At 71.2% G+C, this 110,182-nt stretch carries 112 protein-coding genes (1 of these 112 running past the window's edge); 64 read left to right on the plus strand and 48 right to left on the minus strand.

Annotation, left to right across the window (positions count from 1 at the left end; translation table 11 throughout):
• The 3 genes in view from leuB to leuC are tightly spaced (at most 13 nt apart) and all read right to left on the minus strand, a layout consistent with a single transcriptional unit that may run on beyond the window.
• On the minus strand, window positions 1–1,065 hold the 5' portion of the coding sequence (gene leuB / locus GWK15_RS08905) for a 3-isopropylmalate dehydrogenase (protein WP_168040935.1). 39 nt of this gene lie to the left of the window's left edge; the window shows 1,065 of its 1,104 coding nt (coding positions 1–1,065); its start codon is at window positions 1,063–1,065; its stop codon lies off the left edge, out of view.
• On the minus strand, window positions 1,062–1,688 hold the full coding sequence (gene leuD, locus GWK15_RS08910; RefSeq protein ID WP_168040936.1) for a 3-isopropylmalate dehydratase small subunit: 627 nt from the start codon (window positions 1,686–1,688) through the stop codon (window positions 1,062–1,064). Before leuD ends, leuB begins: the two co-directional genes overlap by 4 nt.
• Before the next feature lie 13 nt (window positions 1,689–1,701).
• On the minus strand, window positions 1,702–3,105 hold the full coding sequence (gene leuC, locus GWK15_RS08915; RefSeq protein ID WP_168040937.1) for a 3-isopropylmalate dehydratase large subunit: 1,404 nt from the start codon (window positions 3,103–3,105) through the stop codon (window positions 1,702–1,704).
• A gap of 122 nt (window positions 3,106–3,227) precedes the next feature.
• Between leuC and GWK15_RS08920 the strand changes: the two genes are divergently transcribed.
• Entirely contained in the window at window positions 3,228–4,190 is a 963-nt protein-coding gene (locus GWK15_RS08920) for a Bug family tripartite tricarboxylate transporter substrate binding protein (protein ID WP_168040938.1), read from the plus strand.
• Between the two features lie 109 nt (window positions 4,191–4,299).
• Here the strand turns inward: GWK15_RS08920 and GWK15_RS08925 are convergent, their stop codons facing one another.
• From GWK15_RS08925 to GWK15_RS08940, 4 genes are read right to left on the minus strand one after another with little or no spacing between them, the layout of a single operon-like run.
• Complete coding sequence (locus tag GWK15_RS08925; protein WP_168040939.1) at window positions 4,300–5,262, minus strand: isocitrate lyase/PEP mutase family protein; 963 nt, start codon at window positions 5,260–5,262, stop codon at window positions 4,300–4,302.
• 48 nt (window positions 5,263–5,310) lie between these two features.
• Window positions 5,311–5,748: a TadE/TadG family type IV pilus assembly protein gene (locus GWK15_RS08930; protein WP_168040940.1), complete on the minus strand. Its 438-nt coding sequence runs from the start codon at window positions 5,746–5,748 to the stop codon at window positions 5,311–5,313.
• Entirely contained in the window at window positions 5,738–6,262 is a 525-nt protein-coding gene (locus GWK15_RS08935) for a TadE/TadG family type IV pilus assembly protein (RefSeq protein ID WP_168040941.1), read from the minus strand. The genes GWK15_RS08930 and GWK15_RS08935 overlap by 11 nt, the downstream gene beginning before the upstream one ends.
• Window positions 6,259–7,815 (minus strand): pilus assembly protein TadG-related protein, encoded by a 1,557-nt coding sequence (locus GWK15_RS08940; protein ID WP_168040942.1) that lies wholly within the window; start codon window positions 7,813–7,815, stop codon window positions 6,259–6,261. The genes GWK15_RS08935 and GWK15_RS08940 overlap by 4 nt, the downstream gene beginning before the upstream one ends.
• Before the next feature lie 452 nt (window positions 7,816–8,267).
• Between GWK15_RS08940 and GWK15_RS08945 the strand changes: the two genes are divergently transcribed.
• From GWK15_RS08945 to GWK15_RS09000, 12 genes are all read left to right on the plus strand, one after another.
• Entirely contained in the window at window positions 8,268–8,483 is a 216-nt protein-coding gene (locus tag GWK15_RS08945) for a Flp family type IVb pilin (RefSeq protein ID WP_209442097.1), read from the plus strand.
• 168 nt (window positions 8,484–8,651) lie between these two features.
• Window positions 8,652–8,927, plus strand: coding sequence for a Flp family type IVb pilin (locus GWK15_RS08950; RefSeq protein WP_168040943.1), 276 nt, complete (start codon window positions 8,652–8,654; stop codon window positions 8,925–8,927).
• 29 nt (window positions 8,928–8,956) lie between these two features.
• Entirely contained in the window at window positions 8,957–9,469 is a 513-nt protein-coding gene (locus tag GWK15_RS08955) for an A24 family peptidase (protein WP_338147217.1), read from the plus strand.
• A gap of 3 nt (window positions 9,470–9,472) precedes the next feature.
• Window positions 9,473–10,333, plus strand: a complete 861-nt coding sequence (gene cpaB / locus GWK15_RS08960) for a Flp pilus assembly protein CpaB (RefSeq protein WP_168040944.1) — start codon at window positions 9,473–9,475, stop codon at window positions 10,331–10,333.
• Window positions 10,334–10,425: 92 nt separating this feature from the next.
• On the plus strand, window positions 10,426–12,516 hold the full coding sequence (locus GWK15_RS08965) for a pilus assembly protein N-terminal domain-containing protein (protein ID WP_168040945.1): 2,091 nt from the start codon (window positions 10,426–10,428) through the stop codon (window positions 12,514–12,516).
• 29 nt (window positions 12,517–12,545) lie between these two features.
• Window positions 12,546–12,869, plus strand: coding sequence for a hypothetical protein (locus GWK15_RS08970; RefSeq protein ID WP_168040946.1), 324 nt, complete (start codon window positions 12,546–12,548; stop codon window positions 12,867–12,869).
• On the plus strand, window positions 12,859–14,094 hold the full coding sequence (locus tag GWK15_RS08975; protein ID WP_168040947.1) for a P-loop NTPase: 1,236 nt from the start codon (window positions 12,859–12,861) through the stop codon (window positions 14,092–14,094). Before GWK15_RS08970 ends, GWK15_RS08975 begins: the two co-directional genes overlap by 11 nt.
• Entirely contained in the window at window positions 14,094–15,461 is a 1,368-nt protein-coding gene (locus GWK15_RS08980) for a CpaF family protein (protein WP_168040948.1), read from the plus strand. Before GWK15_RS08975 ends, GWK15_RS08980 begins: the two co-directional genes overlap by 1 nt.
• 3 nt (window positions 15,462–15,464) lie before the next feature.
• Window positions 15,465–16,421: a type II secretion system F family protein gene (locus GWK15_RS08985; RefSeq protein WP_168040949.1), complete on the plus strand. Its 957-nt coding sequence runs from the start codon at window positions 15,465–15,467 to the stop codon at window positions 16,419–16,421.
• Entirely contained in the window at window positions 16,421–17,383 is a 963-nt protein-coding gene (locus tag GWK15_RS08990) for a type II secretion system F family protein (RefSeq protein WP_168040950.1), read from the plus strand. The genes GWK15_RS08985 and GWK15_RS08990 overlap by 1 nt, the downstream gene beginning before the upstream one ends.
• Window positions 17,380–18,144, plus strand: a complete 765-nt coding sequence (locus tag GWK15_RS08995) for a tetratricopeptide repeat protein (RefSeq protein WP_168040951.1) — start codon at window positions 17,380–17,382, stop codon at window positions 18,142–18,144. Before GWK15_RS08990 ends, GWK15_RS08995 begins: the two co-directional genes overlap by 4 nt.
• Window positions 18,145–18,245: 101 nt before the next feature.
• Window positions 18,246–19,352, plus strand: coding sequence for a glycosyltransferase family 87 protein (locus GWK15_RS09000; RefSeq protein ID WP_168040952.1), 1,107 nt, complete (start codon window positions 18,246–18,248; stop codon window positions 19,350–19,352).
• Here the strand turns inward: GWK15_RS09000 and GWK15_RS09005 are convergent.
• Window positions 19,321–20,211 (minus strand): lytic transglycosylase domain-containing protein, encoded by an 891-nt coding sequence (locus GWK15_RS09005; protein WP_168040953.1) that lies wholly within the window; start codon window positions 20,209–20,211, stop codon window positions 19,321–19,323. The genes GWK15_RS09000 and GWK15_RS09005 overlap by 32 nt on opposite strands.
• 189 nt (window positions 20,212–20,400) lie before the next feature.
• Between GWK15_RS09005 and GWK15_RS09010 the strand changes: the two genes are divergently transcribed.
• The 4 genes from GWK15_RS09010 (at window position 20,401) to GWK15_RS09025 (ending at window position 24,775) form a co-directional block, all read left to right on the plus strand.
• Window positions 20,401–21,372 carry a Bug family tripartite tricarboxylate transporter substrate binding protein gene (locus GWK15_RS09010; RefSeq protein WP_209442098.1) on the plus strand — a complete coding sequence of 324 codons (972 nt, stop codon included), beginning with the start codon at window positions 20,401–20,403 and terminating at the stop codon, window positions 21,370–21,372.
• Window positions 21,373–21,508: 136 nt separating this feature from the next.
• The gene (locus GWK15_RS09015) at window positions 21,509–21,853 is read left to right on the plus strand and encodes a hypothetical protein (RefSeq protein WP_168040954.1); all 345 of its coding nucleotides are present in this window, start codon (window positions 21,509–21,511) and stop codon (window positions 21,851–21,853) included.
• Between the two features lie 73 nt (window positions 21,854–21,926).
• A complete protein-coding gene (locus GWK15_RS09020; protein WP_168040955.1) occupies window positions 21,927–22,706 on the plus strand; it encodes an SDR family NAD(P)-dependent oxidoreductase in 780 nt (259 codons plus the stop codon).
• Window positions 22,707–23,011: 305 nt separating this feature from the next.
• Window positions 23,012–24,775, plus strand: a complete 1,764-nt coding sequence (locus GWK15_RS09025; RefSeq protein ID WP_168040956.1) for an ABC transporter transmembrane domain-containing protein — start codon at window positions 23,012–23,014, stop codon at window positions 24,773–24,775.
• Window positions 24,776–24,778: 3 nt separating this feature from the next.
• Here the strand turns inward: GWK15_RS09025 and GWK15_RS09030 are convergent, their stop codons facing one another.
• The 4 genes from GWK15_RS09030 to pdxA form a co-directional block, all read right to left on the minus strand.
• Window positions 24,779–25,240, minus strand: coding sequence for a GNAT family N-acetyltransferase (locus GWK15_RS09030; protein WP_168040957.1), 462 nt, complete (start codon window positions 25,238–25,240; stop codon window positions 24,779–24,781).
• A 218-nt stretch (window positions 25,241–25,458) separates the two neighbouring features.
• Window positions 25,459–26,262: an alpha/beta fold hydrolase gene (locus GWK15_RS09035; protein ID WP_168040958.1), complete on the minus strand. Its 804-nt coding sequence runs from the start codon at window positions 26,260–26,262 to the stop codon at window positions 25,459–25,461.
• A gap of 9 nt (window positions 26,263–26,271) precedes the next feature.
• Complete coding sequence (locus tag GWK15_RS09040) at window positions 26,272–27,006, minus strand: pyridoxine 5'-phosphate synthase (protein WP_168040959.1); 735 nt, start codon at window positions 27,004–27,006, stop codon at window positions 26,272–26,274.
• Window positions 27,003–27,974 (minus strand): 4-hydroxythreonine-4-phosphate dehydrogenase PdxA, encoded by a 972-nt coding sequence (gene pdxA / locus GWK15_RS09045; protein ID WP_168040960.1) that lies wholly within the window; start codon window positions 27,972–27,974, stop codon window positions 27,003–27,005. Before pdxA ends, GWK15_RS09040 begins: the two co-directional genes overlap by 4 nt.
• A gap of 89 nt (window positions 27,975–28,063) precedes the next feature.
• Between pdxA and GWK15_RS09050 the strand changes: the two genes are divergently transcribed.
• Window positions 28,064–28,801, plus strand: a complete 738-nt coding sequence (locus GWK15_RS09050) for an urease accessory protein UreH domain-containing protein (protein ID WP_168040961.1) — start codon at window positions 28,064–28,066, stop codon at window positions 28,799–28,801.
• A gap of 72 nt (window positions 28,802–28,873) precedes the next feature.
• Window positions 28,874–30,859 (plus strand): spermidine synthase, encoded by a 1,986-nt coding sequence (locus tag GWK15_RS09055; RefSeq protein ID WP_168040962.1) that lies wholly within the window; start codon window positions 28,874–28,876, stop codon window positions 30,857–30,859.
• Between the two features lie 100 nt (window positions 30,860–30,959).
• Here GWK15_RS09055 and GWK15_RS09060 read toward each other — a convergent pair whose 3' ends face one another.
• Window positions 30,960–31,736 carry a DUF2189 domain-containing protein gene (locus GWK15_RS09060; protein WP_168040963.1) on the minus strand — a complete coding sequence of 259 codons (777 nt, stop codon included), beginning with the start codon at window positions 31,734–31,736 and terminating at the stop codon, window positions 30,960–30,962.
• Between the two features lie 122 nt (window positions 31,737–31,858).
• On the opposite strand from GWK15_RS09060, the gene ccoN reads away from it, so the two are divergent.
• From ccoN to GWK15_RS09105, 9 genes are read left to right on the plus strand one after another with little or no spacing between them, the layout of a single operon-like run.
• A complete protein-coding gene (ccoN, locus tag GWK15_RS09065; protein WP_168040964.1) occupies window positions 31,859–33,403 on the plus strand; it encodes a cytochrome-c oxidase, cbb3-type subunit I in 1,545 nt (514 codons plus the stop codon).
• A gap of 13 nt (window positions 33,404–33,416) precedes the next feature.
• Entirely contained in the window at window positions 33,417–34,151 is a 735-nt protein-coding gene (gene ccoO, locus GWK15_RS09070) for a cytochrome-c oxidase, cbb3-type subunit II (protein WP_168040965.1), read from the plus strand.
• 10 nt (window positions 34,152–34,161) lie between these two features.
• Window positions 34,162–34,347: a cbb3-type cytochrome oxidase subunit 3 gene (locus GWK15_RS09075; RefSeq protein WP_168040966.1), complete on the plus strand. Its 186-nt coding sequence runs from the start codon at window positions 34,162–34,164 to the stop codon at window positions 34,345–34,347.
• Between the two features lie 13 nt (window positions 34,348–34,360).
• Window positions 34,361–35,224, plus strand: coding sequence for a cytochrome-c oxidase, cbb3-type subunit III (ccoP, locus tag GWK15_RS09080; protein WP_168040967.1), 864 nt, complete (start codon window positions 34,361–34,363; stop codon window positions 35,222–35,224).
• 25 nt (window positions 35,225–35,249) lie between these two features.
• Complete coding sequence (gene ccoG / locus GWK15_RS09085) at window positions 35,250–36,764, plus strand: cytochrome c oxidase accessory protein CcoG (RefSeq protein ID WP_168040968.1); 1,515 nt, start codon at window positions 35,250–35,252, stop codon at window positions 36,762–36,764.
• Between the two features lie 8 nt (window positions 36,765–36,772).
• A complete protein-coding gene (locus tag GWK15_RS09090) occupies window positions 36,773–37,246 on the plus strand; it encodes a FixH family protein (protein ID WP_168040969.1) in 474 nt (157 codons plus the stop codon).
• On the plus strand, window positions 37,243–39,585 hold the full coding sequence (locus GWK15_RS09095) for a heavy metal translocating P-type ATPase (protein ID WP_338147218.1): 2,343 nt from the start codon (window positions 37,243–37,245) through the stop codon (window positions 39,583–39,585). Before GWK15_RS09090 ends, GWK15_RS09095 begins: the two co-directional genes overlap by 4 nt.
• A 3-nt stretch (window positions 39,586–39,588) precedes the next feature.
• Window positions 39,589–39,750, plus strand: a complete 162-nt coding sequence (gene ccoS, locus GWK15_RS09100; protein ID WP_168040970.1) for a cbb3-type cytochrome oxidase assembly protein CcoS — start codon at window positions 39,589–39,591, stop codon at window positions 39,748–39,750.
• Entirely contained in the window at window positions 39,747–39,932 is a 186-nt protein-coding gene (locus tag GWK15_RS09105) for a hypothetical protein (protein ID WP_168040971.1), read from the plus strand. Before ccoS ends, GWK15_RS09105 begins: the two co-directional genes overlap by 4 nt.
• Window positions 39,933–39,998: 66 nt before the next feature.
• On the opposite strand, the gene GWK15_RS09110 is transcribed toward GWK15_RS09105, so the two are convergent.
• Window positions 39,999–40,451 (minus strand): Lrp/AsnC family transcriptional regulator, encoded by a 453-nt coding sequence (locus GWK15_RS09110; protein ID WP_168040972.1) that lies wholly within the window; start codon window positions 40,449–40,451, stop codon window positions 39,999–40,001.
• Window positions 40,452–40,570: 119 nt separating this feature from the next.
• Here GWK15_RS09110 and GWK15_RS09115 point away from each other — a divergent pair, with 119 nt between their 5' ends.
• Both GWK15_RS09115 and GWK15_RS09120 read left to right on the plus strand, forming a co-directional pair.
• On the plus strand, window positions 40,571–43,954 hold the full coding sequence (locus tag GWK15_RS09115; protein ID WP_209442099.1) for an indolepyruvate ferredoxin oxidoreductase family protein: 3,384 nt from the start codon (window positions 40,571–40,573) through the stop codon (window positions 43,952–43,954).
• 134 nt (window positions 43,955–44,088) lie between these two features.
• Window positions 44,089–45,237, plus strand: a complete 1,149-nt coding sequence (locus GWK15_RS09120; protein ID WP_168040973.1) for an acyl-CoA dehydrogenase family protein — start codon at window positions 44,089–44,091, stop codon at window positions 45,235–45,237.
• Here GWK15_RS09120 and GWK15_RS26285 read toward each other — a convergent pair.
• Together GWK15_RS26285 and GWK15_RS09130 are read right to left on the minus strand one after the other, a co-directional pair.
• Window positions 45,234–48,044: a calcium-binding protein gene (locus GWK15_RS26285; protein WP_168040974.1), complete on the minus strand. Its 2,811-nt coding sequence runs from the start codon at window positions 48,042–48,044 to the stop codon at window positions 45,234–45,236. The two genes, GWK15_RS09120 and GWK15_RS26285, sit on opposite strands and share 4 nt — an antisense overlap.
• A 120-nt stretch (window positions 48,045–48,164) precedes the next feature.
• Window positions 48,165–48,959 (minus strand): hypothetical protein, encoded by a 795-nt coding sequence (locus tag GWK15_RS09130; RefSeq protein ID WP_168040975.1) that lies wholly within the window; start codon window positions 48,957–48,959, stop codon window positions 48,165–48,167.
• A 140-nt stretch (window positions 48,960–49,099) separates the two neighbouring features.
• On the opposite strand from GWK15_RS09130, the gene GWK15_RS09135 reads away from it, so the two are divergent.
• Window positions 49,100–49,276: a hypothetical protein gene (locus GWK15_RS09135; RefSeq protein WP_168040976.1), complete on the plus strand. Its 177-nt coding sequence runs from the start codon at window positions 49,100–49,102 to the stop codon at window positions 49,274–49,276.
• A gap of 110 nt (window positions 49,277–49,386) precedes the next feature.
• Entirely contained in the window at window positions 49,387–50,574 is a 1,188-nt protein-coding gene (locus GWK15_RS09140) for a patatin-like phospholipase family protein (protein ID WP_168040977.1), read from the plus strand.
• A 10-nt stretch (window positions 50,575–50,584) separates the two neighbouring features.
• Here the strand turns inward: GWK15_RS09140 and GWK15_RS09145 are convergent, their stop codons facing one another.
• The gene (locus tag GWK15_RS09145) at window positions 50,585–51,259 is read right to left on the minus strand and encodes a DsbA family oxidoreductase (RefSeq protein ID WP_168040978.1); all 675 of its coding nucleotides are present in this window, start codon (window positions 51,257–51,259) and stop codon (window positions 50,585–50,587) included.
• Window positions 51,260–51,369: 110 nt separating this feature from the next.
• Here GWK15_RS09145 and GWK15_RS09150 point away from each other — a divergent pair, with 110 nt between their 5' ends.
• From GWK15_RS09150 to GWK15_RS09180, 7 genes are all read left to right on the plus strand, one after another.
• Complete coding sequence (locus tag GWK15_RS09150; RefSeq protein ID WP_168040979.1) at window positions 51,370–52,479, plus strand: serine hydrolase domain-containing protein; 1,110 nt, start codon at window positions 51,370–51,372, stop codon at window positions 52,477–52,479.
• Between the two features lie 156 nt (window positions 52,480–52,635).
• Window positions 52,636–53,655, plus strand: coding sequence for an ABC transporter ATP-binding protein (locus GWK15_RS09155; RefSeq protein WP_168040980.1), 1,020 nt, complete (start codon window positions 52,636–52,638; stop codon window positions 53,653–53,655).
• A 51-nt stretch (window positions 53,656–53,706) separates the two neighbouring features.
• Entirely contained in the window at window positions 53,707–54,996 is a 1,290-nt protein-coding gene (locus GWK15_RS09160; RefSeq protein WP_168040981.1) for an ABC transporter substrate-binding protein, read from the plus strand.
• 165 nt (window positions 54,997–55,161) lie between these two features.
• Window positions 55,162–56,010, plus strand: coding sequence for an ABC transporter permease (locus GWK15_RS09165; protein ID WP_168040982.1), 849 nt, complete (start codon window positions 55,162–55,164; stop codon window positions 56,008–56,010).
• Entirely contained in the window at window positions 56,010–56,828 is an 819-nt protein-coding gene (locus GWK15_RS09170; protein ID WP_168040983.1) for an ABC transporter permease, read from the plus strand. The genes GWK15_RS09165 and GWK15_RS09170 overlap by 1 nt, the downstream gene beginning before the upstream one ends.
• A 63-nt stretch (window positions 56,829–56,891) precedes the next feature.
• Entirely contained in the window at window positions 56,892–57,872 is a 981-nt protein-coding gene (gnd, locus tag GWK15_RS09175; protein WP_168040984.1) for a phosphogluconate dehydrogenase (NAD(+)-dependent, decarboxylating), read from the plus strand.
• Complete coding sequence (locus tag GWK15_RS09180; protein WP_168040985.1) at window positions 57,872–58,390, plus strand: gluconokinase; 519 nt, start codon at window positions 57,872–57,874, stop codon at window positions 58,388–58,390. The genes gnd and GWK15_RS09180 overlap by 1 nt, the downstream gene beginning before the upstream one ends.
• Window positions 58,391–58,400: 10 nt before the next feature.
• On the opposite strand, the gene GWK15_RS09185 is transcribed toward GWK15_RS09180, so the two are convergent.
• Window positions 58,401–58,733, minus strand: a complete 333-nt coding sequence (locus GWK15_RS09185) for a YdhR family protein (RefSeq protein WP_168040986.1) — start codon at window positions 58,731–58,733, stop codon at window positions 58,401–58,403.
• 119 nt (window positions 58,734–58,852) lie between these two features.
• Here GWK15_RS09185 and GWK15_RS09190 point away from each other — a divergent pair, with 119 nt between their 5' ends.
• Both GWK15_RS09190 and GWK15_RS09195 read left to right on the plus strand, forming a co-directional pair.
• The gene (locus GWK15_RS09190; RefSeq protein WP_168040987.1) at window positions 58,853–59,140 is read left to right on the plus strand and encodes a methylated-DNA--[protein]-cysteine S-methyltransferase; all 288 of its coding nucleotides are present in this window, start codon (window positions 58,853–58,855) and stop codon (window positions 59,138–59,140) included.
• Complete coding sequence (locus GWK15_RS09195; protein WP_211844037.1) at window positions 59,137–59,829, plus strand: 2OG-Fe(II) oxygenase; 693 nt, start codon at window positions 59,137–59,139, stop codon at window positions 59,827–59,829. The genes GWK15_RS09190 and GWK15_RS09195 overlap by 4 nt, the downstream gene beginning before the upstream one ends.
• A gap of 6 nt (window positions 59,830–59,835) precedes the next feature.
• Here the strand turns inward: GWK15_RS09195 and GWK15_RS09200 are convergent, their stop codons facing one another.
• Both GWK15_RS09200 and GWK15_RS09205 read right to left on the minus strand, forming a co-directional pair.
• Complete coding sequence (locus GWK15_RS09200; protein ID WP_168040988.1) at window positions 59,836–61,071, minus strand: serine hydrolase; 1,236 nt, start codon at window positions 61,069–61,071, stop codon at window positions 59,836–59,838.
• Window positions 61,068–61,709 carry an MBL fold metallo-hydrolase gene (locus GWK15_RS09205; RefSeq protein WP_168040989.1) on the minus strand — a complete coding sequence of 214 codons (642 nt, stop codon included), beginning with the start codon at window positions 61,707–61,709 and terminating at the stop codon, window positions 61,068–61,070. Before GWK15_RS09205 ends, GWK15_RS09200 begins: the two co-directional genes overlap by 4 nt.
• Before the next feature lie 113 nt (window positions 61,710–61,822).
• Here GWK15_RS09205 and GWK15_RS09210 point away from each other — a divergent pair, with 113 nt between their 5' ends.
• The 6 genes from GWK15_RS09210 (at window position 61,823) to GWK15_RS09235 (ending at window position 70,179) form a co-directional block, all read left to right on the plus strand.
• Complete coding sequence (locus tag GWK15_RS09210; RefSeq protein ID WP_168040990.1) at window positions 61,823–66,166, plus strand: calcium-binding protein; 4,344 nt, start codon at window positions 61,823–61,825, stop codon at window positions 66,164–66,166.
• Window positions 66,167–66,204: 38 nt separating this feature from the next.
• Window positions 66,205–66,774: a peptide-methionine (S)-S-oxide reductase MsrA gene (gene msrA, locus GWK15_RS09215; protein WP_245211509.1), complete on the plus strand. Its 570-nt coding sequence runs from the start codon at window positions 66,205–66,207 to the stop codon at window positions 66,772–66,774.
• A gap of 154 nt (window positions 66,775–66,928) precedes the next feature.
• Window positions 66,929–67,342 carry a peptide-methionine (R)-S-oxide reductase MsrB gene (msrB, locus tag GWK15_RS09220; protein WP_168040991.1) on the plus strand — a complete coding sequence of 138 codons (414 nt, stop codon included), beginning with the start codon at window positions 66,929–66,931 and terminating at the stop codon, window positions 67,340–67,342.
• Between the two features lie 176 nt (window positions 67,343–67,518).
• Window positions 67,519–68,460 carry a Vgb family protein gene (locus GWK15_RS09225; RefSeq protein ID WP_245211510.1) on the plus strand — a complete coding sequence of 314 codons (942 nt, stop codon included), beginning with the start codon at window positions 67,519–67,521 and terminating at the stop codon, window positions 68,458–68,460.
• Window positions 68,447–69,220 (plus strand): polysaccharide deacetylase family protein, encoded by a 774-nt coding sequence (locus GWK15_RS09230; RefSeq protein WP_338147219.1) that lies wholly within the window; start codon window positions 68,447–68,449, stop codon window positions 69,218–69,220. Before GWK15_RS09225 ends, GWK15_RS09230 begins: the two co-directional genes overlap by 14 nt.
• 11 nt (window positions 69,221–69,231) lie before the next feature.
• Complete coding sequence (locus GWK15_RS09235; RefSeq protein ID WP_168040993.1) at window positions 69,232–70,179, plus strand: sterol desaturase family protein; 948 nt, start codon at window positions 69,232–69,234, stop codon at window positions 70,177–70,179.
• Between the two features lie 40 nt (window positions 70,180–70,219).
• Here the strand turns inward: GWK15_RS09235 and GWK15_RS09240 are convergent, their stop codons facing one another.
• The 4 genes from GWK15_RS09240 to GWK15_RS09255 all read right to left on the minus strand — a co-directional run bounded on the left by GWK15_RS09240 (window position 70,220) and on the right by GWK15_RS09255 (window position 74,686).
• On the minus strand, window positions 70,220–70,927 hold the full coding sequence (locus GWK15_RS09240; protein WP_209442100.1) for a Bax inhibitor-1/YccA family protein: 708 nt from the start codon (window positions 70,925–70,927) through the stop codon (window positions 70,220–70,222).
• 155 nt (window positions 70,928–71,082) lie between these two features.
• Window positions 71,083–72,564, minus strand: coding sequence for a DegQ family serine endoprotease (locus GWK15_RS09245; protein WP_168040994.1), 1,482 nt, complete (start codon window positions 72,562–72,564; stop codon window positions 71,083–71,085).
• A gap of 113 nt (window positions 72,565–72,677) precedes the next feature.
• The gene (locus tag GWK15_RS25855) at window positions 72,678–74,000 is read right to left on the minus strand and encodes an ATP-binding protein (RefSeq protein WP_168040995.1); all 1,323 of its coding nucleotides are present in this window, start codon (window positions 73,998–74,000) and stop codon (window positions 72,678–72,680) included.
• Entirely contained in the window at window positions 73,997–74,686 is a 690-nt protein-coding gene (locus tag GWK15_RS09255) for a winged helix-turn-helix domain-containing protein (protein ID WP_168040996.1), read from the minus strand. Before GWK15_RS09255 ends, GWK15_RS25855 begins: the two co-directional genes overlap by 4 nt.
• 266 nt (window positions 74,687–74,952) lie before the next feature.
• Between GWK15_RS09255 and mbfA the strand changes: the two genes are divergently transcribed.
• Complete coding sequence (gene mbfA / locus GWK15_RS09260) at window positions 74,953–75,942, plus strand: iron exporter MbfA (RefSeq protein WP_209442101.1); 990 nt, start codon at window positions 74,953–74,955, stop codon at window positions 75,940–75,942.
• A gap of 78 nt (window positions 75,943–76,020) precedes the next feature.
• On the opposite strand, the gene chrA is transcribed toward mbfA, so the two are convergent.
• From chrA to GWK15_RS09310, 10 genes are all read right to left on the minus strand, one after another.
• Entirely contained in the window at window positions 76,021–77,346 is a 1,326-nt protein-coding gene (gene chrA, locus GWK15_RS09265) for a chromate efflux transporter (protein WP_168040997.1), read from the minus strand.
• Window positions 77,343–78,161: a chromate resistance protein ChrB domain-containing protein gene (locus GWK15_RS09270; RefSeq protein WP_168040998.1), complete on the minus strand. Its 819-nt coding sequence runs from the start codon at window positions 78,159–78,161 to the stop codon at window positions 77,343–77,345. Before GWK15_RS09270 ends, chrA begins: the two co-directional genes overlap by 4 nt.
• A gap of 125 nt (window positions 78,162–78,286) precedes the next feature.
• Window positions 78,287–80,011, minus strand: coding sequence for an L-aspartate oxidase (locus tag GWK15_RS09275; protein ID WP_168040999.1), 1,725 nt, complete (start codon window positions 80,009–80,011; stop codon window positions 78,287–78,289).
• Window positions 80,011–80,220, minus strand: coding sequence for a hypothetical protein (locus GWK15_RS09280; RefSeq protein ID WP_168041000.1), 210 nt, complete (start codon window positions 80,218–80,220; stop codon window positions 80,011–80,013). The genes GWK15_RS09275 and GWK15_RS09280 overlap by 1 nt, the downstream gene beginning before the upstream one ends.
• On the minus strand, window positions 80,220–80,828 hold the full coding sequence (locus tag GWK15_RS09285) for a fumarate hydratase C-terminal domain-containing protein (protein ID WP_168041001.1): 609 nt from the start codon (window positions 80,826–80,828) through the stop codon (window positions 80,220–80,222). Before GWK15_RS09285 ends, GWK15_RS09280 begins: the two co-directional genes overlap by 1 nt.
• Before the next feature lie 4 nt (window positions 80,829–80,832).
• Window positions 80,833–81,741 (minus strand): fumarate hydratase, encoded by a 909-nt coding sequence (locus GWK15_RS09290; RefSeq protein WP_245211511.1) that lies wholly within the window; start codon window positions 81,739–81,741, stop codon window positions 80,833–80,835.
• Between the two features lie 12 nt (window positions 81,742–81,753).
• Complete coding sequence (locus GWK15_RS09295; RefSeq protein WP_168041002.1) at window positions 81,754–82,485, minus strand: sulfite exporter TauE/SafE family protein; 732 nt, start codon at window positions 82,483–82,485, stop codon at window positions 81,754–81,756.
• The gene (gene sdhC, locus GWK15_RS09300) at window positions 82,475–82,816 is read right to left on the minus strand and encodes a succinate dehydrogenase, cytochrome b556 subunit (protein WP_168041003.1); all 342 of its coding nucleotides are present in this window, start codon (window positions 82,814–82,816) and stop codon (window positions 82,475–82,477) included. Before sdhC ends, GWK15_RS09295 begins: the two co-directional genes overlap by 11 nt.
• A complete protein-coding gene (locus GWK15_RS09305; protein ID WP_338147220.1) occupies window positions 82,816–83,154 on the minus strand; it encodes a succinate dehydrogenase in 339 nt (112 codons plus the stop codon). Before GWK15_RS09305 ends, sdhC begins: the two co-directional genes overlap by 1 nt.
• Window positions 83,151–83,888 (minus strand): succinate dehydrogenase/fumarate reductase iron-sulfur subunit, encoded by a 738-nt coding sequence (locus GWK15_RS09310; RefSeq protein ID WP_168041004.1) that lies wholly within the window; start codon window positions 83,886–83,888, stop codon window positions 83,151–83,153. Before GWK15_RS09310 ends, GWK15_RS09305 begins: the two co-directional genes overlap by 4 nt.
• Window positions 83,889–83,981: 93 nt before the next feature.
• On the opposite strand from GWK15_RS09310, the gene GWK15_RS09315 reads away from it, so the two are divergent.
• On the plus strand, window positions 83,982–85,613 hold the full coding sequence (locus GWK15_RS09315; RefSeq protein ID WP_168041005.1) for a thiamine pyrophosphate-binding protein: 1,632 nt from the start codon (window positions 83,982–83,984) through the stop codon (window positions 85,611–85,613).
• Between the two features lie 503 nt (window positions 85,614–86,116).
• On the plus strand, window positions 86,117–86,791 hold the full coding sequence (locus GWK15_RS09320) for a transglycosylase SLT domain-containing protein (protein ID WP_168041006.1): 675 nt from the start codon (window positions 86,117–86,119) through the stop codon (window positions 86,789–86,791).
• Here the strand turns inward: GWK15_RS09320 and GWK15_RS09325 are convergent.
• The 7 genes from GWK15_RS09325 to GWK15_RS09355 form a co-directional block, all read right to left on the minus strand.
• Window positions 86,784–88,145, minus strand: coding sequence for a class-II fumarase/aspartase family protein (locus GWK15_RS09325; protein WP_168041007.1), 1,362 nt, complete (start codon window positions 88,143–88,145; stop codon window positions 86,784–86,786). The two genes, GWK15_RS09320 and GWK15_RS09325, sit on opposite strands and share 8 nt — an antisense overlap.
• Window positions 88,146–88,316: 171 nt before the next feature.
• Complete coding sequence (locus GWK15_RS09330) at window positions 88,317–89,429, minus strand: S-(hydroxymethyl)glutathione dehydrogenase/class III alcohol dehydrogenase (RefSeq protein ID WP_168041008.1); 1,113 nt, start codon at window positions 89,427–89,429, stop codon at window positions 88,317–88,319.
• 66 nt (window positions 89,430–89,495) lie between these two features.
• The gene (locus tag GWK15_RS09335) at window positions 89,496–90,818 is read right to left on the minus strand and encodes a TRAP transporter large permease (protein WP_168041009.1); all 1,323 of its coding nucleotides are present in this window, start codon (window positions 90,816–90,818) and stop codon (window positions 89,496–89,498) included.
• A complete protein-coding gene (locus GWK15_RS09340) occupies window positions 90,818–91,312 on the minus strand; it encodes a TRAP transporter small permease subunit (RefSeq protein ID WP_168041010.1) in 495 nt (164 codons plus the stop codon). Before GWK15_RS09340 ends, GWK15_RS09335 begins: the two co-directional genes overlap by 1 nt.
• 13 nt (window positions 91,313–91,325) lie before the next feature.
• The gene (locus GWK15_RS09345) at window positions 91,326–92,372 is read right to left on the minus strand and encodes a TRAP transporter substrate-binding protein (RefSeq protein ID WP_168041011.1); all 1,047 of its coding nucleotides are present in this window, start codon (window positions 92,370–92,372) and stop codon (window positions 91,326–91,328) included.
• Between the two features lie 59 nt (window positions 92,373–92,431).
• On the minus strand, window positions 92,432–93,052 hold the full coding sequence (locus GWK15_RS09350) for a 2-dehydro-3-deoxy-6-phosphogalactonate aldolase (protein ID WP_168041012.1): 621 nt from the start codon (window positions 93,050–93,052) through the stop codon (window positions 92,432–92,434).
• Window positions 93,049–93,930, minus strand: a complete 882-nt coding sequence (locus GWK15_RS09355; protein WP_168041013.1) for a 2-dehydro-3-deoxygalactonokinase — start codon at window positions 93,928–93,930, stop codon at window positions 93,049–93,051. Before GWK15_RS09355 ends, GWK15_RS09350 begins: the two co-directional genes overlap by 4 nt.
• 120 nt (window positions 93,931–94,050) lie before the next feature.
• Here GWK15_RS09355 and GWK15_RS09360 point away from each other — a divergent pair, with 120 nt between their 5' ends.
• On the plus strand, window positions 94,051–94,242 hold the full coding sequence (locus tag GWK15_RS09360) for a hypothetical protein (RefSeq protein WP_168041014.1): 192 nt from the start codon (window positions 94,051–94,053) through the stop codon (window positions 94,240–94,242).
• Between the two features lie 146 nt (window positions 94,243–94,388).
• On the opposite strand, the gene GWK15_RS09365 is transcribed toward GWK15_RS09360, so the two are convergent.
• The 5 genes from GWK15_RS09365 to GWK15_RS09385 all read right to left on the minus strand — a co-directional run bounded on the left by GWK15_RS09365 (window position 94,389) and on the right by GWK15_RS09385 (window position 98,931).
• Window positions 94,389–95,168: a dienelactone hydrolase family protein gene (locus GWK15_RS09365; RefSeq protein ID WP_168041015.1), complete on the minus strand. Its 780-nt coding sequence runs from the start codon at window positions 95,166–95,168 to the stop codon at window positions 94,389–94,391.
• A gap of 204 nt (window positions 95,169–95,372) precedes the next feature.
• Window positions 95,373–96,086: a maleate cis-trans isomerase family protein gene (locus GWK15_RS09370; protein ID WP_209442102.1), complete on the minus strand. Its 714-nt coding sequence runs from the start codon at window positions 96,084–96,086 to the stop codon at window positions 95,373–95,375.
• A 2-nt stretch (window positions 96,087–96,088) separates the two neighbouring features.
• Window positions 96,089–96,922, minus strand: coding sequence for an ABC transporter permease (locus GWK15_RS09375; protein WP_168041017.1), 834 nt, complete (start codon window positions 96,920–96,922; stop codon window positions 96,089–96,091).
• Window positions 96,912–97,727 (minus strand): ABC transporter ATP-binding protein, encoded by an 816-nt coding sequence (locus GWK15_RS09380; protein ID WP_209442103.1) that lies wholly within the window; start codon window positions 97,725–97,727, stop codon window positions 96,912–96,914. The genes GWK15_RS09375 and GWK15_RS09380 overlap by 11 nt, the downstream gene beginning before the upstream one ends.
• 181 nt (window positions 97,728–97,908) lie before the next feature.
• On the minus strand, window positions 97,909–98,931 hold the full coding sequence (locus tag GWK15_RS09385) for an ABC transporter substrate-binding protein (protein ID WP_168041018.1): 1,023 nt from the start codon (window positions 98,929–98,931) through the stop codon (window positions 97,909–97,911).
• A 207-nt stretch (window positions 98,932–99,138) separates the two neighbouring features.
• Between GWK15_RS09385 and GWK15_RS09390 the strand changes: the two genes are divergently transcribed.
• From GWK15_RS09390 to GWK15_RS09430, 9 genes are all read left to right on the plus strand, one after another.
• Window positions 99,139–99,498, plus strand: a complete 360-nt coding sequence (locus tag GWK15_RS09390; protein WP_168041019.1) for a hypothetical protein — start codon at window positions 99,139–99,141, stop codon at window positions 99,496–99,498.
• 68 nt (window positions 99,499–99,566) lie between these two features.
• A complete protein-coding gene (locus tag GWK15_RS09395; protein WP_168041020.1) occupies window positions 99,567–100,769 on the plus strand; it encodes a pyridoxal phosphate-dependent aminotransferase in 1,203 nt (400 codons plus the stop codon).
• Window positions 100,766–101,227: a GNAT family N-acetyltransferase gene (locus GWK15_RS09400; protein WP_168041021.1), complete on the plus strand. Its 462-nt coding sequence runs from the start codon at window positions 100,766–100,768 to the stop codon at window positions 101,225–101,227. The genes GWK15_RS09395 and GWK15_RS09400 overlap by 4 nt, the downstream gene beginning before the upstream one ends.
• 46 nt (window positions 101,228–101,273) lie before the next feature.
• A complete protein-coding gene (locus tag GWK15_RS09405) occupies window positions 101,274–102,476 on the plus strand; it encodes a pyridoxal phosphate-dependent aminotransferase (protein ID WP_168041022.1) in 1,203 nt (400 codons plus the stop codon).
• 40 nt (window positions 102,477–102,516) lie between these two features.
• A complete protein-coding gene (locus tag GWK15_RS09410) occupies window positions 102,517–103,515 on the plus strand; it encodes a GNAT family N-acetyltransferase (protein WP_168041023.1) in 999 nt (332 codons plus the stop codon).
• A 16-nt stretch (window positions 103,516–103,531) separates the two neighbouring features.
• Window positions 103,532–104,056 carry a DinB family protein gene (locus tag GWK15_RS09415; protein ID WP_168041024.1) on the plus strand — a complete coding sequence of 175 codons (525 nt, stop codon included), beginning with the start codon at window positions 103,532–103,534 and terminating at the stop codon, window positions 104,054–104,056.
• Window positions 104,053–105,195, plus strand: a complete 1,143-nt coding sequence (locus GWK15_RS09420; protein ID WP_168041025.1) for a SpoIIE family protein phosphatase — start codon at window positions 104,053–104,055, stop codon at window positions 105,193–105,195. The genes GWK15_RS09415 and GWK15_RS09420 overlap by 4 nt, the downstream gene beginning before the upstream one ends.
• A 65-nt stretch (window positions 105,196–105,260) precedes the next feature.
• Window positions 105,261–105,602: an STAS domain-containing protein gene (locus GWK15_RS09425; RefSeq protein WP_168041026.1), complete on the plus strand. Its 342-nt coding sequence runs from the start codon at window positions 105,261–105,263 to the stop codon at window positions 105,600–105,602.
• Entirely contained in the window at window positions 105,599–106,054 is a 456-nt protein-coding gene (locus GWK15_RS09430) for an ATP-binding protein (protein WP_168041027.1), read from the plus strand. The genes GWK15_RS09425 and GWK15_RS09430 overlap by 4 nt, the downstream gene beginning before the upstream one ends.
• Here the strand turns inward: GWK15_RS09430 and GWK15_RS09435 are convergent.
• Both GWK15_RS09435 and GWK15_RS09440 read right to left on the minus strand, forming a co-directional pair.
• Window positions 106,044–106,928, minus strand: coding sequence for an alpha/beta fold hydrolase (locus GWK15_RS09435; RefSeq protein ID WP_168041028.1), 885 nt, complete (start codon window positions 106,926–106,928; stop codon window positions 106,044–106,046). The genes GWK15_RS09430 and GWK15_RS09435 overlap by 11 nt on opposite strands.
• A gap of 47 nt (window positions 106,929–106,975) precedes the next feature.
• Window positions 106,976–107,404: a cupin domain-containing protein gene (locus GWK15_RS09440; protein WP_168041029.1), complete on the minus strand. Its 429-nt coding sequence runs from the start codon at window positions 107,402–107,404 to the stop codon at window positions 106,976–106,978.
• 60 nt (window positions 107,405–107,464) lie between these two features.
• Between GWK15_RS09440 and GWK15_RS09445 the strand changes: the two genes are divergently transcribed.
• The 4 genes from GWK15_RS09445 to GWK15_RS09460 all read left to right on the plus strand — a co-directional run bounded on the left by GWK15_RS09445 (window position 107,465) and on the right by GWK15_RS09460 (window position 110,091).
• Window positions 107,465–107,932, plus strand: a complete 468-nt coding sequence (locus tag GWK15_RS09445) for a MarR family winged helix-turn-helix transcriptional regulator (RefSeq protein WP_168041030.1) — start codon at window positions 107,465–107,467, stop codon at window positions 107,930–107,932.
• 61 nt (window positions 107,933–107,993) lie between these two features.
• Window positions 107,994–108,392 carry a carboxymuconolactone decarboxylase family protein gene (locus GWK15_RS09450; RefSeq protein WP_168041031.1) on the plus strand — a complete coding sequence of 133 codons (399 nt, stop codon included), beginning with the start codon at window positions 107,994–107,996 and terminating at the stop codon, window positions 108,390–108,392.
• Window positions 108,392–109,300 (plus strand): NAD(P)-dependent oxidoreductase, encoded by a 909-nt coding sequence (locus GWK15_RS09455; RefSeq protein WP_168041032.1) that lies wholly within the window; start codon window positions 108,392–108,394, stop codon window positions 109,298–109,300. Before GWK15_RS09450 ends, GWK15_RS09455 begins: the two co-directional genes overlap by 1 nt.
• Complete coding sequence (locus GWK15_RS09460; protein ID WP_168041033.1) at window positions 109,297–110,091, plus strand: N-acyl homoserine lactonase family protein; 795 nt, start codon at window positions 109,297–109,299, stop codon at window positions 110,089–110,091. The genes GWK15_RS09455 and GWK15_RS09460 overlap by 4 nt, the downstream gene beginning before the upstream one ends.
• Window positions 110,092–110,182 lie beyond the last annotated feature (91 nt).

The following is a 110,182-nucleotide window of genomic DNA, read 5'->3' on the forward strand; positions in this document are numbered from 1 at the left end:
CATGGCGCGGGTCGACAGGACGGGCTCGCCGGGCAGGGCGATGTCCGCGGTGCGCGCGCCGCCGGCGAGGGCGGCTTCGACGGCGGCCTCGAGCCGGTCGGCCTCGGCCGGCGCCTGCGCGGTCCAGCGCAGCAGCAGGGCCGCGGAGAGGATCGCGCCGAGCGGATTGGCGATCCCCTTGCCCGCGATGTCGGGTGCCGAACCGTGGATCGGCTCGTACAGCGCTCGGCGCCGACCGTTCGCGTCCGGCGCCGACAGCGCCGCCGAAGGCAGCATGCCGAGGCTGCCGTTGATCGCCCCGGCGCAGTCGGACAGCAGGTCCCCGAACAGGTTGTCCGTCACGATCACGTCGAAGCGCGTCGGCGCGCGGCCGAGCTGCAGCGCGCAATTGTCGGCCAGCATGTGCTCGAGCGTGACGTCGGGGAATTCCGCGGCGTGGATGGCCGTCACCACCTCCCGCCACAACGCGCCGGCCTCCATGACATTGGCCTTGTCGACCGAGGTCAGGTGGTTGCGCCGCGTGCGCGCGAGGCCGAGCGCGAAGCGGGCGACGCGGGCGATCTCGGCTTCCGTGTAGGTATGCGTGTTGACGCCGCGGCGCGTGCCGTCCGCCTGCGTCTCGATGCCGCGGGGCGTGCCGAAATACATCCCCGCGGTCAGTTCGCGCACGAAGATCAGGTCGGCGCCGGCGACGGTGCGCGCCTTGAAGGGAGAGGATTCGGCCAACGCCGGCCAGGCGCGCACCGGGCGCAGGTTCGCGAAGACGTCGAGCCCCTTGCGCATGCGCAGCAGCGATCCCTTGCGCCGCTCCTCCGCCGGGATCTGCTTCTGGTCGAGGCTGCCGACCGCACCGAACAGCAGCGCGTCGGCGGCCATGATCGCCGCCCAGGTCTCATCGGGCATGGTGGTGCCCTGCGCGGTCCAGGACGCCGAGCCGAACAGGTGCCGCGTCATGCGCAGCGGCACGCCGCGCTTCGCGACGAACCAGTCGAGGACGCGCACCGCCTCGTCGGTCACTTCCGGCCCGACGCCGTCGCCGGGCAGGACAACGATGTCCAGGGTCATCGCTCGACACTCTCCCAGGCCCAGGGGCGCGCCGCGCGGTCGGCGGCGTACCAGGCGTTGATCCGGTCCTGCATCCGCAGCGTCAGCGCGATGTCGTCCAGGCCCTCGAGCAGCGCCTCCCGCTTGCGGGCGTCGACGGTGAACGGGACCTCGTGCCCATCCGGCGTGACGACGACCTGGCGGGCGAGGTCCACCCGGGTGTGGCGGGCGCCCTGCGCGGCTTCGGTCTCGGTCGCGATCTGCCGGATCGTCTCCTCCGGCAGGGCGATCGGCAGCATCCCGTTCTGGAAGCAGTTGTTGAAGAAGATGTCGCCGAAGGAGGGCGCGAGCACGGCCCGGAACCCCATGCCCATCAGCGCCCAGACCGCGCCTTCGCGGGAGGATCCGCAGCCGAAGTTCGGCCCCGCGAGCAGGATGGGGCTGTCGCGATACTGCGGGCGGTTCAGCACGAAGTCGGGATTGTCCGATCCGTCCTTGTTGTAGCGCAGCCGTTCGAAGGCATAGGGGCCGAGGCCGGTGCGCCCGGTGCCGACCAGGCGCTGGATCGGGATGATGACATCCGTGTCCACATTCGCGCTCAGCATCGGCGCGGCGGGGCCGGAGACGGTGGTGAACTTTTCCATCGGTCGCGCCCCCTTACGCCGCGAACTGCCGGACATCGGCGATGGCGCCCGCCACCGCCGCCGCCGCTGCCATGGCCGGGGAGGCGAGATGCGTCCGCGCCCCCGTTCCCTGCCGGCCGACGAAGTTGCGGTTGGACGTGGAGACGCAGCGCGCCCCGGGCGGCACAGATTCCCCGTTTGCCGCGACGCAGAGCGCGCAGCCCGGCTCGCGCCATTCGAAGCCGGCCTCGCGGAAGGCGGTGTGCAGGCCCTCGGCCTCGGCCTCGTGCTTCACGCGCTCGGACCCCGGCACCACCCAGGCGGTGACGTGGGGCGCGACCTTGCGGCCGCGCAGCACGGCGGCGGCGGCGCGCAGGTCCTCGATGCGCGAATTCGTGCAGGACCCGATGAAGACCCAGTCGACCTTGGTGCCCGCGATCTCCTGGCCCGGCGTCAGGCCCATGTAGGTGAGCGCGGCCTCCCAGGCGGTCCGCTTCTCGGGGCTCGGGGCCTCGGCAGGGTCGGGCACGCGGCCGGTGACGGGCAGCACCTGCTCGGGGCTGGTGCCCCAGGTGATCTGCGGGGCGATGTCCCGCATGTCGATCAGCAGGTCGCGGTCGAAGCTCGCGCCCTCATCCGTCGGCAGCGCGCGCCAGGCCTTCACCGCCGCCTCCCAGGCCGCGCCCTTCGGCGCGAAGTCACGGCCGGCGAGCCATGCGAAGGTCGTCTCGTCCGGGGCGACCATGCCGATCTTCGCACCCATCTCGATCGACAGGTTGCACAGCGTCAGCCGCCCTTCGACCGACAGCGCGCGCACCGCGGACCCGGCATATTCCATGGCATACCCGGTGCCGGCCGCCGCGCCGAAGCGGCCGATCGCCGCCAGGATCATGTCCTTGGGCGTGACGCCCGGCGGGGCCGTGCCCTCGAAGCGGATGCGCATGCGCTTTGGTTTTTTCTGCGGCAGTGTCTGCGTGGCGAGCACATGTCGCAGTTCCGACGCGCCGATGCCGAAGGCAAGCGAGCCGACGCCGCCATTGGTGCAGGTGTGGCTGTCGCCGCAGACCAGCGTCGTGCCTGGCAGCACGATGCCGAGTTCGGGCCCCATCACGTGCACGATGCCATTGCCGTCCTGGCCGAGGTCGAACAGCCGCACGCCCGTCTCGGCCGCGCGCTGGCGCAGGCCCGCCAGCAGCCGCGCCCCGGTCGGGAAGGTCTCGGAGGTCCGGCCCGGCGCCGAGGACACCGCATGGTCCGGCGTCGCGAAGACGAGGTCCGGCCGCGCAACCTTGTAGCCGGCCTCCCCAACCTCCTGCAGCGCGCGCCCGCCCGAGAGGTCGTGCACCAGCACCCGGTCGCAATAGAGCAGCGACCACCCGCCGCCGAGATCCGCCACCACATGCGGGTCCCAGATCTTGTCGAACATTGTCGCGGGCATCGCCGCCATCCTCCCGAGCCTTGACGCCGACGCGAAAGCATAGCGAGCCTTCGCGTGCAGCGGCGGCATCACGCCGCGCACGACGGGTGCGGTCAAGCGCCTGCGGGAAGGGAAGAACGGCCATGGATCGCATCACCCGGCGCGCGGCGCTGCTGGGAACCCTCGCCGCACCTGGCCTTGCGCGGGCGCAGGGCGGTTGGCCCGACCGTCCGGTCCGCTTCGTCGTGCCCTACAGCGCCGGCGGCGTCGCCGACACCATCGCGCGCACCCTGCAGGCGCGCGTCGCCGAGCATCTCGGCCAGTCCTTCGTGATCGACAACCGCACCGGCGCCTCGGGCGCGATCGGCGCCGCCGCGGTCGCGCAATCCCCGGCCGACGGGTACACGCTGCTGTTCGAGGGCGCGACCTTCGCCACCCTGCCCGAAGTCCGCCGCGACCTGCCTTTCGACTACGCCGCGGCCTTCGTGCCGGTCGTGCAGGTGACGACCCAGCCCTACATCATCGGCATCCGCGCCGGTTTTCCCGCAACCGACCTAGCGGGCTTCGTGGCCGAGGCGAAGCGCCGCCCCGGCGAGGTCACCTACGGCACGCCGGGCGTGGCCCATATCGGGCATTTCATGGGGGAGGCGCTGCAGCTCGCGGCCGGCATCCGGCTCGAGCACGTGCCCTTCCGCGGCGGGGCGGACGTGGCACGCGAACTCGCCGCGGGACGGATCGATGCGGGGATCATCTCCTATTCCAGCCTCCGCCCCGCGGTGGAGCGCGGGGCGACGCTGATCGCGAGCACCGCCGGGCGGCGCCAGGCCTCGCTGCCGCAGATCCCGGTCATCGCGGAGACCTTCCCGGGATACGACATGTCCTCCTGGACCGGGGTCTTCGCGCCGGCCGGCACGCCGGCGGCGGCGATGCAGCGCTTCGGCGCGGCCATCAGCGCTGCGCTGGCGGATGCGGATGTGCGACGGCGGCTCGAGGCCGCGGGGGCGGACCCGGTCGAATCCAATCCTGCCGCCTTCGCGGAGGTCATCCGCAAGGACCGGGAGACGGCGCGCAGGATCGTGCAGGCGACGGGGCTGCGCGTGGGCTGAAAAGGGCGGGGAGAGAAGAGAACTTCTCCCCCCGAACCCCCCTCAACCTTCTTTGGAACCAAAAGCCAAAGAAGGGAGGGGGATCGGGGGAGGTTCTCCTCCCCCGACCTTATTCGGCCGCCTTCGGCGCGTAGCCCAGCCCGCCCTCGTACTTCCGCGCCGTCTCCTCCGGCAGGAACTCCGCCTCCATCTCGCGGATCCGGTCGAAGCCGGCGAAGGCGTGCAGGTTGCCCTTCGGGTGCGCCTTGAACTTCGCATCGTAGGCGGCCTCGGCCATCGGGCCGTCCTGCTTCAGCGCCATGGCGAAGTCGTGGATCGCCATGATCGCCGCGCGCATCGCCGCGCCGGGCAGGATGCAGACGCGGATGCCGAGGGCGGCCATCTCCTCGGCCGACAGGCGCGGCGAGATGCCGGTCATGTTGTAGAAGACCGGGCCCTTCACCTCGCGGCCGATGCGCGCGACTTCCTCGACGTCCTTGGGGCCCTCGACGAAGGCCAGGTCCGCCCCGGCCTCGAGGAATGCATTGGCGCGGGCGATCGCCTCGTCCAGCGACCCGCCATGGGCGCCGCGGGCATCGGTGCGGGCGATCACGACGAAATCCGGGTCGAGCGCATCGCGCGTGCGCGCGGCGGCGCGGACCTTCAGCACCGCCTCGTCGCGGGCGATCACCTCCCGCCCCGCGACATGGCCGCAGCGCTTGGGCGCGACCTGGTCCTCGAGGTGCAGGCCGGCGACGCCGCCGCGGATGTATTCCTCGACGGTGCGGACGACATTGATGGCGTTGCCGAAACCGGTGTCGGCATCGGCGATGAGCGGGACGCGCACGGCCGAGGCGATCAGCTTCGCGTTCAGCGCCATCTCGGTCAGCGTGGTCAGCCCCGCATCGGGCAGGCCGAGCAGGTTCAACGAGGTCCCGTAGCCGGACATGTAGAGGGCGGGGAACCCGGCATCCTCGAGGATGCGGGCGGACATGGCGTTGAAGCAGCCCGGGACAATCAGCGGGCGGTGCGCGTCGATCAGGGCGCGCAGGCGGGTGGTCGGGCGGGCGGGGTTACCCTGGCCGAGGCGCATGGACGTTCCTCCTTCAGCATTGGCTGGGGGGAGGGTGCCTCCGTTCGCCTACAACTGGAAGGTGATGCTCGACGAATCCTGGAAGGTGGTCGGCATGAACCCGAAGGTGTTGAACAGCAGGCGGAGCTGAACGTTGACGTTCACCGCGACGGTCACCGTGATGACGCCGCCCGAGACGGTCTGGGTCCGCGTGACGCAATTGCCGGAACTTGTACCGACAAGCCCGCCGACGGCGCCGCCCCGGTTCGTGGCCTGGACGATCTGCGCGCAGGTCGCCGTCTGCGTGCCCGCGTTGCTCGACCACATGTTGACGATGCCGTAGCGCTCGGCGTCGGCCACGAAGTTCCGCAGCCCCTGCATCGCCATGTAGTAGCGGCCGAGGTCGATCGAGGCGAGCAGCACGACGAAGAAGATCCCGCTGATGAGCGCGAACTCGATCGCCGAGGCGCCGCGGCGGCAGCGGAGGGGTTTGCGTCTAGCGGACACGGATCTCGACATTTCCACGCAGGGTCCTGAGCGGGAAGATCGACAGCGGGCTGTAGTTCCGCGTCGCGGTGATGGAGGCATATTGCTGGAAATCCGCGCAGGGCGGGGTGTCCGAGCTGCAATCGAAGGCGTAATTCGTGCCGACGGCGTTGCCGCTCTGCGGGCATTGGCACCAGGCGACGTAGGTCACGCAGACCCCGTTGCCGGCGCCATTGGTGCAACTCGGGGCGGTTGACCAGCCCGAGAGCTTGGCCAGCACGGCATCGCGCACAAGTTTCGCGTTGGATCCGTTCGCAAACGTGGTGTCGGCGGTGTTGAAACTGGTGTCGCCCGTATGGGTGAACGCGACCTGGGCGCCGGCGCGCGCGGCGGCTTCCAGCCGGATCGACTGCTGCAGGGCGGCGCCGTAATCGGCGACGCCGAGCATGATGAAGGTCAGAACCGGGAGCGTCAGGGCGAATTCGAGCGCAGATACGCCACGATCGCGACGGCGGAGGATCTTCGGGATCTTCACAGCACGAACCTCACATACCGCGTGCGCGCCACCTGCGTGCCGTTCGATTCGCAGGCGTCGATGTTCGCCCCCGAATTGCCCGAGAAGGTGATCTCGGCCGCCACGACGGCGATGCAGTTGCCCGCGGTCGTCTGGTTCATGCCCGTCGTGCCGACGAGGCGGACCTCGGCCGTCGGGGAGTAGACCGCGCCGAAGAGGGTGCTGGTCGAGTTGCCGGTGATGATCATCGTGTCGTTGGCGGAGTTGTTCACGCGCGCAAGGTCGTCACGATAGATCACCGTGCCCTGAAAAACTGCCGGGTTCGCGTCCGAAGCCGTGCCCGGAGCGATCAGGGTGAAGTTGCCGCCGCTGATCTGGATGTTCCCGACATTGTTCGAGTTGCTGCCAGTGAACACCAGCGTCACGCCAGCGCCGCCAGCGACGCAGCCGTCACAGGTGATGGTACCGGTGCTCATGGACAGGGACGCATTGTTGAAGAAGTAGGTACCAGGCTTCAGGACGAGCGTTTGTCCGCTGAGTGAAATGTTCGTACACGTCGCGACATAACTCGTCCTGGTAATGTTAAATGTGCTGGTACCGTTGCCGTTGCCATTCCTGTAGGTAATGCTTTGTTGCTGAGCGCCATTTGCATTGTAGGCAGCTAGGTAAATGGTGGCGGCGGAATTCTGGTTGTTGACCGCCCGGCCGGTCGAATCCAGGTACACCGGGTCGACGCAGGGAGAGTTGCCGGCGCCGTTGCCGAAGGTCGGCATCGCCCAGGCGTCCATGTAGGCATAGGGGTTCGGCGTCTGGGCGGAGCCGGAGGAATAGCCGCCGGGCACGCTGCCGCTCGGTACGTCTTCACAATTATAGCACTGCCCCGAGGCGCGCAGCGCTGCCGCTGTCAGATTGTTGACCGCCGAGCCCTGCACGTTGATGGACTTCGATCCCTGCATGTTCGAGGCGATGATGCAGTTCGGCGCATTGACCGTGGTGCTGCCGGCGATGTTCGTGCGGCCCTGCACCTGGCTCGTGGTCGTGGCCGGCGGGATGGAAAGCGTGCAGGCCGGCCCCCCGACTTCGAGCACCGCGATCGCCCCGCCCCAGGCGATCGGCGCGTTCCGGCTGATCAGCTGCGTCAGGCCGATGCGCTGCACCTGGTTGATGTCCACACGGACGGCATTCGGGCTGTTGCCGCTTGGGGCCGGGCTCGTGAACGTGTTGTTCTGCCAGAGCCCGGCCTGGACGACGACGCGGGTATCGCCCGCATTGGCGAGCGCCCCAGTGTCGGTGAAGCCGTTGCGGGTCGCGACCTGGGTGGCTGCCGCGGTTGCGGCAGTGGCATCGTTGAGCGACAGGCGAACGAGCCCGGCATAGGCAGCCGCGTCGGCCGCGTCCTGGGCATTGCGCCGCGTGTTCAGCCAGACCCCGGCCTCCGTCGCCAGGGCGCCCATGCCGAGCAGGACGGTCGCGCCGATCGCGAACGCGGCGCCGATCGCGCCGCGGTTCCCGAGGCGACCCGCCTTGGCTTTGCCGCGGTTCCGGATCGAACCGAACATCGGAATGCTCGACATGGCGCGAACCTTTCGCTTCGCCGGGTCGGGGTGGGGGGAGACCCGGCTCTATTTCATCTTTCTTTTACCATACCACACAGGTTTTGACGCGAGCGTGAGATTCCCCGCCCGGATACGGAAGCCAAGACGTACGTTAAGCGCGCATCGATAATACCTTGATCAGACCAGTTTTTGAGATGCTCCAGAGTTGCATCATGCCGGCGGCGCTCGCCATTTTCACGAAAAGTTGAGCGGCTTTCCGCGAGATTTGCCCCCTGAATCTCAGAAAATGATAACTCAGATCGATTTTTTAGCGTTGACGTTCGGTTAACCGATATGCTCAGTTGCAGTCGTCGCGGTTGTCCGCCCCCGGGCTGACCCGCTTCTCGTCTCCTCCGCCACAACCTGGGCGAGCGGTTGGGAGGGGCGATGAAATCGGGCTCGTTTTTTGAGATGAAACGAAGGGGATCGACATGATTCGCAAGTTCCTGGCCTCTCTCCGTGGCGCCGCTTCCGATCGCAAGGGCGTGACCGCCGCCGAATACGCCATCCTCGCGGTGGCCGTGGTGATCATCGTCGGCATCGCCGCGACGCAGTTCGGCACCGCGCTGAAGTCGGCCTTCCAGAACATCGGCAGCCAGATCAGCACGCAGCAGAGCGCCGTCAGCACGAACGTCGCCGCCCGTTGATGCGGGGCGCGCCCATCCAGGGGATTGGGCGCGCACATCATCACGCAACGAAACGGCGGGCGCGGCATGCTCCCGCCGTTTTGGCGCTTTAATCAACTTGAAGTACGGCGTCCTTGCTGTCCCAATATTGTTCGGGATCCCATCCCATCGCAGGAGCGCGTTGAGCCGATGGACACGTCTTTGAGAGCGCTGATGGCAAAGTGTCCGGGCGACGCCCTCCGGTCGCGGTTCGCGGCGTCCCTGAAGCTTATCGCCGGCCCCATGCGGGACCGTCGGGGCGTAACGGCTGCCGAGTACGCTATTCTGTCCGTCGCCATCGTCATCGTGGTCGGCATTGCCGCGGTGCAGTTGCTGGATCCGACGACGGGCGCGTACGTCTACCTGTCGAATGTCATAGGGCAGACCCAGAGCGACGTCCTGTCGGGCGTCAGCGGAACGCGGTAACGGCGCGGCCAATCCGGGATGATGGCCACGTGACCTCCGCAACAAGCATTTTCCTGACCGTTTCCATCCCCCTGCTGTGCATCGCAGCGGCGCGGGACGTGGCGACACGCCTGATCCCGGACGGGATCTCCATCGCGATCGCGGTCGCTGGACTGGTGACGCGCGGCGTCACGGGCTGGTCCGATGCGCTGATCTCCCTCGCGGTTGCGGCCGGCCTCTTCTTCCTGCTTCTTCTTCTTGCGATGCGCGGCGCTCTCGGTGGCGGCGACGTCAAGTTGATGGCGGCCATGGCGACCGGCCTGGCGCCGGCAGATACCTGGTCCTTCATCGTGGCGACTGTTATGGCGGGCGGTATTCTCGCTGTGGCATACTTATTCGCACGGCATGTCGTCCCCGAACCGAATCTCGCGCCCGGCGGAGCACTTCTGCGGCGGGTCCTTGCCGTCGAATCGCGGCGGATCCGCCGACGGGGTCCATTGCCGTACGCGGTCGCGATCGCGGCCGGCGGTGTTTTCCTTCTCTTCTCCTTGTCGAGGGCCTGACCCATGTTCCTGCGGCTTCTCGTCGTCCTCTCCCTCCTGTTGAGCGCGACCGGCCTCGCGATCATCGGCATGCAGCTGATGAACCCCGGCGCCGATGGGCAGCAGGTTGCCCGGGTCGAGGCGCCCCCGGCCGTCGCGCCGGTTCCGAAGGTGCGCATGCTGGTCGCGGCGCGCCCCTTGTCGATCGGCACGCTGCTCAAGGATGACGACTTCCAGGAACGTGAGGTCGCCGCCGACCAGGTGCCGGAAGGCGGTTTTACGCAGGGGACCGAATCCCGCACCGAGTTGCGTGGCGCCCTGCTGCGCCGCTTCATCGATGCGAACCAGCCGGTGATCACGACGGATGTCCTGAGGCCGCGCGACCGCGGCTTCCTCGCGGCCGTTCTGCGGCCCGGCACGCGCGCGATCTCGGTCGGCGTGGACGTGGTCACGGGCGCGTCGGGCCTGATCTGGCCGGGTGACGAGGTCGACCTGATCCTGACGCAGAACCTGCAGGGCGGGAACGATCAGCCCGGCCGGCGCGTGGTGGGCGAGACGATTCTCTCGGCCGTGCGCGTCATCGCGGTCGACCAGCAGATCAGCCATAGCGGGGCGGACCAGACCGCAGGGCGCGTCGTTGCCCGCACGGTGACGCTCGAGGTGACGCCCGAGCAGGCGGAACGTGTGGCGGTGGCGACACAGCTCGGGCGGATCTCGCTCGTTGTGCGCTCGATCGAGGGCGTTCCCGAGGCGACCGGTCCAAGACCCTCGCTTGTGTTCGGTTCCGATGTATCCTCTGCATTGACGGGACCGCAGGCGCCGGCGCCGAGCACGCGGATGCGCGTGATCCAGGGCGGGACCCAACAGGAGGTGACGTTTCGATGAGCGTGACGAGATCCACCGCCCCCTGGACATCGGCATGTCGCACGGCGTGGCGTAGCTCGGCTTTCGCGCTTCTTGCCTCGGTTTCCCTTCTGGTGCTTGTGCCTGGCGAGGTGCCGGCGCAGTCGGCCGATGGCGCAGCGGCGGGAGCGGCGCCGCAGGTCGGCGTGCGCGTCGGCAATCATCCGGGCTATGGCCGGGTGGTCTTCGACTGGTCCACCCAGACCTCCTACCAGGCCGAATCGAGCGGCGACGGCCTGACCATCCGATTCGCGCAGCCGGCGCGCGTCGCGGTCGGCGGGGTCGGGATGTACCCGCGCAACGTCACGGGCCTGAGCGCCGAAGGTGATGTCGTCCGGATCGAGGCGCGTCCCGGCGTGCGGTTCCGCCATTTCCATCACGGGCCCAAGGTCGTCGTCGACATCCTTGATGCGACGGCGACGCAGGCGGCGGCTGCCCCGACCTCGGAGAGCATCCTCGCGGACCTCTCGGCCGCAACGCGCCTGCCGGTCCCGGCTTCGGCGCGCGCCGAACCGGCCCCCACCGTCCTGGCGAGCGCCGGTCCCGCCGTGCTAGCGAGCCAGCCGGCCTCCGCCCAGCGCGATGCCGCGATGCTGCCCATCGCCGACGTGCCGCTCAATGCAGCGCCGCCGGCGCCGCAGATGGTGCAGATGGCGCAAGCCGGCCCGCAGGGGACCGTCCGGAGCACGATGCCGACCGCGGCACCGCTTCCGCGTTCGGGCTTCCCGCTGGTGCAGCAGGCCCAGGCCCAGCCCGCCCAGATCCCCATGCCGGGCAGCGTGCCGGTGCCGGGTGCGACGCTCACCCGTCCAATCGTGCTCGAGCAGGGGTCCGGCCGCCTAGTCGAATTGCCGTCGGCGGCGGTGACGGTGCTCGTGGCTGACCCGCGAATCGCCCGCGTGCAACCGGCCTCCCCGACCAGCCTTTTCGTCATGGGCGTGAATGCCGGCCGGACGAACCTCATCGCGACGCGCGAGGACGGATCGCTGGTCGCGGAGTTCGACATCACCGTCCAGGCGAGTGCGACAGGTGCTGCCCAGGCGGCCCCAGCCGTGGCGGCCGCGCCGGCGGTTTCCGCCGGCCAGGTCCAGAGCATGATCCGCCGCATGGTGCGCGGCGGGCAGAATGTGCAGGTGCAGATGGTCGGTCGCGGCGCGATCGGCCTGTCGGGCATGGTGCCGACCGCCGCCGATGCCCAGCGGGCCGAGGCGATCGCCAAGGCGATGGGCGGCGAAAGCCGCGAGGTGATCAACAACCTCACTCTCCTGTCCGGCATCCAGGTCAACCTGCGGGTCCGGGTCGCCGAGGTGTCGCGAGAGGTCACACGTGACCTTGGCTTCAACTGGCTCGGGACCTTCAACGACGGCACTTGGCGCGTCGGCGTGCGCACCGGCGGCGGCGTCGTCGGTTCGGTGCTGAACGCGCTGCAGAATGCGGGAACGTCGGGCGGTGGCCTGATTGGCCTTGGTTTCCAGAGCGGCAATTTCGACATCAACGGGATCATCGATGCCCTGTCCCAGGACCGGCTCGTTACGATCCTGGCCGAACCGAACCTGACGGCGCAGTCTGGCGAGGTTGCCTCCTTCCTGGCCGGCGGCGAATTTCCCGTGCCGGTCGCGGCTTCCAACAACAGCAGCGCACTGACGGTCGAATACAAGCAGTACGGCGTGAGCCTTGCCTTCATTCCAACCGTGCTGTCGCCGGAGCGCCTCAACATGCGCGTCCGGCCTGAGGTGAGCGAGTTGTCGAACGCCAACGCCGTCACCTTTCCGATTGCCGGTGGCACGGTCACTATCCCGGGTCTGACGGTTCGGCGGGCTGAGACGACCATCGAAGTCGGCAGTGGCCAGAGCTTCGCGATCGCCGGCTTGTTGACCCGGAATTCGGCCTACAACAACTCGGGCCTCATTGGGCTCGGCGAGATCCCGATCCTCGGCGCCCTGTTCCGGTCTGACCAGTTTCGCCGGAACGAGACGGAGCTTGTGATCATCATCACGCCGTATCTCGTGCGGCCGGTGTCGGATCCGCAGGCACTCGCCACGCCGCTGGACACTTTCCGCCCTGCAACGGATCTCGAGCGCATCCTGCTGCGTCGCCAGACCGGTTCGGGCGCTCCTTACCGTCAGATCAGGCCGCCTGCCGCGGCCGGCTTCATCGTGGAGTGACGCGGATGTCGATGCGAGCTGGACCGATCGTGGCACTGGCCATCCTCACGGCATCCTGCGCGCCTGACACCTATTTCCCGCCGAACGACTATGACCGGGCGGGAACCTGGCAGGCGCAGGGGATCAACGATCGCAACCTACGCGCCATGGTTGCGGATCCGGCGCATCTGCAACAGGGCGTGGGCGCAGCGACGGATCGCGGCCAAGCGGGCGCAGCTGCCGTGAACCAACAGGAGCAGGGGCGGATTCCGCGTCTTCCGGCCGGCCTGACCACTACTGTGGGCGGCGGTGGCGGTGGCGGTGGCGGCGGCGGCGGCGTGTCCAGTGGCGGGAGCGGCGGCAGTGCGCGCTGACCGCCTACCGCTGCACGAAGTTCCCGATGCCACCCGTGGCGGTGCGGTCATGTCGGCCGACCGGCCTGCCCTCGTTGTCTTCGTCGCCGACGAGGCGAGCGAAGCCGCGATCCGGGGTGGGCTCGGCGACGTGCTCGGGGCGCAGATGCGCCGGGGCACGGTGCGGACGGCCGTCAAGGTTCTCGAGAAGGAAACGACGCCGCGCGTCCTGATCGTCGACATCAGCGGCGTGGACGACCCCTTCGCGGCTCTCGACGATCTCGCGGGCGTCTGCACGCCCGACGTCCGCGTCCTCGTCGTCGGCGAGCGGACGGAGATCGGCTTCTATCGCGACATCACGCGCAATGTCGGCGTGCACGAATACCTGCACAAGCCGCTGACCCGCGACAACGTCGCCCGCCTGTTCGCCCCGCATGTGCAGGGCGGCGGCGATGGCGGACATGACCGTGGCGGCCAGATCACCGCGGTGTGCGGCGCCCATGGCGGCGTCGGGGCGACGACGATCGCCGTGAACCTGGCGCTCGAACTGGAAGAGGTGACGCGCAGCCACGTCGCGCTGCTCGATCTCCATCTGCGGGGCGGCACGGCGGCGATGATGCTCGGCGCGCGCGTGACCTCCGGCCTGCGCATCGCGCTCGAGGAACCCGAACGCGTCGACTCGCTCTTCCTCGACCGCGTCGCCGTGCCGATCAGCGAGCGCGTGCGCCTGATCGCGGCCGAGGAGCCGATGGAGGCCGACGTCAAGCCGACCGAGGAAGGCGTGCGCCGGATCCTCGACATGCTGCGCCAGCGCTTCAACCACGTGGTGGTCGACGTGCCGATGCCGCCTGGACCGATGGAACGTGCCGTGCTGCAGCGCGCGCGCCACGTCGTGCTCGTGATGGCACCTGAAGTCGCGAGCATCCGCGATACCGTGTCGATGCGGAAGCTGGTGACCGCGACCGGGTCGCCCGGCCGCGTCATCACGGTACTGAATGGGCTCGGCCGTCGCGGCTACCTGCCGATCAAGCTCGTCGCCGAGGGCATCGGCGGTCCGCCCGAGGTGGTTATTCCCGACCTGCCGAGGCAGCTGCCGCGTGCGGCCAATCTCGGCCGGCCGGCCCTGAAGGACAGCCCGCCGCTGCGGCGCGCCCTCGCCCAGCTGACGCAGGAGATCGCCGCGGTTCGCACGACCGCCAGCCAGCGCTCCTTCTTCGCGCGGCTCTTTGGACGCGGAGGCAGCTGATGCGACCCTTCGGGCGCCGCTCGGAAGGCAACAACGCCCTTCCGGTTCCGTTGAACACCGACATGGAGATGCGGTCGGTCAACGTCTCCGCGAGCGACATCGCGCTCTCGGAGAGTGCAGAGCTCGCCCGGTTGCGGACGCTTGTCCTCGAACGCATTGACCCGGTCGTTGCCGGCGAATTGCCGCCTGCCGCGCTGCGGCAGCAGCTCGATGCCCTCGTCCATGAACTCGCGAGCCGCGAGCGCATGGAAATCTCCGCGCGGGATCAGTCCCGCATCGCGGAGGAAATCGCCCGCGACATGGTGGGCTACGGCCCGCTCGAGCCGCTGCTCGCGGACGACACCATCAACGACATCATGGTCAACGGCCCGGACAACGTCTTCGTCGAAGTCCGCGGCAAGCTGATCCGCACCAATGTCCGCTTCCGCAGCTCGGCGCAGGTCGCGGCCATCGCTCAGAAGATCGCGGCCACCGTCGGCCGGCGCGTCGATGAATCGAGCCCGCTGTGCGACGCGCGCCTGCTCGACGGTTCCCGCGTCAACATCGTCTTCCCCCCGCTCGCGCTCGATGGCCCCTGCATCTCGATCCGTAAGTTCGCCAAGAAGCGGTACGACCTCGGCTCGCTTTGTTCAAACGGATCGATGTCGCCGGCGGTCCAGCGCATTCTCGAGATCGCGTCACGTTGCCGGCTGAACGTCGTCATCTCGGGCGGCACCGGCTCGGGCAAGACGACCATGCTCAACGCCATGAGCCGCCTGATCGACCATGGCGAACGCATCGTCACCATCGAGGACGCCGCCGAACTGCAGCTGCAGCAGCCGCATGTGGTGCGGCTCGAGACGCGTCACGCCAACCTCGAAGGCCGTGGCGAGATCACCGCCCGTGACCTGGTCCGCAACGCCCTGCGTATGCGACCGGACCGGATCATCGTCGGCGAGGTCCGCGGTGCCGAGGCCTTCGACATGCTGCAGGCGATGAACACGGGCCATGACGGGTCCTTCTGTACCGTCCACGCCAACTCCTCGCGCGATGCGCTGACCCGTATCGAGAACATGGTGATGATGGGGCAGTCGACGCTGCCCTCACGCGCCATCCGCACACAGATCGCCGCGGCGGTCGACGTGATCGTGCAGATCGAGCGCATGCGTGACGGCGGCCGCCGCGTGTCGCAGGTCTCCGAGATCTGCGGCCTCGAAGGCGACGTCATCACGATGAACGACATCTTCACCTTCCAGTACGAAGGCGAGAACGCCGACGGACGCCTGCGCGGCTCGTGGGTCTCCCCCGGCATGCGGCCCGCCTTCGTCGAGCGGCTGTCCTACTTCGGCATGCTCGACCCCTGGATGCGCGCCCTCCAGGACGCCTGACCCATGGATCGCGGCATCCTTCTGCTGGTCGGGGCGCTCCTGACGGGCGCGCTGGTGACTGGGCTTCTGTCCTATGTGAAGGCTGGGCAGGCGCGACGGCTGAAGGAACGCGTGGCGGCGGCCGGTACCCAGGTGCAGGTCGCGGTGGCGACCGACCTCCCGAGCATTCGGCTCAAGACCACGGAAAACCTGCCATTCGTGGACCGGGTGCTGCGCTTCCTGCGCTTCAATCCGGACATGCCACAGGAACAGGTCGTTCCCTGGCCCGTTGTTGTCGCGATCGGCGCGGTGATCGGCGTCGTCGTCGCCTTCTATTCCAGCCGCCTGTTCGATCCCGTGCTGGCGCTGCCCGTGGGTATTGGCTCGGCCATCGTCACCATCCGCGGTGTCTTCACCTGGCAACATGGTCGCTACGTCGATCAGATCTTCCAGCAGATCCCGGACGCGATCGGCCTCATGGTCCGCGCCGTGCGCGCCGGGCTTCCGGTCGGTGAGGCGATGCGCAGCGTTGCCACCGAGCTCTCTTCGCCGCTCCGTGACGAGTTCGCGCGCATGCTGGGCGATGTCGCGATCGGCCGCCCGGTCGATCAGGCCATGATGAAGCTGTACAAGCGCACGGGCCTGACCGAGTTCTCCTTCCTCGCCGTGACGCTCGGCATGCAGCAGCAGACCGGCGGCAACCTAGCCGAAACCCTCGACAACCTCGCCGACACGGTGCGCAAGCGCGTCGCGCTCAGCAAGCGCGCGCGTGCCCTGGCGGCCGAGGCGCGCATGCAGGCCGGCATCCTGATGGCGCTGCCGCTGGTGGCAGTGCTCGCCATGGCGAACATCCAGCCCTTCTACCTGGACAACATGTTCGGCACACCGGGCGGCCGCAAGATGGCGACGGTCGGTATCGGCCTCGCGGTTTTTGGCTTCTTCGTCATCCGCTGGATGATCAAGAAGGCGGGGTCCGACTGATGAACTTCGCCGGCGTGGAGATCGATACGGGCGTCATGGCCGTCATCGTCGTGGTGGCGGCCGTGGTCATGGCGATCTCGGCTGCCATCGTCCTCGCGCGCGGCGCGGAGGAGAAGGACCTCACCAACCGCCTGCGCGGCGTGACGCGGCCGCAGGGCGCGCAGGACGATGCGGCGCTGGCCGCTGCCGGCGCGGTCGCGCCGCTGCGCAAGCTCGGCGAAGCCTTGCGCAACACTGCCCTCGTCTCGCCGAAGGACATCGAGGAATTCCAGCTCTCGATCGCGGCGGCGGGGCTCAATGCGCGCGCGGCCGTTCCTGTGTTCATCGGCGTCAAGGCTGTGCTGCTGATCGGCCTGCCGCTGCTCGGCGTGCTGTATGGCATCGTCAACGGCATGAACGGCCCGAAGATCGCCATCGCGGCGCTGATCGGCATCTTCTTCTCCGTGTTCGGGCCTAACCTTTTTCTGACCTATCTCAAGCGCAAGCACCAGGAATCGCTCCGCAAGGGCCTTCCGGACGCACTCGACCTCCTCGTGGTGACGGCCGAGGCCGGGCTCGGCATCGAGACCGCGCTCGACCGCGTCGCCCGCGAGATGGAGAACACCAACCGGCCAATCGCAATCTCCTTCATGGTTCTCGTGCAGGAATTGCGGATGCTGCCGGACCGCCGGCAGGCGCTCGAGCGTTTCGCGCAGCGCACCGATTTCGAAGGCTTCCGACGCCTCGCCGGGACGCTGGCCCAGACCCTGAAATATGGCACGCCGCTCGCCCAGGCGCTGCGCGTGCTTGCCGCCGAGATGCGCAACGACCGCATGATCCGCATCGAGGAAAAGGCGATCCGACTCCCCGCGCTGCTCGTCATTCCCCTGATTCTGTTTATCATGCCGGCGGTCTTCATCGCGCTGGTCGGCCCCTCGGTGATCGAGCTTTCGAAGGGCCTCTTTCAGGGTATTCAGCAATGATCCAGTCCCTGGCCGCCCGGGTCTGCATGGGTGTCGCCGCCGTCACGCTCGCGGGCTGCGCAACCGACGAGATCCGCAGCCCCGATGCCGGGACACGGATGCGCGTGGCCGCGGCGGCCGAAGCGAACGGCCAGAACGACATCGCCCTGTCGATGTACGGCGCGGCGGCGGCCCGCGATCCTGACAATGCTGAGGCCCAGGCCCGCTTCGCGATGGTGCTGCTGCGCACGGGCAACCGTCCGCAGGCCGAGCGTGTCCTCGCCGCCGCGATCGAGCGCCGGCCGAGCGATCGCCGCCTTGCCGTGATGCTCGGCCGGCTTCGCCTGCAGAACGGCGCGGCCGGCGAGGCCCTGTCCCTGTTCGACCGCGTGCTCGCGTCCGATTCGCGCAACGTTGATGCCCTGGATGGCCGGGGCGTGGCGCTCGATCTCATGGGGCGTCATCCGGAGGCCCAGGAATCCTATCGCCGGGCGCAGGCGCTCTCACCTGAATCGATCTCGGTTGCGAATAACCTGGGCCTCTCCCTGCTTCTGGACGGGCGCCCGGATGAAGCGCGGGCGGTTCTCGAGCCCTTGGCTCGGCGCTCGGACGCGCCGCAGCGGGTGACCGCCAACTACGCGATCTCCCTCGCCGCGACCGGCGACGAAGCCGCCGCCCGCGCGGTCCTTGGCGAGGGCAGCGGCGATCTCCGTGCCCTGGCCGATACGCTGCGCGTGAACCGTCAGGTCATCGAGGTCACGCCGACCGACGGCCGCAGTTGAGCGGTCGGTTGCCCCCTCCACGGGGCACCGTGTTCACAAGCCGGCGGGTCGCGTTCTACGGGGCGATCGTCTGCGCCTCGTACTTGGCGATGCTCGCGGCGATGACCGTGCTCGCCGATCGACCGACGCGCGTCGATTTCATGGCCTTCTACGAGGCAGGCCGGCTGGCGATCGAGGGCCAGGCGGCCAAAGCCTATGACTGGGCGCAGGTCCGCCCGCTGCAGGCCGCCTTGCTTGGCGTTGATGAGCAAGAGGTCGAAACATTCCTAGGCTGGATCAATCCACCTCATTTCCTGTTCGCCGTCCTGCCGTTCTCGTTGTTACCGTTCGGCTGGGCATGGTTCCTCTGGGCGGTAGCGACGGCGCTGTTAATGGCGATCGCCATCCGCAGCGTCTTGCCCGAGGCTGCGACTCCCGCCTGTATCCTCGCGCTCTGCGCGCCGGCAGTCTTCACCTGTGCGTCCGTCGGGCAGAACGGGCTTCTGACGGCGGCGCTTATGGCCTGGACTTACGCGCTGATGGATCGCCGCCCGGTCTTGGCGGGCGTGGCCCTCGGGTTGTTGACCTACAAGCCGCAGTTCGGGCTGCTGCCGCCGCTGATCCTGGCTGCGACCGGTCGATGGCGCGTCTTCGCCTCGGCAGCGACGACCGCCATTGCCGCCTTGTCGGCGGCCGTTCTCGTCTTCGGCCCGGGGATCCTGGAGGGCTTTCTCGAAAGCGTCGCACTCAGCAACGATCGCTACCTGGCAGCGGCGAATTCCGTGCTGCCGCGGATACAATCCGTCTTCGCGCTGGTGCTCGGCATCACCGAGCTACCCAACACCGCCTGGGCCGTGCATCTCGCTTTCGCCACCGCCGTTGCCGCGATCGTCCTGCGCCTCTGGCTCCGCCGCCCTGAAGGGCCCGAGGAGGCCCGCGCCACTGCGGCGATCGCCGCCTCCTTCCTCATGACGCCCTATACCTGGGTCTACGACGCGCCGTCGTTGGTCGTCGCCGGGGCCCTCCTCTGGCGCGCCGGCATGCGCCAGGGCTACCTCGCCTGGGAGAGGCCCTTGATCGTGCTGGCCTGCGTATCGACCCAGGTCATCGCCTTCACCGGGCCGCATTCGGCGATCGTCCCGGCCTCCTGGCTGGTCCTGCTCGCCCTCGCCTGGCGCCGCGACCGCGCCTGGCGGCTCAGCCAGGGGCCGAGCGCGACGCCGTCCTGAGGCACATGATGCGCGGCCGGGCGGGCTGCTGCGCCCGGCCCTGCAGCCGCAATTCCACGTTCGGCACGGCCACGACCGGCCGGAGTGACGGCGCCTGCGCGCCAATCAGCAGCACCGCACCGCGGCCCGACGCACAGAGCCCCGCCATCGCCGGGCCGGGCAGGGGGATCACGCCCGGCGCCGGGCCGGGCACGAAGCCCTGGCCGCTCATCGCCGCCATGACCCGCTGGTGGTAGATCAGCCCCCGCTCGGGCGTCGCCGAGTGGTAGCGCGCCGTCGCCTGGGCCCAGTCGCCGGTTTGCGCGTAGAGCGACTTCAGGTAGCGGACCGCATAGGCGACGTTGGTCGTCGGCTCGAAGCCGGCATCCACGCTCGGGAAGGCGTCGGGGTGGTGCAGCAGGTTGATCTGCATGCAGCCGATGTCGATCGACCGCGTCCCGGCGGCGAGGCGGGACTGCACCTCCGCCACCGCCTCGGTGCGGCTGCCCATGTAGCGGCCTTCGCCGGCGGCGTTGAAGGACCAAGGCCAGGGCTGGACGCCGCCGGCCGGCGTGCGGCGGCCCGTCTCGACCCGCGCGATGGCGCCGAGCAGCCCCGGCGGCAGGCCGGAGCCGGCCTCGGCCGCGGCGATGGCCCGCGCGCAGGCGTCCCAGGGATCGTCGGAGGGCGGGCGCGGCGCCGGGGCGACGGCCGCGGCGGTCTGCGCCCGCGCCCGGGGCGCCTGGGCCGGGCGCGCCGGCGCGGCCGCCTCGGACCGTTGCGGGGCGTTCGCCTCCGCGGGCGTCACGGCGAGGATGGGAAGCAGCAGGCCAAGCAGCCTCAGGGCGGGGCGGGGGACCGGCAGCATGGGCCCGGTCATGGACTGCATTCCCGCGCCGGGTCAAGCATCGGCGGCCCGACCGACGCCCTCGGCTCCGTCAGACGTGATCGCCGTGTCACGCAGAACGATCCGGCCCCCGCGCGCCAAGCCGCCCCAATACCCAAGGTGGACAAGCGCTTGCGCGATTGCGAGGGTGCCGCCCAACCAAACCGTCCGGAGGAACACGCCATGGCCCTCATCCTCGCGCGCCGCGCCCTGCTGGCCGCGCCGCTGCTCGCCCCCGCCGTCCTGCGCGCCCAGGGAGCCTGGAAGCCCAGCCGCCCGGTCACCATGGTCGTGCCCTTCGCTGCCGGGTCCGGCACGGACACCGTCGCGCGCATGCTGGGATCTCTGTTGGAGCAGGATTGGGGCATCCAGGTGGTGATCGACAACCGGCCGGGCGCGAACGGTGCGATCGCCGCGGTGGCGGCCGCGCGGGCCGCCCCGGACGGCCACACCGTCATGATCACCACGAACAGCCCGCACGGGGCGACGCCGGCGCTGATGAAGCGCCCGACCTACGATGCCGTTGCCGATTTCAGCCCGCTCAGCCGGATGGGGACCTACATCTTCGTCTTCGCGGTGAACGACCAGGTTCCGGTGCGCTCGATGCAGGAGTTCCTGGCCCTGGCGAAGACGCAGCCTGGCCAGCTGACCTGCGCGTCGGGCAATACGACCGGCGTGGTCGGGGCGGCCATGCTGAACCGAATCGGCGGCATCGACGTCACGCACGTCCCGTATCGCTCGAGCCCGCCCGCCATGACCGACGTGATCGCCGGGCGCGTCACCTCGATGTTCGCCGACGTGGCGTCCTCCCGCGCCTTCCTGCAGGAGGGCAGGCTCAAGCCGCTCGGCATCACCTCGGCGCAGCGCACGCCGCTGTTCCCCGACTGGCCCGCGCTGTCCGAGGTCGGCCTGCCGGGCTTCGAGATGCTGTCCTGGATGGGCGCGGTCGGCCCCGCGCGCATGCCCGAGGAGGTCGTCGGCGCCTGGAACGCCGCCATCCGCAAGGTCTGGGACCGGCCGGAGACGGTCCGCCGCCTCGGCGAGGTCGGCATCGAGAAGGTGACGACCACCCCGGCCGAATTCGGCGCCTTCATCCGCCAGCAGATCGCCTTCTGGGGCGAACAGGCCCGCGCTGCCGGAATCGAGCCCGAATAACGCCCCTGTCCGGCCACATCCGCCGGCGACATGCCGGTCATCGCGACCTGCCGCTTGTGCATTGCAACGGGCGCCCCCACCTCAAGCCATGCGAGCGGCGGGGGAGGCCGCGCGCAACGCCCATAAGGGGACACCGATGACCATGTCGAACCGCACCCAGACCGCCGCCCTGACCCGGACCCTGTCCGACCTCGCGGACGGCTCCCTGAACGACCGCCTCCGCCTCGAGGAAGCGGCCCGCATCGTCGTGGCCGCGCGCCGCGCCGCCGCGCTGGCCGCCGGCGGCGCCATCGCGCTGCCCGCCGCGGCGAATCCCGCCGTCCAGGCCGTGACCGAGATCGCCCGCCACTGGGACGAGACCACGGTGACCGCGGTCGAATACGCCGAATCCCTGCCCGTCGCGGCGCTCGAGCGACTGCTGCGCTCGGCCCCCGCCTGGGCCGCGGCCTTCGCGGCCGCGCCGCAGCGCCTCGCGGCCTGACGGCAAGGGCGCCGGGTGTCCACCCGGCGCTTCCGGGCTATACCCGCCACTCGGTTCGAACGAGGCGAGTGACATGGCGGGCAGCACGGCAACGCGCAGCAGGACGAGCAACGGGCCACGCCGCGTCCTTCTGCTGACCGGCGCCTCGCGCGGCATCGGCCACGCGACGGTCAAGCGCTTCTCGGCCGCGGGATGGCGGGTCATCACCGTCTCCCGCCAGCCCTTCCCGGAGCAATGCCCCTGGGAGATGGGCCCCGAGGACCACATCCAGCTCGACCTGACCGACCCCGCCGCGACCGAGGAGGCGGTGGCCGAGATCACCAAGCGCCTCGAGCCCGACGAGGGCCGCCTCGACGCCCTGGTGAACAACGCCGCCATCTCGCCCAAGGGGCCGGGCGGGGCGCGCCTCGGCTCGCTCGAGATGGATCTCGAAGGCTGGCTCAAGGTTTTCCGCGTCAACTTCTTCGCCCCCGTGCTGCTCGCGCGCGGCCTGGTCGGGCCGCTGCAGAAGGCCAAGGGCTCGGTGGTGAACGTCACCTCGATCGCCGGCAGCCGGGTGCATCCCTTCGCGGGCGTCGCCTATTCCACGTCGAAGTCCGCGCTGGCCGGGCTGACGCGGGAGATGGCGTCCGACTTCGCCCCGCTCGGCATCCGCGTGAACGCGATCTCCCCCGGCGAGATCGACACCTCGATCCTGTCGCCCGGCACCGAGAAGATCGTGCAGGAGCAGATCCCGATGCGCCGCCTCGGCCGGCCGGAGGAGGTCGCGCAGGCGATCTACTTCCTCTGCACCGAGGCGTCCTCCTACGTGAACGGCGCCGAGCTCCACATCAACGGCGGGCAGCATGTTTGATGCCTCAGGCGCCGGCGCCGGCATTCGCCGGCTTGGCTGACGCGCCCTGCGCTGCTGCGCTGGCGGCGACTGGCGGTCTGGGCGCGGTCGCGCTGTGCGCTCCCGGATTGAGGCCGTGCCTCGATCCGAAGTTTTTGTTGACCCTCAGACGCCGGCGCGCGCATCCGCGCGCTTGGCTTGCGCGCCCTGGACTGTCGCGCACGCGGCCTCGGTTGGTCTGGGCGCAGTCGCGCTTCGCGCTCCCGGATCGAGGCAGCGCCTCGATCCGCAGGTGGCGGCCGTGACGCCTCGCGAGGGCCTACCTGATGTCTGACGTCTCGGGTGGCGTGCGCCGTGGCGGCGTGCCGGCGCTCGGGCTGCTGCTGCCCTTCCTGCGGCCCTATCTGGGGCGCGTGCTCGGGGCCGCGGCGGCCCTCCTGCTGGCCGCGGGGCTGACCCTCGCGGTGGGGCAGGGGCTGCGGCACATCATCGACGATGGATTCGGCGGCGGCGCCGGTGCGCTCAACCGTGCGGCCATGGTGATGGGCAGCATCGTCGCCGCGCTCGGGATCGCCACCGCCTGCCGCTACTACCTGGTCACTTGGCTCGGAGAACGGGTCGCGGCCGATCTGCGGCGCGCCGTCTTCGACCACCTGACCCGCCTCGATGCCCGCTTCTTCGAGGTCGCGCGCACCGGCGACCTGATGTCGCGCCTGACCGCCGACGTAGCGCTGCTGCAATCGCTGATCGGATCGGCGATCTCCATGGGGCTGCGCAACGCGCTGACCGGCATCGGCGCCTTCGCCATGCTGGTGCTGACCAGCGCCAAGCTCGCCGGACTCATGGCCGTGGTGGTGCCGCTGGTGCTGCTGCCCATGGTCGCCTTCGGGCGCCGCGAGCGGCGCCTGTCGCGCGCGGCGCAGGAACGTGTCGCCGACCTCGCCGCCACGGCCGAGGAAGCGATCAACGCCATGCGCATCGTCCAGGCCTTCACGCATGAGGATGCGGAACGCGCCCGCTATGGCGCGGAATCCGAACGTTCCGTGCAGGCCGCGCTGCGTCGCGTGCTGACGCGCTCGGCGCTGATCCTTTCGGTCATCCTGCTCGGCTTCGGGGCCATCACCTTCGCGCTGTGGGTGGGCGGGCAGGACGTCATCGCGGGGCGGATGAGCGGCGGCGACCTCACCGCCTTCGTCTTCTACGCCGTGCTGCTGGCCAGCGCCGGCGCGACGGTCTCCGAGCTCTGGGGCGAGATCCAGCGCGCCGCCGCCGCCGCCGACCGGCTGGCCGAGATCCTCGCCGTGCAGCCCGCCATCGCCGCGCCCGCGAACCCCGTGCCGCTGCCCGCGCCACGGGGCCGCGTCACCTTCCGCGACGTCACCTTCCGATATCCCTCGCGCCCGGAGGCCAAGGCGCTCGACCGCTTCGGCCTCGACGTCGCGCCGGGCGAGACCGTTGCGCTGGTCGGCCCCTCGGGCGCCGGCAAGACCACGGTGCTGGCGCTGCTCCTGCGCTTCTACGACCCGACCGAGGGCGCGATCCTGATCGACGGCGTCGAGATCGCCCGCGCCGCGCCCGAGGACCTCCGCCGCCGCATCGGCCTGGTGCCGCAGGACCCCGTGATCTTCAGCGCCACCGTCGCCGAGAACATCCGCTACGGCCGCCCCGGGGCGACCGACGCCGAGGTCCGCGCCGCCGCCGAGGCCGCCTCCGCCCTCGGCTTCATCGAGGCGCTGCCGGAAGGCTTCGCGACGCATCTCGGCGCCCGCGGCGTGACGCTCTCGGGCGGGCAGCGCCAGCGCGTCGCCATCGCGCGCGCCATCCTGCGCGACGCGCCCGTGCTGCTGCTGGACGAGGCGACGAGCGCCCTCGACGCCGAAAGCGAGCACGCCGTGCAGCAGGCGCTCGCGCGTGCCTCGCGCGGGCGGACGACGCTGGTCGTCGCGCATCGCCTGGCCACGGTGCGCCGCGCCGACCGCATCGTCGTCATGGAGGCCGGGCGCATCGTCGCGACCGGCACGCATGAGGCGCTGCTGGCCGAGGGCGGTCTCTACGCCCGCCTTGCCGCCCTGCAGTTCACCGACGCCTGACCGCTACAGCGCCTTGCGCATGTAGACCGTCGTGCCACCCATGAAGGGCTCGCGCGAGGTGACGACGTAGCCGCTGCGTTCGTACAGCGCGATGTTCGCGGCGAAATCGCCATTGGTCAGCAGCCGCAACTCGGTCCGACGCGCGGCGCGCGCGAGCTCCTCGGCATGGGCGAGCAGCCGCCGCCCGAGCCCCTGGCCCTGCAGCTCTGGCCGCACCGCGACGTTCTCGATCCAGAGATGGTCGGGCTCGAGCATTGTCTCGATCAGCGCAAGGATGCGCGGACCCCGCTGCAGCAAGTCGAAGCGGTGTTCGCGCAGCGCCTGGTCGTAGTCCACGCGCATCGGCATCGGCTCGCGACCGATCAGCGGTACCCATCGCGCATAGGCGGCGCGCACGATCTCGCGGATCTCCCCGGCATCGGCCGGGGTGGCGAGGCGAAGGGCCGTGGGCGTGACGGGGGCCATGGGGCATTCCTGCTGCTGGACATGAAAAACCCCGCCGACCGTGAGGTGGGCGGGGTGCCGGGAACCGGGAGGGCGGGCGGGAGCCTAGGCTCCGCGTCGGCCTCGCGGTGTCGGTCCGGGCGCACGCCCCCGCAGCACCGTCGGACGACGGCGTCGCAGCGTCAGGATCATGGGGCGCGCGGACATGGGCGGATGCTTCCTGGTGAGGCCCCCGCCCGTCAATGCCTTTCGAGGAAGGCAAGCACCGCGGCGTTGAAATCCGCCGGGTTGTCCGCCTGCACGCTGTGTGCCGCGCGGGCGATGGTCACGCGCGTCGCATTCGGCATCGTGGGTTCCAGCGCATCGAGGATGCGCCCGAACTGCGGCTGCGACTGCGCGCCGCCGATCAGCAGCGTCGGTGTCGCGATCCCCTGCGCCTCGGCGCGGGCGTAGGGCTTGCGCTGCTCGTTGATCTGCCCGAGCAGCGTGCGCGCATTGGCGCGGTTGACCGCCTTGCGGGCCTCGGAGCGCTTCTCCCAGGCGCCGGGGCCGCCGGTGTGCTCGGCGACGACGGTCAGGCCTTCCTCGACCTTGCCCTCGCCGATCAGCGCGGCGGCCTTGGCGAAGGCCGCGCCCTGCTTGCCCGCCGGCGGCGCGCCGCTGAGGCTCTCGTCCAGCTCCCCGCCCGGTTCGACGAGCACGAGCGCCGACAGAAGTTCCGGATGATGCTGCGCGACGCGGAAGGCGATGTGCCCGCCGCGCGAATGGCCGATCAGCCGCACCTTCCCCGCACCGAGCCCCTTGATGAAGCCCGCGATGTCCGCGGTGTGGCGCGCAATGGTGAAGTCGCCGCCATCCTCCCACTGGCCAGGCCAGCAATGGCGCAGGCTGACGGCCATGGCGTGGAACCGCTCGCCGAAGGGCGTCATCTGCGCCGTCCAGGACCGCTGGTCGCCCAGCGTGCCATGGATCATCACCACGGGCTTGCCGGTCCCGGATTCGGCATAGGCGATGGGGTAGCCGTCGACGGTCAGCGTGGGCATGGCGGTTCCTCAGGCGTTGCGCGCGGCGTCCATGATGGACCGGAAGCGCTTCACCGTCGCCTCCAGCCCCTCGAAGACACTCTGCGAGATCAGGAAGTGGCCGATGGAGACCTCGGTGACCTCCGGCCAGGCGGCGATCGGGCCGACCGTGTCGTAGGAAAGCCCGTGCCCGGCGTGGCAGAGCAGCCCCGCAGCCTTCGCCACTTCCGCGCCGCGCTTCAGGCGTGCGAGTTGCGCCGCGCGGTTCTCGACCGCCCCTTCGGCATAAGTGCCGGTGTGCAGCTCGATGGCCTGGGCGCCGAGGCGGGCTGCGGCCTCGATCTGCGCCGGGTCGGCCTCGATGAAGATGGACACGCGCACGCCCGCGGTCTTCAGCCGGTCGATGGCCTCCGTCAGGAACGGCGCAGCGCGCAGCACGTCGAGGCCGCCTTCCGTCGTCAGTTCCTGACGCTTCTCCGGCACCAGGCAGCAATAGGGCGGGCGGATGCGCTCGGCGAAGGCGACCATTTCCTCGGTCGCGGCCATCTCGAAGTTCAGCGGCGCGTCGATCTCGGCGCGCACGCGTTCCACGTCGCGGTCGCGGATGTGGCGGCGGTCCTCGCGCAGGTGCATCGTCACGCCGTCCGCGCCGGCCGCGACGACGATGCGCGCGGCCTCGACCGGGCAGGGGAAGGTCCCGCCGCGCGCGTTGCGCAGCGTGGCGACGTGGTCGACGTTCACCGAGAAATCGAGATGCGGCTTCATGCAGTCCCCCGTGCGCGGGCAAGGTCCGCCGCAAGGCGGATCGCGGCGATGAGCGAAGACGGATCGGCACGCCCCGTGCCCGCGATGTCGAGCGCCGTGCCGTGATCCGGGCTGGTCCGCACGATGGACAGCCCGAGCGTCACGTTCACCCCGCCCGCCATGTCGAGCGTCTTGATCGGGATGAGCGCCTGGTCGTGGTAGAGGCATATCGCCGCGTCGTAGGTCGGACGCGCGAGTGCCGTGAACATCGTGTCCGGAGGCAGCGGGCCGCGCGCGTCGATGCCCTCGGCGCGCAGCAGGGCGACGGCGGGGGCGACGATGTCGATGTCCTCGCGCCCCATGGTGCCGGCCTCGCCCGCATGCGGGTTCAGTCCCGCGACGGCGAGGCGAGGATGCGCGATGCCGAATTCCTCCCGCAGCGCGCGGGCGGTGATGCGGGCGGTCTCGGCGATCAGCTCCGGCGTCAGGCGCGCGATGGCGCGTGCCAGCGCCTCGTGCACCGTGACCGGCACGACGCGCAGGTCGGACGAGGCCAGCATCATGATCGGCGGCACGCCGGCCCCAGCGATCTCGCCGAGGTATTCCGTGTGTCCGGGATGCCTGAACCCCGCCGCGGTCAGCGTCGCCTTCTGGATCGGGTTGGTCACCACGCCCGCCGCGCGGCCCGCCTTGCACAGATCCACCGCTTCCGTGATCGCGGCGATGACGGCCGGCGCGTTCGCGGTGTCCGGCTTTCCGGCGACGGGCGCGTGCGGCAGGGGGCGGTGCAGGATCGGCAGCGCGTCCGGGAAGACGGCGGCGGCCTCCTCGGGCGCGGCGATGGGGCGGACGGGCACGGCGAAGGGCCGTGTCGCGTCGTCGATCAGGAAGAAAACTGGCCCGGTGGCGCGGAGCGCGGACCAGGCGCCGGCGGCGATCTCGGCGCCGATGCCGGCGGGTTCTCCCATGGTGAGGGCGAGGGGACGCATGACCCTTCGCGTGTAGTCCCTGCCGCCCCGGCTGACGAGGCCTTGCGGCGGCGCAAGCCCCCGCGTGGCGCGCATGCTAGACAGCGGTCATGGATTTCCTCGCGAACTGCCTGCACGACCTGACGGCGCTCGGCCCCGGCGGCGTGCCGGCGGTGATGGCGGCGCTGTTCCTCGCGGGCCTCGCGGGCGGGGCGACGCATTGCGCGGGCATGTGCGGGCCCTTCGTCATCGCGCAGGCGGCAGCCGTCGCGGACCGGGCGGCGGGCGGAGGCATGCTGGCGCGGCTCTCGGGCGCGGCACTGGCGCCCTATCACCTGGGACGGATGCTCGGCTACGGGGCGCTCGGCGCGGCGGCGGGGGGCTTCGCGGGCATCGTCGCGTTCGGGACCGGCTTCCGGTTCCTGCTGGCCGCGCTGCTGGCGGTCGCGGCGCTGCTGATGTTCGCCCAGGCCTCGGCCCGGGTCGCGGCGTTGTTGCCACGGATGCCGGCACCGCGCCTGCCCGCGGGGCTCGAGCGGCGGCTCGGTGCCTTGCTGGCCGCGCCGACCGGGCTGCGCGGCGTGGCGCTTGGCTTGATGCTCTCGGCGCTGCCCTGCGGGCTGCTCTACGGCGCGCTGGCGGGGGCGGCGGCGACGGGCTCGGCGCTGGGCGGGGCGCTGGCGATGGCGGCCTTCGTCGCGGGGACGGTGCCCGCACTCGTCGGCGTCGCGCTGCTCGGGCGCTTCTTCGGGCGGCGCGCGGGCCCCGGCATGCGCGCGGCGGGCGCGGCGCTGTTCGCGATCAACGGCGTGATGCTCGCGGCGATGGCGGTGCGCGTCGCGGCCTGACGCCGTTCCCTTCCGCCCGATGCGCCGCTACTGGAACGAGAAGCGCTGCCGAATCGGACGAAGGAGGGGTGCGTGAGCGAAACAGCGGACCCTTCGCCCTCGCGCCTGGCGGCGGCGGCCTTCGCGACGACCGTGGCGGTCTCGGCGGCGCTTCTCTTTGCCGTGCAGCCGATGCTCGGCAAGGCGCTGCTGCCGGCCTATGGCGGCGGGGCGGCGATCTGGACGGCGGTGATGCTGTTCTTCCAGATCGGTCTGCTTGCCGGCAGCGCGCTGTTCCATGCGGTCTCGACCCTGCTCGGGGCGCGCGCGGCGGCGATGGTGCATCTCGGGCTCGCGATCCTGGGCCTGGTCCTGGTGCCGGTCGTCCCCGCGCCGCGCGATACCGGCCTCGGCCCCACCTTCGACGTCCTGGTGACGCTCGGCCTTGCCTATGGCCCCGTCGTGCTCGTGCTGGGCGCGAACGCCGCGGCGCTTCAGGCCTGGTACGCGCGCGCGGTCGGCCAGGCGCCATGGTGGCTCTACGCCGTCAGCAATGCCGGCAGCTTCCTCGGCCTGCTCGCCTATCCGCTGCTGATCGAATCCGCCTTCACCCTGCACCAGCAGGGCGCTCTCTGGGTGCAGGCCTTCGGCATCTGCGCGGCCGGGCTCGCCGCCTGCGCCTGGATGGCGCTGCGCCGCCCGGCGCTGCGCGGCGACGGGCAGGCGCGCCCCGGCGCGTTCCGCCTCGATTGGCTGATCCTGGCGGCCCTGCCGTCCAGCCTGCTGCTCGGCGTCACCGAACATGTCACGGTGATGGTCGCGCCGGTGCCGATGCTCTGGGTCGTGCCGCTCGCCGTCTACCTCGCCAGCTGGATCCTCGCCTTCGCGCACCCCGAGGCCGCGGCGCGGTGGGGCCGGGTGGCGGTGATGGCGCTTTGCCCGCTGCTGCTGATGGAATTCCACCACCCCATCATCAGCGCGCCGCACCCTGCGATCGGGGTGGCGCTGCACGTGGCTGGCCTGCTCGGCGCCGGGCTGATGGCGCATGGGATGCTCGCCTTGCGCCGGCCGCCGGCGGCGGCGCTGACCGGCTTCTACCTGAACGTCTCGCTCGGAGGGGCGCTGGGCGGGCTCGCCAATGCCGTCGTCGCCCCGCTGCTGCTCGACCGCGCCATCGAATACCCGTTCGCCTTCGCGGCGCTGCTGCTGCTTGTCCCGCTCGGGCGCCCGGGCAGCGCGCGCCTGGTCTGGGCGCTGATGGCTGCGCTCGTCGCCTTCTCCCCCATCCTGCTGCCGCAGCGCGGACGCACGGCGGTCGCCCATGCGCGGGACTTCTACGGGACGGTCACCGTCACCGACACTGCGGAGCAGCGCCAGATGTCGCACGGACGCACGCTGCACGGCTTCGAATGGCGCGACCCCGCGCGGCGGCTCGAACCGTCCAGCTACTATCACCGCGAGGCCGGCGCGGGGCGGCTCATCGCGGCCATGCTTGACCTGCGGCCGTCCTCCGCACCGCCGATGTCCGCTGTCCTGGTCGGCCTCGGGCCCGGGACCATGGCCTGTTACGCGTCGGACCGGTTCCGGCCCTCCTTCATCGAGATCTCGCCCGCCGTGGTGGACAGCGCCCGGCGCTGGTTCGGGTTTCTCTCCGGCTGCGGCGATCCGCCGATCGAGATCGGCGACGGCCGGCTGAAGCTGCTCGCGCGGGCGTCGGGATCGGTCGACCTGATCGTCCTCGACGCCTATTCCGGCGTGTCGATCCCGGTGCACATGGCGACCGCCGAGGCGATCGCGCAGTTCCTCGACCGGCTCACGCCCGGCGGGGCGATCGCCGTGCATGTCAGCAGTTCGCATTTCGACCTGGCGCCGCTCTTCGCCGCGGCGGCGCGCGAGGCAGGGACGAGGACGCTTATCCTCGAGCGGATCGTCGAGAACGTGCCCTCGGCCTGGATCGCCATCACGCGGGACGGGCCGCTCACGGCGCGGCTGGCGGCGGAGGGCTGGCGACCCGTGACGCCCGCCGCCCAGCCCTGGCGCGACGATCGCTGGGACCTGCTCTCCGCGATCCGGCGCTAGAGCCGTTTCCGTTCGCCATGGCTCACGGCAACGCCTCCAGGCTTGTGTTTTCGCGAGCATCTTTGCCCGATCAGGTGATTCCACCTGATCGGGATCTGCTCTAGGCCCGGACCAGATCCCGGTAGGCATGCCAGGTGGCGTGCCCGACCAGCGGGATGACCAGCGCGAGGCCGAGGAAGAACGGCACCATCGCAATCGCCGTGAAGACCACGATCAGCCCGGCCCAGAAGGCCATCGCACCGGGATTGGTCGTCACCGTCCTGATGGAAACGACGATCGCCTCCATCGCCGTGATGTCGCGGTCGACCAGCATCGGGATCGACACCGCCGAGATCGCGAAGGCCGCCGCCGCCAGGACCGCCCCCGCCCCGGTTCCCACGATCAGGAAGGGCAGCAGCATGTCCGAGCGCAGCATCGCCATCGGCAGCGATTCGAGCGAGGGCGCGAAGTTCAGCCCGAACATCAGCATGAAGATCAGTGCCGCGACCCGGATCCAGAACAGGTGCAGCACCACCAGCACCACCCCCATGAAGGCGAGTTGCCCGCCATTGCGCGTGAAGCCTGCCAGGCAGGCCCCGAAGGTGACCGGCTTGCCTTCCTCCCGCAGGCGGGAGGCTTCGTAGAGCCCCGCGGCCAGCAGCGGCGCCACCATGAAGAAGCCCGCCGAGACCGGCAGGATTGCCCAGGCGGTCTGCGCCCAGAGCAGCAGCAGCGCGAGCAGCCAGCCCGCCACCGTCAGCGCGCCCCCATAGAAGAAGCCGATCTGGGGATTGGCCATCAGGTCCCGCCAGCCGGCGGTCAGCCAGGCCCAGGGACGGTCCGGCGGCACTTCCCGGATGATGATCTGGCGGGGCGCGGTTTCCGCGTCGCTCGGCATGGCAGGCGTTCCCAACTGCGTGCGGCCGGGCCGCGTGTCGAGATGTCACACTAGCCTGCTGCGCTGCGGAAGAATTGATCCGGATCAAGGACGGAGCACCGGGCCGGGTCTTGTCTCCGGTCATGGCGAGCACCGCGAGTCCGCGGCTGTCGTCCCTGTGGGAGAAATCGGTCGTGGCAGCAGCAACTGCAACCGCCGCCCTGGCCCCCGGCCAGGCATCGAGCGCGGGGGAGGTGACGTATGTCGAAGCCCCCCTCCGCGCCTTCGCCGCCATCACAGCCTTCTGGGGCGTGGTCGGCTTCCTGGTCGGGGTGGTCATCGCCCTGCAGCTGGCCTACCCGCTGCTGAACCTCGACCTCGAATGGACGACCTTCGGGCGGCTGCGCCCGCTGCACACCAGCGCGGTCATCTTCGCCTTCGGCGGCAACGCGCTGCTCGGCACCAGCCTGTTCATCGTGCAGCGGACCTGCCGCGCGCGGCTGTTCGGCGGCGACGACGCCGGCTGGTTCCTTTTCTGGGGCTACCAGTTCGTCATCGTCATGGCGGCGCTGGGCTACGTGCTCGGCATCACCCAGGGCAAGGAATACGCCGAGCCCGAATGGTACGTGGACCTCTGGCTGACCTTCGTCTGGGTCGTCTACCTGGTGGTCTTCGGCGGCACGATCCTGCGGCGCGCGGAACCCCACATCTACGTGGCGAACTGGTTCTACCTCGCCTTCATCATCACCATCGCCATGCTGCACATCGGGAACAACGTCTCGATCCCGGTCAGCTTCGGGTCCTCGCATTCCTACTCGGCGCCCGCGGGCGTGCAGGGGGCGATGATCCAGTGGTGGTACGGCCACAACGCGGTGGGCTTCTTCCTGACCGCGGGCTTCCTCGGGATGATGTACTACTTCATCCCGAAGCAGGCGAACCGGCCGGTCTATTCCTACCGCCTGTCGATCGTGCACTTCTGGACGCTGATCTTCCTCTACATCTGGGCCGGTCCGCACCACCTGCACTACACCGCGCTGCCCGACTGGGCGCAGGTGCTCGGCATGGTGTTCTCGGTCGTGCTGTGGATGCCCTCCTGGGGCGGCATGATCAACGGCCTGATGACGCTGTCGGGCGCGTGGGACAAGCTGCGCACCAACCCCGCGCTGCGCTTCTCGGTGACCGCGGTCGGCTTCTACGGCATGTCCACCTTCGAAGGCCCGGTGATGTCGATCCGGGCGGTGAACGGCCTGTCGCATTACACCGACTGGACCATCGGCCACGTGCATTCGGGCGCGATGGGCTGGGTCGGCTTCATCACCTTCGGCGCGCTCTACTACCTGTTCCCCGTGCTGTGGCGGAAGAAGGGCGTCTGGAGCGAGAAGCTGATCGCCTGGCACTTCTGGCTCGCGACCCTCGGCATCGTCTTCTACATCACCGCGATGTGGGTGTCGGGCATCATGCAGGGCCTGATGTGGCGCGCCTACGACGAGCTCGGCTTCCTCCAGTACTCCTTCGTCGAGACGGTCGAGGCGATGCACCCCTACTACGTGATCCGTGCGCTCGGCGGCGTCCTCTACCTCTCCGGCGCGCTGATCATGGCCTTCAACCTCTGGAAGACGGTGACGAGCAGCGAGGCCGCAGAGCCCGAGGCCGCACCCGCTTCCGCCATCGCCGTCGCGGCGGAATAAGGAGGAGACACCGATGTTCCGCTGGCTTCGCGATCACGGCGTCATCGAACGCAACCTGATCCTGATGGGCGTGCTCACGCTCATCACGGTCTCCATCGGCGGCCTGGTGCAGATCGTCCCGCTCTTTGCGGTCGAGACCACCATCGAGCGCGTCTCGGGCGTGCGTCCCTACACCCCGCTCGAGCAGGCGGGCCGCGACATCTACGTGCGGGAGGGCTGCTACCTCTGCCACTCGCAGATGATCCGCCCCTTCCGCGACGAGCTGGAGCGCTACGGCCACTACAGCCTCGCCGCCGAGAGCATGTACGACCACCCCTTCCAGTGGGGCTCGAAGCGCACGGGGCCGGACCTCGCGCGCGTCGGCGGCCGCTACTCGGATGACTGGCACGCGGCGCATCTGCGCTCCCCGCGGGCGCTGGTTCCGGCCTCGGTGATGCCGCCCTACGCCTTCCTCGACCGTCCGCTCGACTACACGGACATCCAGGACCGGCTGCGGGCGCTGCGGACCGTGGGCGTGCCCTACACGGACGAGATGATCGCCAATGCGCGCGCCGACCTTGAGGCGCAGGCGCGCCCCGACGCGGACGGCTCGGCCTTCCAGGGCCGCTACGCCCGCGCGCGGCAGGGCGCCTTCGACGGCGATCCGGCCCGCATCACCGAGATGGATGCGCTGGTGGCCTACCTGCAGATGCTCGGCACGCTCGTGGACTTCCGCGACGTGACGCCCGCGCAGCTGCGCCAGCCCTGAGGAGGTGGAGATGCAGACGCTGATCGAGCACCTGCCGACCCTGCGCTCGCTCTGGGTGGTGTGGTTCTTCGTCCTCTTCATCGGGATGCTGTGGTTCGTCATGCGCCCGTCGAAGAAGGCCTACTACCAGGCCCAGGCCGACATTCCCCTGCGCGACGTGGCCGAGGACGGCCCCGCCGCCCGCGGCTCACGCTGAGGAGCATCCCAGGATGCCGACCAAGATCGAGAAGGACACCGTCTCCGGTCAGGATACCACCGGTCACGAGTGGGACGGGCTGAAGGAACTCAACACGCCGCTGCCCAAGTGGTGGCTGTACACCTTCTACGCGACGATCGTCTGGGCCCTCGTCTGGGTGGTGGTCTACCCCTCGGTGCCGTTCTGGCGCGGCACCTCGGGCTGGATCGCCCGCGAAGCCATCGTCGGCGAGGTCGAGGCGGCGAACGCCCGCAACGCGCCCATGATGGCGCGGCTGCGGGAGGCGACGCCAGCGCAGATCGCGGCCGACCCTGAGATGCGCGCCTTCGCCCTCGCCGGCGGGCGCGTCGCCTTCGCCAACAACTGCGCCGGCTGCCACGGCGCTGGCGGGCAGGGCGCGCAGGGCGGCTATCCGACCCTGGCGGACGACGACTGGATCTGGGGCGGTTCGCTCGAGGCCATCCAGCAGACCATCCGCCACGGCATCCGCAACACCGAGGACGACGAGGCCCGGACCAGCATCATGCCGCGCTTCGGCGCCGACGGGATGCTGACGGCCGCGCAGATCGGCGACGTCGCGGAACATGTGCTGTCGCTGTCCGGTCGGGCGACCGACCAGGCGGCGGCGGGCCGCGGCCAGGCGATCTTCGCCGAGCAATGCGTCGCCTGCCACGGCGACCGCGGCGAGGGGAACCGCGATGTCGGCGCCCCGCGCCTGAGCGACCAAGTCTGGCTCTACGGCAACACCAAGGCCCAGATCATGGCGATAATCAACAACCCGCGCATGGGCGTCATGCCGGCCTGGCAGGGTCGCCTCGACCCCGCCGTGATCAACATGCTGACCGTCTACGTGCATTCCCTGGGTGGGGGCGAGTAGCCCCCATACGCTTGGCAGGACCACCATGAGTACCGTCGAGGCTCCGCATCGCGCCAAGGCCGACCGTCCGCCGGAAGCACCGGCGGCGGCGGCGGCGCAGCCGCTCTACGCCAGCCGTCAGAAGGTCTATCCGAAGCGCGTCTTCGGCGTCGTCCGGTCGGTGAAGTGGGCGGTCCTGGCCCTGTGTCTTGCCCTCTACTACGTGGTGCCCTGGATCCGCTGGAACCGCGGGCCGGGGCTGCCCGACCAAGCCGTGCTGGTCGACATCGAGAATGCGCGGCTCTTCTTCTTCTGGATCGAGATCTGGCCGCAGGAGATCTACTTCCTCACCGGCGCGCTGATCCTCGGCGCCTTCGCGCTGTTTGCCGTCTCCTCCCTGTTCGGGCGGCTGTGGTGCGGCTTCACCTGCCCGCAGACGGTCTGGACGGACCTCTTCATGTTCGTCGAGCGCTGGATCCAGGGTGACCGCAATGCGCGGATGAAGCTCGACCAGGGCCCGCGCAACGCGAACTACTGGACCCGCAAGGGCCTGACCCACTTCGTCTGGCTGCTGATCGCCGCGGCCACCGGCGGCGCCTGGGTGATGTACTTCGTCGACGCGCCGACGGTGACGATGCAGATCCTCACCGGGCACGCCAGCGTGCAGGTCTACTTCTTCTTCGCGCTGTTCGCCGGCTTCACCTACCTGCTGGCGGGCTGGGCGCGGGAACAGGTCTGTACCTACATGTGCCCCTGGCCGCGCTTCCAGGCCGCGATGCTCGACGAGAACTCGCTCGTCGTCACCTATCGCGACTGGCGCGGCGAACCCCGCGGCAAGGCGAAGGCCGAGGGCGTCGGCGACTGCGTCGACTGCTTCGCCTGCGTCCATGTCTGCCCGACGGGGATCGATATCCGCGACGGCCAGCAGCTCGAATGCATCGGCTGCGGGCTTTGCGTCGATGCCTGCGACAGCGTCATGGGCAAGCTTGGCCGGCCGAAGGGCCTCATCGCCTTCGAGACGCTGAAGAACCTCGCGGCCAGCGAGGCCGCGACCGTCGGCATGCCGCCCGGCGAGGCGCGCTACAAGGCGGGCATGGCCGCGCGCCACCTGCCGCGCTTCATCCGCCCGCGCACCATGATGTATGCGGGCGCGATCGCGGTGGTCTCGCTCGTCATGCTCGGCGCCTTCCTGCTGCGCTCGACGCTCGACGTGACCGTGCTGCGGGACCGCGCGCCGCTGTTCGTGCGCCTGTCCGATGGCGGCATCCGCAACGGCTACACCATCAAGATCGTGAACAAGCGGCGCGAGGACAGCCCGCTGGTGCTCGACCTCCAGGCGCCGCAGGGCTTCCGCATGGTGGTGCAGGACGCAGACACGGATCCGGACGGCCGGCCCATGGTCGCCCGCCGCGCCGACGGCATCGTGCAGTATCGCGTCCTGGTCTCGGTGCCGCCCGGTCAGCGGCTGCCGGAATCGACGCCCGTCACCTTCCGCCTGCTCGAACCCAGCGGCCGCGTCGCGGCCCGCCAGTCGAGCACCTTCGTGGGGCCAAGGCAGTGAGCGCAACGATGAACGATCAGGGCTTCGATCCCCGGCGCTCGCGCTGGGTTCCCTGGGCCTTCGCCGGCAGCATGCTGGTCGTCGTGATGGTCAACATGGTGCTGGTCTACTACGCCGTGTCGACCTTCACGGGCGTGACCGTGACGCGGTCCTACGAGCGCGGCCGTGGCTACGAGGAGGTGATCGCCGAGGCCACGCGCCAGGATGCGCTCGGCTGGCGCGCGGACGTCACGCTCGCCGGCGGGCGGCTCGCCGTCGCCGCGACCGATCGCGAGGGCCGTCCGATCGCGGGCCGCGTCGAGGGCGTGCTGCTCCGCCCGCTCGAGGGCACCGAGATCCCGCTCGCCTTCGCTGGCGCGGGCGGCGGACGCTGGGCGGCGGAGGTGCAGCCGCCGCAGCCCGGCCAGTGGGAAGCGCGGCTGACTCTCTTCGGGCCCGGCGAGACCAGCTTCGACATCCGCCGCCGGGTGATCGCGCCGTGAGCCTGATCGGCCGCGCCGAGCCGGTCGCGCCGGGGGCGGTCTCGGCCGCTGCCTGCGCGCATTGCGGCGCGCGGCTGGCCCCCGGGCAGGACCGCTTCTGCTGCACGGGCTGCGAGGGCGCGCATGCGCTCGTCGCCGGCCTTGGCCTGGCCTCCTTCTACGGCCGCCAGGCCACCGAGGCCGGCACGCTGCGCCCCGAGGCGATGGCAGCCGGCCTCGATCTCGCCCCTTTCGCCGAGACCATGAAGGACGGGACGCAGCGGCTCGAGCTCGTCGTCTCCGGCCTGACCTGCGGCGCCTGCGTCTGGCTGGTGGAACAGGCGCTCGCCGCCGAACCGGATGTGCTCTCGGCCCGCGCCTCGCTCTCCGCGCGGCGGCTGACCGTGACCTGGCGGGGGGAGGCGGCGCGCGCCAACGACCTCGTCGCCCTGCTCGCGCGGCTCGGCTTCCGCGTCGCGCCCTGGTCGCCCGCCTGCCTGCGTGCGACCGAGGATGCCGAGGGGCGCCAACTGACGCGCGCGCTCGGCATCGCGGCCTTCGGGTCGATGAACATCATGCTCATCTCCGTCGCCGTCTGGGTCGGCACGGATATGGGCCCGGCGCTGCGGCACGGGCTGCACTGGCTCGCGGCGCTGATCGGCATGCCGGTCGTGCTGATCGCGGGCCTGCCCTTCTACAAGTCGGCCTGGGCGGCGATCCGCGCCGGGCGGCCGAGCATGGACCTCGCCATCTCGCTCGGCGTGCTCGCCACCGCGCTGATGAGCCTGTCCGAGACCATCCACAACGGCCCCTACACCTGGTTCGACGGCGCGACGATGCTGCTCGCGCTACTGCTGGCCGGGCGCGTCTTCGACCGCGCGGCGCGGCGGCGGGCCCGCCAGTCCGTGGCGGAACTGCTCGCGCTGCAGGAAGGCATCGTCACCCGCCTGCTGGCCGATGGCCGCAGCGAGGCGATTCCCGCCGAGCGCGCCGCCGCGGGCGACCGCATCCTGGTCGCGGTTGGCGAGCGCCTGCGCCTGGACGGCGTCGCGGCGGACCCGGCGCTGCTCGATGCCGCCACCACGACCGGCGAGAGCGTGCCCCGGTCCTTCGAACCCGGCGCGGCGCTGCCCGCCGGTGCGGTGAACATGGGCGCGGCCTTCGCCATGACGGTGACGGCGGCGGCGAAGGACGGCTCGCTCGCCGCCATGGCGCGGCTGCTGGAACGCGCGGAGCAGGCCAAGGGCCGCTTCGTCGCCATCGCCGACCGCGCGTCGCGCTACTACGTCCCCGTGGTCCATGCCGTCGCGGCCGTGACCTTCGCCGTGTGGTGGGGCGTGCTCGACGCGCCCTGGCAGGTCGCGCTGGTGAACGCCGTCTGCGTGCTGCTCATCACCTGTCCCTGCGCGCTGGCGCTAGCCGTGCCGGCGGTGCAGGTGGTCTCGGTCGGCGCGCTGTTCCGCCGCGGGGTGCTGGTCACCTCGGCGACGGCGCTGGAGCGCCTCGCGACCGCGGATCTCGCCGTGCTCGACAAGACGGGCACGCTGACCGAAGGCCGGCCGGTGCTGATCCCGGAAGGGCAGGATCCGGAGGTGGTCGCGCGGGCGGCGGCGATGGCGCGCGCCTCGCGCCATCCGCTCGCGCAGGCGCTGGCGCGGGCCTGCCCCGAGGCGCCCGCCGCCGAGGGCGTGCGCGAGGTCCCCGGCCAGGGGCTGGAACGCGGCGATGCGCGGCTGGGGTCCCCGGCCTTCTGCGGCCTCGGCCCCTCGGCCGACGGCATGACGCTGGTGTTCCGCGACGGCGCGGCGGAGCCCGTCGTCTTCCGTTTCGCCGACCGCATGCGGGAAGACGCGCCGGCCGCCGTCGCCGCGTTGCGCGAGCTCGGCCTCGACGCCGAGCTGCTCTCCGGTGACGGGGAGGGCGCGGTCTCCGCCGTCGCCTGGCAGGCGGGCATCCGGGACTGGCGCGCGGGTGCCGATCCGGTGGCCAAGCAGGCCCGCATCGCTGCGCTCAAGGATGCCGGCCGCCGTCCGCTGATGGTCGGCGACGGAATCAACGACGCGGCCGCGCTCGCCGCCGCGCATGTCTCGGCAAGCCCGGCCGGGGCGACCGACCTCGCCCAGACCGCCTCGGATCTGGTGCTGCAGCGGGAAGGCCTCGGTGCCCTGCGGGCGGCGATCCGCATCGCGCGGCGCGCCCAGGCGATCGCGCGGGAGAACATCGGGCTCTCGCTGGTCTATAACGTCTTCGCGGTGCCGCTGGCGGTGGCCGGCCTCGTCACCCCGCTGGTCGCGGCGGCGGTGATGGCCTCCTCCTCCATCGTGGTCGTGCTGAACGCGCTGCGCGCGGCGAAGGAGTAGCCGATGGACTCGCTGCTGCTGCTGATCCCGGTCTCGCTCTTCCTCGGCCTTCTCGGCCTGATCGGCTTCCTCTGGGCGCTGCGCTCGCGCCAGTACGAGGACCTGGATGGGGCGGCCGCCCGCATCCTGTTCGACGACCAACCCCGCAAGGAGACCCCGCCATGAGCGGCGCCCGCGTGTTCTTCATCGTCCTCTACGGCTTCCTCGCGCTGCTTGGCCTGGTCATGGCCGGCATTGCGCAGGACATCGGCATCTCGATCTTCGGCTGGGGCCTGGTCGCCTTCGGCGTGCTGAACGCCTTCCGCACCATCGGCGCCCATTTCGACGACGCCGCAAAGGCGCATTGATGCGGGCTGCACGAAGGCGCTGCCTTCGTGCCCCTCGGCGACCGGGCGCCGCGTATCCGCGCGGCGTCACGGCACCGGCGACAGCACCCGCTTCAGGCAGCGCAGCGTGAAGGCCGTGCGCGTGTGGCGCACGCCGGGCAGGCGGTAGATCTTCTCGCGCAGCAGGCGCTCATACCCCGCCGTGCCGCCGACCGCCGCCTTCAGCACGTAGTCGTACTCCCCCGTGACGAGCCAGCATTCCAGCACCTCGGGCATGGCGCTCACCGCCTCCTCGAAGCGCTTCAGGTTCTCGTCGTCGTGGCGCTCCATCATCACTTCGAGGAACACCGTGTCCGGCAGGCCGAGCGCGGCCTGGTCGAGCACCGCGTGGTAGCCCTGGATCACGCCCGCCTGTTCCAGCCGCTTCACGCGGGTCCAGCAGGGGGAGGGGGATAGCCCCACCTCCTCGGCGAGTTCGGCATTGGTGAGGCGGGCCTTGCGGGCGAGCGCCCGAAGGATCCGGCGGTCGGTGGCGTCCATGGCGGAAGGATGTTCCGTCCCTTCGGCGCTGCACAACAGAAATCGGAAGAAACCACCGGGAAACCCGACGCATCATCCTGCCATTGGCATCGCGCGCAGAGACCTCCAACATGACGGCCATGGGCAGCATCATCCGACCCGACGCGACGCTCGAGGAACGCTGGGACGCCACCGGCGGGCCTGTGCTCCTCACCGGCACTCAGGCGCTGGTGCGCCTGCCCATGCTCCGGCAGGAGATGGACGCCGCCCTCGGCTGGAAGACCGGGGGGTTCATTTCGGGTTACCGGGGCTCGCCGCTCGGGGGCTTCGACAAGGAACTCGGGCGCCAGCAGAAGCGGCTCAAGGCGCATGACATCGTCTTCCAGCCGGGGCTGAACGAGGACCTGGCCGCCACCGCGGTCTGGGGCACGCAGCAGGTCGGGCTGTATCCCGGTGCGCGGGTCGATGGGGTCTTCGCCATCTGGTACGGCAAGGGTCCGGGCGTGGACCGCTCGGGCGACGTGCTGCGCCACGCCAATTCCGCCGGCACCGATCCGAAGGGCGGCGTGATCGCGCTGGCGGGCGACGACCCGTCGTCGAAATCCTCCACCATCACCTCCGGCTGCGAATACGCCTTCATGGATGCCGAGATCCCGGTGCTGGACCCGGCCGATGTCGGGGAGGTGCTGGAATTCGGCCTCAAGGGCATCGCCCTGTCGCGCTTCGCCGGCGTCTGGGCCGGGGTGAAGTGCGTCGCGGACACCATGGACGCGTCGATGACCGTCCTGCTCGACCCTGCGCGCTATGCGACGCGGGATCCGCAGGGTTTGGCGTTGCCGCCGGGCGGGCTGCACATCCGCGGCGGCGACAGCCCGATCGCGCAGGAGGAGCGGCTTAGGCACTTCAAGCTGCCGCATGCGGTCGCCTTCGCGCGGGCCAACGGCTTCGACCGTATGGTCATCGATTCGCCCCAGGCCCGCTTCGGCATCGCGGTGCGCGGCAAGGCCTATGCCGTGCTGCGCCAGGCGATGGAGGAGGCCGGCATCTCCGACGCGCTCGCGCGCGAGCACGGGCTGCGGCTGTGGAAGATCGGCCTGGCCTGGCCGCTCGATGCCGAGGCCGCGCGCGCCTTCGCCGATGGGCTCGAGGAAATCCTCGTCGTCGAGGATCGCCGCCCGGTGGTCGAGCCGCAGATCCGCGACGCGCTCTACCACGCCGTCCAGCGCCCGCGCGTGATCGGCAAGACGGACGAAGCCGGTCGCCCGCTGCTGTCCGACCTGACGGAACTCGATGTCGGGCAGATCCTGCGCGCACTCGCCGCCCGCCTGCCCGAGGCGCTGCGCACCGACCGGCTGCGCGCCCGCATCGCGGAACTCGACGCGCTGGCGCGGATGCAGGAACCGCCGCTGCATCTGCGCGATCCCTATTTCTGCCCGGGCTGCCCGCACAACAGTTCGACGCGCATTCCGGAAGGTTCCCGCGCGCTCGCCGGCATCGGCTGCCACTACTTGGCGCGGTTCATGAACCGCAACTCGGACGCCTACACCCAGATGGGCGGGGAGGGCATGCCCTGGATCGGCCAGGCGCCCTTCACCACCGAGGAGCATGTCTTCGCCAATATCGGCGACGGCACCTGGGGCCATTCGGGCTCGCTGACCGTGCGCTTCGCGGTCGCGTCCAAGGCCAACATGACCTTCAAGATCCTGGTCAACGGCGCGGTCGCAATGACCGGCGGCCAGACGCCCGAAGGCGAGATCGACGTCCCGCACATCGCAGCGCAACTCCGCGCGGAAGGCGTCGAGCGCATCGAGATCGTCTCGGACGACGAGGACCGCCACAAGGGCAACCCGCTGATCCCGCCGGGCACGGGCTTCCACCATCGCTCGGAGCTCGAGGCGGTGCAGAAGGCGCTGCGCGAGGTGAAGGGCGTCACCGCCATCATCTACGACCAGGAATGTGCCACCGAGCGCCGCCGCAAGCGCAAGCGCGACCTGGCGCCCAAGGCCGAGCGCCGCGTGATGATCAACCCGCGCGTCTGCGAGGATTGCGGCGATTGCTCCCGCGCCTCCAACTGCCTCGCGGTCGAGCCCGTCGAGACCGAGTTCGGCCGCAAGCGGAAGATCGACCAGTCGGCCTGCAACCAGGACCTGTCCTGCGTGCAGGGCTTCTGCCCCTCCTTCGTCACGTTGGTCGGCGCGAAGCCGGCCGAGCATCACGTCACCGCCTCCGGCGCTGCCCCGCCCGAACCCGTCCGCCCGGAGGTGCAGGGCGAGGCGTGGAACCTGCTGATGGCGGGCGTGGGTGGGCAGGGCGTGTCCTCGCTCGCGGCGATCCTCGGCCAGGCCGCGCATCTCGAGGGGCGGCCGGTGCGCAGCCTCGATTTCCTCGGCCTCGCGCAGAAGGGCGGCGGCGTCTATGCGCAGCTGCGGATCGGCGCGCCGGGGGCGGCGCCGGACAGCATTTCCGGCGCGCGCATCGGCGCGGGTTCCGCCGACCTGCTGATCGCGGCCGACATGGTGGTCGCGCATGGCAGGACGGCGCGGCCGCTGCTCGGGCCGGAACGCACGGTGGCGGTGGTGAACGCGGACCTCGCGCCGACCGCGCAGTTCGTGAAGGACACGGGCACGCGCTACCACGCGGCGGAGATGCTCGAGAGCATCCGCCATGCCTGCCGCGACACCATCGCCCTTCCGGGTGCGACGCGCGTCACCGAGGAACTGGGCGACGCGGTCTATCTCAACGTCTACCTGCTCGGCATCGCCTATCAGCGCGGGCTGGTGCCGCTGTCGGCCGAGGCGATCGGTCGGGCGCTCGAACTGAACGGCGCGCAGGTCGCGCTGAACAAGGAAGCCTTCGCCCGCGGCCGCGCCGCGGCGATGGGCGACCTGCAGCCGCCGGCGCATGTGGCCGAGACGCTGGACAGCCTTATCGCGCGGCGCGTCGCTGACCTCACAGCCTACCAGAACGCGCGCTACGCGAAGGACTACGCCGCCTTCGTCGCGAAGGTCGGCGCCGCCGAGCAGGCCGCCCTGCCGGGCGAGGAGCGCCTGTCCCGTGCCGTTGCGACGCAGCTCCATCGCCTGATGGCCACCAAGGACGAATACGAGGTCGCGCGCCTGCACAGCCTGCCGGAATGGAAGGATGCGCTCACGCATGGATTCACCGGCACGCAGGCGATCGAGATGCACCTCGCCCCGCCCGCGCTGGGCGAGCAGAAGCGCCGTTTCGGCCCATGGATGTTCCGGGCCATGGGTCTGCTGCGCCACGGCAAGGTGCTGCGGGGGACGGCGCTCGACCCCTTCGGCCGCACCGAGGAGCGGCGCATGGAACGCGCGCTGCCGGGCGAGTTCCGCGCAGGCATGGAGCGCTTCCTCGCGGCGCTACCCGGGTCGCACGCGACGGCCTGCGACTGGGCCGAGGCCTGGGCGGGTGTGAAGGGCTTCGGGCCGATCAAGGCGCGGAACCTCGTGGGCGTCAGGGCGCGGCTCGCGCAGATCGAGGCGCCGGCCATCGCGGCCGAGTGACGGTCGGGGGAGGATGAACCTCCCCCGAACCCCCTCCCTTTTCTGGTCACTTGGTTCCAAAGAAGGTTGAGGGGGGTTCCGGGGGGAGAAGTTCCCTTCTCCCCCCGCTATCCTGCCCGCGGGGGGAACATCCAATGACCAATGTCTTCGACCTGCCCGAGGCGACGCGCGAGTTGCAGTCCGTCGCGCGCGACTTCGCCCGCGAGGTCCTGGCACCCAACGCGCTCCGCTGGGACGAGCAGCGCCATTTCCCCGTCGAGGAGATGCGCGAGGCCGCGAAGCTCGGCATGGCCGCGCTCTACGTGCGGGAGGAGAGCGGCGGGTCGGGCCTCACCCGCCTCGACGCCGCGGTGGTGTTCGAGGCGCTGGCGACGGGCTGCCCGGTGGTCTCGGCCTATCTGTCGATCCACAACATGGTCGCCTGGATGATCGACCGCTTCGGCAATGACGCGCAGCGCGCGGAATGGCTCCCCGGGCTCGCGAGCATGGAGCGCGTCGCCTCCTACGCGCTGACGGAACCGGGGTCGGGATCGGATGCCGCGGCCTTGCGCACGCGGGCGGCGCGCGACAACGAAGGCTATGTGCTGAACGGCACCAAGCAGTTCATCTCGGGCGCCGGCGCGTCGGATCTCTACCTGACGATGGTGCGCACGGGTGGGGAGGGCCCGTCGGGCGTCTCCGCCCTGCTGATCCCGAAGGAGGCCGAGGGCCTCTCCTTCGGCGCGAACGAACGCAAGATGGGCTGGAACGCCCAGCCGACGCGCCAGGTGATCTTCGAGAATGCCCGCGTTCCGGCGACCGCCCTGCTGGGCGAGGAAGGCCACGGCTTCCGCTTCGCCATGGCGGGGCTGGATGGCGGTCGGCTGAACATCGCGGCCTGTTCGCTCGGCGGCGCGCAGTCCGCGCTCGACATCGCGCTGGACTACGTGAAGGAGCGCAAGGCCTTCGGGAAGGCGCTCGCGGACTTCCAGAACACGCAGTTCCGGCTGGCGGACATGCGCATCGAGCTCGAAGCCGCGCGGTCGCTGCTGTGGCGCGCGGCGGCGAAGCTGGATGCGAAGGAACCGGACGCGACCGCCTGGTGCGCCATGGCCAAGCGCTTCGTCACCGACACCTGCTCCCGCATCGCCGACGAGGCGCTGCAGCTGCTCGGCGGCTATGGCTACCTGGCGGATTACGGCATCGAGAAGATCGTGCGCGACCTGCGCGTGCACCGCATCCTCGAGGGCACGAACGAGATCATGCGCCTGATCGTCGCCCGCCAGATGCTCGGCGCGCGCTAGACCCAGACGAGCCAGGCGGGCGGCCCCGTCGGCGTCGCGAGGCCCGGCAGCGCGATCGCCATGTCCGCCTGCGCATCGCCGTCGAGGTCGATGCGCAGGATGCGCGCGGCCTCGTCGAAGCGCGCCTCGGCATGGCCCTGGCCGGTGAAGCCCAGGCCGCCGCGCCAGTCCGCGCCATCGGCGATGCCGACCATCAGGATGCTGTCGCCCTCGGCCGGGTTGAAGCCGATGATGGTGTCCGGTGCAGCGGCGCTGCTGTGCCCCGCGGCGGTGAAGACGAACAGGTCCGCGCCCGCCCCGCCGGTCAGCCGGTCGATGCCCGCGCCGCCGATGATGGTATCCGCGCCCTCGGCCCCCGCCAGCGTGTCGTTGCCGCCGCCGCCGTCGAGCCAGGCAGCCGGATTGCCGCTGAGCAGCGAGACGGAATCCGCGCCCGCCCCGCCATGGACCATCTCGGTGCCGCTGGCCGCGACGCGCAGCCCACCATCGCCGAGCGTCAGCATGTCCCGACCGGCGCCGAGCGCGACCGAGACGAGGCCCGTCGCGCGGGTCACCGTGACGAGGTCGCTCGCCGCCCCGCCGGTCAGCACCTCGACATTCGCGACGGTCACCACGTTCATCCCCGGCCCGAGCATCAGCCGGTCGGTCCCGCCGCCCAGGTCGATCGTCCCGCCGACGAGCCCACGCGTGAGCGTGACGGTGTCGTCGCCGGTATTTCCGGTGATGACCTCGACATCGGCGAGGGTGACGCGATTGGCTCCCGGCCCCAGCAGCAGGTGATCGACGCCGCCGCCGAGGCGCAACGTCACGCCGTCCGCCCCGCCGGCCAAGTCGATGGTGTCCGCGCCGTCGCTGCCGATGGTGAATTCCGTGTTGGCGACGGCGATGCGGTTGCCGCCGCGCAGGATGGACAGCGTGTCGGACCCGCCGCCGAGATCCACCACCGCCGGGCCGACGATGCCGCCGAAGATGACGGCATCGGCGCTGCTGCCGCCGATGACGGTCTCCGCCGCGATGACGCCGACCGTGTTGCCGCCATCGGACAGAACGATGCGGTCGAGCCCCTCGCCGAGGTGGAACTGTGCGCCGGAGACAGTTTCGAGCAGCGTCACGACGTCGGTGCCGCCGCCGGCATTGAGCAGCTCGACGCCGCGCAGTCGCACCGAATCATTGCCGTCCGAGAGGAAGACCCTATCACGCCCGCCGCCGAGCAGCAGCAGCGCATCCGCCGCCGCGGTGAAGGTGATGTCGTCGTCCCCCGTGGTGCCGGTGACGGTCTCGACACCCGCGAGGCGCACGGCATTGGCGCGGCCGCCCAGCGTCAGCCGGTCGGCGCCGGCGCCGAGGTCGATCACCATGCCGGTGGTGCCGTGCGCGATGGTGACGTCCTCGGCGCCGCTGCCGCCGATCAGCGTCTCGATGCCGGCGATGGTGATGGTGTTGCCGCCATCCGCCAGGCGCAGCCGGTCCTGGCCCCCGAACAGGTTGACCGCAGCCGGCGCGACGCTGAGCAGGGTGAGGTTCTCGTCCCCGCCGCCGCCCTCGATCGCCTCGACATTGCTGACGCGCGTGGTGACCGGCCCGCCGCGGATGACGAGCCGATCGTTGCCGCCACCGAGGTCGATGATGCCGTCCGCGATGGCGCCGGACAGCGTCACCTCGTCCGCGCCGCTGCCGCCGAGCAGCGTCTCGGTTCCGCCCGCGCGCAACCGGTTGCCGCCATCGGCGAGGACCAGCGCATCGAGCCCCGCGCCGAGGTCGATCACGCCGTCGAGGATGCGGTCGCGCAGCGCGATGCGGTCATCCGCCGCGCTGCCGCGCAGCGTCTCGATGCCCATGAGGGTCACGTCGCCGCCACCCAGCAGCAGCAGGCTGTCGGCACCCGCGCCGCCCGAGACGCTCTCGATCCCGCGGAGCACCATCGCATTGCCGCCATCGGCGAGGCGGATCGCGTCGATGCCGGCGCTGCCGGTCACCGTCTCGATGCGGGAGAGGTGGACGGGCCCGGTGACGGCCTCGAGCGTGATCTCGTCCTGCCCGGCACCGCCGAGAATGGTCTCCGCCCCCGCGACCGTCAGCGCGCTGCCGCCGTCGCCGAGTTGCAGGATGTCGGCGCCGGCGCCGAGGACAAAGCGCCCGGCGGCGCGGCCCTCGACGATGATGGTGTCGTTGCCGGTGCCGGCGAGGAGGGTCTCGACGCCGAGCAGCGTGACGGCGTTGTCGCCGTCCGCTAGCACCACCGTGTCGTTGCCGGTCTTGAGGTCGAAGCGCAGCCCCGGCGCCGGCCCGGTGACGGTGACGATGTCGTCGCCGGACCCCGAGATGACGGTCTCGACGTCCGGCGCGATCACGATGGCATGGCTGAGCCAGGAGGCGAGGCTGAGCCTGTCGCGCCCGGCGCCGAGGCTGAAATAGGCACCCGGCCCCCAGGGTGAGAAGGAGAGGTCGTCGTCGCCGCTGCCGGAGAGGATGGTCTCGGCCGCGACGATGGTGCCGCGGTTGCCGCCGTCGGACAGCCGGACGACGTCGTTGCCGCCCCGCAGGTCGATGCGGCCGCCGGTGAGCGGCGTCAGCAGGGTGAGGGTGTCGGCCGCACCGCCGCCGTAGATGCTCTCGGCGCCGCTGACCGTCAGCAGGTTCGCGGCCGAGGCGAGGCGCAGGACATCTTTCCCGGCGCCGAGTTCGACGATGGCGTCGGCAAGTCCGGCCGTCACCGTCACGTCGTCGTCGTAGGCCCCGCCCGTCAGCCGGTCGAAGGACCCGACAGTGACGGTGTTCGGCCCGGACGGGTCGAGCGTGATCGGCATGGCGCAGGCTCCACTTCCGCGCCGGCGCCGTCTGGCGCCGGGCGGAGGAACGATGGCCTGCCGTCTCTAAAATTAGACCAAACTTTGAGACGCGTCTCAGGACGCGTCCCGGATGGTTAATCAGGTCTTGATCGGCCCGCCCCGGCCGCCACGACCCTGGCCGGGCGGGTCGCCCGGGTCGTTGTCGGACGGCCCGGCGGGCGCGCGACCACCGCCGCCACCACCGCGACCCTGGCCCGGCGGATCGCCCGGATCGGCGTCGCTGACACCGCCGCCACGGCCGCCGCCGCCACCACCGCGACCCTGGCCAGGCGGATCGCCCGGATCGGCGTCGCTGACACCGCCGCCACGGCCGCCGCCCCCACCACCGCGGCCCTGGCCCGGCGGATCCCCTGGATCGGCATCGCTGACGCCGCCGCGACCGCCACCCCCGCCGCCGCGGCCTCCGCCGGCCGGATCCCCCGGATCGGCGTCGCTGACGCCCGTCCGCGGCCGCCCGCCGCCCTGCGCGCCGCGACCGCCGCCGGGGGGATCGCCTGGGTCGGCATCGCTCACGCCCGTGCGGGGCCGGCCGCCGCCTTGCGGACCGCGGCCGCCATTCGGCGGATCGCCGGGATCCGCGTCCGTCATGCCTGTCTGCGGCGGGCGCTGCCCGCCCTTGACCGGCGGGCTGCCGCCGCCACGGCCCTGGCCCGGCGGGTCGCCCGGATCGTTGTCGGACGGTCCGGCCGGGGCACGCCGGGGCGCCGGGCTCGGCGCGGGTGCCGGTGCCGGGCCGGGCGCCGGCGTGCCGCCGCCTTCGCCCTTCGTGCCCTGCGCCAGCGCGGCGCCGGGCAGGGCGGCCGCGCCGCCCGCGGCGGCGAGTCGGACCACGACGAGGCGCCGCGCCAGGCGATGGTCGGGTGAATCGGTCATGGAACGGGCGCTCCGCTGGAACTGGGGGAACATACTCGGCGCCGGAACGGGCCCCGCACAAGACCGCAGGCGGGGGGCGGTGTGTGAGCCGGCACACAGAACCTCTTGCATTAATGTTCTTGGTTTGTTCTTATCATCCCATGAGCACGCGCACCGCCACCGATCCCTCCCTGGAGATCCCGCCGCTCCCCCTCGTGGTCCGCTTCGTGCCGGCCAGGCCGGCGCGTACGGCCCGTCGCGCCATGCGCGACTTCACCGCCTTCCTGGCGCTAGCCTGGGCTGCGGCGGAGCTAGCCCTGTGGGCGACGGGGGTCTGAGGCGCGCCTTGCTCATTTGATCGCGCCTGCCGCGGCCCCATCTGTCGCCACCCGGCCGGCGTGCCGCCGGAACGGTTGCGAGGGCGATGATGGGATATACGCGGCGCGGAATGCTTGCCCTGGGGGGCGTCGGCCTGGCCGGCGCCTGGGTCCAGGGCAGCCGGCCGGATCCGCGCGGGCCGGCGGTGCCCATGGGCCATGCGGCGGAAGCCTCCGCCCTCGGCATCCCCAATGAACGCTTCATGCTTTCCGCCCCCGGCGGGACCGAGGCGCTGCTGCGCGGCCTCGCGGACGCGACGCGGCGGCGGCAGTTCGCGATGGGCCTTCCGGCCTCGGCCGAGCCGCTGCTCGACAAGCAGATCCTCGCGCTGTCCGGCGGCGGGGAGAACGGCGCCTTCGGGGCCGGGCTGCTGACCGGCTGGACCGCGCATGGCACGCGCCCGACTTTCCATATCGTCAGCGGCGTCAGCGTCGGCGCCCTGATCGCGCCCTTCGCCTTCATCGGCCCGTCGCGCGATGCGGAACTGCGCGAACTCTTCACCACCATGACGGCCGACCAGGTCATGCGCCGCCGCGGCTGGATCGACGGCGTTGTGGGCGAAAGCCTCGCCGACAATGCGCCCCTGATGGACACCATCGCGCGCCACCTCGACGCCGGCATGATGGAGGACATCGCGCGCGGGCACGAGGAAGGGCGCGTGCTGCTGGTCGGCACGGTCAACCTCGATGCGCAGGCGGCGGTCTGGTGGAACCTCGGCGCCATCGCCGCCAGCGGGCATCCCGGCGCGCTCCCGCTGATGCGGGAGATCCTGCTGGCCTCTGCCGCGATCCCGGGGCTGTTCCCGCCGAGCATGATCGACGTGACGCTGGGCGGGCGCCGCTTCCAGGAAATGCACGTCGACGGCGGCGCGCTGGCGCAGACCTTCGTCTATCCGTCCGCGCTCGGCGAGAAGCGGCGCGCGCGGATCCGCGAAGGGCTGCCCGTGCCGCAAGCGGCGGCTTATGTCATCTGCAACACGCGCCTCAGCGGCGCCCGCCCGCCGGTCGGCCTCTGGACCGTCTCGATCGCCGAGCGCGCGATCGCCGCGCTGATCCGCGCGAATGGCCTCGGCGATGTCTGGCGCATCTACCAGAACGCCGAGCGCGACGGGATCGGCTTCAACCTTGCCGTCATCGGCGACGACTTCGCGCCGATGCCGCAGGCGCGCTTCGACCGCGACTACATGCGCGCCCTGTTCGCCCATGCCGAGGACCAGGCCCGGCGCGGCTATCCCTGGATGCACAGCCCCCCGGTCTGAGGCGGGGCGGTCAGGCCGCCTGCGCCTTCAGGATCTCGACCGCGCGGCGGAAGCCCGCGGCCATGCGTTCCGCCGGCATGGCGCCGGAGAAGAGCAGGTGGCGGTCGAGCAGGAAGGACGGCACGCCCGAGATCCCCGCCTGCGCGAGGCCGAGGCTCTCGCCCATCACCTCCTCGCGCGCCGCTTCGCCGGCCGCGAAGGCCGCCAGGGCCGCGGCGGGCATGCCGGCGGCCTCGCCCTCGGCGGCGAGCACGCCGCGGTCGCCGATGTCCTTGCCCTCTTGGAAATAGGCGCGGAACAGCCGCTCCGCGACCGCGTGCTGGAGGCCGGCGGGCCCCGCCAGGCGGATCAGCCGGTGCGCCTCGACCGTGTTCGGCGTGCGCAGCATGAGGTCGTGGCGGAACTGGATGCCTGCGGCGCCCCCGGCCTCGGCCACCTGGGCATCCAGTTGCTGCGAGCGTTCCAGCGAACCGAATTTCTGCGCGCGATACGTCGCGCGATCGACCCCCTCGGCCGGCATGTCGGGGTTCAGCTGGTAGGGCAGCCAGCCGATGTCGAAGGTCAGGCCCTCGGCGCGCAGGATCTCGAGCGCGCCGTCCAGATGCGTCTTGCCGATCCAGCACCATGGGCAGATGGCGTCCGAGACGATCTCGAGCCGGCCGGCGGTCGCGGGGGCGGTGTCCATGGCGGGCTCCTGTCGGGTCGTGCCGTGCAGGGAGAATGGGAGCGCCCCGCGGCGCGGGCAAGGCGCCCCCGGGGCTTAACGGCCCCGGCCCGCTGGCGCATAGGAAGGCCATGAGCATCACCTTCCCCGCCGCCCATCCCGCCCCCTGGCCCGAGGCCGCCCCCGCCGAGCTCGGCTTCGATGCCGCGAAGCTGGCCGAGGCCGTCGCCTTCGCCGCCGCGCACGAGACGCCCTGGCCCTACGACCTCGCCGGCCATATCGGCCGCGGCGCCTTCGAACCGCCGCCGGGCAACGAGGTGCTCGGCCCGCTCTGGCCGCGCGGCGCGCCTTGCGGGCTGGTCACGCGCCACGGCGTGCTCGTCGCCCGCTGGGGCGACACGCGGGAGGTGAGCCAGACCTTCTCCGTCGCGAAATCCTACCTCTCGCTGCTGACGGGCATCGCCGTCGCGGATGGGCTGATCCCGGACATCGACCGCCCGGTGCGCGAACTGGTGGACGATGGCGGCTTCGACAGCGCGCAGAACGCCCCGATCACCTGGCGGCACCTGCTGACCAACACCTCCGAATGGGAGGGGGAGCTGTTCGGCAAGGCGGATTCCATCGACCGCGGCCGCAACCTCGGCGTCGAGGGGCAGGGGAAGAAGGGGGAGCGCGCGCTCGAGCCCGCGGGGACGCATTGGGAATACAACGACGTGCGGGTGAACCGCCTGTCGCTCTCCCTGTTGCGCGTCTTCCAGCGTCCGCTGCCCGAGGTGTTCCGCGAGCGCATCCTGGGGCCGATCGGCGGATCGTCCGACTGGCGCTGGGATGGCTATCGCACGTCGTGGGTCACGCTCGAGGACGGGCGGCGCGTGCAATCCGTGCCGGGCGGGACGCATTGGGGCGGCGGCATCTCGATCCATGCCGAGGACCAGGCGCGCATCGGGCTGCTCGCGCTCGCCCGTGGGCTGTGGGATGGCCAGTTCGTCATTCCCGCCGCCTGGATCGGCCTGTCCACAGAAGCCTGCGAGCTCAACCCGCACTACGGCTTCCTGTGGTGGCTGAACTCGGATGGGAAGAAGTATCCCTCGGCGGCGCGGGACGCCTTCTGCGCCTCCGGCGCCGGCGGCAACCTGACCTGGGTGGATCCGTCGAGCGGCATCGTCGCCGTGCTGCGCTGGACCAATCCGGCGGCGATGGACGGCTTCATCGGCCGGGTGCGCGCTTCGCTGGCGCGCTGACTGCCTCCTTCTTGGGCAGGCGGGCCGCGCGACGCGCGCCTGCCTGGCCGAGCGCGGCGGGGCAACCGGAACTGCCCGCCCAGATGACGATGGCCTCATGATTGCTACCGCCCGTCCAGGCGCCGCGAGGCGCCGCAACCACGGACGCGGAGCGGCATGGCCAAGGGCGCGGATATCGAACTCGTCGCGGTGACCAAGCGCTACGGCGCGGTCACCGCCGTCGACGGCATCGCGCTGCGCATCCCCGCCGGGACCTATTGCTGCCTGCTCGGTCCCTCGGGCTGCGGCAAGACCTCGACGCTGCGCATGATCGCCGGGCACGAGACGGTGACCGAGGGCGACATCCTCCTCGGCGCCGAGAACATCACGGACCTGCCGCCGGCCCGGCGCGGCACCGCGATGATGTTCCAGTCCTACGCGCTGTTCCCGCATCTTTCCTGCACCGACAACGTCGCCTTCAGCCTGAAGATGCGCGGCGTGCCGAAGGCCGAGCGCCGCGCGCGCGCCGCCGAGATGCTCGCCCGCGTCGAGATGACCGCCTATGCCGACCGCCTGCCGGCGCAGCTCTCGGGCGGGCAGCAGCAGCGGGTCGCACTTGCCCGCGCGCTGATCACCGATCCCTCGGTGCTGCTGCTGGATGAGCCGCTCTCCGCCCTCGATCCCTTCCTGCGCGTCCGCATGCGGGAGGAGCTGAAGGCGCTGCAGACGCGGCTCGGCATCTCCTTCGTGCATGTGACGCACAGCCAGGACGAGGCGATGGCGCTGGCCGACCTGGTGGTGGTGATGAACCACGGCCGCATCGAGCAGGCCGCCCCGCCGCGCGAGGTCTTCAACCACCCGGCCTCCGCCTTCGTCGCGCGCTTCATCGGCGGGCACAACGTCATCGCGCTCGCGGGCGGCCTGCCCATCCCGGCGCCGCCCGGCGGGGCGCGGCATGTCGCGGTGCGCGCGGACCGCATGATGCTCGCGCGTCCGGGCGCGGCGGAACTGCCGCTGTCCGGCACGGTGCGATCGGTCGAATACCTCGGCGCCACGGTCGCGGTGGGCCTGGCGGTGGAAGGGCTCGAGCCGCTTTCCGCCGTGCTGCCCGAAGCCGCCTTCTTCGCCGATCCGGTGCATCCGGGCGAGGCCGTCTCGCTCGGCTGGAAGCCCGAGGACATGCACGCCATCGCGTGACACGGCGCGGCGGCAGGTCGCCGTCGCGTTCCTCTGCAAAGGGAGACTGACATGGTCGAGACCAAGGCAGGAAAGAGCAAGGGCATCGCCCGGCGCAAGCTCCTCGGCGGCGTGGCGGGCGCCGCGCTCGGTTCCGGGGCGGTCACCGGCTTCCCGACCATCTGGGCGCAGAACATCCGCAACGTCGTGCTGCGCCAGTTCGGCACCGGCGTGTCGAACCAGAACGCGATCGCAGAGAAGTGCAAGGAGGACCTCGGCATCACGCTGCAGATGACCGCGCTCGATTCCGACGCGGTGACGCAGCGCGCGGTGACGCAGCCGAATTCCTACGACATCGCCGACATCGAATACTGGATCTGCAAGAAGGTCTTCCCGGCGGGTGTGCTGCAGCCGATGGACGTCTCCAAGATCCGGCTGTTCGACAAGATCGTGCCGATATTCACCACCGGGAAGCTCACCCCGACCTCGACGATCGCGCAGGGCACCGCGCCGAACACGGTGGGCTTCGTCGACGGCCCCGGCAGCACGCGCTTCGCCTCCGCGCCGACCCAGTGGTTCACCATGATCCCGACGATCTACAACGCCGACACGCTCGGCATCCGTCCGGACCTGGTGGGCCGCCCGATCAGGAACTGGAAGGACATCATGGACCCCGCCTTCCGGGGCAAGACGTCGATCCTCAACATCCCGTCCATCGGCATCATGGACGCGGCGATGATCTGCGAGAGCGCCGGCGTCATCCGCTACGGCGACAAGGGCAACATGACCCGCGCCGAGATCGACAAGACCATCGACTTCCTGATCCAGGCCAAGCGTGCCGGGCAGTTCCGCGCCTTCTGGAAGACCTTCGACGAGAGCGTGAACCTGATGGCCTCGGGCGAGGTCGTCATCCAGTCCATGTGGTCGCCGGCGGTGACCGCGGTGCGGTCGCGCGGCATCCCCTGCGTCTACCAGCCGCTCGAGGAAGGCTACCGCGCCTGGGGCGGCGGCCTGGCGCTGGCCAAGCACCTGCGCGGCCTGCAGCTCGACGCCGCCTATGAATACATCAACTGGTACCTCTCCGGCTGGGTCGGCGCCTACCTCAACCGCCAGGGCTACTATTCCGCCGTGCTCGAGACCGCGCGCCAGCACATGACCGCGGATGAGTGGGGCTACTGGATGGAGGGCAAGCCCGCCCAGGGCGAGATCAAGAACCCGCAGGGCCAAGTGATGGAACGCGCCGGCGCGGTGCGCGACGGCGGGTCCTTCGAACAGCGCATGGGCGCGGTTGCCTGCTGGAACGCGGTGATGGATGAGGACCGCTACATGGTCCAGAAGTGGAACCAGTTCATCGCTTCGTGATGCCCTCAAACGGCGGGCGCGGCCCGTCCGGGCCGCTGGCCTTCGCGCCATGCACTGGTGCGCGGGCGGCAGCGGTTGGTCTGGGCGCGGTCGCGCATTCGCGCTCCCGGACCGGGGCTCTGCCTCGGTCCGCCTGTTTTCGGTCTGGGGTGAGGTGGGGTGGCGATGAAGGGTAGGGTTGCGGCACTGGCGCTGGCGTCGCCGCTGGCGCTGATCCTGCTCGCCTTCCTGCTGGTGCCGATCGGCACCATCGTCGTCGTGTCCTTCTTCGACTACGACAGCGTCCGCATGTTCCCTGCCTTCGTCTGGACGAACTACGAGGAACTGCTGCTCTCGCCCATCACCTGGAAGACCTACCTACAGACCCTGTGGTTCGCCGCGGTCACCTGGGCGATCTGCCTCGCGATCGGCTTCACCGTCGCCTATTTCCTCGCCTTCCACGTCCATTCGGCGTTGATGCAGACAGTACTCTTCCTGATCTGCACCATCCCCTTCTGGACCTCCAACGTCATCCGCATGATCTCCTGGATCCCCTTCCTCGGGAGGAACGGGATCCTGAACTCGGCGCTGCTGTCGATGGGCGCGATCGACCGGCCGTTGGAATTCCTGCTGTTCTCCGACTTCGCGGTGGTGCTCGCCTATGTCCACCTCTACGCGCTGTTCATGGTGGTGCCGATCTTCAACTCCATGGTCCGCATCGACCGATCCCTGGTCGAGGCCGCGCGCGACGCAGGTGCGAGCGAATGGCAGGTCCTGCGCAACGTGATCATCCCGCTCGCGCGTCCCGGCATCGCCATCGGCTCGATCCTGGTCGTCGCGGTGGTGATGGGGGACTTCGTGACGGTGCGGCTGATGAGCGGCGGGCAGTCCGCCTCGGTCGGGCTGATGATGGTCAACGCCATGTCGCTGCTGCAGTACCCCGCCGCGGCCGCGAACGCCGTCGTCCTGCTGGTCGTCGTGCTGCTGATGATCGCGGCCATGCTGCGCGTCGTCGACATCCGGAAGGAACTCTGATGCAGGGCGGCCGGCGGTCCCGCGCCTTCTGGCCGCTCGCGGCCTTCTTCGGGCTCTTCGTCGCATTCCTCTACGGGCCGACGGTGACGATCGTCATCCTGTCCTTCCAGGGGCCGGAGGGCGGGCTGACCTTCCCGATGCGCGGCTTCTCGACACGGTGGTTCGCGAACCTGTTCGAGACCCAGATGGTCGGCGATTTCGGCGGGTCCTTCCTGCGGTCGCTGATCCTTGGCGCGATCGTGACCGTCATCACCGTCGTCGTCTCCTTCATGGCGGGCCTGGCCTTCCGGCGGCGCTTCCCGGGATCGACGGCGCTGTTCTACTTGGCGGTGGCGAGCCTGATCGTGCCCTCGGTGCTGATCTCGCTCGGTATCGGGCTGATGTTCCGGCTGATCGGCGTCGATCCCGCCTGGTGGTCCTCGGGCCTCGGGGCGCATCTCACCTGGACGCTGCCCTTCGGCCTGCTGATCATGTTCGCCGTCTTCAACCGCTTCTCCCCGGCCTATGAGGAAGCGGCGCGCGACCTCGGCGCGAGCCCCTGGCAGACCATCCGCCACGTCGTGGTGCCGATCCTGCTGCCCTCGCTGATCGGCGTCGGCCTGTTCGGCTTCACCCTCTCCTACGACGAGTTCGCGCGGAGCCTCTACACGGCCGGCACCTTCAACACCCTGCCGCTCGAGATCTACGGCATGACCACCAACGTCACCACGCCGGTGCTCTATGCGCTCGGCACCGTGACGACGGCGGTCTCCTTCGTCGTCATCGGGCTGGCCATCGGCGGCGTGGTGCTGCTGCAGCGGCGCCGCGGCAGGGGCTGAACGGGCGTTGCGCCGGCCCCCGCGCTGGGGCAAGCATCCCCCAGGCCCAAGGGGGGAAGCCGCATGGCGGAAATCGGGATCGTCGGCCTCGGGCGCATGGGCGCGAACATCGCGCGCCGGCTGATGCGCGCAGGCCATCGCTGCGTGGTGTGGGACAAGGACCCGGCCGCCATCGCCGCCGTGGTCGCGCATGGCGCGACCGGTGCGGCGGACCTTGCCGGCGTCGTCGCCGGCCTCGCCGCGCCGCGCGCCGTCTGGGTGATGCTGCCCCACGGCCCGCCGACCGAGAAGGCGATCGCCGCCCTCGGCGACCTGCTCTCCCCCGGCGACGTCGCCATCGATGGCGGCAACACGCAGTGGAAGGACGACGTCCGCCGCGCCAAGGCGCTGAAGGCGAAGGGGGTGCACTACCTCGACATCGGCACCTCGGGCGGCGTCTGGGGGCTCGAGCGCGGCTATTGCCTGATGATCGGCGGGGAGGCGGCGCCCGTCGCGCGCCTCGCCCCGATCTTCGCCGCCCTGGCGCCGGGCCGCGGCAGCATTCCCGCCACGCCGCGCCGCGAAGGCCGCGCGCCGAACGTCGAGGAAGGCTGGCTGCATTGCGGCGGCCACGGCGCCGGGCATCTCGTGAAGATGATCCACAACGGCATCGAGTATGGGATGATGCAGGCGTTGGCCGAGGGCCTCGACCTGCTGCGCCACGCCGACAGCCCGCAAATGCCCGAGGAGCACCGTATCAGCGTCGATGTCGCCGATGTCGCCGAGGTCTGGCGGCGGGGTTCGGTCGTGACGTCGTGGCTGCTCGACCTCACCGCGGCGGCACTCGCCGAGGACCCGGACCTCGATAAATACTCGGGCCGCGTGGGCGATTCCGGGGAGGGACGCTGGACCGTGCAACAGGCCATTGAGACTGCCGTCTCGGCCCCCGTGCTGACCGCGGCGCTGTTCTCCCGCTTCGCCTCGCGCGATGAGGGTCATTTCTCCGGCAAGGCGCTGTCCGCCATGCGCGCGGGCTTCGGCGGGCATCTGGAGCCCAAGGCCTGATGCCGGTCGCCGCCATCGTCGTGATGGGCGTCTCCGGCTGCGGCAAGTCGACCATCGGCACCCTGCTGGCCGAACGCCTGGGCTGGACCTTCGAGGATGGCGACGCCTTCCACCCCGAAGCCAACGTCGCGAAGATGTCCGCCGGCACGCCGCTGACGGATGACGACCGCTGGCCCTGGTTGCGCGCCATCGCCGCGCGCATCGGCCGGGCGCGGGCGGCGGGCGCGCCGGTCATCATCGGCTGCTCGGCGCTGAAGCGCGCCTATCGCGAGGTGCTGCGCGACGGCCATGCCGATGTGCGCTTCGTGCACCTGACTGGCGCGCCGGAACTGATCATGGCGCGCCAGGCCGCACGCACGGGGCATTTCATGCCGGCCTCGCTGATCGCGAGCCAGTTCGCGACGCTCGAAGCGCCGGACACGGAAGCGGATGTGATCGACCTCGACGTCGATCCCGAACCGCCGGCCATCGTCGCCAAGGCGGTCGCCGCCCTGCGGCGGCGCGGCGACCTGGCGTAGCGCGCGGCGCCTATTCCGCCGCCATCGCCAGCCCCGGCACCGGGCCGTTGGTGATCGCCGTCATGCGTTCCCGCACGTCGAACATGCGGACCTGCAACTCCGTGATGTCCGGGTTCGCCTTCATGCGCGCGACGATCGGGCCGTTCACATAGGCCTCGGCGCTGGCGCGGCTGTCGAAGAGGTAGATGCCGCCGGCGCGGCGCTCCTCCTCCCCGTCCAGCCAGATCTTCCACTGCAGCCCCGGCACGGCGAGGAACTGCTTCGCGCGGTCGTCGGTGTAGCGGGCTTCCCATTCGGCCTTGGGCATGGCCGGGCGCGTGTAGTTGACCTGGACGATCACCATGGCGCGGGTCCTCCCTTGGATGCGCCGGGCCATGATGGCACGGATCGCGCCGCCGCAATGCGCGGAAGGCGCGCCCCTAGCGATCGGGGGCATCACGGTCGGGACAGGAGAACCCCGCCATGACCCTCGCCGACCTGACCCTCGACCTTCGCGGCACGCCCTTCCAGCGCGCCGTCTGGGCCGCGTTGCAGGAGATCCCGCCAGGCCGCACCGCGACCTATGCTGAGGTCGCCGCCGCCATCGGCTGCCCCGGCGCCGCGCGCGCCGTCGCGCGGGCCTGCGCGGCGAATCCGGTCGCCCTCGCCGTGCCCTGCCATCGCGTGGTGCCGGCCGCGGGCGGGACCGGCGGCTGGCGCTGGGGCGCGGCACGCAAGCGTGCGCTGCTCGTGCAGGAGGGCGCGCTGTGATCGCGGCGCTCGACTGGGCGCGCATCGCGGCCGACCTCGATGCCTTCGGCTGCGCGACGACCGGCCCGCTGCTGACGCCGGAAGACTGCGCGGCACTCGCCGCCCTCTATGACCGCGAGGACGGCTTCCGCAGCCGCATCGTCATGGCCCGCCACGGCTTCGGCCGCGGCGAATACAAGTACTTCGCGAACCCGCTGCCGGCGCCCGTCGCTTCGCTGCGCGAAGGCTTCTGGCCGCACCTCGCCACCATCGCGAACCGCTGGAACGAGGCGATGGGCCTCGCGCCACGCTTCCCGGCGCGCCACGCCGACTTCCTCGCCCGCTGCCACGCGGCGGGCCAGTCGCGCCCGACGCCGCTGCTGCTGCGCTACGAGGCCGGCGACTACAACTGCCTGCACCAGGACCTCTATGGCGAGCACGTTTTCCCGCTGCAGGTCGCGATCCTGCTCTCGGACCCGGGGCGCGACTTCACGGGCGGCGAGTTCGTCCTGACCGAGCAGCGCCCGCGCATGCAGTCGCGCGCCGAGGTGGTGCCGCTGCGCCAGGGCGAGGGCGTGATCTTCGCCGTCCACCACCGCCCGGTGCAGGGCACGCGCGGCACCTACCGCGTGACCATGCGCCACGGCGTCAGCCGCATCCGCGGCGGCCGGCGCCATACCCTCGGCGTCATCTTCCACGACGCCGCGTGAGAGGGATCAGGCCTCCAGCGCCTGGTAGGTCAGCATGTTGATCAGCCGCCGGTAGCGCAGCCGCATCTCGCCCGGCGCATGGGCCATCAGCACCACCGCGAGCCGTTCCGCCGGATCGACCCAGAAGAAGGTGCCGAAGACGCCCGACCAGCCGAAGGCCCCCGGCGCGCCCATGAAGGCCGACCCGCCCGCATTCTTCCGCACCGAGACGGTCAGCCCGAAGCCGTAGCCCGTGAGGCCCGGATCCATCCGGTCCGGCCCGCCCGTGATGCCCTGGAGATGGTCCGAGCCCATCCAGCGCACCGTCGCCGGCGAGAGCACCCGCGCCCCGCCCAGCGTGCCGCCGGCGCGCAGCATCTCGGCAAAGCGCAAGTAGTCCGACGCCGTCGAGACCAGCCCCGCCCCGCCCACTTCCAACTTTGGAGCCGTCAGCGGTGCCGCGACGGATTGCGGCTTGCCCGTCAGCGGGCAGGTCGGCAGCGCCTTGGCGAAGCGCGGCGCCGCGCCGGCGGGCAGCACATATCCGGTTTCCGTCATGCCGAGCGGCTCGAAGATCCGCTGCCGCATGATGGTGCCGAGCGAGGCCCCGCCCACCGCCTGCGTCACCAGGCCGAGCACGTCGGTCGAGAAGCCGTATTCCCAGGCCTCGCCAGGATGGTGGCGCAGCGGCGTCGCAGCGAGCGCCTGCGCGAGGCTCCCCGCATCGTGCTCGTTCGCGACGGTCAGCGAGGACCCCGGATGCGCCGCATGCACCGCCGTCGCGCCGAAGCCGCCATAGACGAAGCCGGTGGTGTGGCGCGCGGCGTCCTGCACCGTCATCGGGCGACGCTGCGGCTCGGTCTCGATCGGGCCTTCGCCGGACAGCATCGCGGGCGTCGGCTTCGCCACCTGCATCGTCATCAGCGGCGGGACATAGGCGCCGACCGGGTCCGAGAGCAGCAGCCGCCCGTCCTCGACCTGCGTCAGCGCCGCGACGCCGCAGACCGGCTTGGTCATCGACGCGATGGCGAACATCGCATCGGGGCGCATCGGCACGCGCCCCTCGGCATCCAGGTAGCCGACCGCCTCGAGATGCACGAGCCGCCCGTCGCGCGCGATCGCGACCACGCCGCCGGGGAAGCGGCCTTCTGCCACCTCGCGTTCCAGCGCGGGGCGGATCTTCGCCAGCCGCGCGGAGGACATGCCGACCGCCTCCGGCCGCGCCGGCGGGATGGGCGAAACCTCAGCCTGGATGATGCTCACGCGGCGTCTCCCGCATAGGGGTTGGTGCGGCGCTCGGTCCCGAAGGTGGATCCCGGCCCGTGGCCGCAGATGAACTGGATGTCGTCCCCGAGCGGGAACAGCTTCTCCCGGATCGCGGAAATCAGCGCCGCGTGGTCGCCATAGGGGAAGTCGGTGCGCCCGACCGAGCCCTGGAACAGCACGTCCCCCACCAGCGCGAAGCCGAGCGCGGTCGAGACGAACACCACATGCCCCGGCGTGTGCCCCGGGCAATGCAGCACGGCGAATTCGTGGCCGGCGATCTCGACCGTCTCGCCTTCCTCGAGCCAGCGATCGGGCGTCACGGGCCGGCACTCCATGCCGTAGCGCGCGCCCTGCTGCGGCAGGCCGGAGAGCAGGAATTCGTCGGCGAGGTGCGGGCCTTCGATCGGCACGCCGAGCGCCTCGGCCAGTTCCGCGGCCGCGCCGGCGTGGTCGAGATGCCCATGCGTCAGCAGGATGCGCTGCACCTTCACCCCGGTCTGCTGGATCGCTTCCTGGATCTTGTCGGCGTCGCCGCCGGGATCGACCACGACGCCTTCCTTCGTCTCGTCGTCCCAGATCAGGGTGCAGTTCTGCTGGAACGGGGTGACCGGGAGGATGGCGGCGGCGATGCTCATGCGCCGACCTTGGCCCGGCCCCCGCGCGGCGTCCAGCCGCCCGGCCTGGCGCCGTTCACGCTCCCTTCAGCCCGGCTGCGGCATGCGTTGCCGTCCCCCGGTCGCAGGATGCGATGGCCAACTATCTCTTCACCGACGTCGCGGGCGCGAGCCTCGTCTTCGATCCGACGCAGGATTTTCTGGTCTTCCCGGCCGGGTACCCGGCGGCCTCGCTGTCCTTCCTCGTCGCGGGGGCGGACCTGCTGGTCTCCTCGGGCGGGATGACCGTGCGGCTGCTGAACCTCGCGCTCGGCGGGGCAGGGCTGACCGGGGCGGACCTCGTGTTCCAGGACGGCAGCATCCTGGTGCTCGACAGCACCGGCAGCAGCCTGCGGACCGGGACGGTGCAGGGCGACTGGATCGGCATCGACCGCGGCGGCAACGACACCGTCGCGGCCGGCGCGGGCGACGACCTGATCCAGGCCGGCAGCGCGCTGACCGCTTCGGATTCCGTCGATGGCGGGGACGGCACGGGCGATGTGCTCGCGCTCGGTGGCACCGTCTCGCTCACGCTTGGGCCGGGCACGGTGCAGCGGGTCGAGCGCTTCGAGATCGGCGCCGGCGATGTGAGCCTGGTGCTCGACGCCGCGACGGTCGCGACGGCGACGCCCGCCGAGGGTGCGGTCTTCACCGTCGATGCCTCGGCCCAGCCGCTCGGCTCCCGGCTTGTGCTGGACGGGTCGGCGGCGGCGGCCTCGATGGCGCTGCTCGGCGGGGCGGGGGACGATCTGCTGACCGGCGGCGCGGCGGGCGACAGCCTCGACGGCGGCGCCGGGGACGACACGCTCTCGGGCGGCGGCGGGGCGGACACCATCGCGGGCGGGCTGGGGGCGGATGTGCTCTCGGGCGGGGTGGGGGAGGACCTGTTCCTGTTCGACACCGCCGGGGCGCTCAGCCCGCCGGCGACGCCTGACCTGATCCTCGATGTCCAGGGTGCCGGGCAGGCGGGCGGCGACCGGATCGCGCTGCCCTCGATGTTCACCATCGGGCTGCTCACCGCCTTCCACGTCACCGCCGTCGACTTCGCCTTCGAGGGCTATGCGGAGTCCGGCGAGCAGTTCCCCGCCGTCTGGATCGGCGACGGCATCGCCGACATCGTCTGGCGCGTGGTCGAGGGCCAGGCCTGGCGCTTCGAGCTCTGGGTCGACGCCAACGACAACGGCCGCTTCGACCCGACGGACCTCTTCCTGCGCATCGCGCTCGCGGAGGGCGAGACCGCCAGCTTGCTGTCGCCCGAGGATTTCGCCACCCAGTTCGGCGGCTTCGTCGGCGGGCCGGATGGCGACGTGCTGGAAGGCCTCGGCTGGACCGACGACATCATGTGGGGGGAGGGCGGGGACGATTCCCTCTCGGGCGGCGGCGGCGTCGACGTGCTGTTCGGCGGCACCGGCAACGACACGCTGCTCGGCGGGGATTTCTCGGACGAACTGCACGGCGATGCCGGCAGCGACTTCCTCGATGGCGGCGACGGCTGGGACACGCTCTTCGCCGCCGATCCCTGGGCGCCGGAGACCGAGAGCCCGGACGACCGCAACACGCTGATCGGCGGCGCCGGCTTCGACATGCTGTTCGGCGGGGCGGGGCGGGACACGCTGCTCGGCGGTACCGAGGACGACCTGCTCTGGGGCGATGCGGGCGACGACTGGCTCGAGGGCGGGGAGGATGCCGACCTGCTCTATGGCTGGGACGGGGCGGACCGGCTGGATGGCGGGGCGGGGGCCGACACGCTGCTCGGCGGGCTCGGGGCCGATGTGATGATCGGGGGCGCGGGGGCGGACCTCTTCGTCGTCGACCTCTCGACCAAGGACCTCGCGGAGAGCACCGGCGCGGCCGCGGACTGGATCCAGGACTTCCAGCCCGGCGAGGGCGACATCCTCTCCCTCGGCCTCGTGGGGGGCATGGTGGGCGGCGCCTATGGGCCGGGGCCGCTCGCCTGGCGCGGGACCTTGGCGGCGCGGGACCTGTCGAGCGGGCCCGGTTACGGAAATGCTTTGCCGGGGGCGGGCGTCGGGCCCGGCTACTACCAGGCCTGGTGGCAGCCGGCGGTGCAGGGCGGGCAGGCGGCGGGTGGCTGGTTCGTCATCGACCTCGACCAGGACCTGGTGCTCGACATCGACGATGCCGTCATCCGGCTCGGCTCGCCCGGCGCCTGGGGGGCGGTGGCGCTGGACCCCGCGGCTTTCGCCGAGGGTACCTTCCGCGTGCTGGTCGGCACGGTCGCGGCCGATACGCTGGTCGCCGCGGAATCCGGGCAGGAGGCCTTCGGCCTCGGCGGCGCCGACAGCCTGGTGGGCGGGGCCTCGACCGACCGGCTGCTGGGCGGGGTCGGCAACGACACGCTGATCGGCCTCGGCGGCGCGGACCAGCTGTGGGGCGGGGCCGGCAACGACTGGATCGAGGGCGGGGAGGGCGACGACGAGGTTTTCGTCGAAGGCCCGGGGATCGAGGAGGTGGACGGCTTCCTCGCCCGCAACACCGTCATCGGCGGGGCCGGCAATGACAGCCTGTGGGGCGCGGATGGGCGGGAGTCGCTCGACGGCGGGGACGGCGACGACTGGCTCTATGGTGGCATCGGCCTCGACACGCTGCGCGGCGGGGATGGCGCGGACACCATCATCGGCGGCGACGGCGCCGACCTGATCGAGGGCGGCGCCGGGGCGGATTCCATCGACGCCGGGGCGGGCGACGACACCGTCGCCTACGATCCGCTGGACACCTTCCTCGACGGCGGGGACGACACCGACCTGCTGGTCGTGACCGCGCCGGTCACGGTCACGCTGGACAGCCAGATCGACCAGGTCGCGGGCGGCGGCATCACCCGCGGCTTCGAGGGCGTGGACGCCTCGGCCGTTGCCCTGGCGGTCACGCTGCTCGGCACCTCCGGGCGCAACCGGCTGATCGGCGGGGCGGGGGACGACCGGCTGGAAGGCAAGGACGGCGCCGATACGCTGATCGGCGGGGCGGGCGGGGATACGCTGCTCGGCGGCGCCGGGGACGACGTCATCGATGGCGGGCCGGGCGCAGATCTCCTCGACGGCGGCACGGGGAACGACCTGCTGACCTATGCCGGCGCCGTGGGGCCGGTGGCTGTGCAGCTCTTTGCCGGCACCGCCTGGGACGGCGCGGCCTGGGACACCGTCGCGGGGTTCGAGACGCTGCGCGGGTCGGCCTTCGGCGATTCGCTCGACGGCACGCAGCGCGACGACCGGATCGAGGGCGGTGCCGGCAACGACACCATCATCGCCTTCGGCGGCAACGACACCGTGGTCGGCGGCGATGGCGAGGACCGCCTGGTCGGCGGGCCGGGCAATGATTCCGTCATGGGCGATGCCGGCAACGACAAGCTGGAGGGCGCGGAGGGCAACGACACCCTCGACGGCGGCGCAGGCGCCGACACCATGACCGGCTTCACCGGGGACGACGTCTATCGCGTCGACAGCGACCTCGACCGCGTCGTGGAACTGCCCAACCAGGGCATCGACACGGTCCATGCGACGGTCGGGCATTTCCTCGGCCCGGATGTCGAATGGCTGGTGCTCGCCGATGGGACCGGGGACATCTTCGGCGTCGGCAATCCGCTGGCGAACGGCATCCAGGGCAACGAAGGCCGCAACCGGCTGATCGGCCATGGGGGCGACGACACCATCCGCGGGGGCGGCGGCAACGACCGCATCGAGGGCCGCGACGACAACGACCGGCTCTACGGCGATGCGGGGACCGACGTCATCCTCGGCGGCACCGGGGCGGACATCGTCGATGGCGGCCTCGGCAGCGACACGCTGTATGGCGAGGACGGCAATGACAGCCTGTTCGGCGGCACCGACAGCATCACCGACGTGCTCTATGGCGGGAACGGCAACGACTGGCTCGATGGCGGCCTGGGCTACGACATCATGTATGGCGGGCCGGGGAATGACGTCTACGTCGCCTCCCAGCAGGTCGAGGCGATCTTCGAGAATCCCGGCGAGGGCTGGGACGCCGTCATTGCCCTGGGTGGGTCGGGCTTCGTGCTGCCGGACAATCTCGAGGAACTCTTCATCTCCGGCCCCATCACCGGCACCGGCAATGCGCTGTCCAACCGCATCACCGGCAGCGCCGGGGCGGAGCGCCTGCTCGGCAAGGACGGCAACGACACCATCACCGGGGGCGGCGGCAACGACCTGATGTGGGGGGAGGGGGGCGCGGATACCTTCGTCTTCGGCGCGCATTCCGGCGTGGACGCCATCCGCGACTTCACCCCCGGCCAGGACCGCATCCTGCTGCAGGGCCTGCCCTTCGCGAACTTCAGCGCCGTGATGGCGGCGACGCGCGATGCCGCCGGTGGAGCGATCATCGATTTCTCGCCCGAGGATTCCGTCCAGCTGACCGGCGTATCCAAGGCCGCGCTGCTGGCGGGGGACTTCGTCTTCCTCGCGTGACCTTTCCTCCCCACATGGCGAACATGATGAGCCAATCGATGGAGGACAGGATGATCGCGCAGGCGGGACACGAGGCGGCCACCCTCGGCGGCGGCTGCTTCTGGTGCCTCGAGGCGGTGTACAAGGAGTTGCGGGGCGTGGTCTCGGTCATGTCCGGCTATGCCGGCGGGCATGTCGAGAACCCCTCCTACGAGGAGGTCTGCGGCAAGAAGACCGGCCATGCCGAGGTGGTCCGCGTGGTCTTCGATCCGAAGGAACTCAGCTACGCCGACCTTCTCCGGGTCTTCTTCACCATCCACGACCCGACCACGAAGGACCGGCAGGGGGCGGATGTGGGGCCGCAATACCGCTCCATCATCCTCACCCAGTCCGAGGCGCAGGCCGCGACCGCGCGTGCCGTGATGGCCGAGGTCGAGAAGGCCGGCATCTGGGACGGCCCGCTGGTGACCGAGCTCGTACCCGAGGCGCCCTTCTGGCCGGCCGAGCCGGAGCACCACGACTACTTCGCCCGCAACCCCTGGTCGGGTTATTGCCGGGCGGTCGTGGCGCCGAAGGTGCTGAAGTTCCGGAAGGTCTTCGCCGATCGCGTCAAGCGTCCGGCGGCCTAGACGAGGGGGCGTTGCCCCCTCGGACTCCCCCACCGAGGGCCGAAAGGCCCTCGGAACCCGTTTTGGTTTCCAAAGGCCTTTCGGCCTTTGGCGGGTGGGGTTCCGGGAAGGGCAGAGCCCTCCCCGTCCCGGCCCAGACAAGGAAGACCCAGCCATGAAGTCCGACGACACCTATGCCGTGACCAAGACCGAGGCCGAGTGGCGCGAGGCGCTCTCCCCCGAGGCCTTCCGCGTCCTGCGCCAGCACGGCACCGAGCGCCCCGGCACCTCCCCGCTCAATGACGAGAAGCGCCCCGGCACCTTCGCCTGCGCCGGCTGCGGGCAGCCGCTGTTCGCCGCCGAAACGAAATACGAAAGCTGCTCCGGCTGGCCGTCCTTCTTCGCCCCGATCGACCAGGGGGCGGTCGGCACCACGACCGACCGGTCCTTCTTCATGACGCGGACCGAGGTCCATTGTTCCCGCTGCGGCGGCCATCTGGGCCATGTCTTCCCGGACGGGCCGGAGCCGACGGGGCTGCGCTACTGCATGAACGGGGTCTCGCTGACCTTCGTGCCGAAGGGCGGCTGAAGCGCCGTTCGGGGCATCCGGCGCGGCGTCCGCGCCCGACTCCGGACGGCGACGTACGGTGCATCCCCAATAGGCTCCCGGGGTGCCACTCCGTACTTGCGCCGGGCGCGGCGGGGGCGCAGGTTCCGCCGCGGCGGAGCCCCCCCTTTCCGTCGCCCCGAACCCCCCACGAGTCCATGCGCCGCCTCGCAGCCCTCCTTCTCCTCCCCCTCCTGCTGCAGGCCAGGCCGGCCGCGGCGGACCTCGTCTACGTCCTCAATTCCGGCGATGCGTCGGTGTCCATCCTGGATGGCTTCACGCGCCAGGAGATCCGCCGCTTCCCGATGCTGCGGGAACCGCATCACCTGGTGCTGTCCCCGGACGGGCGGGACCTGCTGATCGCGGATTCGGGCGGCAACGAGATCTTCTTCGTCGACCCGAACACCGGCGAGACCCGCCGGCGGGAACGCATCTCGAACCCCTACCACCTGGCCTATTCGCCGGACGGGCGGTACCTGGTGGTGGCGAGCCTGCGGCGGAACCAGGTCGACATCTACGACGCCCGCGGCCCGCAGCTCGTCGCGCGGCTCCGCACGCCGGACAAGCCCTCCCACATCGCCTTCAACCCGGACAGCCGGACGGCCTTCGTCACGCTGCAGGGCACGGGCATGGTCGCGGCGATCAGCCTCGAGACCCACCAGATGCTGTGGGAAGCCCCGGTCGGGCGTGAGCCCGCCGGCATCGCCTGGCACCGCGGCAAGCTGATCGTCGGCGTCATGGGCACCGACAGCTTCGCGGTGCTGAACCCCGAGACGCAGCAGGTCGAGCGCACCATCCCGATCGGCCGCGGCGCCCACCAGGTCTTCGTCGCGCCGGACGGGCGCTCGATCTGGCTGACCAGCCGCGTGCAGAGCCGCCTCGCCGAACTGGATCCGAGCACGCTCGAGGTCCGGCGCGTGATCGAACTGCCCGGCGGGCCGGACGACATCGCCTTCGACCCCGATGGGCGGCTGTGGACCACCCTGCGCTGGGCCGGGCGCATCGCGCGCTTCGACCCGCGCTCTGGCGAGGTCGAACTGGTCCGGGTCGGCCGCAGCCCGCATGGCGTCTTCGTCCAGCCGCGCCGTGGCGAGCAGTAGGCGGGCCGGCGCGCTCCTCGGCCTTGTCCTGGCGCTCGCCGTCGCCGCGCTCCCGGCCGGGGCGCAGGCGCCGGCCCAGTGCCGGGCCGGGGCGGTCTACCTGACCATCGACACCGGCTGGGGGCGGGAGGCGGAGCAGATCGCCGCCATCCTCCGCCGGCACGGCGTGCGCGCGACGCTGTTCGTCGCCAACGAACCCACGGTGACGGGGGACCGCAGCCTCGCCCCCGGCTGGGCCGCCTTCTGGCGGGCCCGGGCGGCCGAAGGCCATGTCTTCGCCAGCCATACCGATCGCCACTGGTACTTCCGCGGCGATGCCGGCCCGGGCCGCGTCCGATACGTCTCCCGCACGCGGGAAGGCGAGGAGGTGCTGGACCAGGCCGGGATGTGCCGCGAACTGGCCCGGCCGATCGAGCGCCTGCGTGAGGCCGCGCCGGGTGCGACGGTCCTGCCGCTGTGGCGCGCGCCGGGCGGCATCACCACGCCGAACGCCCTCCGCATGGCCGAGGCCTGCGGCCTGCACCACCAGGGCTGGACCGCCAACGGCTTCCTCGGCGACGAGGTGCCGAGCGAATCCCAGCCCAATGCCGCGCTCGCGCGCCGGGCGCTCGCCACCATCCGCGACGGGGAGGTCCTGGTCATGCACTGGGGCGTCCGCAGCCGGCGCGACCCCTACGCCAACGTGCTGGAGGAGGTGATCACCGGCCTCCAGTCCCGCGGCTTCTGCTTCGCCACACTGCCGCCCGGCGGGCGGCGCTAGATCGGCCTGCCATGGACTTCCTGACCAACCTGCACGACGCCGTCACCGGCTGGATCTTCGAGACCCTGCTGCAGCCCGCGCTCTACGAGGCCGGGCTGATGGACTTCGCGGACGAGATCTTCACCTGGCTCGACTTCGCGCTGTTCGGCGCGCTGTCGATGATCGTGGTCTACATCGTCTGCCGCCCGCTCGAGGCCTGGCGCCCCGTCGAACCGGTCACCGACCGCCGCGCCATCCGCACGGACATCCTCTACACGGCGCTGTCGCGGCTTGGCCTGCTGCCGCTGCTCGCCTTCGTGCTGCTGTCCTCGCTCCAGGCCTGGTGGGAGGCGACGGTCGCCGACAGCGGCTTCGTGCCGCCGACGCTCGAGACCTTCGTCCCGAGCCTGCGCGAGATGCCGATCCTGGCCTTCGCGCTCTATGTCGTCATCCTCGATTTCGGCGAGTACTGGCGCCATCGCCTGCAGCACACCTTCGGCTGGTGGTGGGCGCTGCATTCGATCCACCACGCCCAGCGCCAGATGACCTTCTGGACCGACGACCGCAACCACATCCTGGACGAGGTGATCGCTTCGCTGTGGTTCGGCGCCATCGCGCTGCTGATCGGCGTGCCGCCGGGGCAGTTCCCGATCCTGGTGATGATCATGCGGCTCGCGGAAAGCCTGAGCCACGCGAATGTCCGGCTGTCCTTCGGGCGGATCGGGGAAAGGCTGATCGTCTCGCCGCGCTTCCACCGGCTGCACCACGGCGTGCTGTCCACGGCGGACCACGGCAAGAACTACGCGGTGCTGCTGCCGGTGTGGGACTGGATCTTCGGCACCGCGGATTTCCGCCGCGACGTCTTCCCGCGCACGGGCGACCCCGACGCGCCCGAGGCGCTGGCGACCGGCGGCTGGCTGCGCCAGCAGGCGGTGGGCCTGAAGCGGATGGCAGGCGCCATCTTCGGCCGCACCGCCTGACGCGCGAAGGGGGCGGGGGAAGTCTCCCCGCCCCGCGCCCTCAGCGCCGCTCGCCGGTCAGCCCGAGCAGGGCGACGAAGAGGTTCACCGTATCGAGGTAGAGCGACAGGGCGCCGAAGGCGGCGAGCTGGCCCGGATCCCCCGCGCCCTGCAGGTAGAGCAGCTTCAGCCGCTGCGTGTCCCAGGCCGCGAGGCCGGTGAAGACCAGCACCGCGATGCCCGAGAGGGCGAACTGCAGCCCGCTGCTCTGCAGGAACAGGTTCACGAGCCCGGCGACCACCAGGCCGATCACCGCCATGACGAGGATGCCCCCGGCGCGCGAGAGGTCCGCGCCCGTGGTGTAGCCATACAGCGAGGCGCCGCCGAAGGTGCAGGCGGTGACCAGCAGCGCGCGCACCAAGCTCTCGCCGGTATAGGCGACCAGCAGGCTCGACAGCGTCACGCCCATGACGGCGGCGAAGACGAGCAGCCAGCCCGTCGCGCCCTCGGGCGTGCTGCGCGCCATGACGGGGCCGAGCAGCAGCGCCATCGCCAGGGGCGCGAGCATCACGACCCAGCGCAGCGGCGTGCCGAAGATCGCCGCGAGCAGGGCCGGGCTGGAGGCGACCACCAGCGCGGCCGCCGCGCTGACCGCGAGGGCGAGGCCCATGCGGGCATAGGTGCCGACGAAGAAGGCGCGCAGCCCTTCGTCGCGGGCCGATACGGCGCCGCGCGGCGTCCAGCCCGGGTCACGCATCGAAAAGGACATGAAGGTCTCCGGAATAGAAGAAGGGGATGGCCTTGCGACCACCCCCGGATCCTGGCGCGGGGCCCATGGAGGCGAGCCACGCGATCCGATGACGACGGCGTCAGGAAGCCGCCGGCAGGTCGGGGGGCGGACGGTCCCGCCCCCCGTCGCCGGGATCAGCCCTGCTTCGTCGGCACGGCGACGAAGAGGGAACGCCCTTCCCGGACGATCTGCAGCGCCAGCGGGCCGGTGGACCCTTCGCGGATCGCGCGGGCGGCCTGCTCGGGGTTCGCCACGTCCTGGTTGCCCACGCGGGTGATCACGTCACCCGGGCGGATGCCGGCCGCGGCGGCACGGCTGTCCGGCCGAACCTCGGCCACCACCGCGCCATTGGCGGTGCGCGGCAGGTTCAGCTGCTGGCGCATCGCGTCGTCGATCGGCGCCAGCGCCACGCCGACCGGCTCGCGGCCGCCCTGCTCGGCCGAAGCCTGCTCGCTGCCCGGCGCCTTGTCGGTCAGGGCCGCGAGGGTCGCCCGCAGTTCCTGGTTCTGGCCGTCGCGGACCACGCCAAGCGTCACCGCGGTGCCCGGGCGGACGCCGGCGACGGTGCGCGCGAGGTCACGCTGGTCGTTCACCTGGTGGCCGTCGAGCGCCGTGATCACGTCGCCCGGGCGCAGGCCGGCGCGGGAGGCCGGGCTGTCCGGCGTCACCTCGGCGACCAGCGCGCCCTTGGCGGTCGGGATGCGCATCGCCTCGGCCAGCTGCGGCGTGACCTGCTGGGTCATGGCGCCGAGGAAGCCGCGCTCCACCCGCCCATGCTCCTTCAGGTCGGCCACGACCGTGCGGACCATGTTGGACGGGATGGCGAAGCCGATGCCGACCGACCCGCCGGAGGGCGAGAAGATCGCCGTGTTCACGCCGATGACGCTGCCGTCGAGCCCGAACAGCGGACCGCCCGAGTTGCCCTGGTTGATGGGCGCGTCGATCTGCAGGAAGTCGTCATAGGGGCCGGCGCCGATGTTGCGCCCGCGCGCCGAGACGACGCCCGCGGTGACGGTCCCGCCGAGGCCGAAGGGGTTGCCCACGGCCACCACCCAGTCGCCCGGCCGCGCACGGTCGGAGTCACCCAGGTTCAGGAAGGCGAGCGGCGCGCCCGCCTCGACCTTCAGCAGCGCAAGGTCGGTGCGCGGGTCGCGGCCGACCACGCGGGCCGGCAGCTCGCGGCCGTCATCGAGGGTCACGCGGACCTCCGCGGCGTCCTGCACGACGTGGTTGTTCGTCACGACATAGCCGGCGGCGTCGACCACGAAGCCCGAGCCCAGCGCCTGGGCCGCGCGGCGGCCGGGCTGGTTGTCGCCGAACTGGCGGCGGAAGTTGCGGTCCTGCTGGGACCCGCGCGGGAAGGGCGACTGCTCGCCCTGCTCGGCGACGCGCTGGACGGTGGTGATGGTCACGACGGCCGGGCGGACGCGGGCGACGAGGTCGGCGAAGCCGGGCAGGCCGGCCTGGTTGACGGCCGGCGCCGTGATGGCCGGCGGCGTGGCCGACTGGGCGAAGGCGCGGTCGCCCTGCCAGAAGGCCAGCCCGCCCAGCGTGGACCCGGCCATCAGCAGCGCGGCGAAGCCGGCGCGACGGCGGCGGCTGGAAGCGTTGGTCATCTGCAATCTCCTGTAGGCGGCCCGTTCGGGGCCGCGACAGGGGGCACTCTCGTGCCTGGACCGTGGAGGGGCGGCCCGCGTCTCCATGACAGACGCGTCAGAAACGCGGGCGGTCAGCGCCCGCCGAGGGCGAGGCGCATGGTCGCGCCCCGGCCGCCCGGGCCGTCCAGAACCTCGAACCGCCCGCCATGCAGTTTCGCGGTCGCCGCGACCAGGGCGAGGCCGAGGCCGGTGCCAGGCGTGTTGCGGCTGGCGTCGAGGCGATGGAAGCGGCGGGTGACGGCCTCCCGTTCCTCGGGCGGGATGCCGGGGCCGTCGTCCGTCACCTCGATGACCGGACCGGAGGCAAGGCGCAGGCCGACATGCGGGCCGCCATGAACCAGCGCGTTGTCGAGCAGGTTCGCCACCGCCTGGCGCATCAGGGCGGCGTCGCCCTCCATGCCGATGCCGGGCGCGATCTCCTGCGACAGGGTCCGGCCGGCCTCCTCGGCGACGGCCTCGTAGGCCTCGGCTACGGCGCCGACCAGGTCCGAGAGGTCGATGTGGCGGAACCCGGCCCGCGGCGCGCCGCTTTCCGCGCGCGCGATGCGCAGCAGGGCGGCGAAGGTGGCGAGGACCTGGTCGAGCTCGGTCAGCGACTCCTCGAGCGTCGTCGCGTCCGTCTGCGGGTCGCGGGCCGAGGCGAGCGCCGATTCGATGCGCTGGCGCAGCCGGGCGAGCGGCGTACGCAGGTCATGGGCGATGTCGTCAGTGACCTGGCGCTGCGCCTGCATCAGCGCCTCGATCCGCCCGAGCATGGTGTTGAGCGTGCCGGCGAGCCGGTCGAACTCGTCCCCCTCGCCCGCTTGGGGCAGGCGGCGGGTGAGGTCGCCATCCATGATCGCCCGCGCCGCGGCCCCGACACCCGCGATGCGCCTTTCGATCCGGCGTGCGGCGACATAGCCGAGCAGCAGCGCGATGATCGCCGCGCAGCCCGCCGCGAAGGCCGGCGCCCAGGCGAGCCGCGTCGCCGCGCGGGAGATCGGCGCCAGCTCGGCGGCCAGGATCAGGTTCATCCCCGGCTGCAGCATGGTGCCGAGCGCACGCACCCCGGCATCGGCGGTCCCGCCCGGGAAGGTCGCGAAACCGCGCAGCACCGGCGGGCGGACGCCTGGGAAATTGCCGGCGATCGGGATGCCGTCGATGGTCTGCAGCAGCACCAGGATCGGGCCCTGGCGGCGGGCGACGGCGCGGGCCTGCTCGGCCAGGCCGGCGACGCCGAGGATCTCGTATTCGCGGATCAGCGCCTCGGCCTCGGCGGCGAGGGCGAGGTCGCGCTGCGCGCGCAGTTCCTGCTCGGCCGCATACCAGACCCAGCCGGCCCCGAGCAGCGAGGCGAGCAGCATCAGCCCCGCGGCGCCGAGGGCGGCCCGGAGCGCGAAGCTGCGGCGGATCACGCGGGCGCTGCGCGGGGGTCGAGCACGTAGCCCGCCCCGCGCACGGTGCGGATGGCCGGCGGCTCGCCCGGGCCCTCGAGCTTGCGGCGCAGGCGGCTGACATGGACGTCCACGACGTTGGTGGTGGGATCGAAGGAGAAGTCCCACACCTTCTCGAGCAGCATGGTCCGCGTCAGCACCACGCCCGGGTTGCGCATCATGAATTCCAGCAGCCGCCATTCGGTCGGCAGCAGGTCGAGCGTCCGTCCGCGCCGCGTCGCGACGCGATGGAGCAGGTCCATGCGGATGTCGCCCACCTCGATCGCGGTCTGCTCGGCCGGCGGCGCGGCGGGGCGGCGGGCCAGGGCGCGGACGCGCGCGCGCAACTCGGCGAAGGCGAAGGGCTTGGCGAGGTAGTCGTCGGCCCCGGCCTCGAGGCCCTCCACCTTGCGGTCGACGTCGCCGAGGGCGGTCAGCATCAGCACCGGCGTCCCGATGTTCGAGGCGCGGATGGCGCGCACGATGGACAGCCCGTCCGGGCCCGGCAGCATCCGGTCCGTCACGATGACGTCGAAGGGTTCGTTGAGCGCGAGGAACAGGCCGTCCTTGCCGGTGCGGGCGACGTCGACGACGAAGCCTTCTTCCGTCAGGCCCTTGGCGACGTAGTCAGCGGTCGCGCGATCATCCTCGATGACCAGAATGCGCATCCTGGCCGGTTCTCCTGCTGCTGCACGCCGGGGGGCGAAGGGGCCGCGATGGTGGTCCGCGGCCGGGCGCGCGTCCAGGGACGGGCCGGGCGAGGAATGAGGGGGCGCGCGCCCCCCGGCGGGGGAAGTAGGGCCGGGAGGCGCGCGGCGGCGGTAGTCGGCCGCCGGGAGGAAGACTGCGTCCGCGATGATGGAGGCGAATGGCGCGGCCGGATGACAAGCGTGTCATGCGTTCCGGGGCGTCCTGTGCTTTCCTGCACCGCAGCATGACCTCCCTGATCCCCTTCCTCGGTGCCGGGCGGCGCCGCTTCGACAGCCTCACCCCGCAGGAAATCCTGGCGCTCGCCATTTCCTCGGAGGAAGAGGACGGCACCATCTACGCGCTCTATGCGAGCCGGCTGCGCGAGCAATACCCGGCCTCGGCCGCGGTCTTCGACGCCATGGCGGCGGAGGAGAACGACCACCGGCGCCGGCTGATCGACCTCTACCGCGCGCGCTACGGGGACCTGATCCTGCCGATCCGGCGCGAGCACGTGGCGGACTTCTACCAGCGCAAGCCGGTCTGGCTGGTCGAGAACCTCAGCCTCGAGCGCATCCGCGAGGAAGCGCGGGCGATGGAGCAGCAGGCGCGCACCTTCTACATCGCGGCCGCCTCCCGCAGCACGGATGCCGAGGTGCGGCGGCTGCTCGGCGACCTTGCCGAGGCCGAGGCGCAGCACGAGGAAGGTGCCGCGCGGCTGACCGAGGACCTCACGCACCGCGAGGAGGGTGCGGAGGAGGAGGCCCATGCCAAGCGGCAATTCGTCCTGACCTGGGTGCAGCCGGGCCTTGCGGGGCTGATGGACGGGTCGGTCTCGACGCTGGCGCCGATCTTCGCCACCGCCTTCGCGACGCAGAACCCGGGGACGACCTTCCTGGTGGGCCTGTCGGCGTCGCTCGGCGCGGGCATCTCGATGGGCTTCACGGAAGCGGCGCATGACGACGGGAAGCTGTCGGGGCGCGGGTCGCCGCTGAAGCGGGGCATCGCCTCGGGCGTCATGACGGCGCTGGGCGGGCTGGGCCACGCGCTGCCCTACCTGATCCCGCATTTCTGGACCGCGACGGCGATCGCGCTGGTGGTGGTGTTCTTCGAGCTCTGGGCGATCGTCTGGATCCAGAACCGCTACATGGAAACGCCGATCGGGCGGGCCATGTTCCAGATCCTGCTGGGCGGCAGCCTGGTGCTGGCGACGGGCATCCTGATCGGGGGATCGTAATGCGTGTGCACGAAGGCGGCGCCTTCGTGCGCCTCAGGCGCCGGGTGGGCCGCAGGTTGGTTCTTCGTCTGGTCCGCGTCAGGCGTGCAGGAACGATAGGGCGAGGCCGGCCAGCGCGCAGGCCGCCAGCGTCTTCGCCAGCCCCAGCCTGAAGCCGAACAGCAGCACCGCCGCCAGCACCGCCAGGCCCAGCGCCGCCGGCTGCACGGTCGCGACCACCGGCAGGTCGATCGCCGCCGGGCCGAGCGGGACGTGCCGCACCTCGGCGAAGATCACGCGCAACCCGAACCACAAGGCGAGGTTCGCGATCACCCCCACCACGGCGGAGGTCACGCCCGCCAGCGCGCCCTTCAGCCGCGGCTCGTCATGCATCCGCTCGACATAGGGCGCGCCCAGGAAGATGAAGGCGAAGCAGGGCGCGAAGGTGACCCAGAGCGTCAGCAGCGACCCGCCGACGCCCCCGATCACCCCGCTGTCGCGATAGCCGGCGAGGAAGCCCACGAACTGCAGCACCAGGATCAGCGGCCCCGGCGTGGTCTCCGCGAGGCCAAGGCCCGCCAGCATCTCGGGCGCGGTCAGCCAGCGGTAATGCTCCACCGCCTCCTGCGCCACATAGGCCAGCACCGCATAGGCGCCGCCGAAGGTGACCACCGCCATCTTCGAGAAGAACCAGGCGATGTCGCCCCAGACCGGCGTGCCCATCAGCAGCGCTACCGGCCAGAGCCAGAGCGCCAGCGTGATCAGCCCCGCGCGCCGCGCCGCCGGCGTCATGGCCGCGATGCGGTCGGGTTCGGCGGCGATCGCCGCGTCGAGCAGCGCCGGTGGCCCGTCCTTCGCCTTGCCGTGGCCGCCGGCGACGAAGGCGCCGGGCACCAGGTAGCCGATCAGGAGCGCGGCCAGCACCACCAGCGGGAAGGGCACGGCGAAGGCGGCCAGCGCCACGAAGGCCGCGCCCGCCAGCAGCCAGGCGGCGCCGCCATGCAGGGCGCGCTTGGCGACGCGCAGCAGCGCCTCGACCACCAGCACGAGCACGGCGCATTTCAGCCCGAAGAAGAGGGCCGCGACGATCGGCACCTCGCCCAGCGTCGCGTAGATCATCGACAGCGCGAGCATCACGACCGCGCCGGGCAGGACGAACAGCACGCCCGCCGCGATTCCGCCCTTCACCCCATGCATCAGCCAGCCAAGATAGGTGGCGAGCTGCGTCGCCTCGGGCCCGGGCAGCAGCATGCAGAAGTTGAGCGCATGCAGGAACCGCGCGTCCGACACCCAGTGGCGGTCGTCCACCACTTCCCGGTGCATCACCGCGATCTGCGCGGCGGGCCCGCCGAAGGACAGCAGGCCGACGCGCAGCCAGACGCGCAGCGCCTCGGCGAAGGTCGGGAAATGCGGCTGCGGCGTCATGCGGGCTTCCCGGGCGTCGGCCAGTTGTGGGTCTCGTCGGTCGCGTCGCGTGCCCAGCGGTAGAAGGCATCGTACAGCGCGCAGCCGGCGTCGAGCTGCGCCAGGTCGTCGCGATGCATGCGCGACAGGCCGAGCGAGGCGGCGAGCAGCCCCGCCGCCTCCGGCGCCAGGTCCGGCCGCGCCGTGTCGGCGCCGCGGACGATCAGGGCGAGGCGGTCCAGCGCCTCGGTATGCAGGGCGAATTCGTCGAGCATCACGTCGAAGGTGCAGAACTCGCCGCGATGGGACCAGAAGACGCCCTCGATGTCGAAGGGGGTGGCGCCGAAGCGTTCCGCGACGGCGGTCACTTCCGACGGTGCGACGAAGAGGAACACCGCATCCGGATCGACGAAGCGGCGGATCAGCCAGGGACAGGCGATACGGTCCACCTTGGGCCGCGCCCGCGTGACCCAGACCGTGCGGCCCTGCGCGTCGCGCGGCGGGACATGGGCCGGTGCGACGAGAGGCAGGCGCGCATCGCGCCAGGCCTCGAAACCGCCTTCGAGGGATTCGGCATTGGCGCCGGCATGGCGCAGCCAGGCGGCGGCCCCCTGGCTGAGCTTCAGCCCCTTCTGGCAGACCACGACGACGTCGCGGCCGGCGAAGCGCCCCGCCCAGGTCGCGACATCGTCATGGCCGCGGCGGATGGCGCCGGGGATGAAGCGCGGATCGGCGGCCGCGTCCTCCGTGGTGCGCACGTCGATGACCGCGGGCGCATCGGGCAGCCCGATGCGGCGGGCGAGTTGCTGGGGCGTGATGATGGTTGGAGCCGGCATGGGGGCGTCCTCTCCACAGGGAGTTCGGGACGCGATGCTTCGGCCGGAGCCTCACGGGGTGATCGCGGACATCCCCTTGCAGCCGAGGGTGGGTAGCGCGCCGCGCGATGTCAAGCGCGGCGCGATCACTCCGCGGCGGCCGGCAGCAGGCTCTCGCCCGGCTTGAGGCGCGTGAATCCGACGGGCTGCCAGTCGAGCGCGATGGCGCCGTCGCGCAGCGCCACGCGCGTCGCGGCGAGACCGGCCGCATCGTCGTCGGTCTGCGGGAAGTCCTCGCGCCAATGGGCGCCGCGCGATTCCTCCCGGGCCTGCGCCGCGGCGACGATGGCGCGGCTGACGAGCAGCTGCGACTTGAGGTTCAGCCAGTCGTGCCAGGTCAGGTTGAAGGCACGGTCGCGCCCGTCCACGCCGGTCGCGTCGACCTCGGCTTCAAGCGCGTCGAGCGCGGCGGCGGCCTCGGCGAGGCCAGCGGCGTCGCGCAGGATGCCCGCCTTGTCCCACATCATGTCGAGCAGCGCGTCGCGGATGGGCGAGAGGTTGCGCGCCGGCCGCGCGAAGGGCGCCTGGACGAAGGCGGTGGCTTCGTCGAGCGCGGCCTGGTCCGGTTCCTCGAAGGCGCCATGCTTCGGCACCCAGGCGCCCATGCTGTCGCCGGCGATGCCGCCGAAGACCGTGGAATTCGCGACGCCATTGCCGCCAAGCCGGTTCGCGCCGTGCACACCGCCGGTGTCTTCCCCCGCGGCGAAGAGGCCCGGCAGGTCGGTCGAGCCGTCGGCGCGGAACACCACGCCGCCCATCATGTAGTGCGCGGTCGGCACCACCGGCACGCGGCCCGCGGCCAGGTCGAAGCCGTTGTCGGCGCAGCGCTCGACCATGCCCTTGAATTCGCGCCGCACGCGGTCGGGGCCGAGATGGCCCATCTCGATCCACAGGCCGCCTTCGGGGTTCACGTTGCCGGCAAGGATCTCCCGCTGCATCGATCGCGAGACGATGTCGCGCGTCGCGCGCTCGTTGCGCGGATCGTATTTGTGCATGAATCGCTGCCCGTCACCGCCGAGCAGGTAGCCGCCGGCGCCGCGCAGCCCTTCCTCGATGATCGTGCCGGTCATGCGCGTGCCGGGGCCGGCGAGCACCCCCGTGGGGTGGAACTGCACCATCTCCATGTCGCGCAGCGGCAGGCCCGCGCGCAGCGCCATGGCCATGCCGTCGCAGGCCTTGTCGCCCGAGGGCGTGTGGTACTTGTACATGGTCGGCCCGCCGCCGGTCCCCAGCAGCACCGCCTTGGCCTGCACGAAGACCAGGCCGCCCGTGCGCATGTCGATCAACAGCACGCCCGCGATGCGCGACCCGTCGCGGCTGCGGATCAGCGCGACGGCGCGGTGTTCCTCCATGCGGTTGATGCCGCGCGCCCAGACCTGCTCGGCGAGGCGGTTGACGATCTCGATGCCCGTCAGGTCGCCCTTGTGGACCGTGCGGTCGAAAGTCTGCCCGGCGAAGGCCTTCTGGTGGATGGTGCCGTCCGGGTTGCGGTCGAAGAAGCAGCCCCAGCGGTTCTCGAGCTCGCGGATGCGCTTCTGCGCGCCCACCACCAGCGTCCAGGCGAGGTCCTGATCGTTCAGCCACTTCCCGCCGTCGAGCGTGTCCATGAAATGGCGCTCGGCGGAATCCCCCGCGGCGATGGCGACGTTGTAGCCGCCCTGGACCATGCGGGTGCAGCCGCATTTGCCGAGCAGCCCCTTCACCGCGATCGTCACGTCGAGGTCCGGCGCCGTGTCCTTCGCGTGCAGCGCGGCAAGCAGCCCGGCGCCGCCCGCGCCGAGGACCAGGATATCGGTGCGGCGACGTTCCATCAGCGCGGCCCCCGCGGGCTGTTGGGCACGCCGCAGCCGCAATCCTCGGCCGGCGCCGCCGTCGCGGGTGCCTCGGCCGGGGCGGGAATGGCGACGATGATGTCCGTCCCGCCGCCCATGCGGCCGAGGATCAGCGTCGAGGCCAGTTGCCCGAGCGGCGGCGGCATGACCTGGAACAGCACGACGAGCGGCAGGACGGCGAGGAACATCACGAGGCTCCGAGCTTCTCGAGCACCGCCTGGCGCCTCCGCGCCGCCTCGGCATTCACCGCGGCGTAGAGGCTGCCGCCATGGGCGTCCATCGCCACCAGCAGCGGCCCGAAGCCCTTGATCGAGAACTTGTAGAGGCTCTCGGGGTTGAGGTCGTCGAGGTCGACATCCTCGACCGCCTGCACCCAGGTGGTCTCGAGCGCCGCCGCGCCGCCCACGACGGCGAGGTAGGCGCCGCCGAGGTCCCTGAAGGCGTCCAGCGAGCCATCGCGCAGCCCGCCCTTGCCGATGATGATCCGCACGCCCTCGCGTTCCATGAGCGGCCGCGTGAAGCGTTCCATGCGGTCCGAGGTGGTGGTGCCGATGCAGACCGGCTCGTAGCCCGAATGGTTGGTGCCGGATCGTTCCACCTTGCGCAGGTTGGGCGCGGTGTGGATCACCGCATGGCCGTGCAGGTCGAACTTCGTGCGCCGGCCATGGTCGAACATGTGGATCTGCGTCGCGTCGCGGATGCCGAACAGCGTGTCCTCGAGCGTCACGGTGTCGCCGATGCGCAGCGCGCGGACCTGCTCCTCGGTGATCGGCATGTGCAGGACATGGTGGGCCATGGCGTCAGAACCCTATCCGGATGCCGTCGGGCGTGAAGGTCGCGCTGGCGCGGCGCGCCGAGTGGCACTGGATGTTCACCGCGACGGGATTCATCGTGATGTGCGTCGCCGCCGTCTCGACATGCACGGCGAAGGCGGTGGAATCCCCGCCCAGTCCCTGCGGGCCGATGCCGAGGCAGTTCACCGCCTCGGACAGCTCGGCTTCGAGCTTCGCGCCTTCCGCATCGGTGCAGTGCGACCCAAGCGGGCGCGTCGCCGCGACCTTGGCGAGGTGCATGCAGAGATCCGAGGTGCCGCCCACGCCGACGCCGACGATGGTCGGCGGGCAGACCTTGCCGCCGGCCTGGATCACACGGTCCACCACGAAGCGCTTCACCGCCGCGACGCCGTCCGCCGGGATCAGCATCTGCAGGAAAGAGCCGTTCTCCGAACCGCTGCCCTTCGGGATCATCTCGAGGCGCAACTCGCGCTCGGCATCGGTGAAGTCGATGTTGATGACGGGGACGCGCTCGCCGCAGGAGGTGTGCTCGTTCTTCCGCGTGATGGGATGCACGACCGAGGAGCGCAGCGGATGCTCGCGCGTCGCGCGCGCCGTGCCCTTCGCGATCGCCTCCTTCAGCGCCCAGCCGTCGACCTGGACGTTGCGGCCGATCAGCACGTTGAAGATCGGGATGCCGGTGTCCTGGCAGAGCAGGTTGTCCATCCGTTCCGCCACGCCGATGTTCTCGATCATGGTCGCGAGGATGGTCTTGGCCGTCGCGTCGGTCTCGGTGGCGTCGAGCCGCGTGAAACCTTCCTTGATGTCGTCGGGCAGCACCTTGCAGGCGCGGATGTAGAGGAGCTTGGCGGCTTCCTCGATCGCCTCGGGCTCGACCCGCAGGGGTTCGACCCCCGGCTTCGTCATCAGCGTCATCGCATTCCTCCCTCAGACGAGCAGCGAAACCCCCGAGACCAGCAGCAGCACCAGCAGGATAACCCGGAAGCCCTGCGCCGGAAGCCTCACATAGGCGCGCAGGCCGAGGAGCGTGCCGATGACCAGCGCCGGCACGGCCGCCGCGGTCAGGATCAGCGCCTCGGCCGTGAAGAAGCCCGAGAAGGCCAGGCCCACCGCGGTGATCGCCTGCATGAAGACGATGAAGGGCTGCATCAGCGCCCGGGCGCGGTCCTTGGGCCAGCCCTGGATGTCGGCCCACATGGCCGGCAGCGCGCCGACGAAGCCGCCGATGCCACCCAGTATGCCGCTCGCGAAGCCCACCGCGCCATCGGCCGCCCGGCCGCCGCCGACCTCGGGCGGCGCCAGGCGCAGCGCGATGCGGGCCAGCATGTAGCCGGAATAGACCACCAGCAGCACGCCGACCCCGGCGACGATGACAGGCGCCGGCCCCTTGGCCAGCACCAGCAGCCCGACCGGCAGGCCGAGCACCGCCATGCCGACGAAGAGCCGCATCCGCGGCCATTCGATGTGCTGCCACAGCGCCGGCAGGCTCATCGACTGCGCCATCAGGCTGCCGAGCACGAGCACCGGCGCGGTGACCGAGGGCGGGACGACATGCAGCAGGATGCCCGCGGCCACCAGCACGAAGGCGAAGCCCGCCATGCCGGCGCAGAAGGCGGCGACGAAGCAGCTCGCCGCGACGACGGAGGCCTCAAACCACATTGAGCAGGAACAGCAGGCCGACCAGCAGCGCGAGCCCGGCGGAAATCGCGACCATGTCCTTCTGCCGCTTCCGCCAGCCGAGGAATTCCAGCGCCATCACCCGCAGCCCGCCGGCAAGGTGGGCGGCAAGAAGGACGACGAGGCCCGTCTCGGCTGCCTTGACCAGCGGGTTCTCGGTCCAGCGCAGGAAGCCGTCGAGGCGTGCTTCACCTGAGATGGCGCTGCCGAGTGCCCAGAAATGCAGCGGCAGGAAGAGCGCCAGCAGCAGCCCCGAGACGCGGTGCACCACGAAGGCGAGGTAGGTCGGATGCGCGCGCGGCCGCAGGTCCATCAGGCGAACAGCCCATAGGCGGCGCGGATGCCGAAGCCCGCCGTGACCAGGCCGATGGCGAGCCAGGCGATGTCCGCGCCACGGCCGCGCAGGCCGATCGTCTCGGCGGCCATGTTGCGCAGCCCGATCGCGCCGTGCAGGCCCGCGCTGAGCGCGAAGACCGCGTAGAAGGCGAACCAGGCGCCGTTGCCGCGGGTGCGCCCGAGGATCTCCGCCGCCGACAGCCCGCCGCGCACCGCGCCGATGATGGTGACCAGGTGCACCAGCACCGCGACGGCGAGGATCATCGCCGTGACGCGCTGCACCACCCACAGATGCGTCTGTCCGCGCGTGCTCACCGGCGCCCCAGCAGCGTGTCCCAGAACAGCCGTCGCTTCAGACCCGCGATCGCCGAGGAGGGATCGAGGTTCTTCGGGCAGCGCTCGGTGCAGGATTGCGTCGAGTGGCAGGAATGGCAGCCGGCATCGCCCGCCACCGCATCGAGCCTGTCCCCGTGCGCGCCGTCGCGCACGTCGTTCACCAGCGTCCAGGCGCGGTTCAGCGCGGCAGGCCCGAGATAGTCCGGGTTCCAGGCGACGACGTCGCAGGAGGCATAGCAGACCGCGCAGCCGATGCATTCGATGCCGGCATCGGCTTCGCGCCGCGCCTTGGACGCGGGCGGGACGACCACGAAGTCCTCGGGCACGGCGCCGTCCGGCGCATCCTTGGGCTGGAAGCGGCCCTGCGCGCGCTGCCACTTGTCGAAGAAGGGCGCGAGGTCGGCGGCGAGGTCGCGGATCACCGGCAGGTTCGCGAGCGGCCGCAATTCCAGTTCGCCGTCCGCGCCGACGACCTTTCGCACATGGGTCCGGCAGGTCCAGCGGGCGCGACCGTTCACCGTCATGGCGCAGGACCCGCACATGCCGACGCGGCAGGCGAAGCGATAGGCGAGGGAAGGATCGAGCTCGCGCTGGATGTGCGTGACCACGTCGAGCACGGTCTGGTTCGCACGCGCGGGCACCTCGTAGCGGGCGAAGTCACCTTGCTCGCCGCCGCGCCAGACGCTGACCTTCAGGCTGGCCGGTTCGGCCATGCGCGTTTCCCCTCTCCTGCCGGCGAGACTAGCCGCGCTGGACAGGCTGTCCAGCCCGTGGCTCGCTGCGCGCGATCCAAAGGGGAGGACACCATGACCGAGACGATCCGCGGCGCGGACATCCTCGTGCAGGCACTGAAGGCCGCCGGCGTGAGCCGCATCTTCAGCCTGTCCGGCAACCACATCATGCCGCTCTACGACGCGCTGCTCGGCTCGGGCATCGGCATCGTGCACACGCGGCACGAGGCGGCGGCGGTCCACATGGCCGATGCCTGGGCGCGGCTGACCGGCGAATGCGGCATCGCGCTGGTGACGGGCGGGCAGGGGCACACCAATGCGGTGGCGGCGCTGCCGACCGCGCTCGCGGGCGAGGTGCCGGTACTGCTGCTCTCGGGCCATGCGCCGCTCGGCGAGCTCGGCCTCGGCGCCTTCCAGGAGCTCGAGCAGGCGCGCATGGCCGAACCGCTGGTGAAGCAGGCGGGAACGGCGGCATCGGCGACGACGCTCGGCGCCGATGTGGCGCGCGCGATCCGCATCGCACGGTCGGGCCGGCCGGGGCCGGTGCACCTCTCGCTGCCGACCGACGTGCTCGAGGCGCGCCTCGCCCCCGTCGCGCCGCCGCCGCCCGAGGCCTTCGCGCCGCAGCCCATGCCGCTGCCGGGCGAGAGCGCCGCGGCGATCGCGGCGACCATCGCGCGCGCCGAGCGGCCGGTGATCGTGGCGCCGCCCGCGCTGTGCACGCCCGAAGGTCGCCTGGCGATGGCCGCGCTGTCGGATCGCGCCGGACTTCCCGTCGTGCCGATGGAAAGCCCGCGCGGGCTCGGTGACCCCTCGCTCGGCGCCTATGTGCAGGTGCTGGCGGAGGCCGACCTGGTCGTGCTGCTGGGCAAGGCGCTCGACTTCACGCTGCGCTTCGGGCGCGCGCCGGCCATCGCCGGGACGGCGCGCTTCGTCGTGGTGGATCCGGAGGAAGTGGTGCTCGCGCGCGCGGTGCGCAGCCTCGGCGCGCGCGTCGCCGTCGCCGCGCTGGCGGGATCGCCCGAGGCGGTCGCCGCGCTGACCCCTGCCGTCGCGCGGCATGGCAACGCGGCCTGGTCGGCGCGCCTCGCCGGCGCCATCGCGTTCCGGCCTGCGGCCTGGGCCGCGCTCGCCGGCACGCCCGAGGGCCCGATCCATCCCGCGACGCTGTGCCACGCGCTGCGGCCCTTCCTTGAGGCCGGGCCGGACACGGTGCTGGTGTGCGACGGCGGGGAGATCGGGCAATGGGGGCAGGCGATGCTCGCGGCCCCCGCGCGCGTCATCAACGGCGTGGCGGGGTCGATTGGCGCGGCGATACCCTTCGCGCTCGCCGCGCGCGCGGCGCGGCCGGAAGCGCGCATCCTCTGCCTGCTGGGGGACGGCACCTTCGGTTTCCACATGGCCGAGTTCGACACGGCGGTCCGCAACGACCTGCCCTTCGTCGTGGTGGTCGGCAACGACGCGCGCTGGAACGCCGAGCACCAGATCCAGCTGCGGGAGTACGGCGCCAACCGCACCCATGCCTGCGAGCTCGCGCCCGGCACGCGCTACGACCTGGTCGCCACGGCGCTCGGCGGCCATGGCGAGTTCGTCACGCGCGCCGAGGATATAGCGCCGGCGGTGGAGCGGGCCTTCGCCTCGGGCAAGCCCGCCTGCGTGAACGTGGTGATCGAGGGCCAGCCCGCCCCCTCCGTCCGGATGGCCTGAGAGACCGTTCGAGAATGCGCCATGCGGCGCATTCGGACGTCCGGCACCGGCCCCCACCCGGCCACCCTACGACATTCTCCTGGATGGGTGGCCGGGCGGGGGTGAGGGCCGGTGCCGGGCGTCTCGAACGGTCTCTGACCGCCCCCAAGACGGCCCCTGGACGGCCGGACGCCTGCGGAATTTTCCGGGGCGGTCCGGCAGTCCTCAATAGTGAATTATGAAGTATTCAATATTCCGGACGCCCAGTCCGGTTGATCGTTTCAAAGTTGTTTTTCTTGATGAGGACTTTGCCCCAATCCTGCCCCATTGCGTTCGACAGGGATGGGGCAGGGGAGTTGTCGTGATTTGGGTTTGATCTTTGCCGCTGACTGTGGTCGGTAGCGCCCATGACGACCGCGAATGGATTGTCGGCACCCCCCTGCCGGCGACATGTTGCGGCGCCCCCGCGCGCGTTGCCGCGGGGCGCCCGTGCCCCCGGGCTCCGGCTCCGCCGGATCTGGGACATGGCCGACCGGAGGCGGAAACGCCTGCTCACGCCCGTCTGGACGACGGCGCTCATTGGTGTCCTGACCCTGTCGACCGGCGCCTGCGCGCAGCAGGAGCCGCTGCAGACCGCGGCCCTCTCGTCGCCGGCGCTCAACCGCGACGATCTTTCCCCGCGTTCCGCCTGCCTCGAGGCGGCGCGCGAGGCCGAGCGCAAGCACGGCCTGCCCGAAGGCCTGCTCGTCGGCATCGCGCTGAACGAGAGCGGGCTGCATGCCCATGCCCTGAACATCCGCGGCCGTGCCTACTTCCCGGAAACGCGGGACGAGGCCGCGCGGTTGCTGCGCGCGGCCGGCGGCTACGCCATGGCCGGCTGCGTCCAGGTCAATGCCAGCGTCCATGCGCGTGGCGGCCAGGACTGGCCGCTCGACCCCTGGCAGGCGACCGACTGGGCAGCGAACTACCTGCGCCAGCACTACGAGACCTACGGCGACTGGGGCATGGCCCTGGTGCGCTGGCATGGCGGATCGCCGCGCGCGGCGACCCGGCTGATCTGCCGCGTGCGCAGCAAGATCGACGTCGTCGCCCCGGGCAGCGACATCTTCCGCGAACGCTGCGGCACCGGCGGGGTCGAGATGGCGCGCCTGCGCCGCAACGGCCAGGCGCTGCTCGAACTGGCCGAGGCGCCTAACTGACGCCCATGGACCGCGCGCGCGCGAGCACGCGGTCCACGAAGGCCCCCGCGCTGCCGAGATAGGCCGCGGGGTCCGTCATCTTCCCGATCGCCGTGGCGTCGAGCTTCGCCGCCACGCGCGCATCGCGCAGCAGCGCTTCCGTCAGCCCGATCCCTTCCGCGATCGCAAGGTCGCAGGCATCGTTGACGATGTGGTGGCTCTCGCCGCGCCCGAAGACGGGTGCGAGGCCCATCATCACCGCTTCGGACACGATCAGCCCGTGCGTCGCATCGACGTTGCGGCGCATGCGCGCGGCGTCGACGACCAGGCCCTCGGCGATGAATCGCGCCTGGGAGAGCGCGCCATGCGCGAGCAGGAAGGCCTGCGGCAGGGCGAGCAACTCCGCCTGCCAGGGTCCGGTGCCGCGCTCGAAATCCTGCGCCATGGCGGCGAGCATCTGCGGTACCAGCGCATGCACGCCGCGCGACTGGGAGAGGACGTATTCGCAGGCGATCGGGTTGCGCTTCTGCGGCATCGTCGAGGACCCGCCACGACCGCGCACATGCGGTTCGGAGACCTCGGCGAGTTCCGTCTGCATCATCAGCATGACGTCGGTCGCGATCTTCGACAGGTTGCCGCAGAGGATGCCGAGCCAGCAGGCGGCCTCGTTCAGCCCGTCGCGCGCGACATGCCAGGGGATGTCGGCTTCGGCGAGGTCGAGCTCCGTCGCCAGCTCGCGCGTGATGGCGAGCCCCTGGTCGCCGAGCGAGGCAAGCGTGCCGGCGGCACCCCCGAAGGACAGGCGCAGCGCCCGGTCGCGCACGCGGGCGAGGCCGTCGATGGACGCCAGGAGCGGCGAGAGCCACACCGCGGCCTTGTAGCCGAAGGTCACCGGCAGGGCGTGCTGGAGATGGGTGCGCCCGGCCATGACCGTGTCGCGATGCGCCGCGGCCATGGCGGCGAGCGCGACGCAGGTCGCTCGCAGGTCGGATTCGATCAGCGCCAGGCCGTCGCGGACCTGGAGCACCAGCGCGGTGTCCATGATGTCCTGCGTGGTCGCGCCCCAATGGGTCCAGCGCCCGGCCTCGGGGCCGGCCAAGGCGGTCAGCTGCTTCACCAACGCGACGACCGGATAGCCGGTGTTGCGCGTCGCCGCGGCCATGGCGGAGCGGTCGAGGCGCGTTGCGTCGGCGGCCCGGGTGATGGCCTCGGCCGCCTCGGCCGGGATGATGGACCGGCGGGCCTGGGCGCGGGCGAGCGCGGCCTCGACGTCGAGCATGCGCTGGAGGAAGGCGTCTTCCCCCATCGTGGCGCGCATCGCGTCGGTGCCGTAGAGCGCGCCGAGCACGGCGCCGTCGGCGGGGTTCACGGGCATGGCGTTTCCTCTCGCGTTTCGGGGCGGAGGAAAGGCGGGCCGGGCGCGCGCGTCAATCCGCGCAGCGCCTCCCAAGGGCATTTGCGGCACGCGGCCGAGGGGGCAAGGCCTGCGGACGCCGGCCGCCCGGCGCCTGAGGGGCACGAAGGCCATGCCTTCGTGCACACAAGATCAGAACACGATCACCGACCGGATCGACTTGCCTTCGTGCATCAGGTCGAAGGCGTGGTTGATCTCCTCGAGCGGCATGGTGTGGGTGATCAGGCTGTCGATCTCGATCTTCCCTTCCATGTACCAGTCGACGATCTTCGGCACGTCGGTGCGCCCGCGCGCCCCGCCGAAGGCGGTGCCCTTCCAGACGCGTCCGGTCACCAGCTGGAAGGGGCGCGTCGCGATCTCGCGCCCTGCTTCGGCGACGCCGATGATGATGCTCTCGCCCCAGCCGCGATGGCAGCATTCCAGGGCCTGGCGCATCACGTTCACATTGCCGGTCGCGTCGAAGGAGAAATCGGCCCCGCCGCCCGTCAGGTCGACCACGGCCTGCACCACCTTGTCGACGCCGACCTCGGTCGGGTTGATGAAGTGGGTCATGCCGAACTTCTTCGCCATCTCGACCTTGGCGGGGTTCAGGTCGATGCCGATGATCTTGTCGGCGCCGACCATGCGCGCACCCTGGATCACGTTCAGCCCGATGCCGCCGAGGCCGAACACCGCGACATTGGCACCCGGCCAGACCTTCGCGGTGTTGATGACGGCGCCGATGCCCGTCGTCACGCCGCAGCCGATGTAGCAGATCTTGTCGAAGGGCGCGTCCTCGCGGACCTTGGCGAGCGCGATCTCCGGCAGCACCGTGTAGTTCGCGAAGGTGCTGCAGCCCATGTAGTGGAAGACGGTCCCCTGGTCGCAGGAGAAGCGGGAGGTTCCGTCCGGCATCACGCCCTTGCCCTGCGTCGCGCGGATGGCGGTGCAGAGGTTCGACCGGCGCGACAGGCAGGTTTTGCACTGCCGGCATTCCGGCGTGTAGAGCGGGATGACATGGTCGCCCGGCTTGAGCGACGTCACGCCCGCGCCGACCTCGCGCACGATGCCCGCGCCCTCATGGCCCAGGATGGCGGGGAACAGCCCTTCCGGGTCGGCGCCCGACAGGGTGTAGGCGTCCGTGTGGCAGACGCCGGTGGCCTTCACCTCGACCAGCACTTCGCCGGCCTTGGGGCCCTCGATCTCGATGGTCTCGATGGTGAGCGGGGCACCGGCCTTCCAGGCGACGGCGGCGCGGGTCTTCATGGGGCGGAGACTCCGATGGGTGTCGGCCGAACAATGGTCCGCGCCGCGCCCCGCGCGCAACCCGCCTCAGGACAGCGCCCGCACCACCACGAGCGAGAGCCAGGGAAAGGCCACGCAGAGCGCGAGCCGCACGAAATCGGTCGCGAGATAGGGCAGCACGCCGCGATACGTCCGCCCGATCGGCACGTCCCGCGCCAGGCCGCTGACGACGAAGACGTTCAGCCCGATCGGCGGCGCCGTCAGCCCGATGCCGACCACGATCAGCACCAGGATGCCGAACCAGATCGCCGTCTCCTCCGTCGTCAGGCCGAAGTCGAGTGCGGTGATGACCGGGAAGAAGACCGGCAGCGTCAGCAGCATCATCGCGAGCTCGTCCATCACCGCGCCGAGCACGATGTAGACCGCGAGGAAGGCGATCAGCACGCCATAGGGCGGGAAGCCCTGCTCGCTCACCCAGACCGCCAGCAGGTCCGGCGCCTGGGACAGGGCGAGGAAGGCGTTGAACACCTCGGCGCCGAGCAGGATGACGAAGATCATCGCCGTGGTCTCGGCGGTGGCGCGCAGGCTCTCGATCACCTGGCGCGGGCGCAGCGTGCCCCGCGTCATGCCGACCAGCAGCGTGGCGCCGCAGCCGACGGCGGCGCTTTCGGTGGGCGTGAAGATGCCGCCATAGATGCCGCCGACCACGACGATGGCGATCATCAGCACCGGGATGACATTGAGCAGCGCCTCCCGCCGTTCCGCCGGCGGCACGCGCGGGCCGGCGGGGCAGAGATGCGGCCGCTTCCGCACCACCACCCAGATGGTGAGGATGTAGAAGGCCGTCGCCATCAGCCCCGGGATCAGCGCGGCCATGAACAGCCGCGCGATGTTCTGCTCCGTGCTGATGGCATAGACCACCAGGATGACGGAGGGCGGGATGAGGATGCCGAGCACGCCGCCGACCGCGATGGTGCCGGTGGCGAAGCCCGGTTCCGTGCCGTAGCGGCGCAGTTCCGGCAGCGCCGCGCGGCCGAAGGTCGCGGTCGTCGCGACCGAGGATCCGCATACCGCCCCGAACCCCGCGCAGGCCGCGATCACCGCCATGGCGAGCCCGCCGCGCCGGTGCCCCACCAGCGCATTCGCCGCGGTGAACAGGTCCCGCGCCAGCCCGCCACGCTCGGCGAGCGCGCCCATCAGGATGAAGAGCGGGATGACCGACAGCGTGTAATTGGCGAACAGGAAGAAGGGCGTGGTCTTGAGGTAGGCGAGCAGCCGCGTCGTGTCGACGATGTGCGCGTAGCCGAAGCAGCCGACCAGCAGCATGGCGAGCCCGATCGGGCAGCGGATCGCGAGCAGCAGCAGCAGCGCCGCGAAGCCCGTGCCGGCGAGGACGAATTCCTCGGCCATCAGCCGCGCCCCCGCGCCAGCCGCCACACCCAATACAGCGCGGCGAGCCCCGTCGCCGCGAAGCCGACCGCCCCCATCAGGATCGCCCACCAGATCGGCGCGGCGAGCAGCCCGATCGTCACCGTGCCGTTGCGCAGCGCCTCGAGCCCGCCGACCGCCATGCGTTCCGCCAGCACCAGCGCCACGAGCCCCCAGGCGAGGTTCCAGAAGGCGTCGATTGCCTGGTTCACGCGCCGCGGCAGCCAGGCGGTGAAGCTGTCGACGAAGATGTTGGCGCGCATCAGCGTCCCGTAGGCGAGGAAGCCCAGCACCGCGAGCCCGCCGCCGAGCTGCACCAGTTCCACGTCGCCGCGGATCGGCTGGCCGAGCAGCCAGCGCATCAGCACCGAGGCGGTGACGGTGAAGGCCACGGCCAGCAGCACCAGCCCGCCACCGATCGCGATGCCGGTGGCGATCCGGGCGATCGGCCCGGCGGGCGGTTCAGGCTGGGTCACGCCGGGCGGCGGTTCAGGTCACGCCCTGGCCGAGCTGCGCGACGAGGGCGCGCGTCTCCTCGACCAGCGCGGCGCCGTCGATATTCCTCTCGCGCATCTGGCCGATCCAGGCCTGCACGACCGGGGCGGTCGCGGCCTGCCAGCGGGCCTTCTCCTCCACGCTGATCTCGGTGATGGAATTCCCGCGGCGGCGGACCTGCTCCTCGACCTTGGGGCCTTCCTCGTCCCAGACCTTCGCGGCCATCTCGGCGGCGGCTGCACCGGAATTGGCGTCGAGCACGCGCTGCAGGTCGGGGGCCAGGCCCTCGTAGCGCGCCTTGTTCATCGCGAGGATGAAGGTGGCGATGTAGAAGGTCGGCGTGCCGGGGATGCCGACATGGTAGCGCGCCATCTCCTGCAGGCGGATCGACGGCACGACCTCCCACGGCACCACCGCGCCGTCGATGACACCCTGGGACATCGCTTCGGGCACCTGGGGAACGGGCAGGCCGATCGCGGTGGCGCCGAGCGCCTTCAGCGCCTCGCCCGCCTGGCGCGTCGGGAAGCGCAGCTTGAGGCCGCGCATGTCATCCATCGTCTTCACCTCGCGGCGCGCATGGATCAGCCCGCCGTCATGGCCCCAGGCGGTGATGATGTGCGTCTCGCCGAATTCGCCGCGCATGTGGCGGTCGAACATGGTCCAGGTCGCGCGTGCGTTCACGCTCGCCCGCTTGTGGGCGATGAAAGGCAGCTCGATCACCTCGATGCGCGGGAAGCGGCCGGGCGTGTTGCCGGGCAGCGTCCAGACGATGTCGGCGACGCCGTCCTTCGCCTGGTCATACAGCTGCGGCGGCGCGCCGCCGAGCTGCATGGAGGGGAAGATCTGGATCCGCAGCCGCCCGCCCGACTCGTCGCGCACCTTGTTGGCCCAGGGGACCAGGAAGTGGCGATGCACGTTGGACACCGGCGGCAGGAAGTGGTGCAGCCGCAGCGTCACCTCCTGCGCCGCGGCCCGGCGGGCGGCGAGCAGCGCCGGCGCGGCGATGGTGGCGCCGCCAAGCAGCAGCCGTCGGTTGATCATCGGATCGTTTCCCCTGTGAAGCCCGGCCGGGACTGTCGCGCCCGGTTTCGGGACAAGCATCACCCCAGACCGAGGGCGCTGCGCAAGGCCCTTGCCTTGGCCGCAACGGTCGCGGGGCTGTCGCCGGGCGCATAGAGCGAGGAGCCGACCCCGAAGCCCGCCGCGCCGGCGGCCTTCCAGGCGGGGATGGTCTCGGCCGACATGCCGCCCACCGGCAGGATCGCGGTGCCCTTGGGCAGCACCGCGAGCAGCGCCTTCACCACGGCGGGGGAAACCGCCTCCGCCGGGAACAGCTTCAGCGCATCGGCGCCCGCGGCGAGCAGGGCGAAGGCCTCGGCCGGCGTCATGAAGCCCGGGCAGGCGATGAGGCCGCGCGCACGGGCGGCGCGGACCAGGTCCGGGTCGCAATGCGGCGTGACCATCAACTTGGCGCCGGCGCGCACGATGGCGGCGACCTCGTCCTCGGTCGTCACCGTGCCGGCGCCGACCAGGGCGCGCTCGGCGAAGGCGGAATGCAGGCGGCGGATGCTCTCGAGCGGCCGGGGGGAATTGAGCGGCACCTCGATGATGTTCAGCCCCTCATGGATCAGGGCGGAGGCGATCGCCTCCACCTCCTCCGGCTGCACGCCGCGCAGGATGGCGACGATGGGGCAGGCATCGAGCCAGGGGGCGAGGCTCATGGCAGGCGCTCCGCGATCAGGGAGAGGCCGCGCGCGGCGGCATCGGGATCGGCGGCCCGGTGGGGCACGCCGAAGGCATCCAGCGCGGCGGCATAGCGGGCTGTCAGCGCCTCGGACCCGATCAGCACGATGGGCGGGGCGACGCCGTCCTCGAGCGCGGCTGCGACCTCGTGGCCGATCAGCAGGCCGGAGAGGAAGGAGGCGGCCTCGGCTTCCGCAACCTCCCCGAACAGGGATGCCGCGCGCAGGCCGAACAGGTGGTGCAGCAGGCCGCCGCCCTGCTTCGCCCGCGCGACGCCGCGGGCGAAGGCACCGGCATGGTGCGGCGCGGCCGGGTCCATCATGCGGGCGAGGATCGTATGGCCGGAGAGCGCGGCGAAGGCCTCTCCGGTGAAATGAGTCGTGAAACCCGTCACGCACCCGCCGGCGAGGCGCGCCCATTTCGAGTGGCTGCCGGGCAGGCAGGCGGTGGCCTCGGCTTCCCCCGCGGCGATGGCGCCAAGAAGTTGCGTTTCCTCCCCGCGCATCACCTCCGGCACGCCGTGGCGGTCGCGGCAGGACAGGCCCGGCAGCAGGCGGACGTCGGCGCCGTCGAAGGGCACGCGGATGGCCGCGGCGGCGAGGCCGTCGAGGCCTGCGGGGCAGGGGAGGTAGGGCGCCTCGACCCAGCCCTGGCGGCTGCCGACCATGCCGCACATCAGGACCCGCGTTTCGCCATCGGCGATCCAGTCGCCGGCGACCGCGCGCAGCGCGTCGGGGAAGCCGCCGGGCGGGACGGCGAGGATGCCGCCAGCGGTGTCGCGGCGGCTGGCGATGGCGCCGCCGGGCGCGAAGCGATAGGCCCGCAGGCTCGAAGTTCCCCAGTCGATGCCGATCACCTGCGCGTCCTCCGCCCTGGACGCAGGGGATGCCAAAGCCGGACGGGGCACGCAACCGTGCGCTTATGCGGGTTGGACCGAAGGTCGAACACCCCGCGCGCCGGACAGAAGCCGGGAGGCATGGCGGAAGTCGAGGGCCAGGCTGCTCGGCGGCGGCGCGATGGCAAGACGGTCCTGGTGCAGAACATGCCCGACCGCAACATCGCCGCGTTCCGCTGCGACGACGGGCGGCTGTGGGACACCGGGCAGCGTATCGCCGTGAATTGCGGGCCGGACGCGATCCGCACGGCCGAGGTGCCGCCTCGGCGCTGAAGGTCCGAGCGATCCCGGGCGTCGCCGGTGCCGCGGAACGCGCGCGGGGGGGCGAAGCGGATCATGCAGATGACGATGCCGTCCATGACGCCGCAGCAGGCCGGAAGGATCGGGGCGCCTTGCCGGGGTGCGGCTGGCGCCGGCCCTCACCAGCCCGTCGCGGGCATGACGGCGAGGAAGGCCGCGGCCTGTGCCGCCGACATCGCGGTGAGCGCCGGCCAGCCGCGCACCGTGACGCGCCCCGCCACGCCCGGTGCCGGATGCCGCCAGGGCGCGAGCGGCTCGGCCTGCGGGAAGTCCCAGGCGTAGCCCGCGTCGCGATAGGCGACGCGCCGCGCCGGCGCCGGCCCGGCCAGGCGGGCGGAAAGCGCGCTGCAGTCGGCCGGCAGGTTCGCCTCATCCGCCGCGCCGTGCAGCAGCAGCAGCCGGCCCCGCGGTGTCGGCACCTCCTCGGGAAGCGTGGCGAGCAGCGCGCCGCAGCCCGGATAGAGCAGCACCCGCGCGGCGAAGGGATCGGGGCCGGAGAAGGCGCGCGCGGCGACGAACGCGCCCTGGCCGAAGGCGAGCAGGCCGATGCGTGTCGGATCCACCCCTGGATGGCGGGCGAGCGCGGCGATGGCGCGCCTGATCTGCGCCGCCGTCAGTTCCTCGGGCTCCGCCGCGACCTCGAGCACGGCGAGGCCGGCGGCGACGAGTTGTTCGACATAGGGATCGCTGCGCCGGTCGGGGCCGAACAGGTCAGGGACGATGAGGACGGCCGGCCGCGGCGCGTCCTCTGCGCCGGGCGGCAGGGTGAGCAGGCCGGCGACCTGCCCTTCATCCTCCAGCATCACCGGCGGGTCGAGCGTCTCGAGCAGGATGCGCGCGTCGGCGGGTGCGGCGAAGGCGAGCACCGCGGCGAGGGCTAGCAGCGGAAGGTGTCGCATGGCCAAAAGCTGACCTCAGCGGCCGCGCGCTGCGGTGCCGGATGGCACATGCCGGCGCCGGGGTGCCGAACGCGGTCGGGGCGGACCCGCGCCGCGGTCAGGCCCGCACGGCAGGCGGATGCCGCAGGTTCCGGGGCAAGGCATTCCTCGTGGAGCCGGCGATGCGGAGCGGAGGGCGTGCCGGACCGGTCGGCGGCGGGGGCCTCAGGCCAGCCGGGCCAGCACCCCGAGCGCAGGGACCGCCGCCGTGACGCCGCCCGCCGCGCGGATCGCCCCCCAGAGCGCGACCGCGACCGAATCGAGCACTGGGACGTCCGTCACCGCCGCCGCCGCGGCCAAGCCGCGGAAATTCGTGCAATGGATGGCGATGGCGTCGCAGCCTTCGGCCGCGACCTCCCGCACCAGGCGCGTGACGAGAGCGTCGTCGTGGTCCGCGAAGGAGTAGTTGCCCGGATCCTCGAGGTGCCGCTCGCCGCCGGTCTCGAAACCCGCCGCGCGGAGATTGGCGAGGATCGCCGCCTGCACGCTGCCCAGATAGGGCGTGACCAGCCCGATCCGCCGCGCGCCCAGCGCCGTCAGCGCGTCATGCAGCGCGAGCGTCGCGGTGGTGGCCGGGATGCCGGTCGCGGTGGCGATGGCGTCGCACACCGCGCGGTCCGCTTCGAGCCCGAGCCAGGACCCGGACGTGCCGTTCCAACAGATCGCGTGGACCTTGGCGTCGGCCAGCATCTCCGCCGCCGCGACCATGGGGGCCACATCGAACTGCCCGGTCGACCCGCCCTCCAGCGTGATGGACAGCACGCGCAGACGCTGGAAATGCGCGCTGATGTGCGGCACGTCGGCGAGCAGCCCATAGGTCGCCGGTTCCAGCACCGTGTTCGACGACGGCGTCAGCATCCCCAGGCGGATCGCCTGCATCCTCATCCCCCCGTGGCGAGGCGCGGGTCGTTCTGCCCCCGCGTGGCCCAGCCGGTCGTGCGTTCCTCGATGGTCACGGCCACCCAGTACATCAGCACGCCCATGATGCCCGTCACGATCAGCCCCGCGAAGACCAGCGGCACGTCGAAGCGGGAGGAGGCGACGAGCATCAGGTGCCCGATGCCCTCGTTCGCCGCCACCGTCTCGCTGATGATGGAGCCCACGAAGGCCACTGTGATCGCGACCTTCAGCGAGGCGAAGAAGTAGGGCATCGCCCGCGGCAGCCCGACCTTGGCGATGATGTCGCGCGAACTCGCGCCCAGTGCGCGCAGCACGTCGCGAAGCTCGGGCTCCACCGTCGCGATGCCGGTCGCGACGTTCACCACGATCGGGAAGAAGGAGATCAGGAAGGCGGTCAGCACCGCCGGCCAGAAGCCGGCGCCGAACCAGATCACCAGGATCGGCACCACCGCGACCTTGGGCACTGAGTTGAAGGCGATCAGCAGCGGATAGAGCCCGCGATAGACCAGCACCGAGGACCCGACCGCGACGCCGAGCGCCAGGCCGAAGACCACCGCCATCATGAAGCCGACGAAGGTCGTGACCAGCGTCGCCCAGGCGTTCGTCAGCAGCGGCTGCCACCACTTCACCATGCTCTCCGCGATCAGCGACGGCGCGGGCAGGATGAAGGGCGGGATGGAGAACAGCCGGCAGGCCGCTTCCCAGACCAGGAACATGCCGGCGATGACCAGCCAGGGCAGCGCGTTCTCGAGCCGCCGGCGGCGGCGGGCGGCCTCGGCGAGCGCCTCGGCGCTGCGGGGGGCGTCAGCGGGCATCGGCGACCTCTCCCTTGCGGGCCTCGGAGATCCGGTCGCGCAATTCGTGGACGATGGCCTGGAACTCGGCCTCGTAGGTCTGGTCGAGCCGGCGCGGGCGCGGATAGGGGATGTGCCGTTCGGCGATGATGCGGCCCGGGCGCGCCGACATGATCAGCACGCGATCGGCCAGGTAGACCGCTTCCTTGAGGTCGTGCGTGACCAGGATGACGGTCGGCTTCTTCGCCATCCACACCGCCTGCATCACGTCCCACAGATCCTCCCGCGTGAAGACGTCGAGCGCGCCGAAGGGTTCGTCCAGCATCAGCAGGCGCGGGTCATGGATCAGCGCGCGGCACAGGGATGCGCGCTGCTGCATCCCGCCCGACAACTGCCAGGGGAACTTCGCCTCGAACCCCGCGAGGCCCACCAGGCGCAGCAGGTCGCGGGTCTTCGCCACATACTCCGCGCGCTTCGCCCGCAGCTGGCGCCGGTGCGGCTGCACCACCTCCAGCGGCAGCATCACGTTCGCCTGGATCGTCCGCCAGGGCAGCAGCGTCGGGTTCTGGAAGGCCATGCCGGCGATGGACAGCGGGCCCGAGACCTCCCGCCCGGCGACGATCACCGTGCCCTCGGTCGGCGGCCACAGGCCGGTGACCAGGCGCATCAGCGTCGACTTCCCGCAGCCCGAGGGGCCCACCACCGCGACGAATTCGCCATCGGCGACATCGAGCGTGGCATGGCGCAGGGCGAGCGTGCCCTCGACGCCGCCATAGCGCATGGCGACGTCGTGGATCTGGACGAAGGGCGGGGGATGGGCGGTCATGCGTCCGTCCTAGGCACGTGGCGTGCCGCGAAGGGCAGGGGGGGAGAAGGGAACTTCTCCCCCCTGCACCCCCCTCAACCTTTTCTGGAACTTGGCGCCGGCCGTGGCGGTCAGTTCCCAAAGGCCAAAGAAGGTTGAGGGGGGGCACGGGGGGAGAAGTTCCCTTCTCCCCCCGCCTCTCTCAGATGCGCCGCGCCTCGACCGGCGGCAGGAAGTCCGGCGTGTAGATCTGCGCCGCCTGCAGCCGCGGGGGCAGGTTGTAGGCTTCCTCCACGGCACGGATGCCGGTCTGCATGCGCCCCATGTCGACCGCCGAGATTCCGTTCGCCCGCACGTTGTCGGTCAGGATGACGCGCTCGAGGTTCATCTGGTGGCGTTCGCGCTCGAGCGCGACGTCGGTCAGCGGCTCGACCCGCTTCAGCACGTCGAGCATCTCCTGCCCGTTGCGGATGGTGTCGATGAACCCCTTCATCAGCGCGGCCGTGACGCCGCGGACGGCGGCGGGATTGCGCTCGAGGAAGGCGCGGGTGGTCAGGATGGCTCCGCCGTACAGGTTCAGCCCGTGGTCGTAGTACATCATGATCCGCTGCTGCGGGATGTCGAGGCCGATGCCCTTCAGCGACAGCGCCGAGGTGGTGACGAAGCCCGTCACGCCGTCGGCCTCGCGGCGGACCAGCATCGGTTCGCGCAGCTGCGGCGTGACCGACAGGAAGGTGACCTTCGACGCGTCGACGCCCGCGGCCTTGGCGAAGGCGGGGAACAGCTGCCGGCCGGCGTCGAAGTCCGGCGCGGCGAGGCGCCTGCCCTCGAGGTCCTTGGGCGTGCGGATCGGCCCATCGGCGCGCACGATGGCGCAGAGCGGGCTGCGGTCGTGCAGCACGGCGACGGCGACGATGCCGCGGTCCGGGTTCTCCGCCATGAAGCGGATCGCCGGGTTCAGGTCGGCATAGCCCATGTCGTACGACCCGCCGGCGAGGGCGACCGGCACGCCGCCCGACCCCTGGCCGCGATCGACCGTCACATCGAGCCCGGCCTCGCGGAAGTAGCCCTTCTCCCGCGCCACCAGGGCGAAGGCGTTGGGGGCCTGGAAGGCCCAGTCGAGAGTGAAGCGCACGCGCGTCGCCTGGGCGCGCGCGACGGCAGGCGCGGCGACGAGGCCGCCGGCGGCGAGCAGCGCGGCGCGGCGTGAAAGCCCGACATTCATCCGGTTCGTCTCCCTTTGCGCCGGTCCGGTCCGGCGATCGGGCCCTGTCTGGGGCATGATCCGGCGCGTACGCAAGCGGCGCGAAGGGCCCGGCCGGGGTGCCGGCCCCCGGGTCTGCCCAGGGAATGGGCGCGCCTGCCTGCGCTTCGGGCGGCCGGCCGGCGCTTCGGCCGTGATCCCGCCATGGGGACCGGGCATCCTGGCCTCATGCGTCCCGCCACCCTCCTGCTTCTGTTGCTTGCGGCCTGCGCCGAGCGCTGGGAGCGCCCCGGCGCGACCGAGGCCGAATCGGAGACCGCGCTCGCCATCTGCACCGGGGACGCCGCCCGCCAGGTGCCGCCCGCCATGGCCTGGACGATGGTCTCGCCAGGGTCCTGGATCCCGGGGGAGCAGCGCTGCTGGACCCAGAACAACCGGACCGAATGCGTCCGCTCCCCGCCGCGCTACATCCCGCCGCGCTACGACTGGGTGGACCTGGCGGCCGGGCAGCGGCGGGCGGTGCGGAACGCCTGCATGGCCGAGGGCGGGTGGACCTATGAGGGGCTGCGGCCGCTCCGGCTGCAGTAGCCGGGTTGCTGGCGGGGGTGGGCGGGATTACGGTCCCGCGATCCCGCAAAACCCCTTCCGGTACCGCCATGAACCTGATCGCCGACCGCCTGAACCGCATCTCGCCGTCCCTGACCATCGCCATGACGGCGAAGGCGCGCGCGCTGAAGGCCGCGGGCAAGGACGTCATCGGGCTGTCCTCCGGCGAGCCGGACTTCGACACGCCCCGCAACGTGAAGGACGCCGCGATCGCGGCGATCGAGCGTGGCGAGACGAAGTACACCGACGTCGCCGGCACCCCCGCGCTGCGCAAGGCGGTGTGCGAGAAGTTCAAGCGCGACAGCGGCCTGGACTACAAGCCGGAGGAGATCATCATCGCCACCGGCGGCAAGCAGGTGATCTTCGACGCGCTGGTCGCGACCATCAATCCGGGCGACGAGGCGATCATCCCCGCGCCGTGCTGGGTGTCCTACCCGGACATCGTGCAGCTTGCCGAAGGCACGCCGGTGATCGTGCAGTGCGGCCAGAACGCCGGCTTCAAGATGACCGGCGAGCAGCTGGAAGCCGCGATCACGCCCAAGACCAAGTGGCTGATCCTGAACAACCCCTGCAACCCGACCGGCGCGGCCTACAACGCCGAGGAACTGAAGAAGATCACCGACGTGCTGATGAAGCACCCGCATGTCTGGGTCTTCACCGACGACATCTACGAGAAGCTGAACTACGACGGCTTCAAGCCGGCCACGATCCTCGAGGTCGAGCCCCGCCTGCGCGACCGCACCGTGACGATGAACGGCTGCTCGAAGGCCTATGCCATGACCGGCTGGCGCATCGGCTTCGCCGGCGCGCCGGTGCACCTGATCAAGGCCATGGACAAGCTGCAGGGGCAGTCGACGTCCAACACCTCCTCCGTCTCCCAGGCCGCCGCCATCGAGGCGCTGACCGGCCCGCAGGAGAGCATCGAGGAGATGCGCAAGGTCTATGAGCGCCGCCGCAACATGGTGGTGGAGATGCTCAACCAGGCGCCTGGCATCCGCTGCCACAAGCCCGAGGGCGCCTTCTACGTCTTCCCCGACATGCGCGGCTGCATCGGCAAGACCACCGCCGGCGGCAAGAAGATCGAGACGGACGAGGACTTCACCATCGCCCTGCTCGAGGAAGTCGGCGTCGCCACGGTGCATGGCGCGGCGTTCCTCTCGCCGGGGCATTTCCGCATCTCCTACGCCACCTCGGACGAGGCGCTGCGCGAGGCCTGCACGCGGATCCAGAAGTTCTGCGCCGGGATGAAGTGAGCGGGGCGTTCACGCTCCGGCCGGTCGCGGAGGCGGATTTCGAGCCGCTCCTCGACCTGTCCATCCGCGTCCTGCGCGAGGACCTCGAGCGCGTCGGCCGCTTCGACCCGGAGCGGCGGCGCAGCCGGATGCGGGCGGGCTTCGATCCGGCGGTCCTTTCGGCCATCGAGGTCGACGGCCGTCTCGCCGGCTGCATCGCCGCAGCGCCAGCCGAGGACCATGTCGAGGTCCATTCCTTCTACCTCGAGCCCTGGGCCCAGGGCCGGGGCCTGGGTGCGGCGGTCTTCGCCGCCGTGCGCGCGGCCCATCCCGACCTGCCGGTGCGGATCGAGGTGCTGAAGGGCGCCTCCGTCCACCGTTTCTGGGAAAAGCAGGGCTTCGTCCGGACCGGGGAACAGCCCTTCGACTGGCTCTATGAGCGCCCGGCCGGCCTTGGCGCGGTCCCGTCGCCGGCCTAGTTTCGCCCCCGCCAGTTTCCCCCTCACAGGGACAGAGAGAGAAGAAATGCCAGCCCTTGCCGCCCGCATGAACGAGGTCTCCATCTCCGCTTCCGTCGTGATGACGATGAAGGGGCGCGAACTGGCGGCGAAGGGGATCAAGGTGATCAGCCTGGCCTCGGGTGAGCCTGATTTCCCGACGCCGACCCATGCCATCGAGGCCGCCCACAAGGCGGCGCTGGCCGGCGACACGAAGTATCCGCCGCAGGACGGCACCAAGGCGCTGAAGGAAGCGGTGCAGCGCAAGTTCAAGCGCGACAACAACATCGACTACGCGCTCGACGAGATCATGGTCGCCAATGGCGGCAAGCAGTGCATCTACAACGCCTTCATGGCGACGGTGGACCCCGGCGACGAGGTGGTGATCCCCGCCCCCTACTGGATCTCCTACGCCGACATGGCGAAGGTCGCCGGCGGCAAGCCGGTGCTCGTCTCCTGCCCGCAGAACAACGGCTTCAAGCTGCGCCCCGAGGACCTCGACGCCGCCATCACGCCCAACACCAAGTGGGTGATGCTGAACTTCCCGAACAACCCGACCGGTGCGGCCTGCTCGCGCGAGGAGATGAAGGCGATCGCCGAGGTGCTGAAGAAGCACCCGCATGTCTGGGTCATGACCGACGACATGTACGAGCACCTCGTCTATGACGGCTTCGAGTTCTGCACGATCGCCGAGGTCGCGCCCGAGCTGAAGAACCGCACGCTCACGGTCAACGGTGCGTCCAAGACCTATGCCATGACCGGCTGGCGCGTCGGCTTCTGCGGCGGGCCGAAGGAGCTGATCAAGGCCATGATCAACATGCAGGGCCAGGCGACCTCGGGCATCTCGACCATCTCGCAGGCCGCGGCCGCCGCCGCGCTGGACGGTCCGCAGGACCTGGTGCGCGAGCGGGCCGAGGAATACCGCCGCCGCCGCGACCTCGTGGTCGACATGCTGAACCAGGCGCCGGGCATCGCCTGCCACAAGCCGGAAGGCGCCTTCTACGTCTTCCCGAACATCGCGGGCTGCCTCGGCAAGACGACCAAGGCGGGCAAGAAGATCGAGACCGACACCGACTTCGCCATCGCGCTGCTCGAGGAGAAGCACGTCGCCGCCGTGCAGGGCGCGGCCTATGGCATGTCGCCCTACCTGCGCATCTCCTACGCGACGGACACCGAAAGCCTGCGCGAGGCCTGCAGCCGCATCCAGGAGTTCTGCAAGGAACTCTCGTGACCGCAGGGCGCGGGCGCCGCGCACCAGGGGGCTGAAGCGGATGCCTCCGATCCAACTGCGCGAGGGGCGGGACAGCGACGCCGAGGGGTTCATCGCCCTCATCGGCGCCTGCTGGGGCGAGTATCCCGGCTGCCTGCTCGACGTGGACGGGGAGGTACCGGAACTGCGCGCCCTCGCGAGCTATTTCCGCGACCAGGGCGGCACGCTCTGGACCGCGGAACGCGACGGGCGCGTCATCGGCATGGTCGGGACGCGTCCGCTCAAGGAAGACGCGGCCTGGGAGATCTGCCGGATGTATGTCGATGCCGGCGCGCGCGGCGCCGGCCTCGCCGGCGACCTGCTGCGCACGGCCGAGGCGCATGCCCGTGCCTCGGGTGCGGAGCGGATGGTGCTCTGGACCGATACGCGCTTCACCCGCGCGCATGGCTTCTACGAGAAGCACGGCTATGTCCGGCAGGGCTCCATCCGGATCCTCGACGACATCTCGCATTCCCTGGAATTCCGCTACGCCAAGCCCGCCGCCGGCCTGGTGGTCGAGGCACTGGACGCAGCCGCGGCCGCCAGCGCGGAACGGCGCCTGGCGGACCTGCTGATCGACTGCGTCGCCGAGGGCGCCTCGCTCGAATACCTCCCGCCGCTGTCGCGCGACCGGGCGACGGCCTTCTGGAAGGCGGGTTCGGCGGCAGTCGCGGCGGGCAGCCGCGTGCTGCTCGCGGCCTGGCTCGACGGGCGGCTCGCCGGGACGCTCACGCTCGAGCTCGTGGGGTCGGAGAACCAGCCCCATGTCGCCGGCATCCAGAAGCTGATGGTCGACCCCGCGGCGCGCCGTGCGGGCATCGGCCGCGCCCTGCTGCGCCGCGCCGAACAGGCCGCGCGCGCCCATGGGCGACGCCTCGTCATGCTCGACACCCGCCGCGGCAGCGCGGCGGAGGCGCTCTACCGCGCCGAGGGCTGGACCGAACTCGGCGCCATCCCCGGCTTCGAACTGGACGGCGACCGCCGTCCGCAGGACACGGTATTCTTCTGGAAGGCGCTCTGACACCAGGGGGTGGCGGATGAACGGCCCGGACTGGAGCCGCATGATGGCGGCCTACAACACCGAGATGAACCGCCGCCTCTACGCGGCCGCGGACGGGCTGCCGGATGCGGTGCGGCGCGCGGATGGCGGCGCCTTCTGGTCCTCGGTGCACGGGACGCTGAGTCACATCCTGTGGGGCGACACCACCTGGATGAGCCGCTTCGATGATTGGCCGAAGCCGCCTGTCCCCCAGAAGGACAGCCCCCGGATGATCGAGGATTGGGGCGCCCTGCGATCCGCCCGCGCCGCCGCCGATGCCCGCATCGAGGACTGGGCCGGGCGGCTGACCGCCGAGCGCCTCGCCGCGCCGCTCACCTGGTTCTCCGGCGCTTCGGGGAAGGAGATGTCGCTGCCGCTCTGGGTGGCCGTGACGCATTTCTTCAACCACCAGACGCATCACCGCGGCCAGGCGCATGCGCTGATCACCCGGGCGGGGGCGTCGACCGGGGACACCGACCTGCCCTGGGTCGTCGACCTCGCCGCGCTGGGGATCGCGCCGTGACCGAGGACGCCACCGAACGCCACGCGCCGGATTCCGACCGGACGATGCTGCGCCGCCTCGCCCCCGCGACGGCCGAGGAGAACCCGGTCGTCCACCTCATCGAGGTCGAGCCCGCCGAAGGCGTGGCGGCGCAGCGCATCCGCCTCGGCCCCGCGCCGCTGCTGATCGGCCGCACGGGCCAGAACGGGCTGGTGCTGCCCTCGCCCGACGTCTCGCGCAGCCATTGCGTCCTGGTGCTCGAGGACGATGCGGTGATCGTGACCGACCTCGGCTCGACCAACGGGACGCTGGTCGATGGGCGGGTGACCGGCGGGCCGACGCGGCTCATGCCAGGCAGCCGCCTGCGGCTCGGCCCCTTCACCCTGGTCTATCGCAGCGGGCGCAGCTCGGACCTCGCGCGCGAGGAGGAGGTGGAGCGCGACCTCGCGCGTGCCGGCCGCTACGTCGCCGCCCTGTTGCCGCCGCCGATCGCCGAGGGCCGCATCCTCGCCGACTGGCGGTTCGTGCCCTCCGCGCGCATCGGCGGGGACGGCTTCGGCTATGGCTGGCTGGACGAGGACCGCTTCGCGGTCTGGCTGCTCGATGTCGCGGGGCATGGTGCGGGCTCGGCGCTGCTCGCCGCCTCGGCGATGAACACGCTGCGCGAGCACGGCCTGCCGGGCGTGGACTTCGCCGATCCGGTCGCGGTGATGGAGGCGGTGAACGCCCGCTTCCAGATGGACCGCCATGGCGGGCTGTTCTTCTCGCTCTGGTATGGCGTCTGCGACCTGGCGGCTTCGCGGCTCGCCTTCGGCTGCGCCGGGCAGCACCCCGCCTACCTGATCCTGCCGGGGGGCGAGGCGCCGGCGCCGCTGCACGTCAAGGCGCCGGCCATCGGCATCACGCCGGACTGGCCCTTCCGCCGTGGCGAGGCCGAGCTGGCCCCCGGTGCGCGGCTGCACCTGTTCAGCGACGGGGCCTTCGAACTCACCGCGCCGGACGGGCGGGAACTGGGCCTGTCGGATTTCCTGCCGCACCTACAGGCCCCGGAGGCGGCGGAACTGCCGGAGCCGGAGCGCCTGCTGCGCACGGTCCGTGACCTGGCTCGCCCCGGCCCGCTTGACGACGACGTATCGATTCTGACACTCGACTTCGCGTGAGCGGCGTCCACCGGCGCCGGACCGAGGCTGCCGCAGGCGACGGCCGGCCCAATGGAGGATGACGGATGGATATGGTCGTGACCGAGGATGGCGCCGCGGCGCTGCGCATCGCCCTCACCGGGCGCCTCGACGCCGCGGGCGCCGAGAAGATCGAGACCGAGTTCGCCAACCGGATCACCAAGGCGGGCCGCAGCGTGATCGTCGACATGTCGGGCGTGTCCTTCGTCGGCTCCCTCGGCATCCGGCTGCTCATCTCCAATTCCCGCGGCGCCCAGCGCGCGGGCCATCGCGTCGTGCTGATGGGCGTGCAGCCGGCGGTCGCGGAGGTCTTCTCGACCGTCGCGCTGGACGAGCTCATCCCGACGGTGGCCGACGAAGCCGCGGCGCTCGCGCTGCTGGCCAAATGACCTCCGGCGCCGGCGATGGACGCACGCTCAGCCTGACGCTGCGCGGGTCGCCGGCGGAGGAAGTCTCGCGGGCCCAGTCGGCCGTGTCGGAATTCCTCGGCCGCCATGGCGAGGGGCCGGCGGCGATTTCGCGGGCGGAACTGCTGCTCGAGGAAGTGGCGCTCAACGTGCTGCGCCACGGCTTCGATGCGCCGGACACGCCCGAGGTCTCGATCCGCCTGGCGCGCGAGCCGGCGGGCTGGGCCTTCGACTTCGAGGATCGCGGCCGCCCCTTCGACCCGACGACCGCGCCCCTGCCGCCGCCCGCACCTTCATTGGCCGAGGCGAAGGTGGGCGGCTTCGGCCTCCCGCTGATCCGCCGCATCGCGCAGTCGCTGCGCTACGAGCGGACCGAGGACGGGCGGAACCTGTTCCGCCTCGTCCTGCCGCCGTCGGACCCACTCAGGTCCTGAGGAAGCCGTCCAGGCGGGCGAGCACGACCTCGGGCGCTTCCTCGGCCAGGTAGTGGCCCGAGGGGACGTCGCCGATCTCGAGCGGCCCGGCCGCGTAGTCCTTCCAGATCGCCGGCGCGTCGTACCATTTCGGGATGCTGCCCTTGGCCCCCCACAGCGCGAGCAGCGGGCAGCGCACCTTCTCCCCGGCGGCGCGGGAGGCGCGGTCGTGCTCGAGGTCGATCGTGGTCGCGGCTCGGTAGTCCTCGCAGATCGCCTCGATGGTGCCGGGCGCGCGCAGCGCGGCGAGGTAGTCGGCCCGCGCCTCGGGGTGGAAGAAGTCGGCGGGCTTGGGTTCGCGCGAGGTGTGGAAGTCGAACCAGGGCTCGATGTCGGCGCGGATCATGTTCTCCGGCCCCGGATGCCGCTGGGCGAGGAAGAACCAGTGCCAATAGCCCATGGCGAAGGCCATGTCGGTGCGGTCGAAATGCGCGAGGGTCGGGATGATGTCCATGGTGCAGAGCCGCTCGACCGCGTCCGCGTGGTCGAGCGCCATGCGGTGCGCGACGCGCGCGCCGCGATCGTGGGACACCACCTGGAAGCGGTCGTGGCCGAAGGATCTCATCAGCGCGACCATGTCCGCGGCCATCGACCGCTTGGCATAGGCCGCGTGGTCGGTGCTGACCGGGGGCTTGGCCGAGAAGCCATAGCCGGTGATGTCGGGGCAATACACGGCAAAGCGCCGCGCCAGCACGGGCGCGACCCTGTGCCACATCGCATGGGTCTGCGGATTGCCGTGCAGCAGCAGCAGCGGCGGGCCTTCCCCGCCGCGGCGCAGGCGGAAGCGCTTGCCGTTCGCCTCGTGGAATTCGAGCGTGAAGCCGTCGAAGAACATGGGACCGGATCCTCCGGCCCCGAACATCGCATGGCGATGCGGATCCGTCAGGCCGGGACCAGGCCGTGGCGCAGCATGACTGCCTTCATCTGCGCGACATCGGGCGGGCCGGGGCGGCTGACGAGCTCGGCCATCTCCTCGAAGTATCGGCGGCCGATGGTGCCGGGCGCGATGACGATCATCGCGCGCGCCGTGCCTTCGTGCAGGTTGGCGTGGTGGTGGACCTTGCCGCGCGGGACGAAGACGACTTCGCCCTTGCGGACCTCGTGCGCCACGCCATCCAGCGTCGTCGTCATGGTGCCCTCGAGGCCATAGACGATCTCGTCGCAGGCCTCGTGGAAATGCGGCACCGGGACGCGCGCCTTCTCGGGCACCACGAACTCGAACATCACCACGTCGCCGGCGCCGTCCGTCTCGTCGACATGGAAGCGGAGCTCGAGGGCGCCGATGCGGACGATGCGAGGTTGAGGTTCCATGGCGGGCCTCCGGTGCGTAAAGTGTCTTTACGAATTGGAACGTAAAAAGTCTTTACGATCATGTCAACGACGAATGCGCCCCTGATCCCCGATGGCCCGCCCTATGTCGGCGCCCTGCTGCGGATGTGCCTCCAGCGCGTGCGCGCGCGGATGCAGGCAGCCGCGCGGGAAGCCGGCTTCACCGACCTGCAGGACGCGCATTGGGCGATGATCACCTATCCGGTCGCGCCGGGCGTGCGGCCGTCGGAGCTCGCGCGGCGGGCCGGCATCTCGCGCCAGGCGGCGAACCACCTGATCGCGCAGCTCGAATCCCTCGGCTATTTCGAGCGGCGCAGCCCCGACGGCACCGGACGGCGCCTCGTCTTCGTCACGCCGCGGGGCGAGGCCCTCGCCGCGACGATCCACGCCTGCCTGCGCGAGGTCCATGCGGAATGGGCGCGGGAGGTCGGGGCGGAGCGGTTCGCCAACCTGCTCGACGCGCTGCGCATCCTGTCGCGGCCCGAGCAGGCCGGCGGCCCGGCCCGTTGACCGGCCTGCCCTGACGGGCCAGCGTGCCGCCCTCACCAATTCCCCGAGGGAGGGACGCAAGATGTCCGACGATGCCGCCCTGTTCGACAAGGGCCTGCCGATCCGCCGCGCCGTGCTGGGTGCGGAATACGTCGATGCCTCGATGGCGAAGGCCGACGACTTCATGATGGCCTTCCAGCGCGCGACGACCGCCTGGGCCTGGGGCTGGGCCTGGGGCGACCCGACGCTGGACCGCAAGACGCGCTCGCTGCTGAACCTCGCGATGCTGACCGCGCTGGGGAAGATCCCGGAGGTGAAGCTGCACGTGAAGGGCGCGCTCAACAACGGCATCACGGTCGACGAGATCAAGGCGACGCTGCTGCACGCCACCGCCTATTGCGGTATCCCCGCCGGCCTCGACGCCTTCAAGGCGGCGCATGAGGTTCTGGTGGCCGAAGGCGCGCTGCCGGGGAAGAAGTGATGGCCGCGCCGATCAAGCGCGTCGCCTTCCTCGGCATCGGGAACATGGGTTGGCCGATGGCGGCCAACCTGGTGAAGGCGGGCTTCGAGGTCACGGTCGCCGACGTGGTGCCTGGCCGCGCGGACGCCTTCGCCGCCGAGACCGGCGGCAAGGCCGCGGCGAGCCCCGCCGAGGCCGCGAAGGGTGCCGACTGCGTCATCACCATCGTGCCGACGTCCAAGCAGGTGGCCGAGGCGGTGGACGCGCTGCTCCCGGCCCTGGCCAAGGGCACGCTCGTCATCGACATGACCTCGGGCCAGCCGGGCCGCACGCGGGAGATCGCGTGCATGCTCGCCGGGCACGGCGTCGCGATGATCGACTGCCCGGTCTCGGGCGGCGTGCCGCGCGCCAAGACCGGGCAGCTCGCCATCATGGCGGGCGGCGATGAGGCCGACCTCGACCGTGCCGATCCGGTGCTGAGGGCGATGGGCACCTCCATCCACCGCTGCGGGCCGATCGGCGCGGGGCAGGCGATGAAGGCCCTGAACAACCTGGTCTCCGCCGGCGGCTACCTGATCGGCATCGAGGCGCTGCTGATCGGACAGCGCTTCGGCCTCGACCCGGCGAAGATGGTCGACGTGCTGAACGCCAGCACGGGGATGAACAACTCGACCCAGAAGAAGTTCAAGGAATACGTGCTGTCGCGGCGCTTCGACGCGGGCTTCGGGCTCGACCTGATGGTCAAGGACCTGTCGATCGCGCTGGAAGTGGGCCGCGAGACGACGACGCCCACGCCCTTCGCGGCGCTGTGCCGCGAGATGTGGGCCTCGGCCGCCGCGCTGCTCGGGCCCGGTGCGGATCACACCGCCGTCGCCAAGCTGTCCGAGCAGATGTCCGGCACGGTGCTTGGGGGGAACGTCGAGAAATGACCTGGGAAGCCTACGCCATCCGCTACGGGCGGCACGATCGCACGGCGCAGACCAACCACCTGCTGCCGCTGGCCGACCCGCATGAGGCGATGCCGCTCGACTACTTCGTGTGGCTGCTGCGCGGGCCAGGCGGCCGGGAGATCGTGGTCGACACCGGCTTCGACGCCGAATTGGCCACGAAGCGCGGGCGCAAGCTGTCGCGCTCGGTCGCCGACTGCCTGACGGCCATGGGCACCGACCCGGCCAAGGTGCAGGACGTGATCATCACGCACCTGCACTACGACCATGCCGGCAGCCTCGGCATCTTCCCCAAGGCGCGCTTCCATCTCCAGGAACGCGAGATGCACTTCGCCGTCGGCCGGCACATGTGCGTCCACGCGATCCGCATGCCCTTCGAGGCCGACCACGTCGTCTCCATGGTCCGCGCCGTCTATGCCGACCGCGTGGAATTCCACGACGGCGATGCCGAGGTCGCCCCGGGTGTGACGGTCCACCGCGTCGGCGGCCATTCGGACGGGCTGCAGATGGTCCGCGTCGAGACGGCGCGCGGGCCGGTAGTGCTCGCCTCGGACGCGATGCACTTCTACGCCAATGCGTTGAGCGGGAATCCCTTCCCGATCATCTTCGACCTCGGCGCCATGGCGGCGGGGTGGCGCACGGCGAAGAAACTGGCGGGCGGGGACGACAGCCGCGTCATCCCCGGCCACGACCCCAAGGTGCGGGACAAGTTCCCGGCGGTGGACGGGCCGGACCGCGAGGTCGTCGCCCTGCACCTCCCGCCGATCGGTTGATGGGGTGCGCACGAAGGCTTTGCCTTCGTGCCCCTCAGACGTCGGGCGCCGCGCATCCGCGCGGCTTGGCTTCGCGGCACTCGCCGCGGGC

This window comes from Neoroseomonas oryzicola (assembly GCF_012163135.1).
Taxonomy (GTDB): domain Bacteria; phylum Pseudomonadota; class Alphaproteobacteria; order Acetobacterales; family Acetobacteraceae; genus Neoroseomonas; species Neoroseomonas oryzicola.

Excerpts from the sequence above, each read along its gene's own strand:
- GWK15_RS09160 (WP_168040981.1), top strand. The coding sequence starts at position 53,707 with ATGGTCGAGACCAAGGCAGGAAAGAGCAAGGGCATCGCCCGGCGCAAG.
- GWK15_RS09010 (WP_209442098.1), top strand. The coding sequence starts at position 20,401 with ATGGCCCTCATCCTCGCGCGCCGCGCCCTGCTGGCCGCGCCGCTGCTC.
- GWK15_RS09380 (WP_209442103.1), bottom strand. The coding sequence starts at position 97,727 with ATGACCGCCCATCCCCCGCCCTTCGTCCAGATCCACGACGTCGCCATG.
- GWK15_RS09360 (WP_168041014.1), top strand. The coding sequence starts at position 94,051 with ATGGCGGAAGTCGAGGGCCAGGCTGCTCGGCGGCGGCGCGATGGCAAG.
- GWK15_RS09430 (WP_168041027.1), top strand. The coding sequence starts at position 105,599 with ATGACCTCCGGCGCCGGCGATGGACGCACGCTCAGCCTGACGCTGCGC.
- GWK15_RS09050 (WP_168040961.1), top strand. The coding sequence starts at position 28,064 with ATGGATTTCCTCGCGAACTGCCTGCACGACCTGACGGCGCTCGGCCCC.
- GWK15_RS09270 (WP_168040998.1), bottom strand. The coding sequence starts at position 78,161 with ATGCCGGCTCCAACCATCATCACGCCCCAGCAACTCGCCCGCCGCATC.
- cpaB (WP_168040944.1), top strand. The coding sequence starts at position 9,473 with ATGTTCCTGCGGCTTCTCGTCGTCCTCTCCCTCCTGTTGAGCGCGACC.
- GWK15_RS26285 (WP_168040974.1), bottom strand. The coding sequence starts at position 48,044 with ATGCCGATCACGCTCGACCCGTCCGGGCCGAACACCGTCACTGTCGGG.
- GWK15_RS09060 (WP_168040963.1), bottom strand. The coding sequence starts at position 31,736 with ATGCCGAGCGACGCGGAAACCGCGCCCCGCCAGATCATCATCCGGGAA.
- GWK15_RS09365 (WP_168041015.1), bottom strand. The coding sequence starts at position 95,168 with ATGCGACACCTTCCGCTGCTAGCCCTCGCCGCGGTGCTCGCCTTCGCC.
- GWK15_RS09205 (WP_168040989.1), bottom strand. The coding sequence starts at position 61,709 with ATGAGCATCGCCGCCGCCATCCTCCCGGTCACCCCGTTCCAGCAGAAC.
- GWK15_RS09020 (WP_168040955.1), top strand. The coding sequence starts at position 21,927 with ATGGCGGGCAGCACGGCAACGCGCAGCAGGACGAGCAACGGGCCACGC.
- ccoP (WP_168040967.1), top strand. The coding sequence starts at position 34,361 with ATGCCGACCAAGATCGAGAAGGACACCGTCTCCGGTCAGGATACCACC.
- GWK15_RS09295 (WP_168041002.1), bottom strand. The coding sequence starts at position 82,485 with ATGTGGTTTGAGGCCTCCGTCGTCGCGGCGAGCTGCTTCGTCGCCGCC.
- GWK15_RS08980 (WP_168040948.1), top strand. The coding sequence starts at position 14,094 with ATGCGACCCTTCGGGCGCCGCTCGGAAGGCAACAACGCCCTTCCGGTT.
- GWK15_RS09135 (WP_168040976.1), top strand. The coding sequence starts at position 49,100 with ATGAGCACGCGCACCGCCACCGATCCCTCCCTGGAGATCCCGCCGCTC.
- GWK15_RS09450 (WP_168041031.1), top strand. The coding sequence starts at position 107,994 with ATGTCCGACGATGCCGCCCTGTTCGACAAGGGCCTGCCGATCCGCCGC.
- ccoS (WP_168040970.1), top strand. The coding sequence starts at position 39,589 with ATGGACTCGCTGCTGCTGCTGATCCCGGTCTCGCTCTTCCTCGGCCTT.
- GWK15_RS09150 (WP_168040979.1), top strand. The coding sequence starts at position 51,370 with ATGAGCATCACCTTCCCCGCCGCCCATCCCGCCCCCTGGCCCGAGGCC.
- GWK15_RS09315 (WP_168041005.1), top strand. The coding sequence starts at position 83,982 with ATGACCGAGACGATCCGCGGCGCGGACATCCTCGTGCAGGCACTGAAG.
- GWK15_RS08940 (WP_168040942.1), bottom strand. The coding sequence starts at position 7,815 with ATGTCGAGCATTCCGATGTTCGGTTCGATCCGGAACCGCGGCAAAGCC.
- GWK15_RS09240 (WP_209442100.1), bottom strand. The coding sequence starts at position 70,927 with ATGTCCTTTTCGATGCGTGACCCGGGCTGGACGCCGCGCGGCGCCGTA.
- GWK15_RS08990 (WP_168040950.1), top strand. The coding sequence starts at position 16,421 with ATGAACTTCGCCGGCGTGGAGATCGATACGGGCGTCATGGCCGTCATC.
- GWK15_RS08995 (WP_168040951.1), top strand. The coding sequence starts at position 17,380 with ATGATCCAGTCCCTGGCCGCCCGGGTCTGCATGGGTGTCGCCGCCGTC.
- GWK15_RS09130 (WP_168040975.1), bottom strand. The coding sequence starts at position 48,959 with ATGACCGATTCACCCGACCATCGCCTGGCGCGGCGCCTCGTCGTGGTC.
- GWK15_RS09280 (WP_168041000.1), bottom strand. The coding sequence starts at position 80,220 with ATGTTCCTCGCCGTCCTGCCGCTCGTCGTGCTGTTCCAGGTCATGCCG.
- GWK15_RS09435 (WP_168041028.1), bottom strand. The coding sequence starts at position 106,928 with ATGTTCTTCGACGGCTTCACGCTCGAATTCCACGAGGCGAACGGCAAG.
- GWK15_RS09445 (WP_168041030.1), top strand. The coding sequence starts at position 107,465 with ATGTCAACGACGAATGCGCCCCTGATCCCCGATGGCCCGCCCTATGTC.
- GWK15_RS09390 (WP_168041019.1), top strand. The coding sequence starts at position 99,139 with ATGCGTCCCGCCACCCTCCTGCTTCTGTTGCTTGCGGCCTGCGCCGAG.
- GWK15_RS09140 (WP_168040977.1), top strand. The coding sequence starts at position 49,387 with ATGCTTGCCCTGGGGGGCGTCGGCCTGGCCGGCGCCTGGGTCCAGGGC.
- leuC (WP_168040937.1), bottom strand. The coding sequence starts at position 3,105 with ATGCCCGCGACAATGTTCGACAAGATCTGGGACCCGCATGTGGTGGCG.
- GWK15_RS09335 (WP_168041009.1), bottom strand. The coding sequence starts at position 90,818 with ATGGCCGAGGAATTCGTCCTCGCCGGCACGGGCTTCGCGGCGCTGCTG.
- GWK15_RS09155 (WP_168040980.1), top strand. The coding sequence starts at position 52,636 with ATGGCCAAGGGCGCGGATATCGAACTCGTCGCGGTGACCAAGCGCTAC.
- GWK15_RS09275 (WP_168040999.1), bottom strand. The coding sequence starts at position 80,011 with ATGGAACGTCGCCGCACCGATATCCTGGTCCTCGGCGCGGGCGGCGCC.
- GWK15_RS09180 (WP_168040985.1), top strand. The coding sequence starts at position 57,872 with ATGCCGGTCGCCGCCATCGTCGTGATGGGCGTCTCCGGCTGCGGCAAG.
- GWK15_RS09375 (WP_168041017.1), bottom strand. The coding sequence starts at position 96,922 with ATGCCCGCTGACGCCCCCCGCAGCGCCGAGGCGCTCGCCGAGGCCGCC.
- GWK15_RS09415 (WP_168041024.1), top strand. The coding sequence starts at position 103,532 with ATGAACGGCCCGGACTGGAGCCGCATGATGGCGGCCTACAACACCGAG.
- GWK15_RS09120 (WP_168040973.1), top strand. The coding sequence starts at position 44,089 with ATGACCAATGTCTTCGACCTGCCCGAGGCGACGCGCGAGTTGCAGTCC.
- GWK15_RS09350 (WP_168041012.1), bottom strand. The coding sequence starts at position 93,052 with ATGAGCCTCGCCCCCTGGCTCGATGCCTGCCCCATCGTCGCCATCCTG.
- pdxA (WP_168040960.1), bottom strand. The coding sequence starts at position 27,974 with ATGCGTCCCCTCGCCCTCACCATGGGAGAACCCGCCGGCATCGGCGCC.
- GWK15_RS09440 (WP_168041029.1), bottom strand. The coding sequence starts at position 107,404 with ATGGAACCTCAACCTCGCATCGTCCGCATCGGCGCCCTCGAGCTCCGC.
- ccoN (WP_168040964.1), top strand. The coding sequence starts at position 31,859 with ATGGCGAGCACCGCGAGTCCGCGGCTGTCGTCCCTGTGGGAGAAATCG.
- GWK15_RS09455 (WP_168041032.1), top strand. The coding sequence starts at position 108,392 with ATGGCCGCGCCGATCAAGCGCGTCGCCTTCCTCGGCATCGGGAACATG.
- mbfA (WP_209442101.1), top strand. The coding sequence starts at position 74,953 with ATGACCTCCCTGATCCCCTTCCTCGGTGCCGGGCGGCGCCGCTTCGAC.
- GWK15_RS08925 (WP_168040939.1), bottom strand. The coding sequence starts at position 5,262 with ATGCGCCTCGGCCAGGGTAACCCCGCCCGCCCGACCACCCGCCTGCGC.
- GWK15_RS08920 (WP_168040938.1), top strand. The coding sequence starts at position 3,228 with ATGGATCGCATCACCCGGCGCGCGGCGCTGCTGGGAACCCTCGCCGCA.
- GWK15_RS09015 (WP_168040954.1), top strand. The coding sequence starts at position 21,509 with ATGACCATGTCGAACCGCACCCAGACCGCCGCCCTGACCCGGACCCTG.
- GWK15_RS09025 (WP_168040956.1), top strand. The coding sequence starts at position 23,012 with ATGTCTGACGTCTCGGGTGGCGTGCGCCGTGGCGGCGTGCCGGCGCTC.
- GWK15_RS08985 (WP_168040949.1), top strand. The coding sequence starts at position 15,465 with ATGGATCGCGGCATCCTTCTGCTGGTCGGGGCGCTCCTGACGGGCGCG.
- GWK15_RS09115 (WP_209442099.1), top strand. The coding sequence starts at position 40,571 with ATGGGCAGCATCATCCGACCCGACGCGACGCTCGAGGAACGCTGGGAC.
- GWK15_RS09255 (WP_168040996.1), bottom strand. The coding sequence starts at position 74,686 with ATGCGCATTCTGGTCATCGAGGATGATCGCGCGACCGCTGACTACGTC.
- GWK15_RS09170 (WP_168040983.1), top strand. The coding sequence starts at position 56,010 with ATGCAGGGCGGCCGGCGGTCCCGCGCCTTCTGGCCGCTCGCGGCCTTC.
- GWK15_RS08945 (WP_209442097.1), top strand. The coding sequence starts at position 8,268 with ATGATTCGCAAGTTCCTGGCCTCTCTCCGTGGCGCCGCTTCCGATCGC.
- gnd (WP_168040984.1), top strand. The coding sequence starts at position 56,892 with ATGGCGGAAATCGGGATCGTCGGCCTCGGGCGCATGGGCGCGAACATC.
- GWK15_RS09235 (WP_168040993.1), top strand. The coding sequence starts at position 69,232 with ATGGACTTCCTGACCAACCTGCACGACGCCGTCACCGGCTGGATCTTC.
- GWK15_RS09110 (WP_168040972.1), bottom strand. The coding sequence starts at position 40,451 with ATGGACGCCACCGACCGCCGGATCCTTCGGGCGCTCGCCCGCAAGGCC.
- GWK15_RS09105 (WP_168040971.1), top strand. The coding sequence starts at position 39,747 with ATGAGCGGCGCCCGCGTGTTCTTCATCGTCCTCTACGGCTTCCTCGCG.
- msrB (WP_168040991.1), top strand. The coding sequence starts at position 66,929 with ATGAAGTCCGACGACACCTATGCCGTGACCAAGACCGAGGCCGAGTGG.
- GWK15_RS09245 (WP_168040994.1), bottom strand. The coding sequence starts at position 72,564 with ATGACCAACGCTTCCAGCCGCCGCCGTCGCGCCGGCTTCGCCGCGCTG.
- chrA (WP_168040997.1), bottom strand. The coding sequence starts at position 77,346 with ATGACGCCGCAGCCGCATTTCCCGACCTTCGCCGAGGCGCTGCGCGTC.
- GWK15_RS08950 (WP_168040943.1), top strand. The coding sequence starts at position 8,652 with ATGGACACGTCTTTGAGAGCGCTGATGGCAAAGTGTCCGGGCGACGCC.
- ccoO (WP_168040965.1), top strand. The coding sequence starts at position 33,417 with ATGTTCCGCTGGCTTCGCGATCACGGCGTCATCGAACGCAACCTGATC.
- GWK15_RS09040 (WP_168040959.1), bottom strand. The coding sequence starts at position 27,006 with ATGAAGCCGCATCTCGATTTCTCGGTGAACGTCGACCACGTCGCCACG.
- GWK15_RS09035 (WP_168040958.1), bottom strand. The coding sequence starts at position 26,262 with ATGCCCACGCTGACCGTCGACGGCTACCCCATCGCCTATGCCGAATCC.
- leuD (WP_168040936.1), bottom strand. The coding sequence starts at position 1,688 with ATGGAAAAGTTCACCACCGTCTCCGGCCCCGCCGCGCCGATGCTGAGC.
- GWK15_RS09005 (WP_168040953.1), bottom strand. The coding sequence starts at position 20,211 with ATGACCGGGCCCATGCTGCCGGTCCCCCGCCCCGCCCTGAGGCTGCTT.
- GWK15_RS09000 (WP_168040952.1), top strand. The coding sequence starts at position 18,246 with ATGACCGTGCTCGCCGATCGACCGACGCGCGTCGATTTCATGGCCTTC.
- GWK15_RS09410 (WP_168041023.1), top strand. The coding sequence starts at position 102,517 with ATGCCTCCGATCCAACTGCGCGAGGGGCGGGACAGCGACGCCGAGGGG.
- GWK15_RS09185 (WP_168040986.1), bottom strand. The coding sequence starts at position 58,733 with ATGGTGATCGTCCAGGTCAACTACACGCGCCCGGCCATGCCCAAGGCC.
- GWK15_RS09320 (WP_168041006.1), top strand. The coding sequence starts at position 86,117 with ATGGCCGACCGGAGGCGGAAACGCCTGCTCACGCCCGTCTGGACGACG.
- GWK15_RS09030 (WP_168040957.1), bottom strand. The coding sequence starts at position 25,240 with ATGGCCCCCGTCACGCCCACGGCCCTTCGCCTCGCCACCCCGGCCGAT.
- ccoG (WP_168040968.1), top strand. The coding sequence starts at position 35,250 with ATGAGTACCGTCGAGGCTCCGCATCGCGCCAAGGCCGACCGTCCGCCG.
- GWK15_RS09290 (WP_245211511.1), bottom strand. The coding sequence starts at position 81,741 with ATGACGCTGATGACGAAGCCGGGGGTCGAACCCCTGCGGGTCGAGCCC.
- GWK15_RS09370 (WP_209442102.1), bottom strand. The coding sequence starts at position 96,086 with ATGCAGGCGATCCGCCTGGGGATGCTGACGCCGTCGTCGAACACGGTG.
- GWK15_RS09345 (WP_168041011.1), bottom strand. The coding sequence starts at position 92,372 with ATGATCAACCGACGGCTGCTGCTTGGCGGCGCCACCATCGCCGCGCCG.
- GWK15_RS09405 (WP_168041022.1), top strand. The coding sequence starts at position 101,274 with ATGCCAGCCCTTGCCGCCCGCATGAACGAGGTCTCCATCTCCGCTTCC.
- GWK15_RS09190 (WP_168040987.1), top strand. The coding sequence starts at position 58,853 with ATGACCCTCGCCGACCTGACCCTCGACCTTCGCGGCACGCCCTTCCAG.
- GWK15_RS09395 (WP_168041020.1), top strand. The coding sequence starts at position 99,567 with ATGAACCTGATCGCCGACCGCCTGAACCGCATCTCGCCGTCCCTGACC.
- GWK15_RS09165 (WP_168040982.1), top strand. The coding sequence starts at position 55,162 with ATGAAGGGTAGGGTTGCGGCACTGGCGCTGGCGTCGCCGCTGGCGCTG.
- GWK15_RS09330 (WP_168041008.1), bottom strand. The coding sequence starts at position 89,429 with ATGAAGACCCGCGCCGCCGTCGCCTGGAAGGCCGGTGCCCCGCTCACC.
- GWK15_RS09460 (WP_168041033.1), top strand. The coding sequence starts at position 109,297 with ATGACCTGGGAAGCCTACGCCATCCGCTACGGGCGGCACGATCGCACG.
- GWK15_RS09210 (WP_168040990.1), top strand. The coding sequence starts at position 61,823 with ATGGCCAACTATCTCTTCACCGACGTCGCGGGCGCGAGCCTCGTCTTC.
- sdhC (WP_168041003.1), bottom strand. The coding sequence starts at position 82,816 with ATGGACCTGCGGCCGCGCGCGCATCCGACCTACCTCGCCTTCGTGGTG.
- GWK15_RS09385 (WP_168041018.1), bottom strand. The coding sequence starts at position 98,931 with ATGAATGTCGGGCTTTCACGCCGCGCCGCGCTGCTCGCCGCCGGCGGC.
- GWK15_RS09075 (WP_168040966.1), top strand. The coding sequence starts at position 34,162 with ATGCAGACGCTGATCGAGCACCTGCCGACCCTGCGCTCGCTCTGGGTG.
- GWK15_RS09285 (WP_168041001.1), bottom strand. The coding sequence starts at position 80,828 with ATGGCCCACCATGTCCTGCACATGCCGATCACCGAGGAGCAGGTCCGC.
- msrA (WP_245211509.1), top strand. The coding sequence starts at position 66,205 with ATGGAGGACAGGATGATCGCGCAGGCGGGACACGAGGCGGCCACCCTC.
- GWK15_RS09310 (WP_168041004.1), bottom strand. The coding sequence starts at position 83,888 with ATGGCCGAACCGGCCAGCCTGAAGGTCAGCGTCTGGCGCGGCGGCGAG.
- GWK15_RS09225 (WP_245211510.1), top strand. The coding sequence starts at position 67,519 with ATGCGCCGCCTCGCAGCCCTCCTTCTCCTCCCCCTCCTGCTGCAGGCC.
- GWK15_RS09090 (WP_168040969.1), top strand. The coding sequence starts at position 36,773 with ATGAACGATCAGGGCTTCGATCCCCGGCGCTCGCGCTGGGTTCCCTGG.
- GWK15_RS09325 (WP_168041007.1), bottom strand. The coding sequence starts at position 88,145 with ATGCCCGTGAACCCCGCCGACGGCGCCGTGCTCGGCGCGCTCTACGGC.
- GWK15_RS09425 (WP_168041026.1), top strand. The coding sequence starts at position 105,261 with ATGGATATGGTCGTGACCGAGGATGGCGCCGCGGCGCTGCGCATCGCC.
- GWK15_RS09145 (WP_168040978.1), bottom strand. The coding sequence starts at position 51,259 with ATGGACACCGCCCCCGCGACCGCCGGCCGGCTCGAGATCGTCTCGGAC.